Below are 112,423 nucleotides of genomic sequence, written 5' to 3'. Positions count from 1 at the left end.
TTCGGTGACCCGTACTTCGCGGCCGTCGTGCAGGGAATCACCCGCCGACTCGACCAGAGCGATTACACCCTCAACCTGCTCGTCGCCTCGAGTGATCCGAAGCACAAGACGATGCGCTATCTCCGTTCGGGCAACGTCGACGGCGCGCTCATCATCTCCCACCACACCGGGGACGACTTCGTGGCCGAGCTCGAGACGACCATGCCGGTCGTCTTCGGCGGCCGGCCGTCGAACGCCGACGACCTCGACGCCTTCTTCGTCGACGTCGACAACGCGGCAGGAGCCGAGACCGGCACCCAGCGCCTGCTCGACATCGGCCGTCGCCGCATCGGCTCGATCGCCGGGGCGGTGGACATGCCGGCCGGCATCGACCGCCTCACCGGGTTCGAGCGCACCCTCGAACGGGCCGGGCTGCCGACGGATGCCGTCGAGCTCGCCGATTTCACGGCCGCCGGCGGCGCGGCGGCCACCCGTCGGTTGCTGGAGCGGCGCCCCGACATCGACGGCATCTTCGTGGCGAGCGACCTGATGGCCACCGGGGTGGTGGACGTATTGCGTGAGTTCGGTCGCTCTGTGCCCGGGGACGTGGCCATCGTCGGGTTCGACGACAGCCCGGCCGCGACGAGCGGCCCGGTGCCGTTGACCACCGTCAGCCAGCCCTCCGAGGAAATGGGCTACGCGATGGCGGACGTGCTGCTGCGCCGGTTGGCCGGGGACGAGAGCATGCCGCACCGCACCCTCATGCCGACCCGTCTCGTGCTGCGCGACTCCGCCTGACCGGGACCTTTTCGGCCGCGGCCGTTCCCGACCGTCCCGGGCATCCGCTGCGCCCGGAACCGCAGCCCGCGCCCGCCGCCGCGCTCGCCCGGACCACCCGTGCCAGGCCGCGCCCGGAATCGCAGCCCGCGCCCGCGGGCGCCGTCGCGGCCTGCCGAAACGGGCGCGCCGATCGCGGACGCCCTGGTCGCCCCGCTCCGGGCGGGCCCGGCATCAGTCGAGCTGGGGCATGACCTCGCGGGCGATGAAGTCGAGGTGGTCGAGGTCTGACAGGTCCATGATCTGCAGGTAGGCGCACTCGACCCCGTCGGCGGCGAGCATGCCCAGCCGGTCGACGAGCTCGGACGCGGTGCCGGTCAGGCCGTGTTCGCGCAGCTCGGCCGGTTCGCGGCCGACCGCGGCGGCACGGCGGGTGAACTCGACCTCGTCGCGGCCGGCGACCGCGATCAGGGCCGTCGAATAGACGAGTTCGCGCGGGTCGCGGCCGATGGCCTCGCAGGCCGCGCGCACGCCGGCGAACTTGCCGGGGACATCCGCGAACTCCGGGAACGGCAGGTTGAACTCGGTGGCGAACCGCGCCGCCATGGCCGGGGTTCGCTTCGCTCCCCCGCCGCCGACGATCACCGGCATCCGCGCCTGGACCGGCTTCGGCAGCGCCGGGGAATCGACGAGCGTGTAGTGCTCGCCCGCGAAGCTGTAGGTCTCGCCGACCGGGGTGCCCCACAGGCCGGTCACGATTTCCAGCTGTTCCTCGAGCATGCCGAACCGTTTGGCCGGGAACGGGATGCCGTAGGCCAGGTGCTCCCGCTCGAACCAGCCGGTGCCGAGGCCGAGCTCGACCCGGCCGCCGGACATCTGGTCGACCTGGGCGACCTGGATCGCCAGGATGCCCGGCGGCCGGTAGGTCACCGAGGAGACGAGGGTGCCGAGGCGGATGCGCGAGGTCTCCCTGGCGAGGCCGGCGAGGGTGGTCCAGGCATCCGTCGGCCCGGGCAGGCCGGAGACCTGGTCTCCCATCGCGAGATAGTGGTCGGAGCGGAAGAAGGCATCGAAGCCGAGCTTCTCCGTGGCCTGGGCGACGGCGAGGATGTCATCGTAGTCGGCGCCCTGCTGCGGTTCGGTGAAGATGCGGAGTCTCATGGTTCCAGTGTTCCAGACCTGGGTGGACCGGGCGTCGATCGAGCCTGCGCCCCGGTGATCGAGCCTGTCGAGATCAGGCCGCCCTGTGATCGAGCCTGTCGAGATCAGGCGACGGCGACCGTCGGGCCGAGGAACTCCACCTCGGCCAGCGGCGCGAACCGCTCGCGCATGACGGCGATCGACTCCGGGTTCTGGTCCACCAGCAGGAACCGGCGCCCGAGGGCGGCCGCGACCGCGCCCGTCGTGCCGCTGCCGGCGAAGAAGTCGAGCACCCAGTCGCCCTCCCTGCTGGAGGCCTGGATCATCCGGCGCAGGATGCCGACCGGTTTCTGGGTCGGATACCCGGTCTTCTCCTTGCCCGTCGGCGACACGATCGTGTGCCACCAGACATCCGTCGGCAGCTTGCCTTTCGCGACCTTCTCCGGGGTGACCAGGCCGGGCGCCATGTACGGCTCCCGGTCGACCGTGGTCGAGTCGAAGTAATACGCTGCCGGGTTCTTCACGTAGACGAGGATCGTGTCGTGCTTGGTCGGCCAGCGGTTCTTCGACTTCGCGCCGTAGTCGTAGGCCCAGATCAGTTCGTTGAGGAAGCAGTCCCGGCCGAAGAGCGCGTCGAGCAGCACCTTCGCGTAGTGCGCCTCCCGGTAGTCGAGGTGCAGGTAGAGGGTGCCGTCGTCGGCCAGCAGCCGCCACGCCTCGATCAGCCGAGGTTCGAGGAAGGCCCAGTAGTCCTCGAACTGGTCGTCGTAACCGAGCAGGTCACCCTTGATCCGTTCGTAACGCTGGCCCTTGAACCCGGTGATGGTGCCGGCCGCGCGCGCGCCGAGGGCCTCGGAGTCCACCGGGGCCGTCGACCGAACGGATGTCGTCGACTGGCGGTTCTGCTTCCGGCCGGTGTTGAACGGCGGGTCGAGGTAGATCAGCGTGAACGCCGCATCCGGCAGCCCGGGAAGGATCTCGAGGTTGTCGGCATGGACGACACGGCTGGGAGACGACTGGGACCACGCGGTTGGCATTCCCTCATTGTGTCAGGCGGCCTAGCCTATGGAGATGACTACTGACTCAGCGACCACCGGGTCGGCGCCGGTGACCTTCCGCCACGAGCCCGCCCTGGCCAGGTACACGTTGTGGATCGACGGCGAGACGGTCGGCTTCGCCGACTACGAGGTGGAGGGCCAGGAGGTGCTGTTCACCCACGTCGAGGTCGACCCGGCCCGTCGCGGCCAGCGGTTGGCCAGCATCCTCGTCGAGCAGGCCCTCGACGATGTGCGCGTGCGCACGGACCTCACCGTCGTGCCGGTGTGTCCGTACGTGGTGAGCTGGATCGACTCCCACGCCGAATACCAGGACCTGCTGACCCGCGGCCGCTAGCTCCTCTTCCCGCCACGCTCCCGACCCGCCCTCGAGAGAGGACTACAGGGGCGGACGCGCGCGCTACGGGACGCGCCCGATCCAGTCCGCCGTGCCGAACTTGCTCTCCACCAGCGCCGTCGCCTTGGCGTACTCGTCGTCGGTGACGTCGCCGGAGACCGCGCCATAGAGCCCGGTGAAGGTCTGCTTCATCCGGTCGATGATCTCGGCGCGACTGAGGCCGGTCTGGCTGCGCAACGGGTCGACGCGCTTGGCCGCGCTGGTGATCCCCTTGTCGCTGAGCTTCTCCCGGCCGATCCGGAGCACCTGCACCATCTTCTCGCCGTCCATGTCGTAGCTCATGGTGACGTGGTGCAGCACGGCACCGCTGCCGAGCCGCTTCTGCGCCGCCCCGCCGATCTTGCCCTTGGGGCTGGTGATGTCGTTGAGCGGCTGGTAGTAGGCGTCGATGCCGAGTGACTTGAGCGCGGTGAGCACCCACTCGTCGAGGTAGGCGTACGAGTCGGCGAATGTCATCCCCTGCACGAGGTCGGTCGGCGCGTAGATCGAGTAGGTGATGACCGAGCCGGCCTCCATGAACATGGCGCCGCCGCCGCTGATCCGGCGCACCACGGTGAAGCCGTGCTTCTCGGCGTTGACCGGGTCGACCTCGTTCTTCAACGACTGGAAGCTGCCGATCACCACGGCCGGTTCGTTCCACTCCCAGATGCGGAGGGTGGGGCTGCGCCGACCCTCACCGACCTCGATCGCGAGCACCTCGTCGAGCGCCATCTGCATCACCGGCGGGACGGGACGCGGCGAGTGGATGAGTTGCCACTCGTAGTCGCGCCAGCTGCTGGCTCGGGCGAGCGAACGCCGGATCGCGACCGCGACCGACTCCGGAGAGAAACCGAGCAGGGTGGCCTCTGCCGGCAGGGCACCCCTCACCGCGGCCGCGATGCTCACCGCGTCACTGTCCGCGGACAGCCCGTTCACCGCGGCGTTGATGTCGCCGAGCGCGCTGTCGGGTTCGAGGAAGAAATCACCGGCCAGACGGAAGTCGACGATCGTGTTGTCGACGACCTCGAGATCGACGACGACGAGCTTGCCACCTGGAACCTTGTATTCACCGTGCATGACGCAAGCCTAATCGGCGCGCGCCGGAACCCGCTCGTCCAGCCACCCGATCAGGTCGGCGAAGACCTGTTCCCGGTTGGTCTCGTTGAAGACCTCGTGCCGCGCCCCCGGGTAGACGATGAGACGGATGTCGCGCAGCCCCGAGCGTTCCGCGTACGCCTTCGAGAGCATGCGAGCGCTCCGCTCTCCGCCGACGGTGTCATCGCTGCCGACCAGGATCAGCAGCGGCAGCCTCGCCGGCAGGCGCCGGGCCGGGCGCCCGAAGAGCCGGGCCGCGTCCCGGATGCCGAAGAGTTTCGCCAGCGGCACGGACGTCGTCAGCGGGTCGGCGACGAACGCGGCGGCGACGGCCGGGTCCCGGCTGAGCCACTCGACGCCGGTCGTGCCCAGGTTCTTGTGCCTGCGGTTCAGGTCGCCGCCGTCGAGGTAGCCCGGCATCCGGTAGGCGGTGCCGCTGAGCACCACCGCGTCGTAGTCGTCCGGGTAACGGTTGAGGATCATCTGAGCCATGAACGAGCCCCAGCTGTGGCCGAGCAGAACGAGCGGTACTCCGGGCTGTTCGGCTCGGATGATCCCGCTGAGCTGGTGCACGGCGGCGACCGCGGCGCGCAGCCCTCCCTCGCCGAGCCGGCCGAGCCGGGACAGGTCGCCGCGGTGCTGGTGCACCCCGGTCTGGCCGTGGCCGCGATGGTCGTCGGCATAGACGGTGTAGCCCGCGGCGTTGAGCCGGCCGGCGAGCTCCTCGTAACGGTGCGCGTGCTCGCCGACTCCGTGGACGAGCTGCACGACGGCACGCGGGTGAGGCGCCGCCCAGACGTAGTAGGTGATCGCGACGCCGTAGTCATCCGTGTAGGTGGGCACAGGCCCAGTCTGTCAGGTCGAACCGGAACCATACCGAAACCTGCCGGGAATCGCAGTCCGGCACCCACACAGGGGGAATACTTAGCGTTGCTAAGTGGTTATGGTTGGTATCTATGGACTCTGCAACGGCATCCGCTTCGACCGTCTCCGGCTCGACCTCCGGATCGACCTCCGGTACGACGCCTGGCACGGCGCCTGGCTCCGCTCCCGGTCGCCGCATGACCGTGGCCGAGTTGAGCCATGATTTCCGGCTGGCGAACGGGCGGCTCGCCAGGCGCCTGCGCCAGGAGAAGGCGGACAACGAGCTCAGCGGCAGCCAGTTCTCCGCCCTCGGCACCCTCTTCTTCTACGGCCCGTTCACCCTTCGCGAACTCAGCGAGCACGAGAAGGTGACGCCGCCGTCGATGAATCGCACCGTGAACGCGCTCGTCCAGGCCGGGCTGGTGAATCGCACCGCCTCGGCGGACGACGGCCGCAAGGTCGTGCTCACAGTCACCGAGATCGGGCGCACCATGATGCGCGACACGCGCAAGCGCCGGGATGCCTGGCTGGCCCAGCGCATCGTCAAGTTCACCCCCGAGCAGCGCCGGGTGCTCGCCGAGGCCATCGAGATCATGAAGGAGCTCACCGACAGTTGAGTGCCATGTTCCGCTCCCTGAGCGTCCCGAACTATCGCATCTGGTTCGCGGGCGCCCTGGTGTCGAACATCGGGACCTGGATGCAGCGCACCGCCCAGGACTGGATCGTGCTCACCGACCTGACCGACCATAACGCCACGGCGGTCGGCATCGTGATGGCCCTGCAGTTCGGTCCGCAACTGCTGTTGATGCCGTGGGCGGGCCTCATCGCCGACCGGTTCAACCGGCGTCGGCTGCTGATGGTGACCCAGGGCCTGATGGGCCTGCTCGGCCTCGGACTCGGCCTGATCACGGTCACCGGCGTCGCCCAGCTGTGGCACGTCTACCTGTTCGCGCTCGGCCTCGGGATCGTCGCCGCGATCGACGCCCCGGCGCGGCAGACCTTCGTCTCCGAGCTCGTTTCCGACGACAAGCTCTCCAACGCGGTGGCGCTCAACTCGGCGTCCTTCAACGGCGCACGTCTGATCGGCCCGGCCGCCGCGGGCCTGCTCACGGTCGCCATCGGCGCCGGCTGGGTCTTCATCATCAACGCGGTCACCTTCGGGGCGACCGTGCTCGCGATGGCGATGCTGCGCACGAAGGAACTGCGTCCGCAGCCGCGGGCGTCACGCAAGCGCGGCCAGCTGATGGCCGGCTTCCGCTACGTGTCGCATCGGCCGGACATCGTGGCCGTGCTGGTCACGGTCTTCCTGGTCGGCACCTTCGGCTTCAACTTCGCCATCTTCACCGCCACGATGGCCACGGTCGAGTTCGGGATGGGCGCGGGCGAGTTCGGTCTGCTCAGTTCGATCATGGCCATCGGGTCGGTCGCGGGCGCGCTGCTCTCGGCCAGGCGCAGCCGACCGCGCCTCCGCCTGGTGGTCGCCGGATCCGCCGTGTTCGGGCTGTCCTGCGCCCTGGCCGCGGTGATGCCGAACTACGTCACCTTCGCGGTCTCGCTCGCGCTGATCGGCTTCGCCTCTCTGACCCTGATGACCACGGCCAACGCCTACGTGCAGACCACGACCCGGCCGGCCATGCGCGGCCGGGTGATGGCGCTGTACATGGCCATCTTCGCCGGCGGGACCCCGCTCGGGGCCCCCCTGGTGGGCTGGGTGGCCGACCAGTACGGCCCGCGCTGGGCGCTCGGCGTCGCCGCGCTCTCCGGAATCCTGGCCGCCGGGGCCGTGCTCTTCTGGATGGTCAGGTACCGGAGCCTGCGCGTGCGGTACCGGCCGGGCCGCACGCCACGGCTGCTGCTGCGCCATGACGGCGACGGCCGCGACCTGGTCGCCGGCACACCGGAGACCGCCACCCGCGAGATCGCCATTGTCGAGGCCACGGCCGGCCGGTAGGCATCCGCTGGCCCGCACGAACCCGCGAGCGCTACGACGGCGTCAGCGCACGCCGTCCATCAGGCGCAGGATCGGCCGGGAGATCAGCGCGAGCAGGAGGCCGAGCGCGATGGCGACGCCGCCGATCACGCTGAAGTACAGCGTCTCCGGGACCGTCGTGTACCACTGGGCCAGCCAGCCGGAGACGGCGGTGCCGAGCGCGATCGACAGGAAGAACAGCGCCACCATCTGGGTTTTGAACGGCTCCGGGGCGAGCTTGGTCGTGATCGACAGTCCGACCGGGCCGATCAGGAGCTCGGCCACGGTGAGCACGAGCAGGATGCCGACCATCGCTGCCAGCGGCGTCGAGTTCGCGCCGCCGCCGGTGAAGGGCAGGAACATCAGGAAGGCGACGCCCATCACCGCGGTCCCGATCGCGAACTTGACCGGTGTCGACGGCTGGCGGGACCCCCAGCGGGTCCACAGTGCCGCGAACGCGCCGGACAGCAGGATGATGAAGATCGGGTTGAACGATTGCACCCAGGACACCGGGAGCTCCCAGCCGAACAGGTCGCGGTTGAGGCGCTCATCGGCGTAGATGGTGACCACGGTGAACTGCTGCTGTGACAACGACCAGAACGCGGCGCTCGCGATGAACAGCGGGATGAACGCGTAGACGCGTTTGCGTTCGACCGTGGTGATCCGGCGGTTGCGGAGGATGACGACGAAGTAACTGATCGTCGCGATCACGGTGAGGCCGATGACCATGGTCACGAGGCTCGTCGGAGTGATGACGCCGATCATTACGAGCACGACGATCGCCGCGACGGCGGCCAGGGCCGAGACGAGGTACGGCAGCGTGCGTTCGGCCGGGAGCGGGTTGGGCACGTGGTGCACGACCTCCGGCAGGCGCTTCCGCCCGAAGGAGTACTGCACCAGGCCGATCGTCATGCCCACGGCCGCCAGGCCGAAGCCGAAGTGGAAGCCGAGGGTGGACTGCAGCAGCCCGGTCAGGATGGGGCCGAAGAAGGCCCCGAGGTTGATGCCGAGGTAGAACAGGGAGAAGCCCGCGTCGAGCCGAGGATCGTCACGGCGGTACAACGCGCCGACGACGGAGGTGGCGTTGGCCTTGAGGCCACCGCTGCCGAGCGCGATCAGGATCAGCCCGACCGTGACCCCGGCGATCCCGGGGATGAGCGAGAGCGCGAGATGGCCCACCGCGATAACGATGGCGCTGAAGAAGAGCACCCGCTCCGAGCCGACCAGGCGGTCCGCGATCCAGGCGCCGAGGATGGTAGACAGGTACACCCCGCCGCCGTACGCACCGACGATGCCGGCGGCCGTCGCCTGGGGGATTCCCAGTCCGCCCCGGGTCGCCGAGTAGTACAGGTAGAGCAGCAGGATGCCCTGCATGCCGTAGAAGGAGAACCGCTCCCACATCTCCACCCCGAAGATGTTGGCCAGCGCGCGGGGCTGCCCCAGGAAGCTGCTGTCCTCATGGGTGGGGGTTCGTTCCGCGACCGTGCTCATTGCTTGACCTTACCGCGCGCCCCCCGTTTCGGGGGCATCGGCGGGGGTCCGGGCGCACACGATACGATCGAAAAAGCAGCTTTGCTTCTGCCGGAGGGGCCGGATTGGACACACACTCACTCACGTCGCTCATCAGCGAGGTGCTGTCCCTGGTCGGCCTGGCCCTCGGCGTGGCCCTCTATCTGGCGGGGGCGTTCGTGCGCGGGATCAAGGGGCGGTGGATCCCGACCGACGGGGTGATCGCCGCGTCGGGGCCGGGAACCGTCATCCGCTGGTTCGATCAGGACGGCGAAGTGCACGAGTGCCCCGCGACCACCAACGAGACCCACCAGCTTTCACCCGGGCAGGATGTCCCGCTCTGGTTCAATTCCCGGACGCCCTCGCACTGCCGCACGCATGCGCCGGAGATCGAGGGGCGGGGGCTGCGGCTGACCGGGCTCATCCTGCTCGGCACCGGCCTTGCCGCGGCCGTGCTCGGCTTCGTGCTGATGTTCGTCTGAGCCGCCGGGCGACGGCCGGCCTCATTCGATCTGCGAGGAGATCTGCCACGCCCCGCGCCGCACCGCACGCTCCAGGTCGTAGGCGCGATGCGAGAAGTCGGCCGCCGAGACCGACACGGACACCGCTCCGATCACCTTGCCTGACTTCGCCTTCACCGGGGCCGCGATGCAGGCCAGCTGCGACATGTATTCCTCGACCTCCACGGCGAGCTGCTGGGCGCGCACCTCGTCGAGCTGCTCCCGCAGGGCGGTCGCGTCGGTGACGCTGTGGCTGGTCAGGGCGAGCGGGCTGTGCCGCTCGAGGAACCGGGCCACACCGACGTCGTCCTTGGCCGCGAGCATGAGCTTGCCGAACGCGGTCGCGTGCGAGGCCTCGGCGAAGCCGACATGCAGCTGGCCGATGCGCGGATACCCCGGGGAGTCCTCGATATGGGCGACTGCGATGTCGTCCCCGCGGAAGACGGTGAGATAGGCGGGAGCGTGGGCCGCGGCGTGCACGTCCCGGAGCACGGCTCGCACCGCGGGCGTCGCCACCAGCTGGTAGCGGAGTGCCCGGCCGAGGGTGTCGACGGTGCGCCCGAGGATGTACCGGTGGTCACCGGCCTGACGCCCGATGTAGTCCTGCCGCGCCAGGGTTCCCAGCAGCCGGTAGGTCGTGGACAGGTTCAGCCCGAGGGCGGCCGCGATCTCGGCAGCGGTGGCCCCGGATGGGGACGCGCCGACCAGCTCGAGGATGCGCAGCACGCGCTCGGCGGACCGGTTCCCCGAGCCGTCACCGTTCTGCCCCTCTGCAGTCATGCGGCGAGCCTACCGCCGGGGCTCTCGCACGGACACCGCGGATTCCGTCCCGTTTCGCACCTGGTGCGAATCGCGGTTGCCGGCCTGGCCGGCCGGGGCGATGCTGGGAGCGCCGGGCCGTCCCAGCGGCATCCGGCACCGACCCACTCGACGACATACAGAGACGACATACAGAGAGGTATGACATGGCCAAGGTACTCATTCTCACCGGGGACGCCGCCGAAACGCTGGAGGTCTTCTACCCCTACCAGCGCCTGCAGGAGGCCGGCTACGAGGTGCACATCGCCGCGCCGGAGAAGAAGAAGCTGCAGTTCGTCGTGCACGATTTCGTGGACGGCTTCGACACGTACACCGAGAAGCTCGGCCACATGTGGGATGCCGACATCGCCTTCAAGGACGTCGACCCGGCCGACTACGTGGCCATCGTCGTTCCCGGCGGGCGGGCACCCGAGTACATCCGCAACGACGAGGACGCCAAGCGGATCGTGCGGTACTTCTTCGAGAAGAACGCCCCGGTCGCCGCCCTCTGCCACGGCCCGATGCTGCTCGCGGCCGCCGGCGTGCTGCACGGCCGCACCACCTCGGCCTACCCGGCGCTGCAGATCGACGTCGAATTGGGCGGCGGGATCTTCGAGGGCGGCGCCGGCGTGGTCGATGGCAACCTCGTCTCCGGGCGGGCCTGGCCGGACCACCCCACCTGGATGCGCGAGTTCATGAAGGTGCTGGAGGCATCCCAGGCGAAGGCGGCCGAGGCGACGGCCGCGGAGCCGGCGCTGCAGGCGGCCCGCTAGCTGGAGGGCGCCTTCTCCGGGGCGGCCAGGTGCTCCCCGAAGAAGGCGTCGATCCGCCGCCATGCGTCGGCCGCGGCCACCGGGTCAGGCCCGGCGCCGAGGATGCGCTTGAGCACGAATCGCAGCACCGGCGGCCCGCTCTCGGCGTCGTTGAGGAAGGCATGCCCGGCGCCAGGGTACTCCTTGACGTCGTGCGGGATCCCCCGCCGCACGAGCGCGGCCTCGAGGGTGCCGGCGGCTCCCCTCAGCGACGCGTCGGTCGCGCCGTAGCTGGCCACGATCGGGCAGGCCCCGGCGAGCGCGTCGTCGAGGGCCTTGGGCAGGCGGCCGTAATTGGCGGATGCCGCGTCGAAGCCGCGTGCGGCCGCCACCAGGGCGAAGCCGCCGCCCATGCAGAAGCCGAGCACTCCGACCTCGCCCGTGCAGTCCGGCCGATCGAGCAGGAACCGGCGCGCGGACTCGATGTCGACGAACGCGCGGCCCTCGCCGGCCTGGAGAGCACGGAATGTCGCGGTGAGGCACTTGCGCGGTCCGCCCTCGGTGAACAGGTCGGGCATCAGCGCCAGATAGCCCGCCTCGGCCATCCTGGCCACCTGGCGCCGCATCACATCGGTCAGCCCGAATGCCTCGTGCACGAGCACCACCCCGGGCCACGGGCCGCTCCCCGCCGGAATGCCGAGGAGGGCGGTGAGCCCCGCGCTGCCGCCGGACGCCCCCGGCAGGGTGAGATCGATGAGTTGTGGCGCGGTGCTCATGGTCATTGTGGCCTCCTCTGGTGGCTGAAGCGTAGCGCGGGCCGCTGAACGAATGGCCGCCCGGCGCCGCACGCCTGGCCCCGCCCGTTCACCGCGGAGACAGGAAGGCGGCCCTGCCCGGCAACCTCCGATTCCTACGGTGGCCGGGTGGGCGGCGCTTCGCCGCCCCGGCACCGGCTCCACCAGGGGGACCCCGCAATGCGCTCAATTCTTCTTTCAACTGCCGTCACGGCCGCACTCTCCGCGGCACTTGTCGCGACCACGCTGGCCACACCGGCCCTGGCCGCCGAATCCCACCCGGAAGACGACGGCCACGGCGCCGACCGACACTCCTCCTTCGACCTGCAGGCCCACCGTGGTGGCCGTGGCGAGTGGACCGAGGAGTCGACGGCCGCGTTCGCCCGTTCCCTGGAGCTGGGCGTGACGACCCTCGAGCTGGACACCCACCTGACCCGGGACGACCAGGTCGTGGTCTGGCACGACGACATCATGACGGCCGCCAAGTGCGCGGACACCGCCCCGGCCTTCGCCGGCGATCCGGCATTCCCCTATGCGGACGACCGGGTGCGTGACCTCACGCTGGCCCAGATCCGCACGATGGACTGCGGCTTCCAGCAGCTTCCCGGCTTCCCCACCCAGACCGTGATCGCGGGGAACCGCATCGCCCTGCTGCAGGACGTCTTCGCCCTGGTCGACGAGTACGACGCCCGGAAGGTCCGCCTCAACGTGGAAACCAAGGTCGAAGTGGCCGGCCCCGACGGCGCCGACGAAATGGAGGCCCTGACCCGGTCCGTCGTCGGCGAGATCGAGGGGTCGGGCCTGGCCGGGCGCACCACCCTGCAGAGCTTCGACTGGGCATCCCTGAACCTCACCCGGGAGATCGCGCCGGACCTCCCCCTGGTCGCCCTGTCCAGCGGCGACGTCTGGCTGGGCGTCGGAGCCCCCGGCATGAGCCCGAACCTCGCGGGGATCGACATCGACACGTACAACGGTTCCCTCGCACAGGCCGCCGCCGCCCAGGGCTACGACGTCATCTCGCCGAACCTCGCCTCGGCCACCCCGGCGATGATCACGGAGGCGCATTCCCTCGGCCTCCCGGTGATCCCGTGGACCGTCAACGAGCCGGCCGATGTCAGCACCCTGATGGACGAGGGCGTCGACGGCATCATCACGGACTACCCCAGCCGGGTGCGCCAGATCATGGCCGACCGCGGCCTCGCGCTCCCCCGCCCGTACACCCGGTAGACGGATGCCGGCGGGAGGGACGCTGCCGCAGGAGAGGTGGTAGACCGGGCCGGCCTCCGCGTGTACTGTGGTCAGACCACACCCGCCGCTGGATCCCCGCGCGGCTGCCGCCCCAACGCCGAGGAGGACCCTGTGCCAGGCACCGAGCGTCGTGCGTGGGAAGTCGTGCTGGAAAGCATCGAAGCCGACCTCCTCTCCGGCCGCCTCTCCCCCGGCGACCACCTCCCCGCCGAGCGTGCCCTCGCCGCCGACCTGGGTGTCGGACGCTCCAGCGTGCGCGAGGCGCTCCGGGTGCTCGAGGTGCTCGGGCTGATCCGCACGGCGGCAGGGTCCGGCCCCTCGGCTGGGGCGATCATCGTCGCCCTGCCCGGCGGCGGGATGTCGGCCCTGATGCGACTGCAGGTCGCGGCGCAGGGATTCCCGGTCGCCGACGTGGTGAAGACCCGTCTCATCCTGGAGGCCGCGGTGGTGGCCGACCTGGCCGGGGCATCCGCACGCCCTGACCTCGCCGGTTCGGCGCAGCTGCTCGACGCGATGGACTCCCCCGCCCTGACCGAGGCCGAGTTCCTCGCGCTCGACACCCAGTTCCATCTCTCCCTGGCCACCGCCTCCGGCAACCAGGTCATCACGGCCACGATGGCCGGGCTCCGGAGCGCCATCGAGGGCTACGCGCGGGCCGGGGCGCTCGGCCTGGCCTCGTGGGCGGAGACGTCCGCCCGCCTCCGGGGCGAACACCGGGCCATCCTCGCCGCCATCGCCACCGCGGAGCCCGCGCTGGCCCGCGAGCGGGTCGTCGCCCACATCGAGGGCTACTACGCCGAAACCCACGACCACCCGCTCCACGCCTGACCGCGTGGGCCGGGACCCACCGGACCCTCCACCGAACGGACACCCCATGATGGTTCAACGACGAATCCCGAAGATCGCAGACCTGGCCCCCCTGATGAAGTTCAAGGTGCCGGAGTTGAACGCGAGGAAGCGCCGGCTCGAGGCTGCGCTGACCATCCACGACCTGCGGACGATCGCGAAGCGCCGCACGCCGAAGGCCGCATTCGACTACACCGAGGGCGCGGCGGAGTCGGAGATCTCCCTCGCCCGGGCTCGCCAGGCGTTCGAGGACATCGAGTTCCACCCGGCGATCCTCCGCGACGTCTCGGCGGTCTCCACCGGCTGGGATGTGCTCGGCGCCCCCGTGGCGTTGCCGTTCGGGATCGCGCCGACCGGCTTCACCCGGATGATGCAGACCGAGGGAGAGACCGCCGGCGCCCACGCGGCCGCGAAGGCCGGCATCCCCTTCTCGCTGTCGACGATGGGAACCACGTCGATCGAAGACGTCAAGGCGGCGAACCCGGCCGGGCGCAACTGGTTCCAGCTCTACATGTGGAAGGACCGCGACCGGTCGATGGCCCTCGTCGACCGGGCCGCGAAGGCCGGCTTCGACACCCTGCTGGTGACCGTGGACGTGCCCATCGCGGGCGCCCGGCTCCGGGACAAGCGCAACGGGTTCTCCATCCCGCCCGCCCTGACGGTGGGCACGGTGCTGAACGCGCTGCCCCGGCCCGAGTGGTGGATCAACTTCCTCACCACCGAACCCCTCGCCTTCGCCTCCCTCGACCGGTGGAGCGGCACGGTCGGCGACCTCCTCGACACCATGTTCGACCCGACCGTCACATTCGAGGACCTCGCCTGGATCAAGGCGCAGTGGCCGGGCAAGGTCGTGGTCAAGGGCGTGCAGACCGTGGCGGATGCAACCCGGCTGGCCGAACTCGGCGTGGACGGCATCATCCTCTCCAACCACGGCGGCCGGCAGCTCGACCGGGCCCCGATCCCGTTCCACCTCCTGCCGCAGGTCGTCCGCGAGGTCGGAACCGACCTCGAGGTACACCTGGACACGGGCATCATGAGCGGCGCGGACATCGTCGCCGCCGTGGCCCTCGGCGCCCGCTTCACTCTCGTCGGCCGCGCCTACCTCTACGGCCTGATGGCCGGCGGCGAGGCCGGCGTCGACCGGGCCATCGAGATCCTCTCCGGCCAGATCACCCGCACCATGCGGCTGCTGGGCGTGAACTCGCTCGAGGAACTCGAACCCGGCCACGTCACCCAGCTCGCCCGGCTGACCCCGATCGGCCGGCCGGCCGGCATCCCCGCCGACCGCTGACCGCCGCCCGCCGCGCCGCCCGCTCGGGTGCCGCCCCGGCAACCGAGTGGGACCTTTCCGGTCGAGACCGACCGGCGCACCGGTCAACCTCGACCGAAACGGTCGAACTCGACGGGAGGCTACGGGCGACTCGCGGCGAACTCCTCGAGCACGGCGGCGAGCTGGGCGACGGCCCAGTCGATGTCCTCTTCCGAGACCACGATCGGCGGGGCCAGCCGCACCGTCGAACCGTGGGTGTCCTTGGCGAGCACCCCTCGCGCCAGCAGCGCCTCGCAGACGGCACGGCCCGAGGCCAGGGCCGGATCGATGTCGATCCCGGCCCAGAGTCCTGCGCCCCGCACGGCGACGACCCCGTGGCCGATCAGGCCCAGCAGTCCGGCGTGCAACCGGGCACCGAGGACGCGCGCCCGCTCCTGGTACTCGCCGGTGGCGAGCAGCTCGACCACGGCGAGCCCGACCGCGGCGGCGAGCGGGTTGCCGCCGAAGGTGGAGCCGTGCTCGCCCGGGCGGAGCACGCCGAGGACGTCTGTGTTGCCGACCACGGCGGACACCGGGACGATGCCGCCGCCGAGGGCCTTGCCGAGCAGGTAGAGGTCGGGCACGACCCCGACCAGGTCGCAGGCGAACGTGGCACCCGTGCGGCCGAGGCCGGACTGGATCTCGTCCGCGATGAAGAGCACGTTGTGCCGGGTGGTGATCTCGCGCACGGCGGGCAGGTAGTCCGCGGGCGGCACGACGATCCCGGCCTCGCCCTGGATCGGCTCGAGCAGCACGGCGACCGTGTTCTCGTCGATCGCGGCCTCGAGCGCGGCGGCGTCGCCGTAGGGAACCGTGCGGAACCCGGGCGTGAACGGGCCGAAGTCCTTGCGGGCCGACTCGTCGTCGGAGAAGCTGATGATCGTGGTGGTGCGGCCGTGGAAGTTCTCGCCGGCCACGACGATGTTGGCCAGCCCGGCCGAGACGCCCTTCACCCGGTAGCCCCAGGCCCTGGCGACCTTGATCGCCGACTCGACCGCCTCGGCGCCGGTGTTCATCGGCAGGACCATGTCCTTGCCGGCGAGTTTCGCGAGCGCGGCGACGAACGGGCCGAGCTGGTCGTTGTGGAAGGCGCGGCTGGTGAGGGTGATCCGGCCGAGCTGGGCGCGCGCGGCCTCGAGGAGCACCGGGTTGGAGTGCCCGAAGTTGACCGCGGAGTACGCCGCCAGGCAATCCAGGTAGCGCTTGCCGTCGACATCCGTCACCCAGGCGCCGTCGCCGGACGCGACGACGACGGGCAGCGGATGGTAGTTGTGCGCCGCGTGGTCGTTCTCGAGGGAGATGTAGTCGGCCGGGGCGAGGGTGCGGCCGGCCTGCACGTCGGTCATCGGCGCAGCTCCAGGGTGCAGCACTTCACGCCGCCGCCGCCGAGCAGCAGCTCGGACAGGTCGACGCCGATCGGGTTGTAGCCGCGTTCGCGCAGCTGGCGTTCGAAGTCCTTCGCCCGGGCCGCGATGACCACGTTGTAGCCGTCGGAGTAGGAGTTGAGGCCGAGGATGGCGGCGTCCTCCTCGGTGGCGATCACGGCATCCGGGTAGCGCTCGCGCAGGATGGCCAGGCTCGGCTCGTCGAACGCGCTGGGCAGGTAGGCGATGTTCGTGTCGTCGAGCACGGCGATGGCCGTGTCGAGGTGGTAGAAGTTCGGGTTGACCAGGTTGAGCGTGATCACCGGGCGGCCGTAGATCGCCGACACCTCTTCGTGGCTGTTCGAGGCGCTGCGGAAGCCGGTGCCGGCGAGGATGACGTCGCCGACCAGCAGGAAGTCGCCCTCGCCCTCGTTGATCTCCTGGGGCACGCGCACGTCGAAGCCGTTCTCGCGGAACCAGTCCATGTAGGCCGGGCCTTCGGGCTGGCGCTGCGGGTAGGTGAAGGCCGCGCCGTAGGCGATGTTGTCGATGACGAATCCGCCGTTGGCCGCGTAGACCATGTCGGGCAGGCCGTCGATCGGGTCGATCAGGTGCACGTCGAAGCCGAGACCGACGTAGGTGTCGTAGAGGGTCTGCCACTGCGCGACGGCCAGGGCCGTGTCGGTCGGCACGGCCGGGTCCATCCAGGGGTTGATCCGGTAGACCACGGTGAAATAGCTGGGCTTGCACATCAGGATCGTGCGCTTGAGCGCGGTGCGCACGGGTGCCTCCGGGGAGACGAGCGCATCGAGATTGGTCGACATTGGGGCTCCTTCGTCTGCGTTCCGCCGCACTGGGCGAAACGGAACGCGGGGGTGGATGGCGGACCAGGTCACTCACGAGAGCCCTGCCCGGCTGAAACCGAACACCATGCAGGGACGCCGGTCCCAGTCTCACACAGCATGAATCGGTATTTCCTGCGAATTCACGCTCGATTCCTGCGTGCTGCGCGATCGCCGCGCACCGAACCGAGCACATCCGGCCGCACCCGGTAGCGGCCGCTGAGAGGGCCGGCGGGGCCCGCCGACGCGGATGCCTTTGCCGGGCCGCCGCCGGGCACGGGACATCGCGCAGGTATCCAGTGATTCCCGCCATAGAGCGCAAATTTACTGCGCCGATCCCCCCGCAAGCGCAACGATTTCACCTAGACTCGCGGAATGGACAACCTCGACCGTGGCATTCTCGACCTTCTTCGCCAGAATGCCCGCGCCGGCTACGGCGATATCGGGTCGGTCGTCGGCCTGTCGGCGTCGGCCGTGAAGCGGCGGGTCGACAAGCTCGTCGCGGACGGCATCATCCGTGGTTTCACGATCCAGGTCGACCCGGCCATCGACGGCATGAGCACGGAGGCCTACGTCGAGCTGTTCTGCCGGGGCACCGTCGCGCCCGACGAGCTGCTGCGCATCCTCTCCGGCGTGCCGGAGGTGGTGGACGCCGGCACGGTGACCGGCAGCGCCGACGCCATCGTGCACATCCGGGCCCGCGACATCTCGGGGCTGGAGGCCGCCCTCGAGAAGGTGCGGCTGGCTCCGAACGTGGACCACACCCGCAGCGCGATCGTGCTCTCCCGCCTGATCCACCGCGCCGCCGAGTAGCCCCGCGCCGCCCGTGGGGCGGGCGGTCAGGAGATCGGGACCGGGCGCTGGGTGACCGGGGCCAGGAACCGGATCAGGGTCACCGCGGCGATCGAGCCGGCGCAGAGGATGCCCGCGAGCACCACGATCTGGAACCGGCCGGCCTCGAGGGGGCTCGCCCCGCCGAAGATCGCGCCGACGAACGCCCCGGGCAGCGTGACCAGCCCCGTGGTCTTCGTCTGGTCGGTCGACGGGATCATCGCGAAGTACACGGCCCGGCGGGCGAGTTCCCTCGTCGACTGGCGGGGAGTCGCCCCAAGCGCGAGCCAGCCTTCGACCTCGTCCCAGTGCTCGGTGACGGCTTCCCCGAACCGGCGGCCGGTGAGAGTGGCGATCGACATCGCATTGCCGATGATGATCCCGCCGAAGGAGAGCACATACCGCGGGGAGAATTCGATCGCGCCCACGGTGAAGACCACCCCGAGGGTGACCAGGATCCCGATTCCCATCGACACGGCAACCCAGCCGAAATGCTGCCGGGTGGCGCCGATCCGGCGGTTGACGGTGCTGACCGCCGCGACGAACATGACCATGAGCCCGACGCCGACCCAGAACGGGTCGGAGATGATCCCGCTGAGGATGAGGCTGATCGCCGCGAGCTGCAGAGCGCCGCGCAGCACCGCGAGCGCCGGGGCGAACGGATGCGGCACCCGGTAGGCCGAGAGCACCAGGGAGACGATCGCGATGAGCAACAGGATGCCCACCAGGCTCGGCAGGAGCCCCGCCAATTGGGCGGGCAGGTCGCGGGGCCAGGTCACCCTTCGAGCCTAGCGACCGCCGCCTCCCGGTTCCCGCACCACGCGCGCCCCGTGACCGCGTGCCAGGCCAGGTCGACCCGGGGCTACGGGGTGAGCTCGGCCAGCGCGGCGAGGATGCGACGCTGCCGGGTCTCGGCGGCCTTCGCACCCTCGACGGCCAGCACGTGCCGGCGCTGGTTGCTGTAGGACAGCGCCTCGAAGGCCGCGCGGGCGCCCGGCTGGGCGTCGAGCGCCGCGGCCAGGTCCGCGGGCACCGCCACCGCGCGGGGTTCGGTGTCGAGAGCCAGGTCGACCTCGATCTCGTCGCCTGCCGCCACCCCGGCGAGCGCCCGGTTCTCCGCGCTCATCGCGAACATGTACGCGCCGCGGTAGGGCGCGACCGAACTGCGATAGGTGTGCGCGCCGATGGTGACGACGACCGGATGCCGCTTGCCGGCGCCCAGGGACGCGACGACCTCGTCCGGCACGCGGATTCCGGTGGCGGTCTTGCCGCCCAGTTCGAGCACTGTCGTGAACTTCATGAGTCGAGTATGCCCCGCCGGGCCGCCCTCGGTACATTGATACATAGTCCGTACAAAGGAGCCCTCGTGCCTGTGATCCTGACGCTTGACCCGCACTCGCCGACACCGCCGTTCGAGCAACTGCGCAGCCAGGTGATCGAGGGCGTGCGCAGCGGGACCTTCGCCCCGGGCGACAAGCTGCCGACGGTGCGCCGCCTCGCCGGAGACCTCGGCCTGGCCGCGAACACGGTCGCCAGGGCCTACCGCGAACTCGAGCGCGACGAGGTGATCGAGACCCGGGGCCGGCTCGGCTCGTTCATCGCCGTGACCGGGGATGCCACGCACAAGCAGGCGCAACTGGCCGCGATCGCCTACGCCGAGCGGGTTCGGGCGCTCGGCGTGAGCGACACCGAGGCACTCGCGATCGTGACGGCGGCCCTCGGCATCCGTCCCTGACGGCGGACGCTCACGCCGGCATCCGTCCCTGACTGCGGACGCTCACGCCGGCATCCGTCCCTGACTGCGGAGCGAAACGGACCGTTACCGGTACGACGCCGCGAGCCGCCGGAAGCCCTCGTCGAGGGTCACCTCGGGCGCCCAATCGAGGTCGGCTCGGGTGCGGCGCTGGTCGAACCAGTGCGCGGTCGAGAGCTGTTCGGCCAGAAACCGGGTCATCGGCGGTTCGTCGGTTCCCGGCCGCACCCGCCAGGCCGCCTCGATCAGCGACCCGGCGCCGCGGGCGAGCGCCGCGGGCACCCGCCACTCCGGGGCGGGAACCCCCGCGGCCGCGCACATCCCGGCGAGCAGCTCGGCCACCGGCCGGGGCTCGCCGTTGGTGATCACGTAGGCGCGCCCGTGCACGGCGTCGGCGCGCTCGAGCGCGGCGACGATCGCCGAGGCGGCGTTGTCGACGTAGGTCGAGTCGATCAGGGCGGCGCCGTGGCCGAGCAGCGGCAGCCGGCCGGCGCGGGCCCGGTCGACGATGCGGGCCACGAGCTGGGTGTCACCCGGCCCCCAGACCAGGTGCGGCCGCACGGCCACCACGCGCAGCGCCGGCGAGTCGGCGGCCAGCGCGACCAGCTCGGCGCGCGCCTTCGTGCGGGCGTAGTCGCCGCGGGCCCGGGCAGGGTCGGCCGGGAGCGCGTCCTGCCCCACGATGGATGCCCCGGCGTGCGCCACGGAGGGCGACGAGACATAGACGAAACGGGAGGCTCCGGCATCCGCCGCCGCGGCCAGCAGGGCGCGGGTGCCACCCACGTTCACGGCTTCGAAGTCGGCCGGATCGCCGGCGAGGGAAACCTTGGCGGCCAGGTGCACGACCGCGTCCATGCCGGCGACGGCCCGGGCGACCGCGGCCGGGTCGCCGATCGAGCCGAGCAGGTCGGTCACCCCGGGCGACACCCCGGCGAGCCCGGAAGGCCGGCGCTGGAGGGTGCGCACCTCGTGTCCCGCGGCCGCGATCCGGGCGGCGACGGACCGGCCGAGGAACCCGCTGGCCCCGGTGACGAGCACCCTCACGGGCGGGTCATCCGCCCGCCGGACAGCACGGTCTCCGCCCAGCGGGAGAGTCGGCTGCGGTCGATCTTGGAATTGTGACGGATGTCGGTGGGCAGGCGCGGCACGACGAGCACCGCGGCGAGCGGCAGCCCTGCGGCGTCGCGAACCATGGCGGCGAGCCCCGGCGTGGCCAGCGCGACCCGGTGCGCGGGCGGCAGGGTCTCGACGACGGCGACCGGCTGCTGGGTTCCGGCCGGGCCGACGCCGACGACGGCGGCGCGGGCGATCTCGGCCACGCCCTCGATCCGCTGTTCGGGGCCGACCGGGGTGAGCACCCCGGTCGCGGTGGCGATGACGTGGGGCAGGCGCCCCTCGATCCAGAGCCGGCCGGCCGAGTCGAAGTGGCCGACGTCGCCACTGCGGTGCCAGCGTTCCCCGGCGACCGCGCCGCGCCGGGCGGCCCGGTCGGTGAGCCAGAGCCGGGAGTAGTGGTCGAGGGTGTGCGGCGCGGAGACGACGATCTCGCCGGTGACGCCCGCGGCATCCGAGAGCTCCCCGGTGGCGGCCCCGTCGGCGTCGAGTGCGCTGATCCGGATGCGGGTGGTCGCCGCCGGGCGGCCGACGCAGACCCCACCCGGGCCGGCCAGGTCGGCGAGGGAGGTCGGAGCGGCGTCGCGGATGCCCTCGAGGGTGATGTCCGTCATCAGCAGGCCCTCGGTCATCCCGTACGGCGTGTGCGCGCTCGCCTGCGGCATCAGCCGGGCGGCGCCGGCGAGTAGCGGCTCGGCGACCGGGGCGCCCGCGGACAGGAAACTGCGCACGCCTGCAAGGGCCCGGTGGTCGGCCGGGGTGAGGGCTGTTTCGGTGGCGACGACGTTGGCCAGGGCCGCCGGGGAGAGGAAAACGACGGTGGCGTCGATCGCGGCGACGGCCGCGGCGACGGCGGTGGCGGTGAGGGTCTTCGGCGAGGTCACGTCCATGTCGGGGGTGACCGAGCGGGCGCCGAGGGCCGGGCCGAGCAGGGCGAAGGGCGCGAACCCGGCCACCAGGCCGGTGCCGAGGCCCACCCCGTACTGGGCGTGCAGCGCGTGGGCGACCGCGGCCAGCTGGGCGTGGGTGTAGACGACGCCCTTGGCCGGACCGGTGGAGCCGGACGTGAACAGCACGGCCGCCGTGTCACCGGGGGCGGGCGGGGCAGGCAGTTCCTGGGCTGCGCCGAGGGAGAGGAGCTCGCCGAGGGTGAAGGACACGTCCAGGGCGCGGTGCAGCGGGCGGGGCAGCCGGGCGACGGAGATCTTCTGGCCGGGCCAGCCGAGGGCGCGGGCGGCGATGAGCCCGGGGGTGGCCCCGATCACGTGGTCGGGATGCGCGCCGCGGACGGCGCGGGTCAGGCCGCGGAGGCCGAGCCCGGCATCCGCGACGACGACGATCGCGCCGATCCGCAGGCAGGCGTAGAGCACCGCGGTGAGGTCGGCGCCCGGCGGCACGAGCAGGGAGACCCGGTCGCCCGCGCGCACGCCGATCAGATCGAGGCCGGCGGCGAGCCGGCGCACCTGGCGGGAGAGCATCCGCCAGCTGACGACGCGCGGGCCACCGCCCCCGGGCGGAGACATGTCGACGAGTGCGGTCTCGTCGCTCTCGCGCAGCTCGTCGAGGTAGTGCCAGAGCGGATGGTGCGGGTTGGCGGCCCAGGCCGGCTGCGCGGCGGTCGGGGCAGGCGGGGTCGGGGCAGGCTCGACCACCGCGGGCTCGGTCTCGACAGGCTCGACCACCGGGACAGGCTCGACCACCGGGACAGGCTCGACCACCGGGGCAGGCTCGACCACCGGGGTCTCTCCCAGCCAGGTCAGCGCGGCCAAGGCGTAGTCCACGTCTTCCGCGACCAGGTGCCCGGCGCCCTCGTACCGGTGCACGTCGGCGTGCGGGAGCCGGGCGATGAGGTCGTCGAGGTAGCGGTCACTGAAGACCGGGTCGCGGGGACCCCACAGCATCAGCGCGGGCACGCGGAGTTCGCAGACCCCGCCGGCGATCCGGTCGAGTTCGGCGGCGCTCTCGTGGGCGAAGTCGACCGGGATGTCGGCGACGAACGCGCCGATCCCGCCGCGCCGGGCGGCCCCGCGGTACGGCGCACGGTACGCGCGCTTGACGGCGGCGGGGAGCGGCGGATGCGCCAGCGCGAGCGTCGTCTCGAGGAACGCGGGCGTCGTCACGGTCGCGGCGGCCAGCACGGGCCCGGCCAGCGCGAGCCGGAGCGGCGCCGGGATCGGCGAGTCCTCCGGCTGGTGCACGGCGGTGTTGAGCAGCATGACCGCAGCGAGCAGACCGGGGTGGTCGACGGCCCAGCCGAGTGAGACGACGCCGCCCCAGTCGTGGCCGAAGGTGACCACCGGGCCGGTCAGGCCGAGGGTCTCGGTGAGGTCGCCGAGGTCGGCGACGCGGCGGGCGAGCGGGCGCACCGTGCCGGACCGTTCGGAGAAACCCATCTCGAGCTGGTCGACGGCGATGACCCGCCAGGCGGCATGGCCGGCGGCCGCGGCATCCGTCGCCTTCGCCACGAACTCGCGCCAGAGGTAGGACCAGGTCGGGTTGCCGTGCACGCAGAGCACGGTGCCGACCGGGGTGACCCCGAGCTCGGCGAGCCGCGCTGCGTTGTCGAGCAGGTGCCAGATACGGGTGGTGGGAGTCGCGGCTCCGCTCTCGGCGACCTCGACCAGGCGGGAGAACGCGGGGTCGAGCCCGGGCAGTCCGCGCGGCGGAAGGGTCGCGGGGGCGGGCACGGCTGCCGCCCGCGGGAGGCGGTGGGTCCTGCCGGGACCGGTCACCAGGCGAGTTCCATCATGGCGGTGTTCAGGCCGCTGCCGACGCCCATCAGCAGCACCCGGTTGCCCGGCTGGAGGGTCCTGGCCTCTTCCGCGAGGGTGATCGGGATCGAAGCCGGGCCGACGTTGCCGAACAGGGGGTAGGTGAGCGGCACCCGCGTGCGGTCGAGGCCGGTGGCCTTCACGATCGCGTCGGTGTGCACATCCGAGACCTGGTGCAGGATGTAGCGGTCCATGCTCGACCAGTTCCAGTCGCGCTTCGCCTCGGTCCAGGCCGAGACGACGAGTTCCATTCCGCCCTTGAGCAGCGCCTTCGCGTCGGTGAACATGCCGTCGACGCTGCCGACGCAGAGCCCGTTGAACTGGGTCGCGGCGCGGGTCACACCGCCGAGCATGCGGTGGCCCTCCGGATGCCGGTCGGCCCGCCCGAGCACGGCCGCGGCGGCGCCGGAGCCCAGGGTGAGGCTCGCGAACTCGCTCATGAAGTCCTTGCGAGAAATGGAGGGCCGGCCGAGCCGCTCGATCGTGTTGGTCTGGATCTCGTCGGCGTCCTCGCCGTCGATCACGACCGCATAGTCGACCTGGCCGGAGTCGATCAGCTGCGCGGCCAGGGTCATCCCGTTCACGAAGCCGAGGCAGGCGTTCGCGATGTCGAAGTTGGTGGCCGAGGACGGCAGGCCGAGGCCGTGGTGGATGCGCACGGCGACCGACGGCTCGAGGTGCTTGCGGGTGACCGAGGTGTTGATCAGCAGGCCGACCTGGCCCGGTTCGATCCCGGCCTCGTGCAGGGCGCGCTTGCCGGCGATGACCGCGGCGTCATCGAAGGTGGTGCCCTCATCCCAGTTGCGCCGTTCCTGCACCCCGGCGACGCGCTGGAGCAGCCCGGTCGGGAGCCTCAGCCGTTTGAGGGCGGGCTTCAGCCGGCTGTCGATCTCCGCCGACGTCGTGATGCGTGGCGCGAGCATGCTCGTGACCGACAGCAGGGCGACGTTGGTGTGCGTCGTCGTTGCGTTTCCGTCCAACTGTGGTTCCCCTGTCGAGTTTGCGGCCGCGGCGAGCCGGGGCCTCGGATATCCTCCATCAGAAACCTGATCGTTGTCCGGTGCCCGCTGTACACGCCGCCCCGGAGTGCGGCCGCCAACGCTCCATTTTACGCGCGTTGGCGGCCTCTCTCGCGCGGGACAGGGAGAGGCGCCTAGATGACGCCGTCGGAGAGGGTGCTCGGGTTGCCGAAGCGGTGGGCCGTGATCGAGATCGCCTGCTCCCGCAGGAACGGCAGCAGTTCCACCCGGCCGGCCTGGGTCACGGGGTGCGAGTAGACGGCGATGTCGGGACTGCCGTCGAGGGCGTGGGCGAGGGCGGATGCGGCATCCGTCGCCCCGGCGAGGGGGGTTCCCCCGATCAGGCGCACCCGTGAGGTCGTGATGCCGCCGGCTGCGGCGCGCTCGAGCCACTCGGCGTCGCTCTCGACGGTGACCGGGATCTCCCGGTCGGCGAGGTGTCCCCGCACGATCGGCGGCACCGGGATGGCGCTGGACACCACGAAGCGGGACTTCGAGAGGGTCGCCGCGGCGATCACCCGGAGCAGGTTCGAGAGCGTGCCGTCCTCGGCCAGGCGCACCGTGACCGGAAGCGGGAGGTAGCGGAACAGGTTGCGCTCGTAGCCGAGGTTCGACACGTCCTTCACCGCGCCGAACTCTTCGCGCCAGGCAAGGGCGTCGCTCAGGGCCGCCCGGCGCAGCACATCGAAGTCGGCGTAGTCGAGCACCGGCTGCGAGCCTTCGATCACGTCGGTGACGCGCTGTTCCAAACCGCGCAGGTGCAGGGTCGAGCTGTTCCGGCCGGGGTTGGTCACCCAGCTGCCGAGCCCGAACAGGTAGTTCGGTCCGCCCGCCTTGGTGCCGGGGCCGACGGCCGAGCGCTTCCAGCCGCCGAACGGCTGGCGCTGCACGATCGCGCCGGTGATGCCGCGGTTCACATAGAGGTTGCCGGCCTCGATCGTGTCGAGCCATTCGGCCAGTTCGGCCGGGTCGAGCGAGTGCAGGCCGGAGGTGAGACCGTAGTCGACCGCGTTCTGGAACCGGATGGCCTCGGCGAGGTTGCGGGCGTGCATGACGCCGAGCACCGGGCCGAAGAACTCGGTGAGGTGGAAGTAGGAGCCGGGGGCGACGCCGGTGCGGATGCCGGGCGACCACAGTTTGCCCTCTTCGTCCAGCCGCTCAGGCTCGACCAGCCAGCTCTCCTCGGCACCGAGCGTGGTGAGGGCGTGCAGCAGCTTTCCCTCCGCCGGTTCGATGATCGGGCCCATCTGGGTGGTCGGGTCGGCCGGCCAGCCCACCCGCAGCGAGGTCGCGGCATCCACCAGCTGGCGCAGGAAACGCTCCGACTTGGCGACGGAGCCGACGAGGATGACCAGGCTCGCGGCGGAGCACTTCTGGCCGGCGTGGCCGAAGGCGCTCTTGATCACGTCGATCGCGGCGAGGTCGAGGTCGGCGGACGGGGTGACGATGATGGCGTTCTTGCCGCTTGTCTCGGCGAGCAGCGGCAGGTCCTCCCGGAAGCTGCGGAAGAGCTGGGCGGTCTCGTAGGCGCCGGTCAGGATGACCCGGTCGACGGCCGGGTGCGAGATGAGCTGGGTGCCGAGCGCGCGGTCGGCGAGGTCGACGAGCGCGAGCAGCTCGCGGGGAACCCCGGCCTCCCAGAGCGCCTCGACCATGACGGCGCCGGTGCGCTGGGCAAGCTTGGCGGGCTTGACGATCACGCCGGAGCCGGCGGCGAGGGCGGCGAGAACGCCGCCGGCCGAGATCGCGACCGGGAAGTTCCACGGCGGGGTGACGACGGTGAGTGCGGGCGGCACGAAGATCGCGCCCTGCACGGCGTCGAGGCCCTTCGCCCGCTCCGCGTAGTAGTGCGCGAAGTCGATCGCCTCGCTGACTTCAGGATCGGCCTCGGCGATGGTCTTGCCGGTCTCGGCGGCCATCACCTCGATCAGGCGGTCGCGGTTCGCGGCGAGCGCGAGGCCGGCGCGGTGCAGCACCGCGGCCCGTTCGGCGCCGGGCAGCCGGCCCCAGGCCTCGCCGCTGGCGGCGACGGATGCGATCAACCGGTCGAGCTGGTCGGCATCGGTCACGGCGGCCTCGACGATGGCGTCCACGCCGAGCCGGGAGGATTCGACGCGGGCCAGGATGCGACGGCCCCAGGCGCGGTTCGCGGGCATCGACGGGTCGGTGTCGGGCTCGTTGTGGAAGCCGGACCGGGCCGCAGCCGGCGCAGCGGCGCCGGGCGCGGCATCCGGGTCCAGGGCGGCGGAGACCGATCCGCGGGTGAGGCCGAGCACCGCGGCGGTGAGGCCGGCATCGGCCTCACTGTCGTCGGCCGCGTCCTCGGCCCGGGCCTCGGCCTCGAGCTGGGTCACCGCGGAGCGATCCTGGCTGCGGTTGGGCTTCGGCACGACGGTGTCGAGAGCCGCGAGCGAGGCGAGGAAGCGCTGCTTCTCCCGCTCGAACAGGGCGGGCGTCGTGGTCAGTTCGAACACGGCGGACATGAAGTTGTCCTGGCTGGCGTTCTCCTCGAGGCGGCGGATCAGGTAGCTGATGGCCACGTCGAATTCGGCCGGGTTCACGACCGGCGTGTACAGCAGCAGGCGTCCGACATCCTTGCGCACGGCGTCGGCCTGGCTGGTGGCCATGCCGAGCAGCATCTCGAACTCGACCCGGTCGTCGACGCCCCGCTGCTTGGAGAGGAGGTGGGCCCAGGCCACGTCGAAGAGGTTGTGGCCGGCGACGCCGATCTTGACGGCATCCGTGTTCTGGGGGGTGAGCGCCCAGCTCAGCACGCGCTTGTAGTTCGTGTCGCTGTCCTGCTTGGTGCCGTAGGTCGCGAGCGGCCAGTCATGCACGGCCGCGTCCACGTGCTCCATGGCGAGGTTGGCGCCCTTGACGACGCGCACCTTGATCGGGGCTCCCCCGGCGGCGCGGCGGCGCTGGGACCAGTGGGTCAGGCCCTGCAGCGCGGCGAGCGCATCGGGCAGGTAGGCCTGCAGAACGATGCCGGCCTCGAGGTGAAGCAGCTGGGGCAGGTCGAGGATGCGCTCGAAGACCGCGATCGTGAGGTCGAGGTCGCGGTACTCCTCCATATCCAGGTTGATGAACTTGGGCGTGGCAGAGGCCGATGCCAGTTCGTAGAGCGGGGTGAGGCGTTCGACGACCCGGTTCACGGCTTCATCGAAGGACCACATCGAGAGCTGGCTGGCGATCGACGACACCTTGATCGAGACGTAGTCCACGTCGCCCCGCAGCAGCAGCGCCCGGGTGCCGTCCAGGCGGCGGAGGGCCTCTTTCTCACCGAGAACGGCCTCGCCGAGCAGGTTGATGTTGAGGCGGTTGCCGGACTCCCGCAGGTGGGCGATCGCCGGGCCCAGCTTGTCGGGCGTGGCGTCGACGACGAGGTGTCCGACCATCTGGCGCAGCACCTTGCGGGCGGCGGGGATGACCACCCAGGGCAGCACGGGGCCGAGCACCCCGCCGAGGCCGATCGCCCCGCGCATGTACGACGGAAGGAATCCCGGCGCCTTCTTCGCCACTGTCTGCAGGTTGTAGCCGGCGACCATCAGGTCCTCCGGCCGCATCACGCCGTCGACGAAGCCGACGGTGAAGTCGAGTCCGTTCGGGTCCTTGAGCACGCCGGCGAGGCGTTCGGCCGACACATCGGCGGGGATGGTGGCGCTGTCGGCGAGCCATTTCTTGACGAGCGCGACGACCTCGGCGCTCAGGTCCTGCTGCACGTGGGGAGAAGGGTTGGTCATGGTCACGAGGTTAGTCTTTCGTTTCGGCACGCCTCATACCAGAGGATTCTGTTTTCAGTGTGCCTCCCCCATTCGTTTAGCAAAAGCGATTCTTCTTGATCGATATTCATTAGGATTACTGATCTAACGAGATCGAGCCGGAGGAGGTGGCCATGCTGGATGTCCGCCGCCTGCGGCTGCTGCGCGAACTGAAGATCCGGGGCACCCTCGCCGGGGTGGCCGAGGCCCTGGCCTACAGCCCCTCGGCCGTCTCCCAGCAGCTCGCCCTGCTCGAGAAGGAGGCCGGGGTTCCGCTCCTGCAGAAGGTGGGCCGCCGGGTGCGGCTCACCCCGCAGGCCGAGGTGCTGGTCGAGCACACGACCCACCTCCTCGAGCGCCTGGAGCTGGCCGAGGCCGAGATGACGGCGTCCCTGACGACCGTGTCTGGCACGGTCCGGGTGGCCCTGTTCCAGTCCGCCGCGCACGCCCTGATCCCGCAGGCGCTCACCCTGCTGGCCGGCGAGTTCCCCGGCCTCCGGGTGGAGGTGACCGAACGCGAACCGGAGCGCGGTTTGTTCGAGGTCTCCGCCCGCGACTTCGACCTCGTGCTGGCCGAGCAGTACCCGGGCCACACCCGCGCGCACTGGCCCGACCTCGACCGGGTGAACCTGTCGACGGATGCGCTCCGGCTCGCCGTGCCTCCGCCGCACGCCGGCCGCAGCGCTCCCGCGTCGCTCGAGGAGGCGGCGAGCCTGCCCTGGGTGATGGAGCCGCAGGGCACGGCGTCGCGGCACTGGGCCAGGCAGCTCTGCCGGTCGGCCGGTTTCGAGCCGGACGTGCGGTTCGAGACCGCGGACCTGATCGCGCACATCCGGTTGATCGAATCCGGCAACGCCGTCGGCATCCTGCCCGACCTGATCTGGGCGGGCCAGGAGCCCACCGTGCACCTGGTCGACCTGCCCGGCCGGCCGAACCGCACGGTGTTCTCCGCGACCCGGCGCTCGAGTGCCAGCCGGCCCGGCGTGCTCGCCGTGCGCGACGCGCTGGCCAGGGCCGTCGGACTGGTGGCCGGGCCGACCCCTCGTTCCGGGCCGGCGTTGTAGGCTGCCCGCGTGCGAGTGATTGTCCTCGGGGCGACGGGAGAGATGGGCCGTCGGGTCTCCAGTGTGCTGGAGTCCCGGGACCACAGCGTGGGGCGCGTCTCCCGGTCGACGGGGGTCGACGTCGTCACCGGGGAAGGCCTCGCGGCGGCATTCGCCGGAGCGGACACCGTGCTCGATTGCCTCAACCAGCCCACGCTGTCGGCCCGGAAAGCCACCGTGTTCTTCACCACGGCCGCGCGCCAGGTCACCGACGCCGCCCTGGCCGCGAACGTCCGGCACCTGGTCTGCCTGTCGATCGTGAATGTGACCGACCCGGGGGTCGGCTCCCGGCTCGGATACTACCGGGGCAAGGCCGCGCAGGAGGCCGTCTACCGCGCCGCGGCCGTGCCCGCGACGGTGGTGTCGTCAGCGCAATGGTTCGAGCTGGCTCGCTCGCTGCTGCACCAGATCCGGCTGGGACGGGTCGCGTTCGTGCCGCGGATGCTCGCCCAGCCGGTCGCCGCCGGCTCGGTGGCCGCGTACCTGGCCGACGTCGTCGCCGAGGGACACCGGCCGGGCATCCTGAGAACGATCGCCGGGCCGGAGCGGCACGACCTGGCCGACCTGGCCCGTCGCCTGGCCGCCATCGAGGAACCGCTGGCCCGGGTGATCGGCGTCCCGGTCCTCGGCGCGGCCATCGCCCACGGCGCTCTCCTTCCCGGCGCGTTGGCCAGAGTCGACCCGGTTCGATTCGAGGACTGGCTAGTCTCGAGGCATGACTGAACCCACTCACGACGTCGTGATTGTCGGCGGCGGACACAACGGCCTCACCGCCGCCGCCTACCTTGCCCTGGCCGGGAAGAGCGTGATCCTGCTCGAGCGCGACGACCACGTCGGCGGCGCGGCCATCTCTGCCGAGGCCTTCCCCGGCGTCGACGCGCGGCTGTCCCGCTACTCCTACCTGGTCAGCCTGCTCCCCCAGCGGATCATCGACGAACTGGGCCTGTCGATCGAGCTCGCCCGGCGGCGTTATTCCTCGTACACGCCCGACCCCGCCGACACCACCGGCGGCCTGCTGGTCGACCGCGGCGACGACGCCGCCACTCGCACGAGCTTCGACCGGGTCGGCGCCGGCGATGATTTCGATGCCTGGAACGCGTTCTACCGCGACACGGAATCCCTCGCGAGGGCTCTCTTCCCCACGGTCTGCGAGCCGCTGCCGACCCGCTCGGAGGCCCGCCGGCTGGTCGGGGACGACGCCGTCTGGGACCAGTTCATCGAGCGCCCCCTCGGCGCGGCCATCACCGAACGGTTCGCAAACGACCTGGTGCGCGGCGTCGTCGCCACCGATGGCCTGATCGGCACGTTCACCTCGACGGACGACCCGTCCCTCGATGCCAACCGGTGTTTCCTCTACCACGTCATCGGGAACGAGACCGGGGACTGGGACGTGCCCATCGGCGGGATGGGAGCCGTCACTGGCGCCCTCGAGAATGCCGCCCGCCAGGCCGGCGTCCGCATCGTCACCGAGGCGCTGGTCACCTCGGTCAGCCCCGACGGCGAGGTGCGGTACCGCCGCGGTGACGTGGAACGCGTCGTCGCCGGCCGGCATGTGCTCTCCAACGTCGCCCCCTGGGTCCTGCAGGGGCTCCTCGCGGCGGCGGCCGGCAGCGAGCAGGACCAGTCACCGGCTTCGTCGCCGGCCCCGGCCGTCGACAAGCCGGAGGGTGCCCAGGTCAAGGTGAACCTGCTGCTCGCCCGGCTGCCGAAGCTTCGCGACCCGTCGGTCTCGCCCGAGGCCGCATTCGGCGGCACCTTCCACATCAACGAGACGTTCAGCCAGTTGGAGGGCGCCTGGGACCAGGCCGTCCGCGGGGTGATCCCCGAGCTGCTGCCCTGCGAGATCTACTGTCACTCGCTGACCGACCCGAGCATCCTCTCGCCGGAGCTCGTCGAGGCCGGCGCGCAGACCCTCACCGTGTTCGGGCTGCACGCGCCGAACCGCTGGTTGAGCGACGAGAACAACGACGCAACCCGGGCCAGGCTCCAGGCGGCCGTGCTGGCCTCACTCAATTCGGTGCTCGCCGAGCCGATCGAGGACCTGCTGCTGACGGATGCCGAGGGGAACCCCTGCGTGGAGACGAAGACCACGCTCGACCTCGAGCATGCCCTCAACCTGCCGGGCGGCAACATCTTCCACGGCCCGCTGGACTGGCCGTTCCTGGAAGACGACGAGCCGAGGGACACCCCGGCCCTGCGCTGGGGCGTCGCCACCGCGCACCCGCGGATCCTGATCTGCGGCGCGGGGGCGCGGCGCGGCGGCGGGGTGAGCGGGATCGGCGGGCACAACGCGGCGATGGCGGTGCTCGAAGACTCCTGACCTGCCGCCGCACGGGTGGTCTGACGGGTTGGCGATCAGTCAGCCGGTCGGCCAGGCGCGAATCAGCAGTCGTCAGCTATCGCCATTTTCGTCAGCGCCGTGGTCGTGACCGCGGCAGTCGCCTCCCTTCCGCCCGGAATCGCCGGCCGCCCGCGATACGCCCCGGATCTTCCAGACCTCACCGTTGTGGGTGACCACCAGGGCGGTGTCCCGCACGAAGTCGACGGAGGTCGGCAGATTCAGATCGGCGGTGACGACGGAGAACGTGCCGTCGTCGTTCACCCGGAGCAGTTCGCCGCTGTTCGGCAGTGCCGGGGAGCCGGCGGGGACGTTCCCCGGCGAATCGCCCTGGGAGAGGGCATAGAGCACGCCGCAGCGCCCGAATTCCACGTCGACAAGCAGGCTGAACCCCGAGGCCACGTCGGTCACGTCCTCGGTGCCCGGGTTTCTGAGCGGGAACGAGACAACCTTGCCGTCGGCGGGGTTATGTGGGACGGGCCCCGCCTCGGCCAGATACACGGTCTTGTCGGCGACGGCGAGTCCGGTCGGGACGATGTTGCCGAACGCGATGAGTTCGCTCACCTCGCCCGACCTCGACACCGACAACACCCGGTTGTGATGGCCGTCGGAGACGAGGAAACCGCCCCGAACCGGCTGCAGGGCGAACTGCACACCGCGATCAAGGAAGTACTCGGTGGCCGGCGGATGCGTGCGCGAGTATTCCCCCAGGTCGGCGATGACCGTGAAGGTGTTCGGGCCGTCGATCCGGTAGATGCCGTCGATCTGGTTCCCGCCGGCATCCGGGCCGACGACGGTGACCAGTGCATAGGCCGTCTCGCCGACGAACGCGACGTCGATGACGCCGCCGAGCCCGATCATGGCTTTCGGCAGGCCGGTTGCGAAGGTCGACGTGTCGCCGGTGCGGGGATCGATCCGGGTGATGTCGCCGGTCGTCCCCTCGGCGACGTAGAGCGCGCCATCGGGTCCGATGCCGCCGCCGCTGGCGCCTTCGAGGCCGGAGACGAGCAATTCGGCGACGCCAGGTTCCGTGTCGGTCCCGTGTCCGGTGGTGGCGCCGGCGATCGACGGGACGAGGACGGACGGCACGATCAGGGCGGCCAGGGCCGCGGCATGGAACAGAGTTCGTTTGATACCCATGGTTTTCCCTCCGATTGAGTGGGTGTGGCCCAGGGATCATGCCGATCGCGGCCATGGATGGCCGGCTTGTCACGGCGGGAGCGGTCCTCAGGTCACGGTGCGACATGAGGTGTTTCTCGCGACCATCCTCCCCCCTCGCACCGCCCACGTCAACGCGTGCCGTGGGCGGAAACCCTTCCCTCCGGGGCTGCGTCGCGTGGCCGCTGGCCCCCGGCCGGAGAAGGGCATAGTTTTGTAGTGAGGCCAGTGCCTCACTCACCGTGGAGGTTCCCATGTCAGCCAAGCCAACCGGACGCCTCGCCCAGCGCGAGGACGGGCTCTATCTCATGCTCGATCGGCTCTTCACCGCGCCGATCGATGATGTGTGGGCGAGCATGAGCCGACCCGCCGGTCTCGCCGGCTGGATCGGCACCTACACCGGCTCCCCCGAGACGGGCGCCGTGCGCTTCCGGCTCGACGAGCCGGGCGCCGAATGGGAGTACGTCAGCATCCTCAAGTGCATCCCTCCGAAGCGGTTCACCGTCAACATCGGCGAGGGGGACGCCGCCCGGCACGTGATCCTGCACCTCGTCGAGGGGGCGGGGATGACCACCCTCACGTTCGGCCAGCGGCTGCACAGCGCGGCGGACGCCGAGACCGTCGGCCCGTACTGGGACTACTACTTCGACCGCCTGGTCGCCGCCCGGCTCGGCAAGCCGCTCCCCGATCGTGCGCACTACCACCCGCACGCCGAGTACTACCGGGAGCTCGTCGTTCCGAAGCGGGCGACCGAACCGATCCACTGACCGGCGGGGCAACCGGCCGGCCCGGACGGCGGGGCTACTCCCAGATGCTGGGGGCGGCCGCGCGGGTCGCGGGCATCGCGACATCCGTGCTCCACTCCAGCAGCCAGTGCGGCACGATGACGGATGCCGGCACGGCCCCGACCGCGTCGGTGAGCTCGTCGATCGTGACGATTCCGCCGCTGCGCTTGAGGAATCGTCCGCGGATGAAGCCCTGGGCGTAGACCTCGGGCACGCCGTCGGCATCCGGTCGCACGAAACGCTGCTCCACGTAGACGGCCTTCTCGTCGAAGCCGAGGATGCGCGACTCCACGGTGAAGCGCTGGCCGAGGGTCAGGGACTTCCGGAAGCTGATCGTCTCCGAGACGACGACGGGGTACCAGCCCCGGGCGAGGAAGATCGCCCAGATCCCGGTGCGATGCAGCAGGTCGAAGCGGGCGATGTCCATGATCGACAGGTACACCCCGTTGTTCATGTGCCGGAGGATGTCCTGGTCGGTCGGCAGGGTGATGAACCGGGTGCGGGCGACGTCGTAGTGGCCGAGCCTCGCTCCGAAGCGGGACAGCAGACTGTGGAGGAGGGTTCGCCAGAGCATATGCACCCTGCGATGCTAGGGCGACGTCAGTCCGGGCCGCGCATTTGCTGCTGAGGCCCACAACCAACCGTCTCGCCGGAGCCGGAACCTGCACGATTGCCACAGCGGATGCTGCCCGGCGCGGTCTAGCATTGCCCCATGGTTCCCCTGCCCAACCTGCTGACGTTCGCGCTGGCCTCCGTCGCGCTGATCGCGCTGCCCGGCCCGACGGTGCTGTTCGTGATCGGGCGCTCGCTCGCGCTCGGCCGGATCGGCGGCTTCCTCAGCGTGCTCGGCAACGCCCTCGGCATGGTTCCCGTGATCGCGGCCGTCGCGCTCGGCCTCGGGGCCATCGTCACCCAGTCGGTAGTGGTCTTCACCGCGATCAAGTTCGTCGGCGCCGCCTACATCATCTATCTGGGCGTCCACGCGATCCGGCATCGCCGGGCGGTGGCCAGGGATATCGGGGTGAGCGTCGCCCGCAAGTCCAACTGGCGCCTGCTGGCGGAGGGCTCGGTGGTGGGCATCAGCAACCCCAAGTCAATGGTCTTCTTCGTCGCGGTGTTGCCGCAGTTCGTCGACTACCGGGCCGGCGCGGTGCCGTTGCAGCTGATGACCCTGGGCGTGCTGTTCGTGTTGCTCGCGCTGCTCGGCGACAGCGTCTGGGCCCTCGCGGCAGGGTCGGCCAGGGACTGGTTCGCGAAATCGCCCCGCCGGATGGAGAACCTCTCCGCGACGGGCGGCGTGATGATGATCGGCCTCGGCGGCGTGCTGGCCGCCACCGGCGCGCAGTCCTGACCCGTCCCGCTATTCCCGGTCAGGCTGCCGCTCCGGGTCAGGCTGCCGCTCCGGGTCAGGCTGCCGCTCCGGGTCAGGCGGGGACTGCGGCGGGCAGGGCGGCCACCCGGCGCACGAAGGCTCCGAGCCGGCGGTAGACCTCCTGGGACTCGGGGTGCCGGGCATCCTGCTGCCAGGTGTGGTGGGTGTTCGCCTGGCCGCGCTCGTAGATCAGGGTGTCGACGGCGATCGAGCGGCGACGCAGCGCCGCGATGAAATTGAGGTTGGCCCGGTAGAAGTAGTCCCGCTCCGAGGTGGTCACGAAGACGGGAGGGAAACCGCTGTCCAGCCACTCGATCGGGGACATGAAACGGGCCGCTGCGCGCAGCACGAGCCCGCGGCCGCGCTCGGGCAGCAGCATCCGCAGAAAATTGAGGCTCAGCACGAAGCCGCGCTCGAACATCACCGAGACGTCCGCGATGCTGCAGTGCTGCACGAGACCGCGCAGATTCTCCGGTTCGACCTGCGGGCGGATGCCGTAGTACGCGGCCAGCCTCGGTTCGTAGGCGGAGGCGGCGAGGAGTGCGGCGATGTGCCCGCCGGCCGAGTCGCCGCCGAGGACGATCCGGGTCGGGTCTCCGCCGAAACGGTCGATGTTGCGGGCCACCCAGTCGAGCACGCCGTTGGCGTCCTCGAGCATGTGCTTGAGCTGGAAGTGGGTGGCCATCCGGTAGTTCGCGTTGACCACGATCATGCCGTCGGCGGCCTGGCTCGCGCAGTACTTGGTCAGCGGCGCCTTGTCGCCCGAGGTCCAGCCACCACCGTGGAAGTAGATGTAGACGGGGAGAGGTTCGGGCGCGTCGTGCGGCACCATCACGTCGAGGCGGTGGTCACGGATGCCGTCGCCGGCGTAGTCCAGGTCGAAGTGGTAGTCGACGCTGTCGATCGGTTCAGCGTTGAACTTGTGCAGTTCGCCCGGGAGGATGCGGTGCATCAGTGCCCGCCAGACCCAGACCGGAACCCGGGAAAGCGCGGTTTCCTTGTGCGGCCTGGTGCGGGTGGTGCCAAGGCTGAGCGGTGCGCGGGTGCCGGTGCGTGGAGATGCTTTCGTCATGCGAGGGAGCGGTGGGTCTGGATCACCAGATGACTGTATGACGCGCGACCGTGAGCAAGCTGAGAGCACCTCACCTTCGGGATTGAGAAGCCGGAGCGCACAATTTCATCCGCGGCCCCTGTTGGACAGGTCGCTCGCCACGGTGGAGGCTGGGCAGATGGACTACACACAACTCGGCCGTTCCGGCCTCGCGGTCTCCCGACTCTGCCTCGGCACCATGAATTTCGGCCACTGGACGCCTGAGGCCGACGCTCACGCCATCATGGACTCCGCCCGCGGCTACGGCATCAACTACTTCGACACCGCCAACGTCTACGGCGACAGCACCGGCAAGGGCGTCACGGAGAAGATCATCGGCAACTGGTTCGCCCAGGGCGGTGCCCGCCGCGAAGGAACCGTGCTCGCGACCAAGCTGTACGGCGACATGAGCGGGCTCCCCAACGAAGGCAAGCTCTCCGCACTGAACATCCGCCGCGCCCTCGACGCGAGCCTCACCCGGCTGCAGACCGACTACATCGACATCTACCAGTTCCACCACGTGGACCGGAACACCCCGTGGGACGAAATCTGGCAGGCGATGGAGACGGCCGTCGCGCAGGGCAAAATCCTCTACGCCGGCAGCAGCAACTTCGCCGGCTGGCACATCGCTACCGCGCAGGCCGAGGCGAAGCGACGCAACTTCACGGGGCTGGTCAGCGAACAGTCGATCTACAACCTGCTGACCCGCGACATCGAGCTGGAGGTCATTCCCTCGGCCGTGAGCAACGGCCTGGGCATCATCCCCTGGTCGCCGCTGCAGGGCGGGCTGCTCGGCGGGGTGCTCCGCAAGGAGAACGAAGGCAGGCGCCGCCTCGAAGGCAAGGTCGCCGAACAGCTCGAGAAGCACCGCACCGCGATCGGGCATTACGAGGATTTCTGCGCCGAGGTCGGCCACGAGCCGGGCGATGTCGGCCTGGCCTGGCTGCTGCACCAGCCGGCGGTCACGGCGCCGATCGTGGGTCCGCGCACCCAGGGCCAGCTGGACGCCGCCGTGCGGGCGCTCACGGTCAGCCTCGACGCGGCGGCCCTCGCCCGGCTGGACGAGATCTTCCCGGGCCGGAAGCCGGCACCGGAGCAGTACGCATGGTGACGCCGGTCCGTCGGCCGGGGACTGAAGGACTCGTGACGACCCGGCACATCGCCCACCGTGAGGTCAGCGCGATCGGACTCGGCGGCATGCCCATGTCGATCGAGGGCCGACCGGATGCCGCACGCTCCGTCGCCACGATCCACGCGGCCCTCGAGGCCGGCGTGACCCTCTTCGACACGGCGGATGCCTACCAGCTGCACACCGACGAGGTCGGCCACAACGAAACCCTGATTGCCGGCGCGATCGCCTCCTGGGGCGGCGACACGTCGAGCGTGCTGGTGGCCACCAAGGGCGGGCACGTCCGGCCCGGCGACGGCAGTTGGACCCTGGACGGCCGGCCGGAGCACCTCAAGCTGGCCGCCGAGGCCTCGCTGAAACGCCTCGGCGGCGACGCGCTCGGGCTGTACCAGTTCCACCGTCCCGACCCGGCCGTGCCGTACGCCGACTCGATCGGCGCCCTGCGCGACCTGCTCGACGCCGGCACGATCGAACTGGCCGGCATCTCCAACGCGAACCCGGAACAGATCCTGCAGGCCAGGGAGATCCTGGGCGGTCGGCTCGCGTCGGTGCAGAACAAGTTCTCGCCGGCGTTCCGCATCAGCGAGGCCGAGCTGCGGCTCTGCGACGAGCTCGGCATCGCCTTCATCCCGTGGAGCCCCCTCGGCGGCATCCGTGCGGCCGCGACGCTCGGCGACCGTTTCGCGCCGTTCCAGGCGGTCGCCACCGCACGCGGGGTGAGCCCGCAGGTGGTCTGCCTCGCCTGGCACCTGGCGAAGTCGCCGCACGTGATCCCGATCCCGGGCGCCTCCCGCCCGGAGAGCATCCGGGATTCGGTTCAGGCGGCCGAGTTCACGCTCACCTCGGAGGAATCGGCCACGCTCGACGCCGCCTGAGCGGGCGCCCTGGTGAGCAGCTGATCGAGGAACGCCGTGGCGGCCGGGCTCGGCTCGTCCGCCACGGCCACCGCGACGTGCCACTGCGGCATCCCCGCGTGCAGTGCCACCGCGCGCAACTCGTCCGGGCGTTTCTCCGCGAAGCTCTCCGGCACGATCGCGATGCCGAGGTTGTGGCCGACCAGGTCGAGCAGCGGATGCACGTCGTTCACCTCGAGAGTGGCCCGGTAGTCGAACCCGGCCGCGGCGAACGCGCGCCGGGTCAGCACGTGCGCACCCCAGCCGGCCTGGAAACCGACGAGCGACTCGGTGCGCAGGGAGTCCATCTCGATCCCGGCGCTGGAGGCGAGCGGATGCTCCGGGTGGCAGAGCACGATCAGGTTCTGCGTGCTCAGCCGGAGCAGCCGCACCCCGGGCGGGGTGTCGCCGGTCTCGACCACGAGCGCGACATCGGTCTGCCCGCCGGCGACGCTCTCGGCGAGGTCGACGGAGCCGCCGTAGCGCAACCGGATCTCGACGCCCGGGTTCAGCCGCCGGAACTCCGCCAGCTCGGCCGGCAGGTCGACCGACCCGAGGCAGGGCTCGGCGCCGACCGTGAGGGTGCCGCGCATCAGCCCGCGCACGGCGGCCACCGCGTTGCGGGCGGCGGAGGCGCTGGCCAGGGTGCGCACGGCATCCGTCAGCAGCGCCCGGCCGGCGGTCGTCAGCTCGACCCGCCGGGTGCTGCGGATGAACAGGGACGTGCCCAATTCGATCTCGAGCGCACGGATCGACGCCGACAGGCCGGACTGCGAGATCTGCAGGAGTTCCGCGGCCCGGGTGAAGTGGCGTTCCTCGGCGACGGCGACGAAATGTTCGAGCTGGCGCAATTCCATTCAGCGATTCTAGTGCTGGATGACGCCGTTCCTAGGAGCCTTCCGTGTCGCCGGAGGCTCCCCCGAACACGCCGGTGCCCTCGAGGATGCCGCGGGCCAGGGTGTGGAAGTGCAGGTTGAATCCCAGCACGGCCGGCGTGGATGCGGGGCCGACGTCGAGGTGGGGGACGTCCACCGCGTGCACGATGAATTGGTAACGGTGCGTGCCCGTGCCGGCCGGCGGCCCGGCCCCGACGAACGCGCGCTGCCCCGCCTCGTTGGGCAGGGTCACCGCCCCGGCGGGAAGCAGGTGCCCGCCGGCCGCACCGACACCCGGCGGGAGACTGGTCACCGTCCGCGGCAGGTTGAAGACAGCCCAGTGCCAGAATCCGGAGCCGGTCGGCGCATCCGGGTCGTACGCGGTCACCGCGAAGCTGCGGGTCGCGGCCGGGAAGCCGGACCAGGACAACTGCGGCGAGACGTCAGCCCCGCCGGCACCCCTGCCGTACTGCGCAGCGGCGAGCGGCCGGCCGTCGGTCATGTCGGTGCTCGTCAGGCTGAAGAGAGGGACTTCGCCGAACCGGGCGAGGGGATCAGGTGTGCTCACGTTTCCTCCGATGTCTGCCACCAGCCTATTGAGATTCCGCCGGGACGCGAGCGGCCGAGCCGGCGGGGAGGCCGGTAAAATGGGTCGATGGCTATCCCGAAGATCCTGCTCTACTACGTCTTCACACCTCTGGCCGACCCCGATGCGGTGCGCCTCTGGCAGCGTGACCTCTGCGAGTCGCTGGGCATCCGCGGACGGATCCTGATCTCAGCCCAGGGTCTGAACGGCACGATCGGCGGCGACCTTGCCTCGCTCAAACGCTATGTGCGGAAGACGCGCGACTATCCGGCGTTCAAGCAGATCGATTTCAAGTGGAGCAACGGGACGGCCCTGGACCCGGCCGGCCTCAGCCTCGACTTCCCCCGCCTGGTCGTGAAGGTGCGCGACGAGATCGTGAGCTTCGGAGCTCCCGGCGAACTGAAGGTGGATGCGGACGGCGTCGTCGGCGGCGGCGAGAAGCTGAGCCCGGCCGAGCTGCATTCGCTGGTCGGCGAGCGCGGCGACGACGTCGTCTTCTTCGACGGCCGCAACGCATTCGAGGCGGAGATCGGCCGGTTCCGGAACGCTGTGGTGCCCGACGTCGCCAACACACGCGAATTCGTCGCCGAACTCGACAGCGGCAAGTACGACCACCTCAAAGGCAAGCCCGTCGTCACCTACTGCACCGGCGGTATCCGCTGCGAAGTGCTCAGCGGCCTGATGAAGGACCGCGGCTTCAGCGAGGTCTACCAGCTTGACGGCGGCGTCGTGCGCTACGGCGAGGCGTTCGGCGACGACGGCCTGTGGGACGGCTCGCTCTACGTCTTCGACCAGCGGATGTCCGTGGACTTCAGTGACCACACCGCCGTGCTCGGCCGCTGCCGGCTCTGCGATGAGCCGACGAAGAACATGCTCAACTGCCGGGATGCCTCCTGCCGGGAACAGCTCGTCGTCTGCGCGACCTGCGCCGGGCGCGACGCCCCGGCCTGCGCCGCGCACGCCGCGCAACCGCGCTGACCGCCCGCTGCTTCCGGCGCGCGGAGCGGTACCTCCGGTCGGTCAGTCGCTGCGGAGCGGAGTGGCACGCGCGGCACGCGCATACCCGCGGGCCGCGGTGCTCGACAGTGCGAGGAGGACCAGGATGTCCAGGGTCAGACTGAGGAGCGAGGTGCGCAATGTGATCGCGACACCGTTGAACTGGTAGTCGATGAAGCCGGCCCCGATGCTCAGCGTCGCGAACGACATCGCGAGGAGCCGCGCCCAGTTGCGGCCGAGGTAGACGAAGATGACCAGGCAGAGTTCGAGGGCGAGGACGGCCCCGTAGAGCCCGAGCAGGATGCCCAGCGCCACCCCCGCCTGCTCGGGCGTGACGCCGGCCGTCCGCGCGCCGGTGGTGACGATCGCGTGCGTGAACTCCGGCCAGTTCACGCCGACTTCGACCACGGCGAAGAGGCCGGCCAGGACCCTTGACCCCATGAGGAGAGTTCCGACCACGACGGCCTGGGGACGCTTCACGGAATACCGCCGAGCTCGACGACGGGAAGATCGCCATCGGTCTGGATCGTGTCCCCTCCACCGTTGCGGGCATGGTAGCCGCTGGAGAAGTCCCGGATGAGCCGAACGCGCGCGGCCGGGGCGGCCGAGCACAGGCCGGCCACGATGTGGTCGCGTTCCCGGTCGGTGTCCGCGTCGATCTTGTGCGTGATCTGCAGCGTGAAGAGGGAGAGCCCCACGGCCCGGTCGAAGGTGCCCGCGGCGAGCCAGTCCACACGGTAGCCGCCGGGCAGCATCCACCCGTCCGGGCAGCGCCAGAACCGCACATGGTGTCGCTTGGCCGGATTGTCCTCCACCTCTTGCTGGTAGGCGAAGTCCTGCACCCTGCCGAACAGGAACAATGGGCTCACGGGCGCCTCGTCGTAGCTCTGGCGGAAGAGAGTCGCTGCCACGATCCGCCAGGTCGACCCGAGCGTGATCTCGTCGGCCCTGGTCCAGCCGGCGGCCGCGAGCGCGGCGTGCAGCTGCCGTTCCGAGCCGTTGACGGCCAGGTTCACCGGGTCTCCCAGCAGTCCGTCGCTCGTGCGCGTTCGGCCGATGAAGTAGTCGGGCACGTAGATCCGGGTCAGGATCCGGTTCAGCCGGGGCAGGACCAGGTAGGCGACCAGCAGCCAGAACACGACGGCGAACCAGAGGAGCCCCCAGCCCAGGCCCATGCTCTCCGAGGCGAGCAGCACGGCCAGCCAGATCGAGGCGAGGCCGGCGAAGACGAAGAAGAACGAGTCCGCTGCCGCACCCGGCGACCACCGGCGCGACCGGGTCCGGGCACCCATCGGCGGGCCGCCCGCGCCGGTTTCCTGGCGCGTCTCGTCTGGCATGCCGCCATGGTAGTTCGCCCGGGGCGGCAGAGGGAGACCGGACCCGTCCGGACGTTGACCGAAGCGCTCGGCGAGCGAACCCGGCAGGGCATAGTCTGAGGTCAAATCGGAAATCGGGGTGCGCGGATGCCAGTCGGAGCGGTGATCGAGTTCAGCAACATCACCAAACGATTCGGTGATGTCACCGCGGTGGACGACCTGTCCTTCACCGTGGAGCCCGGCCGGGTCACCGGCTTCCTCGGCCCCAACGGTGCCGGCAAGACCACGACCCTGCGCATGCTGCTCGGCCTCGTCACCCCCGGTTCCGGCAGCGCCACCTTCGGCGGCCTGCGCTACCACGACCTGCCGCATCCGCTGGCGACCGTCGGCGCCGCCCTCGAAGCCGCCAGCTTCCATCCGGGCCGCACCGCCCGCAACCACCTGTCGATCTACGCAACCGCGGCCGGCCTGCCGCAGGCCCGGGTGGCGGAGGTGCTGCGCCTGGTCGGCCTGGCCGAGCACGGCGCCCAGCGCGTGGGCGGCTACTCGCTGGGCATGCGCCAGCGCCTGGGCCTGGCCTGCACGCTGCTCGGCGACCCCGGCGTGCTCGTGCTCGACGAACCGATCAACGGCCTCGACCCCGAGGGCATCAAGTGGATCCGCGGCTTCCTGCGCGACATGGCAGCCGAGGGCCGCACCGTCCTGGTCAGCTCCCACCTGCTCAGCGAGGTCCAGCAGAGCGTCGACGACGTGATCATCATCGCCAAGGGCAGACTGGTGCACCGCGGGCCGCTCTCCAGCCTGGAGACCCAGGTGGCGCCGCAGGTGGTCGTGGACTCCCCCGATCGCGCCGCCCTCGCGAGCGCCCTCACCCAGGCCGGGGTCGTCTTCTCCCAGGGCCGGACCGGATTACTGGCCACGGCCGCCGATCCGGCACGGATCGGCCACATCGCCTTCACCGCCGGCGTGGAGGTGAGCGCCCTGCACCGCCAGAAGAAGGGCCTGGAGGATGCGTTCCTCACCCTCGTGGAAGGAAGCGACTCGCTGTGACCATGCTGCTGCGCGCCATCAGGGCCGAGTTCGCCAAGCTCCTCACCACCCGCATCTGGTGGATCCTCGCCGCCGTGCTCTTCGGCTACATCGGCATGCTCTCCGGCGGCCTGGCCGCGCTGTTCGCCGGAATCCAGAGCGGGGCCATCGACCCGAGCGCGGCCGGCACCGGCTCCCAGGGCACCCCGCCCCTCGGCAGCCTCCCCCCGCTGGTCTACAGCTTCGCCTCCTCCGTCGGGTATGTCTTCCCGGTCCTGCTCGGCGCCCTCGCGACCACGGGGGAATTCCGGCACCAGACCCTCACGCCCACCTTCCTCGCCAACCCGCGGCGGGCGCAGGTGCTGGCCGCGAAGGCGATCACCCTGTTCCTCGCCGGCGGCGCGTTCGGCGCCGTCGCGCTGCTGGCATCCGTCGGTATCGGGGCTCTCGTCATCAACGGGTTCGGGGTGGACACCCTGCTCGGCGACAGCGACACCTGGGCCCTGATCGGCCGCACCCTGCTCGCCATGGCCCTCTGGGCGGCCGTGGGGGTCGGTCTCGGCGTGCTCGTCCCCAACCAGGTCGCCTCGATCGTGATCGTGCTCGCGTTCACCCAGTTCGTCGAACCGTTGCTGCGCTTCGCCTCGATGTTCACCGAGGCCACCGCCGGGATCGGCAAATTCCTGCCGGGGGCGGCATCCGACGCCCTCGTCGGTGCGAGCATCTTCACCGTGGCCAGCCCGGTCGGCGGTGCGGCGGCCGCGCTCGACTGGTGGCAGGGCGGCCTCGTGCTGCTCGCCTACGCGGCGGCGGCCACCATCGGCGGCTACTTCGTCAGCTGGCGTCGCGACGTCACCTGACCCAGACCCTTGCCGACGTCGCAGGTCGGCCGCCGCGCCGTCGCCGGGCCGGCGCGTAGGCTCGACCCATGGGCATTGAGACGCAGTTCCGCGCAATCGTCGTCGACCGCACCGAAGACACGGAGGGCAGGAAGACCCAGAGCTCGGCGCTCCGCCTGGTCGATGACGGTTTCCTGATGCCGGGCGACGTGACCGTCGCCGTCGACTACTCCGGCATCAACTACAAGGACGGCCTCGCCCTGATGGGGCGCCCCGGCGTCGTGCGGGTGTGGCCGTTGATCGCCGGGATCGACCTGGTCGGCACGGTGGAGGCGAGCACCGACCCGCGCTGGAACACCGGGGATCGCGTCATCCTGAACGGCGCCGGCCTCGGCGAAACCCACCACGGCGGACTGGCCGAGCGGGCCCGGGTGAGCGGCGCCTCCCTCGTGCGGCTCCCGGACGGCATCAGTGCGAAGCGCGCGGCCGCGATCGGCACCGCCGGGTTCACGGCCATGCTCTCGGTGCTGGCACTCGAGCGGGGTGGCATCACGCCCGACTCGGGCGACATCCTCGTCACGGGCGCTGCCGGCGGAGTCGGCTCGATCGCGATCGCCCTGCTGGCGGCGCGCGGTTACCGGGTGCACGCCTCCACCGGCCGGGCCGACGAGCTCGGCGGCTACCTGCGGGGCCTCGGCGCTGCGGACCTGGTCGACCGGCGCACCCTGGGTGACCCCGGCAAACCCCTGCAGGCCCAGCGCTGGGCCGCAGCCGTGGACTCCGTCGGAAGTTCCACCCTCGCCAACGTGCTCGCCCAGATGAACTACGGCGGAGTCGTGGCCGCCTGCGGTCTCGCCCAGGGCCCTGAACTGCCGACCACGGTCATGCCGTTCATTCTGCGCGCGGTCAGCCTGATCGGCATCAACTCGGTCGAGGCGCCGCTTGCACTGCGTGAGCAGGCGTGGGGCCGGCTCGCGGCCGACCTCGACCTCGGCCTGCTCGACGGCCTGACCGAGGAGATCGGCCTCGACGACGCGTTCGGGGCGGCCGAGCGTATCCTCGCCGGCACGATCCATGGGCGCACCGTGGTCGACGTCCGGCAATAGGCTGCACGCATGAGCATTGTCGCGTCCGCCTTCATCGCCCTCGCGGCGCTGCTGCACGTCTACATATTCCTGATGGAAAGCGTCTGGTGGACCCGTCCGGCCACCTGGAAACGGTTCGGCGTGCCCAGCCAGGCTGCTGCGGACACGACCCGGCCGATGGCCTACAACCAGGGGTTCTACAACCTGTTCCTCGCCGGCGGCGCCGTCATCGGACTCCTGCTCTTCTTCGGCGGTCAGCCGGCCGCGGGCGCCGCACTGGTGCTGTTCAGCAACGGCTCCATGGTGCTCGCGGCGACCGTGCTGACGACGACGGGACCCGGCTATCTGAGGGCTGCGCTGACCCAGGGCGCCCTCCCACTGATCGGCATCATCCTCTTCCTCCTCGCCTGACGTCGCCGCCGGGCCCTGTACACCGGCCCCATGGCATCCGCGCCCCTCTTTCGGGTCCGCCGCGCCAAGATCCCCCACAATTGGGGGGGATCGATTGGCGAAATGAGCGTAGCTTACTTACTAGTGACCCCCACCCAAGGGCCACTCGGTATCGCGGCCTCCCGCGCGCGATGCTGTCAGCACCACAGGTAGTTATGCAGGATGCACCACGTCATACCCGTGACGTCTGCCGTACTCCCCGATTAGAGTGACTACGCACGCACTCGTTACCCGAAACGAAGCGCCGTCTGATGATTGAACGACCCCTCTGTTACCCCGCACGCCCCGACTGCCCCGGCACCACCCCCCGCCGCGCCAGTGACCGGGGCCGGACGACCGCGTTCCGCCCGACCACGGACACGCACCCATGAAATCGACGGTACGGCTCGAGGAGCTCGCCCGGATTCGCCAGGTGGCCACGGCACCCCAGGAATCCGCATTGCTGATCGTCGGGGAACCGGGGGCAGGCAAGACCCGCCTCCTGACCGCGATGGAACCGGTGGATGGCATCGTCACGCACCGGCTGCGGATCAACCCGGCCGAAGCCGGGTTCCCCTTGTCCGGCCTGAGCGCCTTCGTCGCCTCCTTCCAGAATCCAGCGGCCGCTGCACTGTCCGCGCGGCTGCTGGCACCGGCGTCCGGTGACGCGCAGATCGCGGCGAATGCTGCCGAGTTGCTCGCGCTCATCCGCGACTCCACGCCCACCTCGACCCTGCTCCTCATCGATGACCTCGATCTGATGGACGTGGCCAGCCAGACCGTGTTCTCGATGGTCGCCACCAGGCTGGGCGGCACCGGACTCCGGCTGGTCGGAACGGTGTCGGCAGAGCCGACGGACGGACCGCTCGCGGCGCTGCCGATCCTCAACCTCGAACGACTCACCTTCCCGGATTCGATGGCGCTGGTGACCGGGGTGATCGGCTCACGGACCGACGACGCCGTCCGGCGCATGGTCGTGGCGACGTCGGCCGGAAAGCCCCGGGAACTGACCCGCAACGCCCGGCTCCTGAACGGAGAGCAACAGGCCCAGCTGGCACCCGTCTCCCTGCCCTTCCGGGTCTCCCGGACGTCGTCCCGGCATCCGCTCGATGTCGGCGACGCCCAGCAGACAATGCTGGCCCGGCTCTCGTGCGCGTTCTTCACCAGCCAGGATGCGATCCTGGCCGCCGATACCCGCGTGCGAGGCACCCTCGAAGATCTCCTGTCGTCGGGCGCCGTCCTCCGGGATGGGCGCTACCTGCGGATCAGCGACGCAGCCCTCCGCGCCCGGACGTACTGGAGCATGGATGCCGGCACCCGGGCCGAACTCCATTCCGCCGCGGCCCTGGCCGAACTGGGCGCCGGTGGCGATCCCGGGCTGGCGGCCTGGCACCAGAGCTGGGCGGATGCCGGACGGCTGACCTCGGACCAGTTGTTGTCGGCAGCCGCAGAATTCACCCGGCGCGGGCTCATCTGGCAGGCCGTCGAACTGGCCGAACGCGCCCTGTCGATCGCCCTCGACACGACCGGCCACGGTGCGGCACTCTACGATCTGTCCCACGCGATGTACGAGCAGGCGGAACTGTCCTTCGCCACCCGGTACGCGCGCCTGGGGCAGCGCCACCCGGACTCCGGGGGATGCGCCTCGCGCCTCGCTGTGCTCAGGACCCAGATCGAGTTCATGTCCAGCCAGCAGTTGCTCTCGACCGACCTCGACGACAGCGGAAACCTGCGCGGCATCCGGACCCCCGACTCCGACGCGGCGGCGAACGCACTCGGCGTCATGGCCCTGCACCACGCGGAACGCTGGGAGGTCGACGCCGCCAGAGAAGACCTGTCCCGGGCGCGCACCCTTCTCGACGGGTGCACCCCCGCCACCATCGAGGTCAACGACCTGTCGGCCATGCTCGTGGCCGCCACGGACGGCGACCCTGCCCCGTCCGCCAGGGCCTTCGAACGGCTGTCCCGCCAGGGTTGGACGGGAGACGTCTCCCCACTGTCGCTCCTGGTGCTCGGTCGAAGCCTGACCTATGTCGACCGCCACGGCGACGCGCGCCGAGTCCTCCGCTCACTCCTCAACCAGGAACCCCAGCCCGACCCGATCCTGCTCCAGACCGCGCGGTACTACCTCGCCGAAAACGAGATCCTCGCCGGCAACCAATTCGAGGCGATCGCCATCATCGACCAGCTCCGCGCTTCGGGGGCCGGCGCCCAACTGCACCGCAATCTCCACCGTCTGCTGTTGGCGTGGTATTTCCAGGCCACCGGCGACCGTGCCAGGGCCGACGCCGCCATCGATGAGTGCAACCGGAGCTTCGCCACCTCGGACAACCCCGCCCTCGCCGCCCGGCTAGTCGCAGACCAGGGACGCTTCGCCCTGATGGAGGGCCGGTTCGACGAGGCGATCGCCTTTCTCCGGAACGCCGCGGCCATCGGAGCCGCATTCAAGAACCCCGCCCTCCTGCGGTATCAGGCCGACCTGATCGAGGCCTACGTGCTGACCGGCCGGCTGCGGGAAGCCGTCGCCCAGTTCCGCGAGTTCCACGCGCGGTCCCGGCAGTACCGCACGAGATGGACAGCGCTGGCCTCGGCGCGGGCAGAGGCCCTGCTCACGCCGGGGGAGGCATCCGTGCTCGCGTTCGACCAGGCCCTGAAGGCGTGGCAGCCCGGTGACTCCCAATTCGAGCTCGGTCGCACGCTGTTGAGCTTCGCCGACCGCCTCGTCAGTCTCGGGCACATCCGCGAGAGCACCGAACAGTACCGGGCAGCGCGGATGATCTTCACCCAACTCGGGGCCATGCCCTGGGCCAGGAAAGCCGACTCCGTTCGCCTGGGCCACGACACCGGCAGTGACAATCCGCTCCTCGTGAAGCTGGCACCCGACGAGCGCACCGTCGCGGAACTCGTCTGCCGGGGTCTGCGCAACAAGGAGATCGCGACCGAGCTCTTCGTCTCCCTGCGAACCGTCGAGGTGCGCCTGACCCGCACCTACAACAAGCTCGGGGCCAGGTCCAGGTCCCATCTGATAGCGATGCTCTCCGTCACCGGTGTGGCGAGCGCCGGCCGCGCCGCCAGCGGCATGAACTGACCTGGCCACCCGCCAAACCACCCCGTCGGTCCCCCGCCGGATCCGCGAGAGGGGGCGGCCTCTGGGGGCGAAGCGGATGCTGCCCGGGCGGTCGACCTAACCGGTCACCGGGCGGCCGGGCGCATGATCCGGCACGGTGACGAGTGTGCTCCGGCGGGCCGGGCTCTTCCAGGTGCCGGTGGAACGCCCGAAGAAGGCCTGCGGCAGAGTCCACAGGCAGATGGCCGCGTCGACGACGCGGACGAGAGGGAACGCGAATCCGAGCACGAGGTAACGCGGCCGGCGGGTGACGATGACAACCAGGACGGTGAGGAGATAGTCGGGCAGAAGCACACCGACGAACACCGCCGTCGGGGGAATCGCCGTGGCGATCGACGCCACCACCCCGGTGTGGTCGGCTGCCACCTCCTCCCAGACCGTTGCGCCGATCGAGAGCATGAGCAGCGGGATGAAGAGCAGCATCATGATGCTGCTGGTGATCAGTTCGAATACGTACAAGGCCAGGGCACCCCAGAACCGGCCGTACCTGAAGCCGTGCCGGCGCACGGTCTGCCAGAAACCCAGGGTCCAGCGCCGGAGCTGCTTGGTGTAGTCCCTGAGCGTGTCCGGGTCCTGGGTGTACGCGATGGCGGCACGCGGGTGGAATGCGATCCGCCCGAGCTTCTTGGCGTGCACCTCGAAGGTCATGTTGAAGTCCTCGATGGCCAGGCCCGGGGCGCAGATGTCGATGTCGGCGAGAATCCGGCTGCGGTACATGCTCGCGAAACCGGGAACGATGGACACCACGTTCGCAGGCCGGGCCGCCTGGCCGAACTTGAGCAGGTACTGGACCACGACGTAGAACCGCTCCCGGTAGGCAACCAGAAACCGGCCGAGCCGGGTCGGCGACGGTGGTGAGGTGACGGTCGCCGCCCGGCCGGCCACGGCGACCACCTCGGGGTCGTCAAAGAAGGGGAGGCCGGTGGCCATGTAGTCCGGGGCCAGCTGGGTGTCCGCGTCCAGCAGCATGACGACCGCGAACCTGTCGGCGAGGTGGAAATGATCGATCGCGGCCACGAGCGCCCCGGCCTTGCCGCGGTTCGGGAGCAGCTCGACGACGTTCGCCCCGCACTCCCTGGCGATATCCGCGGTCGCGTCGCTCGAGGCGTCGGAGGAAATGAAGATGTTGCGCACTGGAACGATGCCCGCTGCCGACCTGATGGTGTTGGCGATGACCAGTTCCTCATTGTGCGCGGCGACGAGCACGGCGACGTCGTCGGGGGTGAGGCGCCGAGAGCCCGCGTGCGCCCCGGGCGCGAGCTGGGAATGGCTTCCGTGCGCCGAGAGCCGGCGCGCCCAGTGTGCGACGACACGGGCCGCTCCGACCGAGCCCCACAGGGCGGTATTGACGCCCATAACCAGGATCAGCACAACGAGGAAGCTGAGCATCCGTTCCTCCGTGACTTCCGTGATAGCGGGCGCCGTGGGTCGGCGCGGCAGCCGGATCGCGCCGTTTCGACGGCACCGGTGGTCCGACCGTACACGCCGCGTGGATCGGCTGCTACGAGCGGGTGCTGCGGTTAACCACACCCGGCTGCGGGATGCCCGCGCGAACCCGCACAGTCCGTCCGAACGGTTGCCTGCCCGCCGAGGGGATGCCGAGACTGAACTTCCGGGCATACCCAACCCGGACGCGTGTGGGCGCCTGACCTCCCGAAACCCGGCCTGGCCCCTCCTGCGTGATCCACCTCGAGCATTCTCCTTAACCCGAACAAAGGATCTGGAATGTCCATCGATTTCGTCGCCGAACGTCCCGTCTCCCTCGTGCACCGCGACCGGCAGCGCACCCTTCCCGACACGCAGTTCCTCCCGGTCATCCCCCGGACCCAATTCGATTACGACGTCGCGATCGTCGGCCTCGGCTATGTGGGATTGCCCACGGCGCTGTCGCTGCACGCCGCCGGAGCACGGGTTCTCGGCATCGATGTCAGCGAACGCCGGCTGAACATCATCCGAAACGGCGAAGCCGACCTTCTGGATTCGGACCGGGAGCGCCTGGCGACTGCCATGGCCGGAGACGATTTCGTCATCTCGGGCGACACGTTCCTGCTGGCCGATGCCGCCGCAGTCGTCATCTGCGTGCCGACCCCGGTGGACGAGCATCTGACCCCGGACCTCGCGATCCTCCGCGGCGCCTGCTCAATGGTCGTGGAGGCGGCGATTCCCGGCCAGCTGGTCATGCTCACGTCCACTACCTATGCCGGCTGCACCCGGGACCTGCTGGTGAAGCCCCTCCTCCAGCGGGGTCTCGTCGCTGGCCGTGACATCTTCGTCTCGTTCAGCCCTGAGCGGATCGACCCGGGCAATGACCGGTTCGCCCATGAGGATGTTCCGCGCGTGGTGGGCGGGGCAACCGAGGCCTGCCAGCGCGCTGGCGCCCTCCTGCTCGGCCGCTATGCCCGCAATGTGCACGATGTCAGCTCACTCGAGGTTGCGGAGATGAGCAAGCTGCTCGAGAACACCTTCCGTGCCGTGAACATCGCGCTCGCGAACGAATTCGCCGAGGCGTGCCTGACCCTGGGGCTCCCGGTGATGGAGGTGATCGAGGCCGCCAAGACGAAGCCGTACGGCTTCATGCCGTTCTACCCGGGCCCCGGCGTCGGCGGGCACTGCATCCCCTGTGACCCGCACTACCTGCTCTGGCAGCTGCGCAAGGAGCACATCGACTCGCCGGTGATCGAACACGCCATGGCCGAGATCGCCGGCCGACCGCGCCGAGTGGTTGAGCGTGTGCGCCAGACGCTCGCCGACCAGGGCAAGGCGCTCTTCGGCGCGCGAATCCTGGTCGTCGGGGTGTCCTACAAGCCCGACGTCGCGGACCTCCGGGAGTCCCCGGCGCTCGAGATCCTCAGCCTCCTGAAGAGCCTCGGCAGCCAGGTCGCGTACCACGACCCCTACTTCGAGTCGCTGACGTTGAGGGACGGCTCCGAGCTCACCGGCGTCGTGAACCCCGCCGCATTCCGGGCCGATCTCGTGCTCTTGCACACCGACCACGCCGCAGTCGAATGGTCCTGGCTCACGCCTGACCAGGTCCTCCTCGACACCACGTACCGCCGCTCCGATTTCCCCCAGCGCGTGCTGCTCTAACCCCCGCGCGCCCCGCCACACCAGGACAGTCACACCCCACGATCGGAGCACCTCTTGAAGTCAATCATCACCGGCGGCGCCGGGTTCATCGGCAGTCACCTCACGGAATACCTGCTCGGCCAGGGGGATGAGGTCGTCGTGCTCGACGACCTGTCCACCGGGTCCCTGCGCAACCTGGCCTCGGTCAGCGACAACCCCCGATTCCGGTTCGTTCAGGGATCGATCCTCGACCGTGCCCTGGTCGGCCAGGTCGTGGCCGGCAGCGATCGGGTGTTCCACCTGGCCGCGGCCGTCGGCGTCAAGCTGATCGTCGAGGAGCCGCTGACCAGCCTGCGCACGAACATCCACGGCACCGAGAACGTGCTCGACGCGGCCCTGGCCGCCGGTGCCATCCTGCTCCTCGCGTCGACCAGCGAGGTCTACGGCAAGAACACCGCCGACAGCCTGGACGAGGAGGCCGATCGCATCCTCGGCTCCGCCCTGAAGTCACGCTGGACCTATGCCGGAGCCAAGGGGATCGACGAGGCCTTCGCGCACGCGTACTGGACCGAATACGGGCTGAGGGTCGCCATCGTGCGGCTGTTCAACACCGTCGGCCCCCGCCAGACCGGGCGCTACGGGATGGTCTTCCCGAACCTCGTCGGCCAGGCCCAGCGGGGCGAGCCGCTGACCGTGTTCGGCGACGGGCGGCAGACCCGCTGCTTCTCCTACGTCGGCGACATCGTGCCGGCTCTGGTCCGACTCGCGGAGACTCCTGCCGCCTACGGTCGGGCGGTGAACATGGGCGGATCCCAGGAGATCTCCATCCTCGGCCTGGCCGAGCGGGTCATCGACGTCCTCGACAGCGAGAGCAGCATCACCCTGATCCCCTACGACGAGGCCTACGCCCCCGGTTACGAGGACATGAGGCGACGCGTGCCCAACAACGGCCTCGCCCGCGAGCTTGTGGCCTTCGAACCTTTGACCCCGCTCGACGAGGTCATCCGGAACGTGGCCGGCGCGGCGACGCCGGGAGGCGCCGGGAACGAGGCCATGACCCTCGGAGGTTCCTCCCACGATGCCTCCGGCGACGCACTGGCCTTTGCCGGTGGCGCGCCTCGGACGGATGCCCGCTGATGTGCGGCATCATCGGCTGCCGGACCACGACAGCGGCTCCCGGCTATCTGATCACGGGCCTGAAACTGCTCGAGTATCGCGGCTACGACTCCGCGGGGATCGCCGTGTCGGCCGCCGACGGCAGCACAGCCCTGTTCAGGACTACCGAGCGGGTGGATGCGCTGAATGGCCTCGTCCGGGCGTGGGACGGTCCGGCGCTCGGCGGAATCGGCATCGGCCACACTCGCTGGGCCACCCACGGCGGCGTCTGCGTCACCAACGCCCACCCGCACCAGGACTGCGACCGGCGTCTCAGCGTCGTTCACAACGGCATCCTGGACAATGCCGGACCCTTGCGCGCCGAACTCGAGGGGGCGGGGCACAGTTTCGCCTCAGAGGTGGACAGCGAAGTCATCTGCCACCTCGTCGAGGACCGGCTGAAGGTGACCCGCGACCTCCTCACCGCGGTCAGCCAGAGTGCCGAACAGCTGACCGGGTCCTGGGCGGTGGTCGTGCTCGACGGCCTGACCGGCCGAATGGTCGCCGCGGCCCACAGGTCGCCCTTGCTGGTGGCGCGCTCGGCGGAGGGAACCTTCCTCGCCAGCGACATCTCGGCCATCTCCGACTGGGTCGAGGAATACCGGATCCTCGGCGACGGCGACGTCGTCGAAGTCTCGGAGGATCTGGCCTGGACCCGGGCGGGCATCCCCTCCCTTGCGCCACCGCCGATCATGCGCCCTCCGCGGGCGAGTTTCAGCCTGCTCGACCAGGACGATCACATGAATTCGGAAATCGACGAGCAGCCTGAGGCCGCGGCCAGGGTGATCGAGGGGATCGGCCGGAGTGTCGCGGACGGCACCCTCTGGACCGGCCTGGGCCTGCCGCCGTTCCAACGCCTTCGGGTGATCGGCTGCGGGACGTCGCTGAATGCCGGGGCCATCATCGGCGCCGGCCTGAGCCGGCTGGGCGGGCAGGCGCACAGCATGGTCGTGGCCAGCGAGGCCGCGGGCACCGTGATCGAACCGGGCACCCTGACCCTGGCGATCAGCCAGTCCGGGGAGACCGCGGACGTCCTCCGGGCGATCGACGAGGGCCCGGAGGACGCTCCCGTCCTCGCCCTGGTCAACAACGTGCATTCCACCCTCGCCCGGAAGGTCGACGCGGTGCTGAGTTGCTCGGCCGGCCCGGAGATCGGGGTCGCCGCCACAAAGACGTTCGTCTGCCAGGTACTGGTCGGCACGGGCCTCGTGATCGCCTCCCTCGTGGCGTCGGGCCGGATCACCAGGCACGACGCGCGGAGCCTCGTCGACGACCTCTACGGCATCCCGGAGCGTTTTGCCGCGGCGGCCCTCGCCGCCCACCGGGAGCTTCCGGGACTTGTCGAGGAGGTCAGGCACGCCAGCGGATTCCTCTTTCTCGGCCGCGGCGCGGCCGTGCCGTACGCCGCGGAGGGGGCGCTCAAGCTGAAGGAGCTGACCTACCGGTGGGCAGAGGCCTACCCGGCCGGTGAGCTCAAGCACGGGCCGCTCGCCCTGGTCGAGACCGGCACCCCCGTGGTGATCGTCGACGACGGTGACCCCCGGCTGGCCGGGAACATCTCCGAGGTCCGTGCTCGCGGCGGGCTGATCCTGTCCGTGGGCCGGCCGGGCAGCCGGATCGAGACGCCCTTGTCCGCACTGGCACCGTGCGGTCCGCTCGAGGCCGTCGTGCCGCTCCAACTGCTCGCGCTCCGCCTCGCCGTCGATCTCGGCTTCGACGCGGACAAACCCCGGAACCTGGCCAAATCGGTCACCGTCGACTGAAACTGCCCCCGCACCTGCACCTGCACCACATGGCAACACCCGAATGCACCCGATTGCACCACCGAAGAAGGAGCGATTCCACCATGAATATCACTTCCAGAAGTCGCGGCGCACTGCTGCGGTGGACCGCCGTCCTGACCGGGGTGGGGCTCGCCGTCGCGCTGGGCAGCACGCCCGCGCAAGCGGTCGGACCCATCATCAAGGCGGCACCGGTCGGCCCCACCACGGTCGTCAGCCTCACCTTCGATGACGCAAATGCCGACCAGACCACCGCCGTCACCACGATGAACCAGCTCGGACTCAAGGGGACGTTCTATGTGCCGACCGGGTGGGTCGGCCTTCCCGGCTACCTCACACAGGCCGATTTGGCCAGCATGGTTGCGGGAGGGCACGAAATCGGAGGCCACACCGTCAACCACCCCGACCTCGCCACCCTCACGCCAACGGAGGCGATTCGACAGATCTGTCAGGGCCGGGCGACCCTGGCCGAATGGTCAATCCCGACGAGGAGCTTCGCCTACCCGTTCGCGACGGTGACCCCGGCGCTGGAGACGGCGGTGAAGGGCTGCGGTTTCAACAGCGCCCGCGGCCTCGGCGACATCGAGGGTAAGAGCCTCGGGTTGCCGAGCTGCGTGGGCTGCGGCTTCTCGGAATCGTTCACGCCGGCCGACCCGTATGCGACCCGGGCGCCCGACGAGGTGGACTCCAGCTGGAGCCTCGCCGATCTGCAAAAATCCGTCACGAATGCGGAGACGACCGGCGGATGGCTGCAGCTGACCTTCCACCACATCTGCGCCAGCGGCTGTGACCCCACCCTGACGACGACCCCGACCATCTTCTCTGATTTCGCCACCTGGCTGGCGGCGCGAAGCGCGACCAACAACACGACGGTCAAGACGGTCGGCGACGTCATCGGCGGCGTCGTACAGCCCCTCGCGGGCACCACAGTGGTGCCCGAGGCCGGTCCGGGCGTGAACGGGGTCCAGAACCCCGGGTTCGAGGACGCGGGCACGGCGGGGATGCCGAGGTGCTGGCAGAAGGGAGGCTTCGGCACCAATACCGCGACGTTCTCCACGGTGACCACCGCCCACACGGGCCTGGCAGCTGAACAACTGGTCGTCTCCGGCTTGACCAGCGGCGATGCCAAGGCCATCGTCACCCAGGACCTCGGAGACTGTGCGCCCACCGTGACACCCGGCAAGACATACTCCCTGAGGGCGTGGTACACCTCGACCGTACCCACCCAGTTCGACGTCTACCTGCGCAACGGTGTCGGTGTCTGGGCCTATTGGACCTCGAGCACGCAGTTCCTGGCCAGTGCCACGTTCGCGCAGGCGGTGGCGACCACAGCGGTCATCCCCCCGGGTACAACCGGGATCAGTTTCGGATTGAACCTGATCACGAACGGCACCCTGGTCAGCGACGACTACGCCCTCTACGACGCCGCAACCGCGCCCGGCATTCTCGTTCCGGCCACCCCGACGATCACCGGGACCGCGACGGTGGGCCAGATCCTGACGGCCGTTCCCGGAGCATGGACCCCGACCACGACGACTTTCACTTACCAGTGGCTGAGGGCCGGCACGGATATCGTCGGTGCGACGGCGGCCACCTACACGCTGGTCGCGGCAGACCTGGGCAAGGCGATTTCCGTCCGGGTGACCGGCTCGGCCACCGGCTTCACTCCATTGCCAGTCGTCTCGGCCGCGACGGCGCCGATCGCCAACGGTACGGTCACGGCGACTCAGGTGTCCGGACCTAACCGTTACTCCACTGCGGTGGCAGTCTCCGTGGCGAACTTCCTCCCTGGTGTCGCGAGGGTGTACGTGGCGAACGGGGAGAACTTCCCCGACGCCCTGAGCGCCGCACCGGCTGCCGCGCACTTCCAGTCACCCGTGCTGCTCACGCCGCAGGCCGCCGTGCCCGCGGCCGTGCTGACGGAGATCGGGCGGCTCAAGCCAGGCAAGATCGTGGTCGTCGGAAGCACGGTCGTCGTGTCGGATGCCGTGGTCGCCCAGTTGGCTGCAATCGCGCCCGTCGTGCGTGTCGCCGGGGCAAACCGGTACGCGACCTCACAGGCGATCGCCTTGGACGCATTCGGGGCGGGCGGAGCGAAATCAGCCTACCTCGCGACCGGTGAGAACTACCCTGACGCCGTGGCGGCCGGGCCGGCCGCAGCGCACTTCGGCGGGCCGATCATCCTGGTTCCGGGGGCAGCAACCACACTCGACGCGGCCACCGGCTCGCTGCTGACAACCCTGGGCGCCACGACGGTGAGAATCGCCGGCGCCCCGACGGCCGTGAGCACAGGTATCGAGACAGCGGCGAAGGCGGTTACCGGCGTGACCACGGTCAAGCGCAATGCCGGGTCCAACCGCTACGGCACGGCCGCAGCCATCAATCAGGACGCGTTCCTCACCAGCGACACGGCCTACGTGGCTACGGGGCAGAACTTCCCGGACGCCCTGGTCGGCGGAGCCGTCGCAGGCGGGAAGGACTCACCGCTCTACCTGAGCCCGACCGAGTGCTTCGACAAGACCGCACTCGCCGAGATCCAGCGGTTGGGTGCCACGAAGGTGGTGCTGTTTGGCGGGCCCCCTGCACTCGGGCCAAATGTGCTGAGCATGACGTCCTGCCCATAACGCCGTTGCTCGGAAGTCCTGCACATCACTAGTGGTCGGCGCCGTCGAGGATTCGGCGGCGCCGACCACTGCGCGGAAGGGAAGTTCCAGGCATGACCTCACCACACAGCGAGTCGCACCGGGGCCGCCGGATCATCGTCGTCGCAGCTGCCATCGTCGCTGGCCTCGGATTGCTCCTGGCCGCGCCGAACATCATCGTCCGGCTCGGCGGGACCGGCGAGCCGGGCTCGCCGAGCCCCGCCGCTTCCACGCCGAGCGGCGGAACCTACCCCTGGCACACGGGCATCGTGTCGACGACGTTCTGGGTCGGCGAGGTGTTCGACCCGAACGCCTCCGACGGCAGCCAGGTCTACTCCACCTACGACTCGGGCTGGATGGAGAGCTACGGCGGCTGCGACGGCATCCTCACCGAGAACGACTGCCAGACCGAGGCGAGGTCCGCGGCCAACGGGTTCTTCCCGACGACGATGACCCCGCTGGAGAACCCGTTCTACCTCGACCTGCCGTTCGACGATCTCAACGACCCGAAGGCCTTCGCCTCACGTGAGAAGGTCATCCCCTGGGCCGGGGATCCCGCCTATGCGGGCTCGGCGGGCAACGACAGGATGAGCCTGATGAAGAACCGCTGGGTGCGGATCCGTGCGAACGGTCACACCTGTTACGGGCAGATCCAGGATGCCGGCCCCGGCCAGTACCACGACGCCGCGTACGTCTTCGGGCACGACGACCGGCGCCCCGCCAACAAGAAGTTCAACGGCGCCGGAATGGACGTCTCCCCCGCGCTGAACGGGTGCCTGCGCTTCACCGACATCAACGGCGAGGACGACACCGTGGACTGGCAGTTCGTCGAATTCTCCGATGTGCCGCCCGGGCCGTGGACGACGATCGTCACCACCAGCGGGGTGCGCTGACGAGTCAGAGCTTGAGCGAGGCGATCAGGTCGGGTGCGTGGTTGGTGGTCAGGATGACCCGCGCGAAATCCTCTTCGACCAGGTCGATCACGACGGCCTGGCGCTTGCGCTTGATGGCGAGGAAGTCCTTGCCGCCATGGAACTTCCAGGTGCCGACCGCGAGCACCAACGGCACCTCGAGCCCGGGTGCCCGGATGCCGCGGATCCAGATCCACGGGTCGTCGGTGATGGCCACCGAACGGATGTTCTCCCGCTGCACGACGATGTCCTCTCGCCGAAGCGAGAGGGTCTTCTCTGCCTTCGTGAGGTGGATCTCAAGCCGGTCAGGGTGAACGCGCAGGGAAGCCATGCTCCTAGTCTGCCTGTTCCGGGTGGAAATCGGTTTGTCGGTTCCTCACAAAGGAATAACGTCCCCGCGGTCGGATGCTCACACCATCGCCGTGGCGGCGGCGGCCGCCTTCGCTGCGGCGGGCAGCGCGTCGACGATCCACTCGATCGCGGCCTCGTCGTGGGCGGCCGACACGAACCACGCCTCGAACACCGACGGGGGCAGGGAAACACCCTGGTCGAGCATGGAGTGGAAGAACGGCCCGTACCGGAAGGCCTCCTGGCGCTGCACCTGGGCGTAGTCGCGCGGGGCCGAGGTCGCTGCCTCCTCGCCGAACACGAAGCTGAACAGGCTGCCGGCGCGTTGCACGCTGTGCGCGACGCCTTCGGCGCTCAGCGCGGTCGACACCGCACCGGAGAGACGCAGGGCCGTGGCGTCGAGCTTGGCGTAGACGTCCGCGTCGAGCGCCTGCAGCGTGGCGATTCCCGCGGCCACAGCCACCGGGTTCCCCGACAGGGTGCCGGCCTGGTAGACCGGGCCGTTCGGGGCGAGGTGGTCCATGACCTCGGCCCGGCCGCCGAGCGCCGCCACCGGAAGTCCGCCGCCGATGACCTTGCCGAAGGTGAACAGGTCGGGGCTGTAGCGCGGCTGGTCGCCCGCGTTCTCGAGTCCCCAGAAGCCGGCCGGTCCGACTCGGAAGCCGGTCAGCACCTCGTCGATGATGAGCAGCGCGCCGTGCTCGTGGGCGAGCTCGGTGAGGGCGGCGTTGAAGCCGGGATCCGGGGCCACGACGCCCATGTTCGCGGCGGCGGCCTCCGTGATCACGGCGGCGATCCGGCCGGGGTGGGCTTCGAAGGCCAGCCGGACGGCGGCGAGGTCGTTGTAGGGCAGCACGAGGGTCTGCGCGGCCGTCGCCGCCGTCACGCCGGCCGAGCCGGGCAGGGCCAGGGTGGCCAGGCCGGAGCCCGCCTGGGCGAGCAGCCCGTCGGAGTGGCCGTGGTAGTGCCCGGCGAACTTGATCAGGAGGTCACGTCCGGTGAAGCCGCGGGCCAGGCGGATGGCCGTCATGGTGGCCTCCGTGCCGGTCGAGACCAGGCGGAGCTTCTCGACCGCGCCGACCCGGGCCTCGATCAGTTCGGCCAGCACCGTCTCGCCGGGGGTCGAGGCGCCGAAGGACAGCCCGAGGGCGGCGGCATCCTGCACCGCCTGCACGACGCCGGGGTGGGCGTGGCCGAGGATGGCCGGACCCCAGGAGCTGACCAGGTCGACGTAGTCGCGCCCGTCGGAGTCGGTGACGTAGGCGCCCTTGGCCTTGACCAGGAACAGGGGGGTGCCGCCGACCGAGCGGAAGGCGCGCACCGGAGAGTTGACCCCGCCGGGGATGGCGCGCTGGGCGCGCGCGAACAGATCGTCGTTGTGGGTCATCAGCGGGCGGGCCTCTCGTTGAGCCAGTCGGCCAGTTCGACGGCCCAGTAGGTGAGCACGGCATCCGCCCCGGCACGACGGATGCTGAGGACGGACTCTTCGATCGCGCGGCGCCGGTCGATCCAGCCGTGGGCGGCGGCGGCCTCGATCATCGCGTATTCGCCGGAGACCTGATATGCCCAGACGGGAATGTCACTGACGGCGGAGACGTCGGCCAGTACGTCGAGGTAGCTGCCGGCCGGCTTGACCATGACGATGTCGGCACCCTCGCTGATGTCGAGGAGGGCCTCGCGCACGCCCTCCCGGCGGTTGGCCGGGTCAAGCTGGTAGCTGCGGCGGTCACCGACCAGGGTGGACTCCACCGCGTCGCGGAAAGGCCCGTAAAAGGCCGACGCGTACTTGGCCGAGTAGGCGAGCACGGCGGTGTCCACGTAACCGGACTGGTCGAGCGCCTCGCGCACGGCGGCCACCTGGCCGTCCATCATGCCGCTGAGGCCCAGCAGCTGCGAGCCGGAGGCAGCCTGCACCAGCGCCATCTCGCGGTAGCGCTCGAGAGTGGTGTCATTGTCGACGGTGCCGTCGACGGAGAGCACCCCGCAGTGCCCGTGGTCGGTGAACTCGTCCAGGCAGAGGTCGGTCTGAACGACGAGGGCGTCGCCGACCTCGGCGACGAGCGCCCGGGTGGCCGCGTTGAGGATGCCGTCAGGGTCGGTCGCACCCGTGCCGATGGCATCGCGCACATCAGGCACACCGAAGAGCATGATCCCGCCGATGCCGGCCTCCGCCGCCTCGGCGACGGCACGCCGGGCACTGTCGACGGTGTGCTGCACGACCCCCGGCATCGACTGGATCGGCACGGCTGCGCCGGTGCCTTCCCGCACGAACATCGGCAGGACGAGCTCGGAGGGGTTCAGGCGGGTTTCGCTGGCCAGGCGACGGAGCGCGGGTGTGGTGCGCAACCGTCGCGGGCGGATGACGGGGTTTATCACTCGTCAACCCTACGTCGCCCGGCCGAGCCTCGGCGAACTGTGACCTGTGCACCCTTGCGGGGCCCGGAACCGAGCCCAAGTCTCAGTTCGGCGAGGGAGGTGACCGGCTCAGCGGGAGAGCGCGACCTGAACCAGGGCCTCGATCAAGGATTCGGCGCTCGGCGCGTCGGCGACGACGTCGACCCGCAGCCCGATCGCCGCGGCATCCTTCGCCGTGCGCGGTCCGATGCAGGCGACGATGGTGGTCTCAGGGACCGGTCCGAGCTGGTCCTGCACCTGCTGGGCGACGCTCCCCGAGGTAACGAGCAGCGCCTGCACCCGGCCGGCCGCGACGTCGGCCACGACCCGCTCGTCGACCGGCACGCCGATGGTGCGGTAGGCGACGACCGATTCCACCTCGTGGCCGATCCGGCGCAGCCCCTCGGTGAGGAGCGGCTTGGCGATCTCCGACCGGAGGGTGAGGATGCGCAGCGGCACGACTCCCTGGGTCGCCGCCTCCCACTCGGACAGGAGGCCGCGGGCCGAATTGTCCTCCGAGGGCACGATGTCGACGCGATACCCGGCCGCGATCAGGGCAGCGGCGGTGGTCTCGCCGACGGCCGCGATCCGGGTTCCGGGGGCGACGACAGCCCGGTGCGAGGACAGCACGTCGACGGTGGTGGCGCTGGTGACGGTCATCCAGTCGAAGTCGCCGTCGGCGAGCCTGGCCAGCGCCTCTTCGAGTGCGGGTGCGTCATCGGTCGCCGCGAAGTTGATCATCGGCGCGACGATCGGCTGCGCCCCCTTGGCGCGCAGGTCGGCCGCGACGTGGTCGCCCCACGGCCCGCCGCGGGGCACCAGGACGCGCCAGCCGGTCAACGGCTTGGTCAGGTTCGGTTTGGTCTTGTAACGCCAGGTCATTACGAAGTCACCTTCATCGGGGCGAAGTCGGCAGCACCGCCGGACAGCAGGTCTCGGGCCACACGTTCTGAGACGTCCTGGGCGGCGTCGACCAGGTGTGCAATGGAAAAGGATTCAGGCGTCGCGGCATGCGAGCTCACGACGCTTTTGGCACCATCTGGACTGTACACCGTCGCGGTGAGGAAGAGGAGACCGTCGTCGATGGCGGCCATCGCGCCGATCGGCGCGGCGCACCCTGCCTCGAGGTGCGCGAGCACAAGCCGTTCGGCCGTCGTCGTGGCCTGGGTCGTGGCGTGGTTGATCGCGTCCAGCGCCCGGACCAGCGTGCGGTCCAGCCGGCCGGAGCGCACCTCGATCGCCAGGGCACCCTGGCCCGGCGCGGTCGGCCAGGCGGACAGCTCGAGGAACTCCGGCTCGAAGGTGGTCAGCAGTCCGAGCCGGCCGAGACCGGCGGCCGCGAGCACGACGGCGTCGAGGTCGCCCTCCACCACGCGACCCAGCCTGGTGTCGACGTTCCCGCGGAGGTCGACGACCTCGAGGTCGGGGCGCACCGAGCGCAGCTGCGCCACCCGTCGCGGCGACCCGGTGCCGACCCGCGCGCCCTGGGGCAGGGTGGAGAGGGTGAAGCCGTCACGGGCGCAGAGCACGTCGCGGGCATCCGCTCGCTTAGGGGTGGCCCCGATGGCCAGGCCCTCGTAGGCGGCGGTGGGCAGGTCCTTGAAGGAGTGCACGACGAGATCGCACTCCCCGGCGAGGAGGGACTCGCGGAGGGCGCTGGCGAACACGCCGGTTCCGCCGAGGCTCGACAACGGTTCGGTGGACGTGTCCCCGTGGGTGGTGACCTGGACGATCTCGACCTCGGCGCCCGCCGCCGCGGCGATCCGGTTGGCGATCTGCGTCGTCTGCGCGAGGGCGAGGGCGCTCCCGCGGGTGCCGACGCGAATGGCAGCACTCACGGTGCCATCCCCGCGACGGCAGGCTTGAATCCGAGGCGCACGTTCTCGCAGCAGCCGGGGCGGCACACGTCATACCAGGGGCCGAGGTCCGTCATCGCGGGGCGCTCGTCGACGGGCACGTCGGTCAGGCGCTCGAGGACAAGGTCGACGAGTCCGCTGACGTAGGCCGGGTCGACGCCGGGGGTGGGCACACGCACCGAGAACAGGCCGTGTTCCCTGGCGGTTTCCGTTGCCTCGTTGTCGAGGTCCCACATGACCTCCATGTGGTCGCTCACGAAGCCGAGCGGCACGATCACGACGGCACGGATGCCCCGGGCCGGCAGCAGCGCGATGGCGTCGTTGATGTCGGGCTCGAGCCACGGCATGCTCGGCGGCCCGCTGCGGGACTGGAAGACCAACTGCCACGGGCTCTGGATCGGCTCCGCGACGGAGTCGCCGTCGATGACGACCTGCGCGACGGCCAGGTGCTGGGCCTTGTAGGCGCCGCCTTCACCGAAGCCGAGGGCGGTCGGCCCGCTCTTGGCGGCATCCGTCATGGGGATGGAGTGGGTGGAGAACAGGATCTCCACCTCGGTGGCCAGGTCGATGCCGGGGATATGGGCGGCGACCTCCGCCAGGCCCTTTCGGACGCCGGTGATGAACGGCATCACGAAGCCGGGGTGGTCGAAGAACTGGCGCACCTTGTCGATCTGCACGATGCCCTCGAGGCCGTTCACGGACAGCGCCTCGGCGAAGTCCTCGCGGTACTGGCGGCAGCCGGAGTAGGAGCTGTACGCGCTGGTGGCGATGGCGAGCAGCCGGTCCTGGCCGTTGGAGTGCGCCTCGGCGACGACATCGCGCAGGTACGGGCCCCAGTTGCGGTTGCCCCAGAGCACGGGCAGGTCGATTCCACGGCCGGCCAGCTCGACCTCGAGGGCCGCCTTGAGTACGCGATTCTGGTTGTTGATCGGGCTGATCCCGCCGAAGTGGCGGTAGTGGTGGGCCACCTCTTCGAGGCGCTCTTCCGGGATGCCGCGGCCGCGCGTGACGTTGCGCAGGAACGGGATCACGTCGTCCTGGCCCTCCGGCCCGCCGAATCCGGCGAGCAGGACGGCGTCGTAGCGCGCCACTACTGCAGCACCTCGACGAGTTCGGCCGTGCCGATGCGGCGTCCGGTGTAGAACGGGATCTCCTCGCGGACGTGCCGGCGGGCTTCGGTCTCGCGCAGGCCCCGCATGAGGTCGACGAGTTCGGTGAGTTCGTCGCTTTCGATCGGCAGGAGCCATTCGTAGTCGCCGAGGGCGAACGCGGAGACCGTGTTGGCGATCGCGCCGCGGTAGGCGGCGCCCTTGCGGCCGTGGTCGGCGAGCATGGCGCTCCGCTCGGCCTCGGGGAGCAGGTACCACTCGTAGCTGCGCACGAACGGGTAGACCGTCAGCCAGCCCTTCGGTTCCACCCCGCGGAGGAAGCCGGGCACATGGCTCTTGTTGAACTCGGCGTCCCGGTGCACGCCCATCGCGTTCCAGGTGGGGAGCAGGCTCTTGAGCAGGCGGCTGCGGCGCAGCTCCCGGTTGGCCCACTGCAGGGTCTCGGCCTCGGGCGCGTGGGTCCAGATCATCACGTCGGCGTCCGCGCGCAGCCCGGAGACATCATAGAAGCCACGCACGGTGACGCCCTCCGCCTCGACGAGCGCAACCACGTCATCGAGCTCGAGAACGGCGTGCGGCACGTCCCGGCCGTCGAGGTCATCCGGGTTGCTCGGGTCCTTGCGCAGGACCGTGAACAGCGTGAACCCCTGGGGGGATCCCGCAGAGGCGTCGGCCGCTGACGGGGTCTCGGCGGGACTGGTCGGGTGGAGTGGGTTTACTGCCTCTCCGGCAGCCGGGTGAGTCATGAGTACTAGTCTCTACTTCTTTGCGACCAGAGCCAAAAGACGCGCCCCGAACCCGCCGGCGCGCCGGTGTTCCCGGCGGTGGTTCAGCGGTCCTGCGCGGCCTTCACGCCGAGCCAGACCGCCGCGCCGGCGACGAGGGCGGCGGCGACCGCGATCCCGACCAGAGCGGCCGGGTTGTCCTCGCCGAGGCGGTACAGCCGGAGCTTGAGCAACCGCGCCCGGTAGCGGAGCTGCTTGGGCAGGTTGAGCTTGTACTCGATCGCATCGAGCGTGCGCGCGAGTTCCGCCCTGGCCGTCATCGCGTCGGCGCGCAGTTCTGCCTTCGAGCGATGAACGGTGGCTTCACCCGTGACGGCGACCGTCTTCGCCTGGCTCCCGGTCGTGGTCTTGTCTTCAGTGCTCATACTCGCCAACTCCCTTGAACGCGTCAACGTCGTGCCGGATGCTTGCCGCGATTCCCTCTGGATCGGGGGCCGTGCCGGCCTTCACCCGGTTCACCCCGACGAGGACGAGGAGCGCCGCGATCAGCAGCAGCGCCACCGCCACGATCAGCGTGGCGAGCCAGAGCGGCAGCACGAGCGCGAGGGCGATCACGGCGAGCGCAATCAGCACGATCACGGCGAGGAAGGCGAAGACGCCGGCCACGGCGAACAGGCCGATGCCGAGTCCGATGTTCTTCGCCTTGCCGGCCACCTCGGCCTTGAAGGCATCGAGTTCCGCCTTGACGAGGGCGATGATCTGGCCGGGCAGCTCACCGAGCAGCACGACGAGCGATCGCTTCGTCCTGGGGTTGAAACCATTCGGGTTGAATCCGCTGTTGCTCACAGCTGCCCTTCCTTCGTTCCCTTGGAGTGCGCGACTGTTACCTGGTGGCGTCGTCGGACGCGGGCGTCCCGGCGGCCTTCGCCGGGGACGTGGTCGCGGGCGTCGCCGCGGCGGGTTTGGTTGCCGCGGGGGTGGCAGGGCTGTACGCGGTGCCGCCGGCATCCCTGGGCCCGGTGGTCCTGGCCTGCACGGCCGTGACGATCTTCTTGCCGGCATCGAACAAAGCGGATGGCACGTCGCCGACCCGTTCGAGGGCGAAGTCGCGCACCTCGGTCACACGGCGTTGCACGGGCGGGGCACTCCACAGGTTCTCAGCGGCAGCCACGATCTGGTCGTAGCGCTTGCGTCCGGCGCGGGCGCCCAGGACATAGCCCACGAGCCCACCTGTGATGAAGAGAAGCTTTCCCCGCATTGTCACTCCATTCCTCGAGGTTCATGTATCTCACCAGCGTATCCCTCCACGGGTTCACGCGCAGGGTGAAGCCGGAGCGGCCCTGGTTGTCCGGGCGATTCCCAGACTCCGGGCCGGCCGCTCAGATGCCGAGCGCCGCGTGCCTGACCCGGCCGGCGGCCGCGAGGGCATCGGGGATCACCGATGCGAGCCCGGTGCCGGCCAGCCAGGCGCCGCTCAGCTCCAGCCCGGGCGTCGCCTCGACTGCCGCGCGCACCTGACGCACCCGGCCGGGCGCCCCGATGGTCGCCGGCGACAGGGCGTCGCCCCACACCGTGCGGGCGAAACCGCGCACCAAGCCGGCGTCGAGGTCGACTCCGAAGATGGCCGACGCATCCCGCAGGGCGAGGGCGAGCAGCTCAGGGTCGGACAGGTCGACCGTCGGGCCGGCCGCACCGGCCCGGCCATAGGAGAGACGGATGACGTGGCGCCCCGGTCCGGCCGCCTCGGCGAGCCAGTCCCACTTCGCGGTCGCGTGGGTGAGCGCCTTGGCGGTCACGCCGGGGGTGCCGGCCGCGACGAGGGCTCCCGTTCCCCGGGGGTGCGCGTCCAGCTGGGGCGCGTCGAGGACGATGGTGGCCAGTTCGACCGCGGTGGTCTGCGGCCAGTCGAGCCCGGCGAGTGCTGCCAGTTCGGGGCTGAGGCCGGAGACCAGGCGAAGCGCCGGGGCGCCCGGGGTCGCGAGGATCACGAAGCGGGCCTCCCGGTCGCGGGTCGCGGGCGGTGCGGCGGGTTCGGCGGGTTCGGCAGCGGAACCGTCCGGCTGATCCGCGGCCGGGACCTCGGCCGGCACCCCCTGCCGCACGACCCAGGTCTGCGCTCCGTCGTCGGTCACACCGGCGCCATCGGGCACACCGGCTTCATCGGGCACACCGGCGCGCTGCAGGGTCGTGACCGGGGCATCCGTCACGATCTCGACCCCGAAATGGTCGAGGTCGGCCACGAGCGCGGCCACCAGCCGGGACATGCCGCCGCGCAGGCCCGCCACGGCGGAGCCGGCCGGGGCCGCGGAGCGCAGGGACAGCACCGCGCCCGACAACGAGCCGGCCGTGGTCAGGGCGGCGTTCAGTCCAGGGGCGACGACGTCGATCTCGAGGTCATCCGCCGCGGAGGAATAGACCCCCGCGGTGACGGGCTCGACGAGCCGTTCGAGCACGCGGCGGCCCATCCGTTTGCGCACGAGGTCGCCCAGGCTGTGCTCGCGGCCGATCGTGAGCACCGGCATCAGCCGGTCGAGGTACGCGCGCCAGGCGCCGCTCCAGCCGATCACACGGCGCACGTCGTCGGCCAGCGGGGAACCCGGTATCCCGAGCACCCCGGCCTGGGGCAGGGGGACGCTGATCGACCCGCCGCCCGGGCCCTCGTCAGGCAGGTGCAGCCAGGCGCCCGCGGGGTTCGGCGCGACGACGTCGCCGGTCAGGCCGAGCGAGTCGACGAACTCCGCGACCGCGTTGCGGCGCACCGCGAAGCTCTCGGCCCCGCTGTCCAGGGTCAGCCCGGCGACCTCGTGGCGTGCGACCGCCCCGCCCACCGCGGGCGTGGCCTCGAGCACGGTCACCGTGAGGCCGACCCGGGCGCACGCCCTGGCCGCTACGAGGCCGGCCACACCCCCGCCGATGACGATGACGTCCTGCATGTGCTTCTCAGCTCCCGGGTCGGCGAACGGTCAGGACGCGACCGGGGCGGAGGCACCGAGCTCGTGCACGAACGAGACCAGCCGGGTGAGCACGTTCGGGTCGGTCAGCGGCGGGACGCCGTGGCCGAGGTTGAGCACATGGGCCGGCGCGGTGCGGCCGCGCTCGAGCACGTCGAGCACGTGCGCCTCGAGCACGGGCCACGGCGCGGCGAGCAGGGCCGGGTCGATGTTGCCCTGAACGGGAACCACTCCGCCGAGGCGGCGATTGGCCTCATCCAGCGGCACCCGGTAGTCGACTCCGACGACGTCGGCGCCCACCCCGTGCATCTCCTTGAGGAGCTCCCCCGTGCCGACCCCGAAGTGCACCACCGGCACGTTGCGGCGCGTGGCCGTCTCCTCGCCGGTCTGGTCGGCATCCGTGGGGACGCCGTTCTCGGTGTAGGTGAGGTCGCGCACGTGCGCGATAGCCGCAGCGGATGCCGGCGCGACGTACCGGGTGTAGTCGTCCAGCGACAGGGCGCCGGCCCAGGAGTCGAAGAGCTGGGCGGCGCTGGCCCCGGCCAGCACCTGCGCGCGCAGGAACCGGCCGGTCACCTCGGCGGTCCAGGCCATCAGGGCGGCCCAGGCGTCGGGGTCGGCGTGCATCAGGGTGCGGGCGTTGATGTGGTCCTTCGACGGTCCGCCCTCGACCAGGTAGGCGGCCAGGGTGAACGGGGCTCCCGCGAAGCCGATCAGCGGGGTCTCGCCGAGCTCGGCGACCGTGCGCGCGACCGCCTGGCGGATCGGGGCGAGGCTCGTGTCGAGCACGGCCGGGTCGAGGGCGGTCAGCTCGGCGACGTCCTTGGCCGTGCGCACGGCCTTGCCGAGCACCGGGCCCATCCCGGCGACGATCTCGACGTCGACGCCGACCAGCTTGAGCGGGATCACGATGTCGCTGAACAGGATGCCCGCGTCGACGTTGTGCCGGCGCACCGGCTGCAGGGTGATCTCGCTGGCCATCTCGGGGTCGAGGCAGGCGTCGAGCATCCGGGTGCCCACCCGGAGGGAACGGTATTCGGGCAGGGAGCGGCCGGCCTGGCGCATGAACCAGACGGGGGTCACCTCCGGGCGGGTGCCCTGGTAGGCCCGGATGAGACGGGCGTCGGCGGTGAGTCCGGATGCGAGGGGGTGTTGCGCGTCAAGGTTCATTTGTCTCAATTCTGTCAAACTTCACACACCCGGGCGATTCGACCCCCAGAATCGCAAAGTAGACTCCAACGGTGTTGATCTGCCTGTCCGCCAGCCACAAGAACTCCAGCTTCGACGTGCTGGAGCGGTTGTCTGTCGGTGCGGACGACGCGGCGACCGGCATCCTGGAGCGCCACCCGGCCCTGGTCGGGGCCGTCGTCGTGGCCACCTGCAACCGCTTCGAGGCCTACCTCGACCTGGACGAACCCACCGGAACCTCTCCCCTCTCGGCGGTGCGTGCCGCGATCGACGGCGTCAGCGCGAGCACCGGCGTGGCCGCCGAGGTGCTGCGGGACACCCTCGAACTCGTGCACGGCAACACCGTGGCCGAACATCTCTTCGCCGTCACCAGCGGCCTCGAATCCGTCGTCGTCGGCGAGGGCGAGATCGCCGGCCAGGTGCGGCGCTCACTCGAACAGGCCCGGCAGGTGGGCACCACGAGCCCCGAACTGGAGCGCCTCTTCCAGCGCGCGTCGCAGACCTCGCGCGGGATCAAGAACCGCACCGGCATCGGAGCCGCCGGCCGCTCGCTCGTGCGGCTCGCCCTCGAACTGGCCGAAAGCCGCATCCCCGACTGGACCGAGACCCAGGTGCTGCTGGTCGGAACCGGTCGTTACGCCGGGGCCTCCCTGGCGGCGCTGCGCGACCTCGGCGCCGAGAACGTGCGGGTTTACTCCCCCTCGGGCCGCGCCCGCAAGTTCGCATCCTCGCACCAGATCACCGCGGTCGCCGAGTCGGACTTCGCCGTGGCGGCCGCGAGCGCCGACCTCATCCTCACCTGCACGACCGTCGAGCACCACGTGATCACTGCCGCACTGCTCCGGGCCGGGCGCGCCCAGGGTGGGGCCCAGGCGGATGCCGCACCGCCGGCGACCCCCTGCCCCGTCGGCGAGGCGCCCGGGTCTTCGCTCGCTCCAGAGGCCCCCGTGTCACCGGAGGCTCCGCAGCGGCTGATCATCGACCTCGGCCTGCCGCGCAACGTCGACCCCGATGTGACCGAGCTGGCCGGGGTGGAGCTGCTCGACCTCGAGACCATCCGCATCCACGCCCCGCTCGAAGAGCTCAATGCCACCAGCGACGCGCGCCTCCTCGTCGGACGGGCCGCCCGCAAGTTCTCCGCCGTCGCCGAGGAGCAGAGCCTCGCCCCGGCCGTCGTCGCCCTCCGCAGCCACATCTTCGGCATCCTGGACGCGGAGATCGAGCGGGCCCGCCGCCGCAGCGACTCCAGCGAGCAGACCGAGGCGGCGCTGCGGCACCTGGCCAGCGTGCTCCTGCACACTCCGATGGTGCGCTCCAGGGAACTCGCGCGAGCCGGCGAGCAAGCCGCGTTCCTGACGGGCCTCGACGCGATGTTCGGCATCCAGGTCGACCTGCCCGCCGTCTCCGCCACCCCGGACGACGTCGGGATCGCCCCCACCGCCTCATGACAGGCCGTCCTCGTGACGCGGCGGCCGCCCTCGTGCGCCGGCCGTCATGAGTGAACCGGGGCTGCTCGGCGCGTTCCCGTTCGACGCCCACCCGGTCCGAACCCGGCGCCTGCTGCTCCGCCCGCTGACCGCGTCCGACGCCGAGGACGTCGCCGCCTACCAGGGCCTGCCCGACGTGGTGCGGTACCTGCCGTGGCCGGTCCGGAGCCCCGAGGAGTCGCGGGAGCACACCATCACACGGGCCGGGTTCACCCGGCTGGCCGAGGACGGCGACGCTCTCATCCTCGCCGCGGAACTCCTCGGCGCGGACGGAGCGCCCGGGCCCGTGATCGGCGACCTCAGCGTGTTCCTCACGAGCCGGGAGCACGCCCAGGTCGCGGTCGGCTGGGTCTTCCACCCCGACTGGCACGGCCAGGGCCTCGCCACCGAAGCCGCCGGCGCCCTGCTCGACCTCGCGTTCGGGGAGTTGGGCGCGCACCGGGTGTTCGCCGAACTCGATCCACGGAACGAGGCATCCGCCGCCCTGTGCCTGCGGCTGGGGATGCGCCTCGAGGCGCACTTCGTTGAGAACGAGTTCTTCACGGGCGAGTGGTCCGACCTGCAGGTGTTCGCGATCCTTGCCCGCGACCGGCCGGCATCGCGATGAAGGCGGTCTGGTTCGGCCGCTTCGGCGAGTTGCCCGAACTGCGGGAAGTGCCCGACCCGGTCGCCTCCTCGACGGGCGTCGTCGTGCGGGTGGAGGCGACCGGCCTCTGCCGCAGCGACTGGCACGGCTGGCTGGGGCACGACCCCGGAATCGCGCTGCCCCACGTTCCGGGCCACGAACTCGTCGGGGTGATCGACTCGGTCGGACCCCTGGTGCGCCGGTTCCGGGTCGGCCAGCGCGTCACGGTTCCGTTCGTCTGCGCCTGTGGGGACTGCCCGGATTGCGCGGCGGGAAACGCCCAGGTCTGCCGCAACCAGACCCAGCCGGGCTTCACCCACTGGGGTTCCTACGCCGAACTGGTCGCGCTGCACCACGCCGACGTCAATCTCATCGCCGTGCCGGACGGTCTCGACGCGGGCGCGGCCGCCCTGCTCGGCTGCCGGTTCGCCACCGCCTATCGCGGTCTGGCTCATCAGGCCCGCCTGGCTGCCGGTGAGACGCTCGTCGTCATCGGCTGCGGCGGCGTGGGGCTCTCCGCGGTGATGATCGGCGCCGCCCTGGGCGCGACGGTGATCGCGGTGGACGTCAGCGAGGTGGCCCTCGGCGCGGCCGTCCGGTGCGGAGCCGCGCACACGGTCGACTCCTCCGGCCTGGACGACGAGGTGGTTCTCGCCCGTATCCGCGCCGCCGCCGGGAGCGCGGGCGTGCAGGTCAGCGTCGAGGCGCTCGGCCGGGAGAACACGGTCTCCATCGCCATCCGCTCTCTGGCCGCCCGCGGTCGCCACGTGCAGATCGGCCTGCTGGCGGAGGACCCGCGGATGCCCCTCGGCGACGTCATCGCCCGGGAGCTGACGGTGCTCGGCAGCCACGGGATGCCCGCCGCCGACTACCCGGCGCTGCTCGCCCTGGTCGAATCGGGCCGGTTGCGCCCCGAGACCCTGATCAGCCGGAGGATCACCCTCGCCGAGGCGCCGGCCGCCGTCGCGGCGATGTCGGACCCGGTGCCCACGGCCGGCGTCACCCTGATCGAGGTCGCCCCGCGCCCCGCCCCGCCCCGCACCGTGCCCCGCGCGTTCGCTTCAGGCCGTGTCCCCAATTCAGGAAAACCGGCCGGGCCGGCCCGATCTGCCCCGTAGTTCCGGGGGCGCCGGGTGCCCTGAGGCCGGATTCTCCTGAATTCGACACCTGGCGAAGGTGCTTTCTCCGCGGACGGTGCTTTCTCCGCGACTGAGCCCGCGGCTGAGCCCGCGGCTGAGCCCGCGGCTGAGCCGCGGGCCCCGGCCCGGGCTACGCGCCGCGGAGGCGCTCGGCGAGGTAGGCGTCGAGCTTGTCCAGCGGCACGCGCTCCTGCGCCATGGTGTCGCGGTCGCGCACGGTGACGGCCTGGTCCTCGAGCGAGTCGAAGTCGACCGTGACGCAGTACGGCGTGCCGATCTCATCCTGGCGACGGTAGCGGCGGCCGATCGCGCCGGCGTCGTCGAAGTCCACGTTCCACGACTCGCGGAGGCGCGCGGCGAGCGCCTTGGCCATCGGCGAGAGCGCCTCGTTGCGGGACAACGGCAGCACGGCGACCTTGATCGGCGCCAGGCGCCGGTCGAGCTTCAGCACGGTGCGCTTGTCGACCCCGCCCTTCGCGTTCGGCACCTCTTCCTCGTGGTACGCGTCGACCAGGAACGCCATCAGCGAACGGGTCAGGCCGGCGGCCGGCTCGATCACGTAGGGAACCCAGCGTTCGTTCTTGGTCTGGTCGAAGTAGGACAGGTCCTTGCCGGATGCCGCGGCGTGCGTCTTCAGGTCGAAGTCGGTGCGGTTGGCCACGCCTTCGAGCTCGCCGAATTCACTGCCGCTGAAACCGAAGCGGTACTCGATGTCCACGGTGCGCTTGGAGTAGTGGGAGAGCTTCTCGGCGGGGTGCTCGAACAAACGCAGGTTGTCGGCGTCGATGCCGAGGCCGGTGTACCACGCCATCCGCTGGTCGATCCAGTACTGATGCCATTCCTCGTCCATGCCGGGCTCGACGAAGAACTCCATCTCCATCTGCTCGAACTCGCGGGTGCGGAAGATGAAATTGCCCGGGGTGATCTCGTTGCGGAAGCTCTTGCCGATCTGGCCGATGCCGAACGGCGGCTTCATCCTGGCGGCCTGCAGCACGTTGGCGAAGTTCACGAAGATGCCCTGCGCGGTCTCCGGCCGCAGGTAGTTCATGCCGGCCTCGTCGTCGACCGGGCCGAGGTAGGTCTTGAGCAGGCCGGAGAAGGCCCGCGGTTCGGTCCAGATGTGCCGGTTGCCGCAGTTCGGGCACGGGATGCCGTCGATGCCGCCCTCGGGCGGGCGGCCCTTCTTCTCTTCGAATTCCTCCTCGAGGTGGTCGGCCCGGAAGCGCTTGTGGCAGCTCGTGCACTCGACCAGCGGGTCGCTGAAGACCTCGACGTGGCCGGATGCCTCCCAGACCTTGCGGGGCAGGATCACCGAGGAGTCCAGGCCCACCACATCCTCGCGGCTGTTGACCATGAACCGCCACCACTGCTTCTTGATGTTCTCCTTGAGCTCCACCCCGAGCGGCCCGTAGTCCCACGCGGAGCGGGATCCGCCGTAGATTTCACCGGCCTGAAAGACGAACCCGCGGTGGCGGGCGAGGGCGATGACGGAATCGAGGCGGGTGGGGGCGGCCACGGTGGCTCCAATGGTCGAGGGTGGGAAAGTGTGTCGCGAGCGGGCGGGAACCCAACGGGCGCTGAGCCTATTTTAGGCGTTTGCCTCCGTTCCGCCGCCACGCTGTTAGCCTTGCTAAGGAATCCCGCATTCTTTGCGGTACCTCAAAGGAGAGATCATGGGCACCAGGCCCCGCACGCCACACGAGTCGACAGAGGGGGCGGGGACGCTGGATCGGGATCCGGCCCTGCTGGCCGTAGCCCTCGACCAGAGCACGCACGACGCGGAGGAGGCCCACTGGACCCCCGCGAAGATCGCCCTCTGGGGCGGCATCTCGCTGCTCGGTGGCCTCAGCTGGGTGATGCTGGCCGTGGTTCGCGGGGAGACGGTCAATGCCATCTGGTTCGTTTTCGCCGCCGTCTGCACGTACCTCATCGGTTATCGCTTCTACTCGAACTACATCCAGAAGCACCTGCTCAAGCCCGATGACCGGCGGGCAACCCCGGCCGAGTACAAGGCCGACGGCAAGGACTACGCCGCAACCGACCGGCGCGTGCTCTTCGGCCACCACTTCGCCGCGATCGCGGGCGCCGGACCGCTCGTCGGTCCCGTGCTGGCCGCCCAGATGGGCTACCTGCCCGGCACGATCTGGATCATCGTCGGCGTGGTCCTCGCCGGCGCCGTGCAGGACTACCTCGTGCTGTTCTTCTCGATGCGCCGCGGCGGACGTTCCCTCGGCCAGATGGCCAGGGACGAACTCGGCAAGGTCGGCGGCACGGCCGCCCTCATCGCCACCCTGGCCATCATGGTCATCATCGTGGCCATCCTCGCCCTCGTCGTCGTCAACGCCCTGGCGGCCAGCCCCTGGGGCGTCTTCTCGGTCTCGATGACCATCCCGATCGCCCTGCTCATGGGCTGCTACCTGCGCTTCTTCCGCCCCGGTAAGGTCACCGAGGTATCGATCATCGGCTTCATCCTGCTCCTGGCCGCCATCATCGGCGGTGGGATGATCTCAAGCACCGAGTGGGGCGCGGCGTTCTTCCACGTCGACCCCCTTCCGCTCGCGATCGGCATCATCATCTACGGCTTCGTGGCTGCCATCCTGCCGGTCTGGCTGCTGCTGGCCCCGCGGGACTACCTCTCCACCTTCATGAAGATCGGCACGATCGGGATGCTCGCGATCGCGATCGTCATCGTGCGCCCGGAGATCTCGGTGCCGGCCTTCAGCGAGTTCACCGCCAACGGCGGCCCCGTCGTGAGCGGTTCACTCTTCCCGTTCCTCTTCGTCACGATCGCCTGCGGCGCCCTCTCCGGCTTCCACGCCCTGATCGCCTCCGGCACAACGCCGAAACTGATCGAGAAGGAACGCCAGACCCGGTTCATCGGCTACGGCGGGATGCTGATGGAATCCTTCGTCGCGATCATGGCCCTGGTGGCCGCCGTGTCGATCGACCGCGGGATCTACTTCGCGATGAACTCCTCCGCGGCCCTCACCGGCGGCACCGTCCAGGGAGCGGTCACCTTCGTGAACAGCCTCGGCCTGACCGGCGTCAACCTGACCCCTGACATGCTCACCCAGACGGCGAAGGATGTCGGCGAAGCCACCATCGTCTCCCGTTCCGGTGGCGCCCCGACCCTCTCGGTGGGCCTGGCCCACATCATGCAGCAGGTTGCAGGGGGCAAGGGCATGATGGCGTTCTGGTACCACTTCGCGATCATGTTCGAGGCGCTCTTCATCCTGACCGCCGTCGACGCCGGCACCCGGGTGGCGCGGTTCATGCTCCAGGACAGCCTCGGCAACTTCTTCCCGAAGTTCAAGAACACCTCCTGGCGCACGGGCGCGTGGCTCACGACCGGGATCATGGTCCTGGCCTGGGGCGCGGTGCTCATCATGGGAGTCACCGACCCGCTCGGCGGCATCAACACCCTGTTCCCGCTCTTCGGAATCGCCAACCAGCTCCTCGCGGCCATCGCCCTGGCCGTCTGTATGGCCATCGTCGCCAAGCGCGGCATGTTCAAGTACCTCTGGATCGTGGCCATGCCGCTGGCGTTCGCCGCCGTCGTGACCATCTCGGCGTCGTTCCTGAAGATCTTCTCCACGATCCCTGCGGTGGGCTACTTCGCCCAGAACCGGGCCTTCTCCGGGGCGCTGGCGGCCGGCGAGACGAGCTTCGGCACGGCGAAGACCGTCGCGGCGATGGAGGCCGTCGTGCGCAACACGATGGTGCAGGGCATCCTGTCGGTGCTCTTCGTCGTGCTGGCGATCATCGTCATGGTGACCGCGATCCAGGCCACCTGGCGCTCGTGGAAGGGCCGCGACTTCGGCACCAATGAAGACCCGGCCGTCCCGTCGCAGATGTTCGCCCCGTCGGGCTTCCTGCCGACACCGGCCGAGAAGGAGCTCGGCGCCAGCTGGGACGCCCAGGCCAGGCTGGAGAAATCAGCGAAGTCGAACCGCTGATGAACACCGTCGAGCTCCTGAAGAAGGGTGCGCGGGACCTGGCCTGGTTCGTCAAGGGTGTCATGGGGGAAGACGCCTACGACAAGTACAAGGCCCACCACGAGTCCCGGCACCGGTCCGGCGAGGGCGAGGCTCCCCCGGTGATGACCGAGCGCGAGTTCTGGCGCGACCAGACCGACCGCCAGGACACCAACCCGCAGGGACGGTGCTGCTGAACCGGCACGCCTGACCCCTGGCCCGGAAACGGGCCTCGAACGGATGCCTCCCCGCCGGCCGGGGAGGCATCCGTGCGCCCGGCCCCGGCTCAGCTCAGCTCAGCTCAGCTCAGCTCAGCTCAGCTCAGCCGATGGTGGCGCGTTCGGCGAGGATCTCGTCGACGGAAGTGATGCTGATCAGCGGGGCGTAGAGGGCCATCACGTCGAGCGCGCGCTGGTGGTCGACGTCGCTGAGGCCGGCACAGGCATCCGCCACCACCCGCACCCGCACGCCGTCGTCGGCCGCGGCCAACGCCGTGGAGATCACGCAGCAATCGGTGGAGACGCCCGCGAGCACGATCTCGCGGGGGTCGTCGAGGGCCGCACGGGTCTCGGCGCTCCACTTGCCGAAGGTGGGCCGGTCGATGAGCCGGGCGTCCAGCGGCGGGATATCGGGCACGAGGTCGTAGAGCGCACGGTTCGCGGGGTCGAGCGCGAACGGCCAGTCCTGGTAGTAGGGGATCCAGGCTCCCGCGGGCTTCTCGGGCGCGAGGAACCTGGTCAGGGCGACCCGCTGGCCGAACGCGGGCCGGAGCCGGGCGGCGCCCGCCACGGCCTCGGCGAAGCGTGGCGTGAACCAGTCGCTGCCCGGTTCGCCGAAGATGCGCTGCAGGTCGACCAGGACGAGCCACGAACCGCCGTCCACTCCGGCGGCGGGTCTGCCCGGGGAACCCTCCGGTGCGGAGCTCATGCCGGCAGGAGCTCCTCGGCCGCCTGGTCCTCGCCGGGGACCGGCAGGGCTTCCTGCGCCCTGACGGTTCCGCGCCCGAGGAGCAGGGTGCCGCCGAAGCCGATCACCAGCGCGGCCAGCACGCCGAGGTTGGCATAGGCCCACTCCCCGGCACGGCCGCCGAGCCCGAACGGGTCGAGCAGGTAGCCCTGCCAGGCGAGCCAGTCGGCGGAGCCGTTGGTGACCATGCCCCAGCCGACGATGGACCCGACCGCGATCAGCACGATCGAGAGCACCCGCACGCTGCCGTAGCGCCCGGCCGGGTCGAACAGTTCCTTCACCGCGTAGCTCTTCTTGCGAAGGAGGATGTCGGCCATGAAGATGCCGCACCACGCCGCGACGGGCACGCCGAGGGTGATCAGGAAGCCCTGGAACGGGCCGAGGAAGCTGCCCGCGAAAAAGACCACGTAGACCGCACCGAGCACCATCAGCACGCCGTCGATGCCCGCGGCCACGAACCGGGGCACCCTGACGCCGGCGGTGAGCAGGGCCAGGCCGGAGGAGTAGATGTCGAGCACGGCGCCGCCGACCAGGCCGAGCACAGCCACCAGGGCGAAGGGGATGAGGAACCAGATCGGGAGGATCGTGGTGAGGGCGCCGATCGGGTCGACCGCGATCGCGCTGCTGAGCTCGGCGGAGGAACCGGCCAGGAGCAGCCCGAACAGCAGCAGGATGATCGGCGCCAGCGACGCGCCGAAAGTGGTCCAGGCGACGACCCCGGTGCTCGAAGCCGACCGGGGCAGGTAGCGGGAGTAGTCGGCCGCCGCGTTGACCCAGCCGAGTCCGAAGCCCGTCATCATGAACACGAGGGCGCCGATCACCTGCGGGGTGCCGCCACCGGGGATCGCTGCGAGCGTGTCGAAGTTGATCTGGTCGGCGACGAGGATGACGTACACCACCGTGAGGATTCCGGTGATGATCGTGATCCACTTCTGCAGCTTCATGATGAAGTCGAAGCCGAGCACCCCGCCGACGACGATCAGCGCCGCCACGACCACGAGCGCGACGACCTTGGTCAGGCTGCCGCCCTCCCAACCGAGCTCGGTGAACACGGTCGCCGTGGCGAGCACGGCGAGGGAGGCGAGCACGGTCTCCCAGCCCACGGTGAGCAGCCAGGACAGCGCCGACGGCACCCGGTTGCCGTTGATGCCGAAGGCGGCCCGGCTGAGCGTCATCGTCGGGGCGTGGCCACGCTTGCCGGAGAGTGCGATGAAACCGCAGAACAGGAACGAGACGATGATGCCGACGAGCCCCACGATGCTCGCCTGCCACAGGGAGATGCCGAAGCCCAGCAGGAACGAGCCGTAGCTGATGCCGAGCACCGAGACGTTGGCGGCGAACCACGGCCAGAAGAGGTCCCGGGGGTGCCCCTTGTGCTCGCTCGAATGGATCGCGTTGATGCCGTTCAGCTCGATCTCCAGGGCCGAGCCCGCGGCCCGGCCTTCCGCGTCGATCAGGGGTGGGATGGACATGCGAAGGTCCTCTCGTCGAACCTGCCAAAGCCTGTACTGCGGAGACTAGGGCGGGGCGCGGATGCCTGTCAAGGCCGGGCGGGACGCGCCGCGACCGGGCAGGGGCGCCCGTGGACTTCAGCCGGTCAGTGCACGTATTCGAGCAGGTCCATGCCGACCGCGCGCATCCCGTCGAGCACGGCGAGCCTGGCCGAGAGTGCCGTGTCGGCGAACGACATCGACACCGCGTAGGTGACGCCGGCCCGCGGACCCCGGAGGATGCCGACCTCGCTGCGCACGCCGGCACTCGCGCCCGTCTTGTTGACCAGCAGCATGCCGTGGTCGCCCTGGCGGTGGGCGAGCGGGTCGAAGCCGAAGGCGCTGGCCACCATGGACAGGTCGCTGCCCAGGGAGAGCCAGCCGATCACCCGTTCGCTGGCAGCGGCGTCGACGATCTCGCCGCGGGCGAGCGCCGTGAACAGCCAGGTGAGGTCCTTGGCGCTGCCGACCGAGAGCTGCGGCGCGTGGTCGGGCCCGCGTTCGTCGCGCACGAGGTCGAGCAGGGCCGTGCGGGAGAGGCCGAGCTGTTCGGTGCGGGCGCGCACGGCATCCAGGCCGACCGCCCGGATGAGCACGTTGGCGGCCAGGTTGTCGCCGGTGGCACCGATCAGGGCGGCGAGGTCGGCCACCGGCAGCGACGGAGCCTGCAGGTGCTGCCAGATGCCCGAGCCGCCGACCGAGTCGAGCGGAGTGCGGTCGAGGATCGTGTAGGCGCCGAAGTCAGCCTCGCGCAGCCGGGCCGCGACCTCGATCAGGAGGAGCACGGTGCCGATCCCGGCGGTGGGCATCACGACATGGTCGTCGACGGAGAACAGCACCCGGCCGGTGGTCAGGTCGGTGGCGCGCGCCGACACCTGCACCCCGTGCGCGGCGAGGTCACCCAGGGCCTGGAAGCCGCGGCCGAAGTTGGCGTTCGCCCCCGCCCCGCCGTGCTTCCCCTGTGGCGCAGAGGCGTGGCGGGACCGTCGCTCTGAGTCCTGGGATGGCTTGACCACCGGATGCGGGTCCTTCCGTGCGCCGGGCCTGCTGGCCCGGCACCACAATAACCCAACGAGGTTGGAGGATTCTTGCGAAGAAGACCCCTACCAGATGGTGACGCGCTTGTCCGGGGCGAGCCAGAGGGCGTCGCCCTCGGCCACGCCGAAGGCGTCGTAGAAATCGTCGATGTTGCTGACGATCTGGTTGCAGCGGAACTCGTTGGGCGAGTGCGGGTCGATCGCGAGCAGCCGGATGGCCTCCTCGTCGCGCATCTTGAGCTGCCAGGCCTGCGCCCAGGAGAGGAAGAAGCGCTGCGCGCCGGTGAGAGCGTCGATGACGGGCGGCTCGGCGCCGGCCAGGGAGATCAGGTAGGCCTTCCACGCGATCGAGAGGCCACCGAGGTCGCCGATGTTCTCGCCGATGGTCAGGGCGCCGTTGACGAAGTGGCCCGGAACCTGCCGGGGGGCCAGGGCGTTGAATTGTTCGATCAGGGAGCTGGTGCGTTCCTCGAACGCGGCGCGGTCCTCCTCGGTCCACCAGTCGGTGAGCAGCCCGTCGCCGTCGTACTTGGAGCCCTGGTCGTCGAAGCCGTGCCCGATCTCGTGGCCGATCACCGCGCCGATCGCGCCGTAGTTGGCTGCCGCATCCCGATCGGCGTCGAAGAACGGCACCTGCAGGATGGCCGCGGGGAAGACGATCTCGTTGAAGCCCGGGTTGTAGTAGGCATTGATGGTCTGCGGGGTCATGAACCACTCGTCGCGGTCGAGCGGGTTGCCGATCTTGCCGAGCTCCCGCTGGAACTCGAACTCGTTGGTTGCCCGCACGTTGGCGATGAGGTCGCCCGCGTCGATGGCCAGCGTCGAGTAGTCCCGCCACTTCACCGGGTAGCCGATCTTCGGGGTGAACTTCTCGAGCTTCTCGAGCGCCCGGGCGCGGGTCTCCTCGGTCATCCAGTCGAGGTCGGCGATGCTCCGGCGGTAGGCCTCGACGAGGTTGGCGACGAGCACGTCCATGCTGGCCTTGGCGCTCGGCTTGAAATGGCGCTCCACATAGATGCGGCCGACGGCCTCGCCCAGGGCGCCCTCGACCAGCGACACCCCGCGCTTCCAGCGGTCGCGCAGCTGGGGGGTGCCGGTGAGGGTGCGGCCGTAGAAGTCGAAGCTGGCATCGACGAAGTCGGCCGAGAGGTAGGCGGCGCTCGAACGGATGATCTGCCAGCGCAGCCAGTCCTGCCAGGCGGCGAGCCGGTCCTCGGTGAGCATCTCGGCCAGGCCGGTGACGAAGCTGGGCTGGCGCACGACGACCTCGTCGAACGCCGCGGCCGGGGCGTCGAGCCCCTCGAGCCAGAGCTGCAGGTCGGCGCCGGCGGCGAGCGCGGTCACCTGGCCCCAGGTCTTGAGGTTGTAGGTCTTCTCGCTGTCGCGGGAGCGCACCTTGTCCCAGTGGTGGGTGGCGAGTTCGGTCTCGAGTTCGAAGACCCGGCCGGCCCGGGCGGCGGCGTCCGTGAGGCCGGCGAGGCCGAACATCCGCTCGACGAAGGCCTGGTAGGCCTGCCGGATCGCACCGGAGGTCTCGTCCCGGTAGTAGGACTCGTCGGGAAGGCCGAGTCCGGCCTGCTCGACGAAGACGAGGTAACGTTCGGGGTTTCCCGGGTCGTTGTCCACGTAGAGCTGGAATGCGCCGGCCACTCCGGCGCGTTCCAGGCGGCCGAGGGTGCCGAGCAGCACGGGGATGGAGGAGATGCCGTCGACGGTGGCGAGATCGTCGGCGAGCGGGGTGGCGCCGAGCGCCTCGACCTTCTGCTCGTCGAGGAAGCTGGCGTAGAGGTCGCCGAACTTGCGCTCCTCTGTGCCGGGCTCGGCCGTCTGGGCCTCGAGGATGATCTCGCGCACCGCCTTCTCGGACTCCTCGGCCAGGAGGTAGAACGACCCCCAGCGGGCCTTGTCGGAGGGGATTTCGGTGCGATCGATCCACTTGCCGTTCACGTGGCGGAACAGGTCATCCTGTGGACGCACGCCCGGGTCGAGTTCGTCGCGGTCGATTCCGGATGCGGTCCCCTGATCAGTCATGCTCCCAGCCTATTCGCTGCGTCGGCACGATCCACCTCGCCGAACTGAGAGTTGGGCACCCTCCCAGCCGCCGAAAACGTGCTGAACTCTCAGTTCGGCGAGGGGACGGCGAGGGGGACCGCGCCGCGGCCCGGCGGCTACTCTGGAGCATCGCCATCCTCCGCCCGCAGCCCATCGACCGCGAGATCCTGCGCCTCGCCATTCCCGCCGTCGGCGCTCTCATCGCCGAACCCCTGTTCCTGCTCGCCGATTCGGCCATGGTCGGGCACCTCGGCGCGGTGCCCCTGGCCGGGCTCGGACTGGCCGGCGCGGTGTTGCAGACGATCATCGGCCTGATGGTCTTCCTCGCCTACAGCACGACTCCCGCGGTGGCCCGCTGGCTCGGAGCGGGCGACCGCGGGCGGGCGGTCTCGGTCGGCATCGACGGCCTCTGGCTCGCCCTCGGCCTGGGCGTGCTGCTGGCGACGGCCGGCGCCTTCGCCGCCCCCGCGCTGGTCGGCGCCTTCGGGGCCGAGCCGGCCGTGACGGAGGCCGCCGCCGGCTACCTGGGTCTCTCGATGCTCGGACTCCCGGCCATGCTGCTCGTCTTCGCGGCCACAGGTCTGCTCCGCGGGCTGCAGGACACCCGCACCCCGCTCCTGGTGGCCGGGCTCGGCTTCTCCGCCAACATCCTGCTCAACCTGTGGTTCATCTACGGGCTCGGTCTCGGCATCGTCGGCTCGGCGCTCGGCACCGTCGTCGCCCAGTGGGCAATGGTCGCCGTCTACCTCATCGTCGTGGGGCGCCACGCCCGCCGCGAGGGGGCGCGGCTGCGGCCGCACCGCGCGGGCGTGCTACGCGGGGCGTCGAGCGGCGGCTGGCTCTTCCTGCGCACGGTCAGCCTGCGCGCGGCCATGCTGCTCGCCGTGTTCGTGGCGACCAGCCTCGGCTCGCCCGAACTGGCCGCCTTCCAGATCGCGATGACGTTGTTCGCCACCCTCGCTTTCGCGCTGGACGCCCTGGCCATCGCCGCCCAGGCACTCGTCGGCCGCGGACTCGGCGCCGGCGACCTGGCCGGCGTGCGGGCCGTGCTGCGACGCTGCCTGGAGTGGGGCGTGCTGAGCGGCGCGGTGCTCGGGCTGCTCGTGATCGCCGGCAGCGGCGTGCTCGGCAGCCTCTTCACGAACGCAGCGGAGGTGAACACCTTGTTGCCGGCCACGCTGGTCGTGCTCGGGCTGTCCGTTCCGCTGGGCGGCGTGGTCTTCGTGCTCGACGGGGTGCTGATCGGGGCGGGCGACGCGCGCTACCTGGCCGTCACGGGCGTCGTGAATCTGGCCGCGTTCGTTCCGCTGGCCGTCGGCGTGCTGGTCTGGGCGCCATCCGGGGCTGCCGGGTTGGCGTGGCTGATGGCCGCCTTCGCCCTCGGTTACCTCGGCGCCCGCGCGGTCACCCTGGGCCTGCGCGCCCGCACCGGGGCCTGGATGGTGGTCGGGGCGCGCTGAACCGGCCCGGCGATGATCGGTCTCAGACGACCCAGTCGAACGATTCCTCGAACGTCTCGCTGCCGTCGTCGTCGTCGAACACGTTCGCGACGATATGGGTGAGGAAGACCGCGAACCCGATCGCGATCTCGGAGAACCGGGCGTTGTCGAAGGGGCCGTACCAGGACACCCGGCACTCCCCCTCCGGATCGAGGTCGAGGCGCGTGGTCGCGGCGCCGTCCTCGTCGGCGAGCACGAGGATGCGCACGGACCGCCAGGGCGGGTTGGCCCCCATGATGCGGGCGAGGTTGAGCCCGTCGGCGGCATGCGCGGAGAGGGCCTGCGACAGCTGCACCGCGACATCCGCCGCGCGCTCGTCGGCCGCCGGAAATCTCAGGTAGGCCGCCCGGTCGCTCGACACGAGCTGGATCGCATCGGGCTCCCAGGCGAGCCGACGGTATTCGAGCAGTTCGAGGGCGGAGCGCACGAGGTCGGTGAGCAGCCTGCCCGCGTTCTCGGCGTCGACGACGGTGCCGTAGTCCGGGGTGTCACCCTCCCAGACGCCGCGAACGGCGACCCGGGTGGTGGGGATGCCTGGCATGGATTCACTTTCCGGCGGCGAGCGCGGGCGGATGCTCGGCTCGGGACCTCTCCTCCCGGTGGGCCGGCTGCCCAGGGGGTACACGTCGATTATGGTCGTGTCCGGGGGCTCGGCGAGCGCGCCCCGGCGACGTTTGCTGATCACCGCGCCGCGAATGGCCACGAAACGGCGCGAACGGGTCGACAATGGTGATCTGCCAACGTGGTTCCACCGGGCCCGACGCAGGCCGAAATGCCACCGGGAGAGAAACCATGACACCACCTGCCGGACCGCTGATTCCCGCGAGCGTGCCACGGCCGCCGCGCGCCACGGCCCCGACCAGCGCTTTCACGCGCTGGCTGCTGCAGAACCGGGTTCAGCCGGTGGGACCGGAGAGCAGCGAGGAGACCACGGCCACCCACTCCTGGTGGAAGGTGATGTGTCTGACCGGCGTCGACTATTTCTCGACCCTGTCCTACCTTCCCGGCATCGCGGCCCTGGCGGCCGGCGCCCTCTCGCCGCTGGCGACGCTGCTGATCGTGGCGCTGACCCTGCTCGGCATGCTGCCCATGTACCGGCGGGTGGCCAAGGAGAGCCCGCGCGGCCAGGGCTCGGTGGCGATGCTGGAGCGACTCCTGCCGTTCTGGCGCGGCAAGGTCTTCGTGCTCGTGCTGCTCGGCTTCGTCGCCACAAGCTGGATCATCACGATCACGCTCTCGTCGGCGGATGCCACGGTGCACCTTCTCGAGAACCCGTTCGCGCCGGCTTTCCTGCAGGGGCATGCCGTGACCATCACGGTCGTGCTGCTGCTCATCCTCGGCGGGGTCTTCCTGCTCGGCTTCAGCGAGGCGGTCTCGGTCGCGATCCCCCTGGTCGCCCTGTTCCTGCTTCTCAACGGGATCGTGATCGGCGTCGGCCTCTACGACGTCTTCACCGAACCCCGCGTCCTGTCCGACTGGATCGGCGCCCTGTCCGCCCGCGGCACGGGTTTCGGCGACATCCTCGGCCCGGCGATCATCGCGTTCCCCCTGCTCGTGCTCGGCCTGTCCGGCTTCGAGACCGGGGTCAGCATGATGCCGCTCGTCGCGGCCGCGGGAAGCACGCCCGAGGAACGGCTGGCGTCCCGCATCCGCAACACCCGCAAGCTGCTCACCGCCGCGGCCGTCATCATGAGCGTCTACCTGCTGGCCAGCAGCCTGGTCACCACCGTGCTGATCCCGGCCGCGGCGTTCCAGGACGGCGGGGCGGCCAGCGGGCGTGCCCTCGCCTATCTCGCGCACGAGCGGGTCGGCAACGTGTTCGGCACGGTCTACGACGTGAGCAGCATCCTGATCCTGTGGTTCGCCGGGGCGTCGGCGATGGCGGGATTGATCAACATCGTCCCGCGCTACCTGCCCTCCTACGGCATGGCCCCCGAATGGAGCCGCGCGGTGCGGCCGGTCGTTCTCGTCTACACCGGCGTCAGCATCCTGATCACGATCGGTTTCAAGGCGGACGTCAACGCGCAGGCCGGGGCGTACGCCACCGGGATCCTGGTGATGATGGTGTCCGGCGCGGTCGCGGTGACCATCTCCGCTGTGCGGCGGCGGCAACGGGGCGCGAGCGTCGCGTTCGGCGTGCTCACCTTCGTGCTGCTCTACGCGCTCGGCGCGAACATCATCGAGAAGCCGGACGGCATCACCATCTCCGCCTTCTTCATCCTCGGGATCGTCACCGTGTCCCTGATCTCGCGGGTGTCCCGCACGACCGAACTCCGGGTGGAGCAGGTCGAGTTCGACGAGACGGCCCGGCGGTACATCCGGGACTCGCTCGACCACGACGGCGCCCTCAACCTGATCGCGCACAAGCGGGCGCCCGGCACCCGCGGCGACTATGCAGAAAAGGAGCGCGAGCAGCGCGGGATGAACCCGGTGCCGGGTGCGGCCGACCTCCTGTTCCTGGAGATCGAGGTCGTCGACCCGTCCGGCTTCAGCGAGCGGCTGCAGGTGCGCGGGGTCGAGGCCGACGGCTACCGGGTGCTCCGGGCGAAGAGCCCCGCAGCCCCGAACGCCATCGCTGCCATCCTGCTGGCGCTCCGCGACGCCGCCGGCGTGCGGCCGCACGCCTACTTCGAGTGGTCGGAGGGCAACCCGGTCACCCACCTCGTCCGCTACCTCCTGCTCGGGCAGGGCGACACGGCGCCCGTGGTGCGCGAGATCCTGCGCACGAGCGAGTCAGACCCGGCCCGCCGGCCCGGCATCCACGTCGGCGGTGGCTGAGCCGGAAGGGCCGGGGCTGCACGTGCCTGCGCCGGCTACGAACGGATGCGGCGGTGCACCGACTGCGGCTTGAGGTAGACGTGCAGTCCCTCCAACCCGAACTCGACGCCGAGGCCGGAGTCGTGGCGGCCCGCGAACGGCGCGGCATGGTTCGACGCGAAGAAGTTGAGCCCGATCGAGCCGGTGTCCACGCGCGCGGCCACCGCGAACGCCGCGTCGACATCCGCCCCGAACACGGTGCCGCCGAGGCCGAAGCCGGTGTTGTTGGCGATCCCCACCGCCTCGTCGAGGGTGTCGTAGCGCAGGATCGACAGCACGGGCCCGAAGATCTCCTCCCTGGCGATCCGCATCCCGGGGGTGACGTCGGCGAAGACCGTCGGCTTCACGTAGAAGCCCCGGTCGAACCCGGAGGCAACGTCACCGCCGGTCGTGGCCCGGGCGCCCTCGGCGATCCCCGATCTGATGTAGCCGCGCACGGTGTCGCGCTGCGCGGCGGTGGCGCTGGGCCCGAACACGGTCGCCGGGTCCATCGGGTCGCCCTGCTGCGCCGCACTGATCGTGGCGGTGACCATGTCGACGAGTTCGTCATAGCGCTCCCGCGGGGCGAGCACGCGGGTGGAGATGTAGCAGGTCTGCCCGGTGTTGCGCATGCAGCTGCGGATGAGCACCTTCTGCATCTCGGCCAGGTCGACGTCGGGCAGCACGAGGGCGGAGGACTTGCCGCCGAGCTCCAGGGTCACCGGCCGCAGCAGTTCGCCGCAGGCCGCGCCGATCGAGCGCCCCACCGGGGTGGAGCCGGTGAACGCCACCTTGTCGATGCCGGGGTGCCGTACGAGGGCGTCGCCCACGGAACTGTTGCCGGTGACCACGTTGATCACGCCGGCCGGGATCCCGGCGGCCGTGGCGGCATCCGCGATCTGGCGGATGGAGAGCGGCGTCGGTGAGGCCGGCTTGATCACGACGGTGCAGCCGGCCATCAGGGCCGGCGCCAGCTTGGCCACGACGAGGTTGATCGGGAAGTTCCACGGGGCGATCAGCGCGCAGACGCCCACCGGGTCCTGCCGCACGACGGTCTCGGCGGAGCCGTCGGGGAAGGGGCGGATGTCGGTGGCCTCCAGGTGCGACGCGAGCGACGCGAAGTAGCGGAAGATGGCGGCCGCGTTCGACGCTGCCCTGGCGGTCTCGGCGACCGGGGATCCGTTCTCCCAGGTGTTGGTGTGCGAGATCGCCTCGGCCCGCTTCTCGACCTCGTCAGCCAGTCGCAGCAGGTGGCCGGCCCGCTCGGTGGGTGCCAGGTCGCGCCAGCCGTGGCCGGTGAACGCGCGCCGGGCTGCGCCGACCGCCCGGTCCAGGTCGCCGGCGGATGCGATGGGCACGCTCCCCCAGACCTCCTCGGTGGCCGGGTTGGTCACCGGGGTGCTCCCCGTGCCCTCGGCCGGCGTCCAGGCGCCGTCGATGAACAGGTCGGCGGTGTGGGTGTACGGCACGGTCACCACTGCCGTCTCCATCAGAGCACCGCCACCTTGAGCAGCGCCTCGGCCCGGTCCAGTTCGACCGTGGCCATCTCGAGCCCGGCGGCCGTGATCAGCTCGGGCAGGATCTCGGTGCGGAGGCGCCGGCAGTAGAAGGACGGGGTCTGGCCGAACCAGCTGGAGGCGAGGGCGATGCCGGCCGGGTTGAAGCGCCACAGCCGGTCGGCGTCCCGCACGAGGGAATCCTCGATCGAGTGCGACTCCGCGCGGGTGTCGTGGCCGTCGATGATGTCCGTCACCCGGGTGATGAACGCGTCGTCGTAGCCGAGGCCCGGCAGCACCTCCCTGGCGATCTCACAGCCCTTGATCTCGTGTTCGAACCGGATCTGCGCCTGACGCCAGTTCGCGCCGAACCCTTCGGAAATGATCTTGGTCTCGTCGACGCGGGCCCAGCCGGTGTCGTGCAGCAGGATGGCCACCCGCACGACGAGGGAGTCCGCCTCCGGGTAGGCCTCGCAGAGCCGCTCCGCGAAGGCGAACGAGATCGGGATGTGGATGTCGTTGCCGCGCGTGCGCATCTCCGGTTCGACGGCCCGCCAGAGCGGGTCGAGGTCGGTCGGGGCGTCGCCGGCGACGTCGATGGGTGAGGTGTCGACGGGGTGTTCGGTCTGCAGGGTCATGGCGATCTCGCTTTCTGGGGTGGCCGGCGCCGGGGCGCACACGGGAAGGGGCCTACGCGGCCGGGGAAGGAACGGGAAGGAGAACGTCGGTGACGGACTTCTTGAGCGGCACCGCGGTGTCGGTCGCCAGCGCGGCGGGGATCGACTGGCCCTTGTGCAGGGCGTTGCGCACAGCCATGAAGTCGAGCGGGCTGTTGACGCAGTCGGCGGCGATCAAGATGCCGTCCCGATAGTAGAGAAGGGAGAACTTCTCCGAGTCCGGGTCACCGCGGAGCACGACCTGGTCGTGCCCGCCGGAGAGGCCGGCGATCTGCAGTTTCAGGTCGGCCTGGTCCGACCAGAACCAGGGCACCGTCTTGTGCTCGGCAACCTGGCCGAGCAGGGTGGCCGCGGCCACCTTGGCCTGCTCGACGGCGTTCTGCACGCTCTCCAGCCGCAGCCGGCCCTGGCCGAAGTCCGCGATCGACGGGTTCGGCATGTTCGCACAGTCGCCGGCCGCCACGGTGAGCCCGTCGGAGGCGAGCGCGTGGGTGTCGACGACGATGCCGTTGTCGACCTCGAGGCCGAGCTGCCCGGCGAGTTCGGTGCGCGGGATCACGCCGACGCCGATCAGCACGACCTCGGCCGGCACGACGGTTCCGTCGCCGAGTTCGACCCCGGTGACCCGGTCGTGCTCCCCGGTGAAGCGCACGACCTTCGCGTTCAGCACCACCCGGGTGCCGCGCCGCCGGTGCGCCTGGAGGTAGAACTCGCTGGTCTGCTCGCAGACGGCCCGGCCGATCAGCCGTGGGGCGGCCTCGAGCACGGTCACGTTCTTGCCTGCCGCGCGGGCGCCGGCGGCGACCTCCAGCCCGATGAACCCGCCACCGACCACGACGACGTTCGTCGCCTGGTGCAGCTGCTGCTCGAGCACCGTCGCCTCGGTGGCGGTGCGGAGGTAGGTGACGCCCTCCAGCTCTGAACCCTCGAAGGGGATCGTGCGCGGCACGGCGCCCGTGGCCAGGGCGAGTCGGGCGAACGGGAAGATGCGCCCTGACTCGGCCACAGCCACGCCGCCCCTCTCGTCCCGGGTGATCGTGACGATCCGCTCCCGGGTGACGAGCTCGATGTCGTGCTCCCGGTAGAAGTCGTGCGTGCGGAAGGCCAGGGAGTCGGCGGTGGCCTCGCCCTTGAGGAAGGCCTTCGACAGCGGGGGCCGCTGGTAGGGAGCGTGCGGTTCCTCGCCGACCAGCGTGATGGGTCCGGTGTCGCCGAGCTCACGCAGGGTGGAGGCGATCTGCACGCCCGCCTGGCAGTTGCCGACGATGAGGGTGCCCGTGCGGGGCTGCGCTGGAGTGGACATGTCGCTCAGACCTGGGTCTCGGGGGTCTGCACGTGCACGGCCACGTCATCCGTCAGTTTCAGCTGGCAGGACAGCCGGGAGTTCTCTTCCCGGTCGACGGCCGTGCCGTCGAGCATGTCGTCCTCGAGGTCGGCCCGCGGCGGGAACACTCCCGCACTGTCGGAGCAGACGAAGACGTGGCAGGTGGCGCAGGACAGGCTGCCGCCGCACTCGGCGACGATGCCGGGGACGCCGTTGCGCACCGCGGTCTCCATGACGGAGTCGCCCGCGAATCCGTTGACGATGGTCTCGCTGCCGTCGTAGGCGACGTAGGTTACGGTTGGCATTGCTCGGGTCTCCTTGTTCGTTCTCGTTAGATGAACTGCCGGCCGCCGTCGACCACGAGGGTCTGGCCGGTGATGTAGTTACTGCCGGGGCCGGCCAGGAAGAGCGCCGCTCCGACGATGTCTTCGGGCTCGCTGGCTCGTTTGAGGGCGCCGCGGTCCACTCCGTACTGCTCGGCCCCGTCGATCAGCCCATAGCTGGCCTCGGTGAGGGTGAAGCCCGGTGCGATCGCGTTGACCGTGATGTTCCGGTCGCCGAGCTCTTTGGCGAGCACCCGGGTGAGTGCGATCACCCCGCCCTTCGACGCCACGTAGTGCGCCCACTGGGCCGAGCCGCTCATCACGGTGGCCGAGGAGAGGTTGATCACCTTGCCGCCGTCGGGCAGGTAGGGCGAGCAGGCGCGGGTGACCAGCCACGGACCCTTCAGGTTGACGGCCATCACCCGGTCCCATTCGTCGGGGTCGAGCTCGGTGAACGGGGCCCGCGTGACGGTGGCGTAGATCGCGGCGTTGTTGATGACCACGTCGATCTTCCCGTCGCCGCAGTGTTCGCCGCCGGGTTTCGACAGGCTCGACCACCGTGCGGCTTCCTCGGCCATCGCGGTTGCCGAGTCGAGGGCGGTGACGTCGACGCCGACGGCCAGGGCCGTGCCGCCGACGGCCTCGATCAGCGACACCGTCTCCCGGCAGCCGTCGAGGTTGACGTCAGCGACGACCACCCGGTCGCCCTGGGCCGCGAAGCCCAGGGCGAAGGCACGGCCCAGACCGCCGGCGGCGCCGGTGATCAGCACCGTTCTGGGGGAGGTCGGGGCCGTGCGCGGCTCAGGCATGGCTGCTTTCCAGTGCGGTGTCGAGCTGGATGGCGGCGGCCGGCGCCAGGCTGAGGTCGTGATCGTGGTCTTCCACGATCGTGACCGTGCCGTTGTTGCCGTCGACCCGCAGCCACTGCCCGGTCGTGATCTGGGAGGAGGCGGTGCCGGTACCGGTGACGGCGGGCATCCCGTATTCCCGGCAGACGATGGCCGCGTGGCTCATCATGCCGCCGATGTCCGTGACGGTGGCACGGATCTTGCCGAAGATCGGCCCCCAGGACGGCGCGGTGACCGGTGCGACGAGGATGTCGCCGTCCTGCACCTCGGAGAGCTGGTCGGAGCTGCTGATCACCCGGGCGGGTCCCTCGGCGACGCCGCTGGAGGCGGCCATTCCGCGGAATTCGCCTTCCGGAGCATCCGAGTCGCCCAGCCAGTTCCGGATCTGGTCGCTCGTGATGCCCCAGAGCATGAGGGTGAAGGGCTCGGTGATCACGGCGGGCGGCGTGTTGAGGGCCGGCTGCGGGCGCTCCTTCGACAGCGCGTCGACGATGACCGTGCGGCGGGCGACCTCGGCCGGCCAGTAGTCGGGGCCGATGGCGGGGGCGCCGACGCCCCAGCCGGTGACGTAGTCGAACAGCGCCTCGCGCACCTCGTCACGGCGCAGGTAGAACATGCCGTTCTCCTCCGGCCAGAAGCCCTGGCCCTGCAGCATCTTCGAGAGCTGCCTGGCCTTGCGCCAGAACACGCCCATGGTCCAGTGCTCGATGTAGAAGTTGTGGTTCTCGACGTAAGGGTAGACCTGGCGGGCCAGTCCGAGCTTGCCCTGGAAGGCGGCAAGCTGCTCGGGGCTGAGCAGCTCCGAGTACTCTTCGGTGATCCGGTCGCGCTCGGCGACGAGCTCCTCGACCGGGCGGTCGATGTTGTGGCCGGTCCGCACCCGCACGATGTAGTCCTTGATGTACCCGAGCGGCAGCTCGAGGTGGTCCATCCAGTACTTGTCGTGCGCGTAGAAGCCGTTGCCGACCGTGAAGTTGAACCACGGGTCCTTGGCTTCGTCCCAGGCTGCCAGCCAGGTGTCGCCGCCGGTCGCAGCCGCGATACCGGCGAGCGTCGCGTCGGGGTTCTCGGTGTCGCCGAAGTGGTCGGCGAGGCCGAGTTCGACGGCGAGCTTGGCGAGCTTCTTGAGCTCGTCGTCCGGACGGAAGAGTTCCATGTCCACGCCCTGCACCATCTTCGCGACAGCCTGGTCGGGGATGCCGGGGAAGACCTCCTTGCAGAAGGTGAAGAAGTCGAGGTAGGCGACATAGCCGAGGTTGAGGAACTCGAAGTGGTACTGCCACGCCCGGTAGGTGAGCGCGATCAGCTTGTCGAAGTTGCCGAGCAGCTCGTTGTTGGGGCCGGTGCCCTTGCCGCTGAGCACGTCCTCGACCGGGACCGCGTCGGGCAACGCCTCGAAGGAGAGCTCGCCCAGTTCGTCGATGGTGCCGCGGATCTTGCCCTGCCACTGTTCGAGCAGGGTGTCCCAGTTCTGGAAGTAGTGGCCGGCCCGTTCCATGAACTGCGGGACGCGGGCGGCGATCTCCGCCTCCGGCACGCCGACCGGGGACATGAACACGTAGCCGTTGTGGATGCGGAACTCGATGCCGTTGGCCGGCGGGATCAGCAGGTGGCGGGAGTTGTACTGGCCGAGGCAGGAGACCGCGAATTCGAAGCCGATGGTCTCGAACGGCTTCGTCACCGTGGGCCAGTGCTGGCTGTCGCAGAACCAGAACTTGGCTTCCTCGACCTCACGCCGGTTGTCCTGGAAGACCAGGTTGTAGGCGTAGAGATCCTTCCACCCCTCGGCGGCGGCGGAGGGCGTCTGGTCGTAGGGGCTGGGAAATGACTTCTCTGTCATGGGTCAACCGTTCTGTGGTGGGGGAAGGTGCGGGTGAAGTGAAGTGAAGTGAAGTGAAGTGAAGTGGATGCCGGCCGGTTCCGAACGGGCCGGCTGCCCGCCGGGTCAGGCCTTGCCGGCCTGGCTCATCAGGGACTTGGTGATGCTCTCGATGCCGAACCCGGCAGAGGTGACCGGGATGGAGCCCGTTGCCGTCGACGAGAACACGGTCTCGGGGCGGGACTGCAGCAGCAGCAGGTTCTCCCCGTCCGGCAGGTCGCGGTCCAGCGCCCACTCGATGTCCTGCGGGCACTTGAAGTGCTTCTCGGCCTTCTTGGCGATCGTGGCGATGGCGGTGATCTCGGTGTCACTGATGCAGAGCCGGCTGCGCCGCTCCTCGGAGACCTCGAGTTCGACGAGCGACTTGCTCTCGAGGTCGGGCACCAGCTCGGCGTGCTTGTCGCCGATCGTGTGCTTGACGACCATCAGCATGACCTTGTCGACCGTGATGTTGTCGGGGGTGACCTGGCCGGAGACCACGAGTTCGCCGAGGCCGTACGCCGCCTCCATCACGATCTTCGACCGGTCGCCGTTGTGGGGGTCCATCGTGATCGCGACCCCGGCGACCCGGGCGTTCACCATCTTCTGCACCGCGACAGCCATCGAGAGTCCCTCATTGGGGATGTTGTTCTTCAGCCGGTAGATGATGGCGCGGGAGGTGTAGAGCGACGCCCAGCAGGCCCGGATGTGCTCGGTGACGTCCTTGACGCCGGTCAGCCACAGGTAGGTGTCCTGCTGGCCGGCGAAGCTGGCATCCGGCAGGTCCTCGGCCGTGGCGGAGGAGCGCACTGCCACCGGGACCGGGGAGGCGAACCTGGCCTGGAGCGCGTTGTAGGCGTCGATCGTGATGGCGTGCAGTTCGGCGGGCACCGGGCGGGAGGTGATCTCCGACCGGAGCTGGGCCGAGACGCGGTCGACCTCGGCGATGTCGTTCGGGTCGAGGCCGGCCAGCAGCGCGTGGATGTCGGCCTCGATGCCGGCCTCGCGGATGAAGGCGTCGTAGGCGGCGGTGGTGATGGCGAACCCGGGAGGCACCGGCATTCCCGCGGCCGTCAGGGCGACGAGGGACGCGCACTTGCCGCCGAGGAGCTCGTGCCGGGGGGCGGCGTCGTCGTCGAAGAATTGGATGAAGGGTGCGTGGGTCATGACGGGACCTCCCAGGTGACGGGCACCGACGTCGGCGCCCTGAACGACAGGTTTTCGCCGAAGGTGATTGCCTCCGGGTTGACGATGCGCAGGTTCGGGACCGCCTTGAGGGTTTCCTCGAGCACGATCTTGTCCTGCATCTTGGCGAGCATGTTGCCGAGGCAGTAGTGGATGCCGAAGCCGAATGACAGGTGGGTGCGGGCGTTCTCCCGGCTCAGGTCGAACACCTCCGGCTCCTCGAAGACACCGGGGTCGCGGTTGGCCGCGCCCATCAAGAGCAGGATGTCCGCGCCCTTCGGAATCGGTGTGCCGGCGATCTCGGTGTCCTTCAGCGCCTTGCGGCGCCAGCCGACGATCGACGGGCTGTACCGCAGGGTCTCGTCGATCGCGGCCGGGATGCGGCTGGGGTCGGCGACGAGCGCCTGCCACTGGTCGGGGTGGCTGAGCAGCACCCGGATGGTGTTGGAGATCAGCGTGGTGGTGGTCTCGTGGCCGGCGAAGAGCAAGCTGTAGCAGACCGACGCGATCTCATGGTCGGAGATCTCGGCGCCGGCATCCTGCGCCTTGACCAGGTCGGCGACGAGGTTGTCGCCGCCGTTGGCGTGGGCTTCGGAGACCAGGCGCAGGCATTCGTTCCAGTAATCGACCAGGTTGTGCGCGTGCGGGATCTGCTCCTCGTCGCTGAGGTCGCCCCAGGTCATCGCGGCACGGGAGTCCGACCACTTCTTGTAGGTGGGCACCATCTCCGGGCCGACGCCGAGCAGGCCGAGGATGGTGATGGTGGGGATGTCGACCGCGACGTCGGTGAGGAAGTCGCCGGTCGCATCCGGGTGGGCCAGCATCTGCCGCAGCAGCCGGGTGGTGTTCTCGCGGATCGTCGGCTCCAGCGCCTTGTACCGACGCGGGGTGAACTCCTTCTGCACGATCGTGCGCATGCGGGTGTGCTCCGGCGGGATGCGCGCGGACAGCCCGGAGTAGGCGGTGAAACCGCCGTCGTTCATGATCGTGACGGCCGCGGCGCTCCTCTTCCGCACCGGGGCCTGCGCGTTCTCACTGCTGAAGGTCTGCCAGTCGTCGAAGACGGCCTTGACGTCGTCGTAACGGCTGACGACGTAGTAGCCGATCCGCTCGTCGAACATAACCGGCTGGTCGGCACGGAGTTCGGCGTAGGCCGGGAACGGGTCGTTCATGTTGAACGGTTCGTAGCCGTGGTGGTCGGCCGGGGCCACGCTGGACATCGAGCGGTGGTCGACCGGGCACTGGCCTGCCGATGCAGCCGGCACGACCGTGGCGGATGCCGCTTCGGCGGGGGCCGTTGACGAATCTGTCTGAGCGTTCACGTGATGCTCCTTGGTCTGGTCCACAACATCGTGGAACTGCGTCCATCTAATGCCGCCGATCCTGAGAAGCCCTCGGACCGTCCCACTGGATGGAATTGAATCAGGGTTGCGGTTGCGTGCGCGCCCGCGCGGCCGGTCGGAGCGCCGACGGAGGGAGGTGGGCGATCCCGTCCTGGATCCGCTGCGCGGTGCCGAGCAGTATCGGCAGGTTGCGCTCGAGCTGGTGAGCCCGGGTGATCGGCAGCACGATCCCCAGGCCGCCGAAGATGTGGCCGTCGGCCTGGAACACGGGGACCGCCAGGGAGCACGAGCCCAGCCGCACCTCCTCGGAGGCCAGCGCGAACCCCTGGCCGCGGATCTTCTCGAGTTCGCGGCGGAGCTGGTCGGGGTCGGTCTTGGTGAAGGCCGTGCGCTTGACCAGCGTGCCGGCGAGAACGGCGTCGCGCACCCAGCCGTCCTCGAAGGCGAGGATGGCCCGACCGACGGCGGTGGCGTGCATGGGGAGCCGCCCGCCCACCCTGGACGCCTGCGGCACCCTCCGGGTGCCGTAGACCCGGTCGATGTAGAGCACGTCGGCGCCGTCCCGGATGGCGAAGTGGGCGGTCTCCTGGGTGAGGCCGAAGAGGTCCTGCAGGAACGGCCGCACCACGTCGCGCAGCTGCCTCCCGGCGTGCTGGCCCAGCTCCCAGAGCCGGAGGCCGATCTGGTAGCGGCCCCGGGCATCCCGCTGCACCGCACCCCACGCCTCGAGCTCGCCGAGCAGCCGGTGAGCCGTGCTCTGCGGCAGCCCGCTCTCGGCTGCGATCTCCGAGAGCGACCTTGCCGAGGGGCTGAGCTCGAAGACGGCGAGGATGCTCAGCACGCGCCCGGTGACCGACTGCCCCGGAGCCGATGTCCGACCTGCCACGATGCCCCTTTGACTGCCCTCGGTGGTTCCCCACACATCGGAGCGTCGATGGAACCACGCGGGTTCACATCGGCGCTGATCAGGACAATTCTATCTCGTCAACCGAGGCGACCGCCTGTTCCAGGGCGGCGAGGGAGAGAGCGACGTCGCCGGCATCCGTTGACCAGTTGCTCACCGAGATGCGCAGCACGACCCGGCCGTGCCAGCGCGACCCGGACATCCAGGCGACCCCGCCGGCGAGCAGCGCCGCGGTGACCCGGCGGGTGCGTTCGTCGTCGCCGAAGCTGACGCTGACCTGCGTGAACACCACGTCGTTCAGCACCTCGGCGCCCGGGATGCGGGCGATCCCCGTGGCGAGCTCGGCCGCCCGGTCGACCAGCCGCTCCACGAGGGCGACGGTGCCGGCCCGGCCGAGCGACCGGAGCGCGGCCCACACGGTGACGCCGCGGGCGCGACGCGAGAGTTCGGGCACCTTGTCGAACGGGTCGCCCGGGCCGGAGCTGTCGGTGATGAGATAGCTGGTGTGCACGCCGAAGGCCGCCCGCACGACGTCGGGCCTGGCCACGATCGCCATCCCGCAGTCATAGGGCACGTTCAGCGTCTTGTGCCCATCGGTCGCCCAGGAGTCGGCCAGGTCGAGGCCGGCCAGGGCCTCCCGGTAGCGCGGGCTGGCCGCCGCCCAGAGGCCGAAGGCGCCGTCGACGTGCACCCAGGCCCCGCGCTCGTGTGCCACGGCGATCGCCTCCTGCATCGGGTCGAAGGCGCCGGAGTGCAGGTTGCCGGCCTGCAGGCAGACGATGGCCGGGCCGGCCGGGTCTGCGCCGGCGTCCATGGCGGCGGCCAGGGCGTCCGGCCGGATGCGGCCCTGGCCGTCGGCGTCGACGAGGATGGGCGCGCCGAGGCCGAGGTAGCGCAGCACCAGGTCGATGACGTCGTGCCGCTCCGCGCCAGCGAACACCCGGATGCGCGGCGCCCCGAAGAGACCGAGCCCGGCGAGGTCCCAGCCGGCCCGGTCGAGCACGGCCTGCCGGCCCGCGGCGACGCCGACGAAGTTGGCGGTGGTCCCGCCCGTGGTGAAGCCCACGTCGGCACCCGGCGGCAGGTGCAGCAGGTCGAGCAGCCACCCGGCGGCGGCCTCCTCCGCCGCGGCGACGGCGGGGCTGGCGAACCGCATGCCCGCGTTCTGGTCCCAGGCGCTGACCAGCCAGTCGGCCGCGAGGGCCGCCGGGAGCGTTCCCCCGATCACCCAACCGAAGAAGCGGCCGGAGGGCATCGCCATCAGGCCGGGTTCGGCCAGGCGCGCGAGTTCATCGATCACCTCGGCCGGATCGGTGGGCTGCTCCGGCAGCGGCGCGGCGAATCCGGCACGCAAGTCGTCGGCATTCATGGACGGGCCCACCGGGCGGGACGGAACGGACGCGAGCCACTCCATGGTGTGCGCTCGCGCCCGTTGCAGTGCCTCATCGAAGGCGTCCGGCTGGGCCGACATGGCGCCAGTGTAGCCCGCCTCGGATCGACCGGGTCGGGTAGTTTTGACAGGACGGCCTCGACGGGCCGACGACCCCGACCGAGGATTCCCCCGTGACCCAGCCCGCCCAGCCGACCGGAACGAACACCCCCAGCACGGCCAGGCGCGGCCTTCTCGCCTGGCGCAACGCCGTGTTCGTCATCTTCTTCACCAGCGGGCTCACCCTGGCCACCTGGATGTCGCGGATCCCGGCCGTGCGCGACGGACTGCGGCTGAGCACGGCCGAGGTCGGCATCCTCATCTTCGGCCTCTCCGCCGGATCGGTGCTCGGCCTGGTCGCCGCCGTCTGGCTTTTCGGCCGGTTCGGCGCGCGACGGGCCATGCTGCTCAGCGTCTCGCTCTCCGTCGTCGGGCTGATCCTCGTCGGTGGCGGCGCCAGCCTGCTCACATCGGCCCCCTTCGTGTTCTTCGGCCTGGCCCTCGTCGGGTTCGGGATCGGTTCGCTCGACGTCATGATGAACGTCGAGGGTGCCGCGGCGGAGCGTGAAATCGGCAAGACCCTGATGCCGCTGATGCACGCCTGCTTCAGCCTCGGCACCGTGGTGGGCGCCCTCATCGGCGCCGGCGCCTCCCTGATCGCACTGCCCGTGCACTGGCACCTCCTCGGGATGGCGATCCTGGTGCTGGCCACGATGCTCATCGCCGTGCGCTACATCCCCCTGGTCGACCTGCCCGTCGCGTCTGCCGCCGGCACGGCCGACGGGCCGACGAGCCGTCGAGAGCGGCTGCGGGCAAGCCTCACCGTCTGGGCAGACCCGAAGATCCTGCTGATCGGCACGATCGTGCTCGGGATGACCTTCGCCGAGGGTTCGGCGAACGACTGGCTGGCCCTGGCCTCCGTCGACGGCCACGGTCTCACCAACACCGAGGGCGCGATCGTCTTCGGGGTGTTCGTCGCCGCGATGACCGTGGGCCGCGTGATCGGCGGACCCGTGATCGACCGTTTCGGGCGCGTGCCGGTGCTCCGCGCCTGCGCGGTGCTCGGTGTGCTCGGCCTGCTGCTGTTCATCCTGGCGCCGATCCACATTCTGCTCTACTGCGGCACCGTGCTCTGGGGCCTGGGTGCCTCGCTGGGCTTCCCGGTGGGCATGTCGGCGGCCGCCGACGACACCAGGAACGCCGCCGCGCGGGTCAGCGCGGTCGCCATGATCGGCTACTTCGCGTTCCTGGTCGGCCCCCCGGTACTCGGCCTGCTCGGCCAGGCCTGGGGCATCCTCAACGCCCTCTTCCTGATCCTCGCGCTCATGGTGCTCGCCGGCCTTGCGGCGCCGGCCGCGCGCGAAACCCGCCACGTCTCCGGTTAAGCTCGAACGGTGCGCCTCGTAATAGCCCAATGCTCCGTCGACTACGCCGGAAGGCTCAACGCGCACCTGCCGCTGGCCACCCGGCTCCTGATGATCAAGTCCGACGGAAGCGTGCTCGTGCACTCCGACGGCGGCTCCTACAAGCCGTTGAACTGGATGAGCCCGCCGTGCAGCCTGGCCGAATCCGAGCCCGACGCCGATCAGGCGGATGCCGGCGTCACCGCACTCTGGACGGTCACCCACGCCAAGACCGCCGACCAGCTCATCGTCAGCATCTACGAGGTGCTGCACGACTCCGCCCACGAGCTGGGAATCGACCCCGGTCTGATCAAGGACGGCGTCGAGGCTCACCTGCAGAAGCTGCTGGCCGAGCACATCCACCTGCTCGGCGACGGGCACACGCTCGTGCGCCGCGAATACATGACGGCCATCGGCCCGGTCGACATCCTGGCCAGGGATGCCGCGGGCGGCTCGGTCGCGGTCGAGCTCAAGCGCCGCGGGGACATCGACGGGGTCGAGCAGCTCACCCGGTACCTCGAACTGATGAACCGGGATCCGCACCTGGCGCCCGTGGTCGGGGTGTTCGCGGCTCAGATCATCAAGCCGCAGGCGCGCATGCTCGCCGAGGACCGCGGCATCCGCTGCCTGGTGCTCGACTATGACGCCATGCGCGGCCTCGACGACACCCAGTCCAAGCTTTTCTAGGCCGCGGCGAGGCGCCGACCGTCGCGTCCGACACACTGCGCAAGAGGCTGGCGGCAACGGCGAAACAGGAATAAACTCTCGTTTTCGTTTTCCCGTGCAGGATTTCGCGGCCATGCCGCCTAGGATGGGCGAGTGAATCCGACACTGACGCGCACCTGGAGCGCCATCCTCTTTGACCTCGACGGAACGATCACCGACTCCGCCCCGGCCATCACCAACTCCCTCGCCCGCACTTTCGCCCTCCTCGGCCGCCCGGTTCCGCCGGCCTCCGAACTCCTCGCCTACGTCGGTCCGCCCCTGCTCGCGGCCTTCCGCGAATACGCCGGGATGACGCCGGATGAGGCCGTCGAGGCCCTCGCTGTCTACCGGGCCGACTACCAGGGCGAGCACATGCTCGACACCGCCGTGTACCCTGGCGTCGGCGGCCTTCTCGAGCGCATCCACGAGGCCAGGATCCCGATGGCCCTGGCCACGAGCAAGCCGGAGCACAGCGCCATCACGATCCTCGAGCACTTCGACCTGGCCAAGTACTTCACGGTCATGGTCGGCGCGTCCGACACGGAGACCCGGAGCTCCAAGGCCGACATCGTCGAAGAGGCGCTGACCCGCCTCGGCGCCGCCGGTGCAAACCTCGCGGCGCCGGTCATGGTCGGCGACCGCAGCTACGACGCCGAGGGTGCCGCCGCCCACGGCGTTCCCACCATCCTCGTCGAGTGGGGCTACGGCTCCCCGGCCGAGGCCGCGGCCGCGACCGCGACGGTCTACTCGGTCGACCAGCTCGCCAAGCTCCTGCTCGGCTGACCCACCCCGCATCCACCACGCACGAGGCGCCTTCCCACCCGGAGGCGCCTCGCGCTTTTTCGTGATCCGCCACACCCTCTCCGGATGGAGCGTGAGGCGGTGGGCCGCGCCTCCAGCCCCTTTCGGGGGGTGTCGCCCTGCCCGTCTGCGCCGATAGGCTCGGTCCAGTCCTCCAAAAGGGGGACCTTCTCCCGTCGGCCCCTGCGTCATGGGTCTCACCTGATCGACAGCGCGCCCCTCGACGGAAACTCCCGCACCCGCACCGCGCCCCACAGGAATGGAACCACAAGTGAGCAATACCCACCTGCCTCCAAAGTTGAGCAATACCCACCGCGCTCGGGTCGTTGCCGCCGGCCTCGGCGTGAGCGCCCTGACCCTGGTGAGCCTCGGCCTCGGGGCCGGCCCGGCGTCCGCGGACAGCACGGACATCCCGACCTCTTCGGTCACCTGGACTGGCGTCGATGACACGACAGGCAGCATCCGTGATGCCTACCAGCACGACTTCGCGAGCAATGTCGACGGCTGGACCGATGATGCCTTCGACGGCTACGGCAACTTCACGCTGAGCGACCCCGTGAACGAGGAGTCCTGGAACTTCGTGGCCAACCCGGGCGAGAGCACCAGTGACATCGTCGCCGGTGGCACGTCCACCCTCACCATGCACGGCACCACCGACTGGGCCGTCGACAACTACGACGTCGTGCTGACGCTCACCCTTGAAGGCAACTACGCCCGCTGGTCTTATGCGATCTCCGGCCCCCAAGTGGCGACGCTGGTGTCGGAATTCGACGGCAATCTCGGCTCAGACGATGCCTCGACCTTCCTGACGAGCGACACGACCGTCGTGTCGGACGACACCGGCTCCGGCGACCCGGTCCTCGGCTACAGCGTGGCCACGGACGGCACGTTCGACGGCTGGACGACCGTCGAGGGAGACGACCAGCCGAGCGCGCAGGCGACCGGCGCAAGCGTGTTCGCCGTGACCCTGGTCGCCACGGACTGGAACGCCTGCGGCTTCGACGAGGCGAAGGCCTTCGTCGAGTCGATCGTGGCCGACCTGCCCGGCAACTTCGGGGAGTCGTACCAGACCAGCGGCTCGTGCATCGTCTTCGCCCCCGTCTCCCTCCAGCAGGGGGTCCCCGTCAACCAGGTGCTCTCCTACACCGTCGACCAGCTCCTCACCGACGACCTCTACTTCAGTGACAACGTGGTGACCGCAGAGTTAACGGACCTGCCGACGGGCCTCAGCTACACCTCGGTGCGACAGGATGACGGTTCCATCGTGATCACCCTGACGGGCACGCCGACCGCGAGCGGCACCTTCACGCCGACGGCCGTCTTCTTCATTCCGACGCCGGCGGGCAACCCCACAGACCGTCTGGCGCCGACATCACAGCCCGGCTCGCGCCCGGTCTATTCCACCGTCTCGCTGTCGATCGCGGCCATTCCGGTTCCGGCCGTCATCACCCCCGCGGCCGCCACGGCCACGCCACTGCTCGCAGCGACCGGCTTCGACGGCGGCCTCCTGGGCGGCCTCGCCGCCCTGGCCAGTGTCGTCGGCGCCGCCGTGGTCATGATCCAGGCCCGCCGCAGGCGCGTCTAGGAGCCCCGGAGCAACCATAGGTGCTGATGGGCCCCGACCAAGGTCGGGGCCCATCAGCACATTTCGCTTCGGCGGCTTCAGACCACCGATCCGCTCCCCCCGGGCTTAGATGATCGCCGCGCGCAGCGCCTGGGCAGCGGCCGCCGGGTCCTCAGCCCCGTAGATCGCACCGCCGGCGACGACGACGGATGCGCCGGCCCGCTGCACGGAGGCGATCGTGGCGACGCTCACTCCGCCGGCCAGCGAGAACGGCACTCGGGCCGTCTCCCCCTGGTTGAGCAGGGTCGCCAGGGAGAACCCGGGCTCGGCCTGCTCATCGAGGCCGGCGTGCATCTCGACGAACGCGGCGCCGAGCTCCGTGACCTCACGGGCTCGGGTCACCTTGTCGGCCACCCCGATCAGGTCGACGACCACTCCCTTGCCGTGCTTGCGCGCCGCGGCAACGGCCCCGGCGATGGTGCTGTCGCCGGCTGCGCCGAGCACGGTCACGAGGTCGGCGCCGGCCGTGAACGCCAGGCCTGCTTCGAGGTCTCCGGCGTCCATGGTCTTGAGGTCGGCGAAGACCGTCTTGTCCGGGTGGGCCGCCTTGATGGCGGTCACTGCGTGCAGGCCTTCAGCCTTGATCAGCGGGGTGCCGAGTTCGATGATGTCCACATGGGGCGCGACCTGCGCGGCCAGCGCGAGGGCGGCATCCGTGGTGAGTACGTCCATGGCTACTTGAAGCTTCATGTTGTTCTTCTTTCTGGTTCGAATGGATAACTGGATTCGTCGGGTAGTCGGGAAGTCGCGGTGGTCTCGGTTGTCGCGACAGGGCAGGGCTATTCGAGGTTGGCGTGGCGCGGCCACAATTCCTCGGCCGTGGCGCCGGATGCCTTCCACAGGCTGTGGAAGATGGCGTCGCCGATGACCACGACGCTCTGCTCGAACAGCCCGCCGGAGTACTGGGCCGAGAAACGCCCGTCGTGGTCCTGCTTACGGGCGGCAGGCACCACGACCGTCACCTCGGCCAGGCCGGCGAGCGCCGAGCCGGGATCGGTGGTGATCGCCACGATCCCGGCTCCGGCTGCGACGGCGGTCTCCGCCGCACGCACGATCGCGCCCGTGCTGCCCGAGCCGCTCGCCGCCAGCAGAACATCGCCGGGACCGATCGCCGGCGACGTCGTCTCCCCCACCACGTGCACCCGGAGTCCCAGGTGCATGAGGCGCATCCCGGTCATCTTCAGGGCGAGGCCCGACCGGCCGACCCCGAAGACGAAGACGCTGCGGGCGGCCAGCAGCCGCGCGCCGGCCGAGTCGAGGGATGTCGCGGCGTCCTCCTGCAGCCGCCGACTGACGGCGGCGTTCTCGGCGGCGATGAGTTCGAGGGCCGGCAGGACCGAGACGGCGGGTTTGAGAGGCGGGGCTGTGCTGCGGGAAGGCATACTTCATCGTGCGCCGTCCCGGTCGGGCGCGCGGCCCACCGAACGGACGGCAGCCCTACCCGTTCGGATAGGTTTGCCGTGGATCCGGCGGCTCGAACGCGGGAATGGATAGGCTGGTTTCGTGAATCCACTTCTGCAACCCCATTCGATCGAGTTGCTCAGGCGCATCGACCTGGTGCTCTCGAGCCCACTGCTCGGCGTGGCGGCGAGCCTCTCCGAACTCGTGCGCCCGCTCCTCGCCCACAGCGCACTGGTGATCTTCACCGAAGACTGCACCGGGCGGCCGCAGAAGAAGGCCGGAGACCACGACATCACCGACCGGGTCTCGATCGCGGAGCTGGACGCGCTCCGCGCTTCGATGCCGGAGGCCTCCACTCCTCTGTGGCTGGTCGATGCGACGATCGGTTCCGGGACCCGCCCGGTGGCGGCCTGGCTAGCCGCGACCGGCGCGTTGCTCGTGCTCACCGACCCCGAGCCGGGGCCGGAGTCCGAGTCGACCAAGGCATCCGGCCGACCTGGCCCCGCCGCTGACAGCGGGCCCGGAAACGGGCCGGCCCGGACCATCGCCGTAATCGGGCAGTTGTGGGAGCTCGTGGCCGCCGGCATCCGTCGCCAGGTGACCGCGGCGCCGCCCGCCTACCTCTTCGACTCGCGGGCCGCATCCGCCGAACGGGCCAGGGTGATCGCCGATCTCACCGATGCGCACGCGACCACCCTGGAGTCGCTCCTCGCGGTCCTTCGAGCCCGCGATGCCAACGCGGAAGCGGCGCGCCAGAATGCGATCGATGTGACCGCGAAGGCCATGGTGCGGCTGCGGGCGGTCTCGGACCGAGACCGGTCCCTGTCGGAGGAACCGGTCGCGCAGGCCTTCGAACGGCTGCGTGACGACCTGCGGCCGCTCGTGCGCTTCGGCGACCTGGACGTGCAGTTCATCGAGCCTCCGCTCAACGGCCGGGCGCTCCCCGGCGAGGTCGCCCACGCCGGGCGGGCCATCGTGCGCGGCGCCGTGCTCGCCCTGATCGACCAGGAGGGGGTCGGCCGGGTGCGGGTGCAGTGGGACTGCGACGGCAGCAACCTGCTCATCCGGGTGCGCGACGACGGGCCAGGCGACCTCACCACCGACGTTCCGAGCGTGAGCCGGCTGGCCGGCCGGGTCGCCGCGCTCAGCGGCAGCCTCGAGGTGGAGGCCACCGCCGGGTGGGGTTCCGAGATGGTGGTGACCCTGCCGCTGGACGCACCGGTCGCTGCGCTGGCGCCGGCAGCCGAATGGGGCCTCAGCCCCCGCGAGCAGGGCGTCTTGGAATTGGTCGCCTCCGGGGCGCGCAACCGTGCGATCGCCGAGGCGCTGCAGATCAGTGAGAACACCGTCAAGTTCCACGTGGCCAACCTGTTGCGCAAGGTCGGCGCGTCCACGCGGGCGGAGCTCGCCTCGCTCGCCCGCTGACCGCATCCGCTCTGCCCTCGTCGGCACCGAACCGTGCGAAAATTGCCACGCCGGAAGCCGGATCGATCGAAGGGACCTCGCAATGGACGCGAACGAGTGGGACGACCGCTACCGGCAGGCACGCGAGGGCCAGGATGCGAGGCTCTGGTCGGCCCTGCCGGCGCAGCTCGTGCAGGACACCGTGACGCCCTGGCGACCGGGGCGCGCGCTCGACCTCGCCACCGGCGACGGCCGCAACGCGATCTGGCTGGCCGGCCGGGGCTGGAACGTCACCGCGCTCGACTTCTCCGCCGAGGCAATCGCGCAGGCCGGGGAACACGCGGGGGCCGCCGGCGTCGACGTGAAGTGGCTGGTGGCGGATGCCACGACCTGGCAACCCGAGGAACGCTTCGACCTGGTCACGGTGATGTACCTGCACCTGCCGGAGGCGCTGTTCCGCACCCTGCTGGCCAGGGCGCTCGGCTGGCTCTCGCCCGGTGGGCACCTGCTTGTGCTCGGCCATGACCGGGCCAACATCGGCGCCGGCGGTCCGGGCCCTGGCAACCCCGACATTCTCTACACGCCCGAGCTGTTGTCCTCGATCGTGGGGCCAGAGCGGGTCCTGCGGTGCGAGACCGTCAGCCGCGACCTCGCCACCGACCCTGAGTCACCGGCGGACACGGGCGGAGTCGCCCTCGACACCATCCTCGTCGCCACGGCCTGAGGCCTCGCAATAATTACCCCATGGGGTATATTGAGAAGCACAGAACAAGGGAGCACATGATGTCCATTCTTCAGTTCCTCGGGTCGACTGCGGGCCGTTGGACGCGGATCATCGCAGGCCTCATCCTCGTGGTCGTAGCCGTCGTGCTCGGCGGCTGGGCGTGGATTCTGGCCGTGCTCGGTGCCGTCTTCATCGCCGCCGGCGGATTCGATTTCTGCCTGCTCGCGCCGGTCTTTGGCAAGCCGCTGCAGGGACCCGCCTTCCGGAAGACCTTCACATCCTGATCCCGGACCAGTCCGCGACCGCATCGACGCCCGGTGAGCTGTCGACCACGCCGCCGGACCACAGCCCGCTGCAGCGCTCGGTGGTGCGGGTGCTCGTAGTCGGCCAGGTCCTCGGCGGCATCGGCATGGGTGCCACGCTCTCGCTGGGCGCTCTGCTGGCCGCCCAGCTTTCCGGCTCCAGCGCCTGGTCCGGCATGGCGGCCACCATGAGCACGCTCGGCGCGGCCCTGGTCGCCGTGCCGCTGTCCCGGCTCGCGCAGGCCCGCGGGCGTCGCCGCTCCCTGGCGGCCGGGTCGCTCATCGCCGGGTCGGGGGCGGTTCTGGCCATCACCTCGGTCGCCGTCGGCGCATTCCCACTGCTGCTCCTGGCCCTCATGCTCCTCGGGGCGGGATCGGCCACCAACCTCCAGGCCCGGTTCGCCGCCACCGACCTGGCCAGCGTGCGGTTCCGCGCCCGCGACCTCTCCCTCGTCGTGTGGTCCACGACCGTCGGGGCGGTCCTCGGCCCGAACCTCTTCGGCCCCGGCGAGACGGTCGGCGCGACTCTGGGCCTGCCTCCGTTGACCGGGGCCTTCGCCTTCTCCTTGCTGGCCACGATCGGCGCCGCAGTCGTCTACTCAGTGGGCCTCCGGCCAGACCCGCTGCTCACGGCCCTGGCCGCACGCCCGAGCAACCCCGCCGGCGAGCGCCGGATCGGCGGGCTGGCCATCATCCGGTCGAACCCGCCGGCTCGTTTCGCCGTGGGAGTGATCGCCCTCAGCCATGCCACCATGGTCGCCCTCATGTCGATGGCTCCCCTGCACCTGCGGGACCACGGCGCCACGCTCACCCTGGTCGGACTCACGATCAGCCTGCACGTGGCGGGAATGTACGCCCTCTCCCCCGTTTTCGGCGCCCTCGCCGACCGGCTCGGACGGATGCCGGTGATCCTCACCGGCCAGGCGCTGCTGCTTGCCGCGCTGACCCTGTTCTGGCTGAACGGCGACTCCCCCGTTGCGATGACTGCGGGGCTCATCCTGCTCGGGCTCGGCTGGTCGGCATCCGTCGTCGCCGGCTCTGCGCTGATCGCCGAGGCCGTCGGAGTGCACGATCGCGCCCCCCTGCAGGGCTTCTCCGACCTCTCGATGAACGCGGCCGGAGCGCTTGGCGGCGCCGTGGCCGGCCCGATCCTCTCGGCAGCCGGCTACTCGGGGCTGGGCCTGGTGACCATGCTCCTTGTCGCCGTCATCGTCGCCTGGTCCTCACTGCGGCTCGCGGCGGCGAAACGCGCCGGATAGCCGCACACCTTGGTGCAGTTGGCGCACCTGAACGCGAATCCTCGACGGGCGGGGTATTCGCGACACGCAGTGCAGTGAAGTCGCCACTGACCTGTCGCGGCGCGGATGTGTGCGTTCAGGGTCCCGCTTACGGACGGCCTACGGGAGAGGGGTGCACAAGTCGACCTTGATCCCGTCACGCTCCACGCTCGTCGGTGATCAGAGGATGACGCGGAGGGCCGTGCAGCGAATGCGTCAGCTACAAGCCGACGCGGTCACATTCGCCAGCGGTCGGGCGTTGACGGGTAGTTCTCGGGACGGTATTGCCAGCGGCCGTTTTCCACGTACCAATAGCCGATTTCAACGGCGAGTATCCAGCCTTCGATCGACTCGGTGAGGGTGAACTTTGGGAAGGCGTCCAATGGCGATGTCGGATCTTGGATGAGCACCGGGCAGTCCCCGAGTCCCGGGTCTGTGACATCGATTTCCGTCGACGTTTGCCCGCCTTTCAAGGTCACCCATCTAGTGGCTGCGGTCGGTTCCCGATCCGCGCCCCAAATGTCAGCAGCATCTCCGTCCCGGCGGATCCGAAGAGTAGTGGCTGCCCGATCGATCGCTGCTGTCAGTTGCGGAAACAGATCCCCGAAGCCGGAGTTGGCTATTCTGTCTGTGCCGTCATGCCAGCCCCACAGCGCGCGGACATCGGCTGGTAGTGGGAGCTGGTACTTGCGTTCGATCTCGTCGAGCCCAGCCTGGTTCAACCCGGGGCGGAATCCCTGAATGCTTCCAGCGCCGAGTGACAGTGCCAGCGCTGACCATCGGTCCAACGCATCGACGACAGATTCAGCCGACAAGGGCTGCCATTTGTCCGTAGCTGAACCCCAGTGTGGGGAGCAACGGCGATGTTGATGGAATCAGAACCGACGGGAGGGCGGACATGGGCTCATGCTGTCACACGTCGGCAGGGTCGCACTGTCGATGAGGCTGCGAGCGTCGCGTATTTGGCTGTCCGTGGGCGAGCCAGCAGCCGAGGTTGCACGGAATCTCGGAATGTCCGGAGCGACCTTCTATCGCCGGGCGCGCGCCCTGGGCCTCCTGCCGGAATTAGGAAGCCTCTGACGCTCGATAGCGCCAAATAGCGGTCACAGAACGCCGCCACGAAGCGCTATCAGTCACACCCGAAAAACCCATGAATTTTAGTTTCGTGATGGAAGCCCCGGACGCAGCTCACCGGGATCCACACCTGCGGAACACAGATCCGGAGCTCAACATGTAGGCGCCCGGCTCAGTGCTCGCTTTCCAACGCCGCGAGAAGGTCAGTGCACCGGGGAAAAAGGTTTGCGAACAGGGTGCCGCTGGTGAGGAAGAACTGCGCGACGCCGATGCGGGCGCGACGCGTCTCGGCGTACAGCGGGGTGCGGGGTGCGGGGAAGGGAAGTCGTTGCCATAGCGTCACGAGTGTACCCACAAATATGTACATACGTACATAGCGGGTAGTAAACTGGATGGCATGGATTACTTCGCTGGCGACGACCGCACCAACAGGGAGCGAATGCTCGCCGGAGATCTCTACATCGCCGATGATCCGGAGAGCGGGCGCATCGCGCAGCGTGCCGTGCAGCTGGCCGATGCTTACCACCGTGCCGCGGTCGAGGATGAGGGCGCGGCACGCCCGCTGCTGAAGGAGCTGATCGGATACCTCGGCGATGGCGCGTTCGTTAAACCGCCGTTGTTCGTCGACTACGGCGAGAACATCCGTATCGGTGCGCGCACGTTCGTCAATTACAACCTCACCGCGCTGGATGTCGCGGCGATCACCATCGGTGAGGACTGCCAGATCGGCCCCAACGTGCAGCTGCTGACGCCGACGCATCCGGTCGCCGCACAGCCGCGCCTGGATCGTCTGGAGGCGGCGAAGCCGATCACGATCGGCGACAATGTGTGGCTGGGCGGCGGGGTGATCGTCTGCCCGGGCGTGAGCATCGGCGACAACAGCGTCATCGGCGCCGGCGCCGTCGTCACCCGCGACATCCCCGCAGGCATGGTCGCGGTGGGCAATCCCGCCCGCGTCATCCGGTCGATCGACGAATGAGCCTCCTTTCGGAGGGGGCTGCCCCTCGGGCACCGCGACGGCTCGACCCCCAGCGACGCGACCGGATCATCGACGCCTGTTTACAGGTGATCGGCGAGGTCGGCGTGGCCGGCACCTCGCACCGCCGGATCGCCACTGTCGCGGACGTTTCACTCGGGTCGATGACCTACCACTTCGAGGGGATGGACGATCTTCTCCGCCTCTCGTTCGCCCGCTTCGCTGACACTGTCGCCGACACTTTCTATACGCGTCTCAGCGCCGCTGCCGACGTCGCGGCCGCACGGCAGGTGGTCGTCGACTTGATCATGCACGATGTGCTCGGCACCGACCGAGAACTCGTCCTCACCCACGAGCTCTACACCCTCGCGGCACGCCGTCCGGAGTACCGCAGCATCACCGAGAGCTGGATGTCCCGCAGCCGGGCAGCACTGGAGCAGCATTTCGACCCGGACACCGCCCGCATCCTTGACGCACTAGTCGAAGGCCTCAGCATCCACCGTGCACTCGACGACAAGCCAATGAGCGAAGAACTCGCCGCCGACGCCGTCCAACGGGTCGCTCCCCTCTAGCCAAACGGACCAATCGCCGGCACCTCCACCCACAACTTCCCGTATCCCACCCGCCCCCTTCGAAAGGCAACCATGACCCGCTCCATTCCCTGGACCCGAGGAACGTGGACGAACGAACCCGCCAACGTCACCACCGACGACGCCGGCCTCCATGTCACCGCCCGCGAAGGAAGCGACGCCTGGCGGACCACGTCCTACGGCTTCGTCCACGCCTCAGAACACGCGCTGCTGGCCACCCTGGAGCCCGAGTCCGCCGTCGAGGTGCAGTTCCGTCTCGACTTCACCGACCAGTTCGACCAGGCGGGAATCTTCGTCAAGGTCAACGACGAACTGTGGATCAAAGCCGGCGTCGAGCTCAGCGACGGCGAAGAAAGCCTCGGAGCTGTCGTGACGCAGGGAACCTCGGACTGGTCCCTCTCTCCCGTACCCGGTTGGGCCGGACGACTGGTCACTATCCGTGCCAGCCGGTCGGGCAATGCGCTCACTGTGCGGGCACGCGTCGCCGACGAACCATGGCGGCTCGTCCGCGTCGCGCCGCTCGATGCGGACGCCGCGGTCAGCGCGGGACCGTTCTGCTGTGCGCCGTCCCGCGCCGGGCTCACCGTCAACTTCACATTCTGGCGCATCACCCCGGCCGACGCCGGCCTCCATCCGGACGCCTGAGCGTGCAGATCACAAGGGAGGGCGCAGTATGAACAACCACGAACGGATGCTCGCCGGGCGGGTCTACGACCCCAACGAGGCCGAGATCAGGCACCCGAAAATGTCGACCATCTGAAGAAGGGCCAGATCTCTTCGCGCCGTCGATGAGACGGTCTGGGCAGAATCTGTCAGGTTGGAATGTAAGATTTCGCGCATTGACCGGTCACACCGCATGCACAGCTCATTCACGCCACCACGGACCGTGGCCCTGTGCCCATGAGGGTTCCTATTCGGCTCCGATTCGCTGGCGCTGGAACCAGCCGAGGAACGCCCCCTATGGGTGCCACGTGATGTGGGATGCTGGGCAAAATGGATGTCATTACTGAACGTTTAGTTCTTCACGCGCTTTCTTCCAGTGAGGCTGAGCGAATTATTAGCCGGGCGCCCAACGAGGATGACCTGTGGCACGAGGATTATCCGCTCGAAGACGAGCTTGATCCGTTGCGGAGTCTCGCGGATTCACTCGACGCCCACCCTGTCTTCACCCTCTACATGATTCAAATGGCCGAGGACCGGCGCGCAATCGGCGGGATCGGCTTCTTCGGTGCGCCGGGTGCAGACGGAGTGGTCAAACTGGGCTACGGACTCGTCGAACCCATGCGAGGACTAGGCCTGGCGACGGAAGCATTACTGGCCGCGATCACAATTGCCGCGACGCACGGCGCGCTGCGAGTCAAAGCAGACACCGCGGTCGACAACATCGCCTCCCAGCGCGTACTCGCCAAAGCAGGGTTCCTCGAAACTTCCCGGTCAAGTCAGGACATCTACTACGCGCTCGAGCTCTACCTAGCCACTCTTTTGAATTGAGGAACAGCGCGATGACATTGCGTATCCGCGACGCTGCCACTGAGGACATCGACTTTCTCGCGGCGATGCTGCTCGAAGCGTTCAACTGGCGCGAAGACCGGCAACCTGCGACTCTGCAAGCGATCATGAATAGCCCCGACATCTGGCACTACGTCTCCGATTGGAAACGAAGCTCAGATTTCGGTTTCGTTGCCTACGAGGCAGAGGACAAGCCGGTCGGTGCGGCTTGGGCGAGGTTCATGACCGCCGAGGATCCCGGATATGGATTCGTTGATGAGGGCATCCCCGAACTAGGCATGGGCGTCGTGAGCACTCATCGAGGCCAGGGCATAGGCCGCGTCCTACTGAAGCGGACCATACGGGCCTCAGTCGATCGTGGCCTCCAGGGGTTGAGCTTGAGCGTTGAAGACGACAATGAACGAGCCCGTGCTCTTTACGTGAGCAACGGCTTCGTTGTCGCGGGACGGGTCGGCAATTCGGACACGATGCTTCTAAGGTTTTGACCCGCTGAAGGTTCCCCAACAGGGACCAGACGAGAGCGCCAAGGCACTCCCCCGATTCACGCAAACCGGGTTCCAGGAGACGTCCCCTTTTGCGGGCATGGCCGATAATGGCGAAGTGGACCTCACTCTTCGTGAACTGACGCAGGCAGACGCCGAGGCGCTTGCCGGATGGCAAACCGACGCGCTCTTCTGTGCACACGCGGGCTGGCAAGCGAGGGGATCCCAACAGCAGGCGGTGGGATGGTGGCGTGATCAGATTTCTCATCCTGACCCGCACCTCATCCGATTGCTCGCCCTCGATGCCCAGTACCCGGTTGGCTACGTAGACCTGCATGGGAGTGGTCAAGTGGAACGTGAGCTTGGCTATGTGGTTGGCCCGTCCACATCGTGGGGTCGTGGTCTGGGGACAGCTGCTGCGCGTGCCGGAGTTTCATTCGGTTTCGATGGCCTTGGGCTCAGCCGAATTTGGGCCGAGGCGGTCGAAGCAAACACCGCTTCAGTCAAAGTGCTTCGCCGTCTCGGCATGCGAGAGATTGGACTTGGGAGCAAAGAAGACTTCTTGGGGCACACCTCGCACTACGTTCAGTTCGAAATATTGGCCACGGAGTGGCGGCAGTCCGTCAGCCTCGCCGCCCGCTGAGGGTTCCGCTTACGGCGGCCTTTTCCGCCAGCGAAGTAGCTGATCGGGACTGTCAATCTACATTTGGGGACTCCGAACGTAGCGCTACGCTTGACCTAATTCCCTGCGCCGCAGGCTGGAATCAACACAATCTACTGGGGGGAAACCTCATCGACATCGCAATCGTCATTGGCGTCGCCATCGCTATAGGCGCTGGAGTCTTTTTCGGTCCGCTCGCTGCTGTTGTACGTCTCCCGGGGTGACGACGTGGGCGTCTTCCTCAGTGACGATGGGTTTTAGCGCGCCTGGATTTGGCGCCTGGTGGTCGGCGGCGTC

105 protein-coding genes (1 of these 105 cut by a window edge) are annotated in these 112,423 nt (G+C 69.9%); 50 read left to right on the top strand and 55 right to left on the bottom strand.

Features of this window, described 5'->3' with window-relative positions; translation table 11 throughout:
- Positions 1 to 777 carry the 3' portion of a LacI family DNA-binding transcriptional regulator gene (locus IWX89_RS13425; RefSeq protein WP_196904048.1) on the top strand. 252 nt of this gene lie to the left of the window's left edge, so the window shows 777 of its 1,029 coding nt (coding positions 253-1,029); its start codon lies off the left edge, out of view; it ends in the stop codon at positions 775 to 777.
- 213 nt (positions 778 to 990) lie between these two features.
- Here IWX89_RS13425 and IWX89_RS13420 read toward each other — a convergent pair whose 3' ends face one another.
- Positions 991 to 1,917, bottom strand: a complete 927-nt coding sequence (locus tag IWX89_RS13420) for an LLM class F420-dependent oxidoreductase (protein WP_196904047.1) — start codon at positions 1,915 to 1,917, stop codon at positions 991 to 993.
- 104 nt (positions 1,918 to 2,021) lie between these two features.
- On the bottom strand, positions 2,022 to 2,933 hold the full coding sequence (locus IWX89_RS13415) for a site-specific DNA-methyltransferase (protein WP_196904046.1): 912 nt from the start codon (positions 2,931 to 2,933) through the stop codon (positions 2,022 to 2,024).
- Positions 2,934 to 2,967: 34 nt separating this feature from the next.
- On the opposite strand from IWX89_RS13415, the gene IWX89_RS13410 reads away from it, so the two are divergent.
- Positions 2,968 to 3,288: a GNAT family N-acetyltransferase gene (locus IWX89_RS13410; protein ID WP_196904045.1), complete on the top strand. Its 321-nt coding sequence runs from the start codon at positions 2,968 to 2,970 to the stop codon at positions 3,286 to 3,288.
- Between the two features lie 63 nt (positions 3,289 to 3,351).
- Here the strand turns inward: IWX89_RS13410 and IWX89_RS13405 are convergent, their stop codons facing one another.
- Positions 3,352 to 4,404 (bottom strand): biotin/lipoate A/B protein ligase family protein, encoded by a 1,053-nt coding sequence (locus IWX89_RS13405; RefSeq protein WP_196904044.1) that lies wholly within the window; start codon positions 4,402 to 4,404, stop codon positions 3,352 to 3,354.
- A 9-nt stretch (positions 4,405 to 4,413) separates the two neighbouring features.
- Positions 4,414 to 5,265 carry an alpha/beta fold hydrolase gene (locus IWX89_RS13400; protein ID WP_196904043.1) on the bottom strand — a complete coding sequence of 284 codons (852 nt, stop codon included), beginning with the start codon at positions 5,263 to 5,265 and terminating at the stop codon, positions 4,414 to 4,416.
- 113 nt (positions 5,266 to 5,378) lie between these two features.
- Here IWX89_RS13400 and IWX89_RS13395 point away from each other — a divergent pair, with 113 nt between their 5' ends.
- Both IWX89_RS13395 and IWX89_RS13390 read left to right on the top strand, forming a co-directional pair.
- Entirely contained in the window at positions 5,379 to 5,903 is a 525-nt protein-coding gene (locus tag IWX89_RS13395) for a MarR family winged helix-turn-helix transcriptional regulator (protein ID WP_231383274.1), read from the top strand.
- A 5-nt stretch (positions 5,904 to 5,908) separates the two neighbouring features.
- The gene (locus IWX89_RS13390; protein ID WP_196904042.1) at positions 5,909 to 7,237 is read left to right on the top strand and encodes an MFS transporter; all 1,329 of its coding nucleotides are present in this window, start codon (positions 5,909 to 5,911) and stop codon (positions 7,235 to 7,237) included.
- A gap of 42 nt (positions 7,238 to 7,279) precedes the next feature.
- Here IWX89_RS13390 and IWX89_RS13385 read toward each other — a convergent pair whose 3' ends face one another.
- Positions 7,280 to 8,746, bottom strand: coding sequence for a peptide MFS transporter (locus tag IWX89_RS13385; protein WP_196904041.1), 1,467 nt, complete (start codon positions 8,744 to 8,746; stop codon positions 7,280 to 7,282).
- 104 nt (positions 8,747 to 8,850) lie between these two features.
- Between IWX89_RS13385 and IWX89_RS13380 the strand changes: the two genes are divergently transcribed.
- On the top strand, positions 8,851 to 9,246 hold the full coding sequence (locus tag IWX89_RS13380) for a DUF3592 domain-containing protein (protein WP_196904040.1): 396 nt from the start codon (positions 8,851 to 8,853) through the stop codon (positions 9,244 to 9,246).
- 21 nt (positions 9,247 to 9,267) lie between these two features.
- Here the strand turns inward: IWX89_RS13380 and IWX89_RS13375 are convergent, their stop codons facing one another.
- Positions 9,268 to 10,044 (bottom strand): IclR family transcriptional regulator, encoded by a 777-nt coding sequence (locus tag IWX89_RS13375; protein WP_196904039.1) that lies wholly within the window; start codon positions 10,042 to 10,044, stop codon positions 9,268 to 9,270.
- Between the two features lie 185 nt (positions 10,045 to 10,229).
- On the opposite strand from IWX89_RS13375, the gene IWX89_RS13370 reads away from it, so the two are divergent.
- A complete protein-coding gene (locus IWX89_RS13370; RefSeq protein WP_196904038.1) occupies positions 10,230 to 10,835 on the top strand; it encodes a DJ-1/PfpI family protein in 606 nt (201 codons plus the stop codon).
- Here IWX89_RS13370 and IWX89_RS13365 read toward each other — a convergent pair.
- Entirely contained in the window at positions 10,832 to 11,596 is a 765-nt protein-coding gene (locus IWX89_RS13365; protein WP_231383273.1) for a dienelactone hydrolase family protein, read from the bottom strand. The genes IWX89_RS13370 and IWX89_RS13365 overlap by 4 nt on opposite strands.
- A gap of 192 nt (positions 11,597 to 11,788) precedes the next feature.
- Here IWX89_RS13365 and IWX89_RS13360 point away from each other — a divergent pair, with 192 nt between their 5' ends.
- From IWX89_RS13360 to IWX89_RS13350, 3 genes are all read left to right on the top strand, one after another.
- The gene (locus IWX89_RS13360) at positions 11,789 to 12,835 is read left to right on the top strand and encodes a glycerophosphodiester phosphodiesterase family protein (RefSeq protein ID WP_196904037.1); all 1,047 of its coding nucleotides are present in this window, start codon (positions 11,789 to 11,791) and stop codon (positions 12,833 to 12,835) included.
- A 132-nt stretch (positions 12,836 to 12,967) separates the two neighbouring features.
- Positions 12,968 to 13,684, top strand: coding sequence for a FadR/GntR family transcriptional regulator (locus IWX89_RS13355; RefSeq protein ID WP_196904036.1), 717 nt, complete (start codon positions 12,968 to 12,970; stop codon positions 13,682 to 13,684).
- Positions 13,685 to 13,733: 49 nt separating this feature from the next.
- Positions 13,734 to 14,993: an alpha-hydroxy acid oxidase gene (locus IWX89_RS13350; RefSeq protein WP_304505290.1), complete on the top strand. Its 1,260-nt coding sequence runs from the start codon at positions 13,734 to 13,736 to the stop codon at positions 14,991 to 14,993.
- Between the two features lie 119 nt (positions 14,994 to 15,112).
- Here the strand turns inward: IWX89_RS13350 and rocD are convergent, their stop codons facing one another.
- Together rocD and ddaH are read right to left on the bottom strand one after the other, a co-directional pair.
- Positions 15,113 to 16,357, bottom strand: a complete 1,245-nt coding sequence (gene rocD, locus IWX89_RS13345) for an ornithine--oxo-acid transaminase (protein ID WP_196904034.1) — start codon at positions 16,355 to 16,357, stop codon at positions 15,113 to 15,115.
- Positions 16,354 to 17,199: a dimethylargininase gene (gene ddaH, locus IWX89_RS13340; RefSeq protein WP_134536833.1), complete on the bottom strand. Its 846-nt coding sequence runs from the start codon at positions 17,197 to 17,199 to the stop codon at positions 16,354 to 16,356. The genes rocD and ddaH overlap by 4 nt, the downstream gene beginning before the upstream one ends.
- A 393-nt stretch (positions 17,200 to 17,592) precedes the next feature.
- Here ddaH and IWX89_RS13335 point away from each other — a divergent pair, with 393 nt between their 5' ends.
- On the top strand, positions 17,593 to 18,030 hold the full coding sequence (locus IWX89_RS13335) for an Lrp/AsnC family transcriptional regulator (RefSeq protein WP_134507851.1): 438 nt from the start codon (positions 17,593 to 17,595) through the stop codon (positions 18,028 to 18,030).
- Between the two features lie 26 nt (positions 18,031 to 18,056).
- Here IWX89_RS13335 and IWX89_RS13330 read toward each other — a convergent pair whose 3' ends face one another.
- Both IWX89_RS13330 and IWX89_RS13325 read right to left on the bottom strand, forming a co-directional pair.
- On the bottom strand, positions 18,057 to 18,827 hold the full coding sequence (locus IWX89_RS13330; protein WP_307836561.1) for an ABC transporter permease: 771 nt from the start codon (positions 18,825 to 18,827) through the stop codon (positions 18,057 to 18,059).
- A gap of 83 nt (positions 18,828 to 18,910) precedes the next feature.
- The gene (locus IWX89_RS13325; protein ID WP_196904033.1) at positions 18,911 to 19,348 is read right to left on the bottom strand and encodes a YdeI/OmpD-associated family protein; all 438 of its coding nucleotides are present in this window, start codon (positions 19,346 to 19,348) and stop codon (positions 18,911 to 18,913) included.
- A gap of 66 nt (positions 19,349 to 19,414) precedes the next feature.
- On the opposite strand from IWX89_RS13325, the gene IWX89_RS13320 reads away from it, so the two are divergent.
- Entirely contained in the window at positions 19,415 to 19,783 is a 369-nt protein-coding gene (locus tag IWX89_RS13320; RefSeq protein ID WP_307836560.1) for a GntR family transcriptional regulator, read from the top strand.
- Between the two features lie 84 nt (positions 19,784 to 19,867).
- Here IWX89_RS13320 and IWX89_RS13315 read toward each other — a convergent pair whose 3' ends face one another.
- From IWX89_RS13315 to IWX89_RS13300, 4 genes are all read right to left on the bottom strand, one after another.
- On the bottom strand, positions 19,868 to 20,845 hold the full coding sequence (locus tag IWX89_RS13315) for an NAD(P)-dependent oxidoreductase (RefSeq protein ID WP_196904031.1): 978 nt from the start codon (positions 20,843 to 20,845) through the stop codon (positions 19,868 to 19,870).
- Positions 20,842 to 23,646 carry an alpha/beta fold hydrolase gene (locus IWX89_RS13310; RefSeq protein WP_307836559.1) on the bottom strand — a complete coding sequence of 935 codons (2,805 nt, stop codon included), beginning with the start codon at positions 23,644 to 23,646 and terminating at the stop codon, positions 20,842 to 20,844. Before IWX89_RS13310 ends, IWX89_RS13315 begins: the two co-directional genes overlap by 4 nt.
- On the bottom strand, positions 23,643 to 24,665 hold the full coding sequence (locus tag IWX89_RS13305; protein ID WP_196904030.1) for a 3-oxoacyl-ACP synthase III: 1,023 nt from the start codon (positions 24,663 to 24,665) through the stop codon (positions 23,643 to 23,645). Before IWX89_RS13305 ends, IWX89_RS13310 begins: the two co-directional genes overlap by 4 nt.
- Before the next feature lie 173 nt (positions 24,666 to 24,838).
- The gene (locus IWX89_RS13300) at positions 24,839 to 28,447 is read right to left on the bottom strand and encodes a bifunctional proline dehydrogenase/L-glutamate gamma-semialdehyde dehydrogenase (RefSeq protein WP_196904029.1); all 3,609 of its coding nucleotides are present in this window, start codon (positions 28,445 to 28,447) and stop codon (positions 24,839 to 24,841) included.
- 152 nt (positions 28,448 to 28,599) lie between these two features.
- Here IWX89_RS13300 and IWX89_RS13295 point away from each other — a divergent pair, with 152 nt between their 5' ends.
- The 3 genes from IWX89_RS13295 to IWX89_RS13285 are packed head-to-tail and all read left to right on the top strand — an operon-like array spanning position 28,600 to position 31,888.
- Positions 28,600 to 29,529 (top strand): LysR family transcriptional regulator, encoded by a 930-nt coding sequence (locus IWX89_RS13295; RefSeq protein ID WP_196904028.1) that lies wholly within the window; start codon positions 28,600 to 28,602, stop codon positions 29,527 to 29,529.
- A gap of 9 nt (positions 29,530 to 29,538) precedes the next feature.
- A complete protein-coding gene (locus tag IWX89_RS13290) occupies positions 29,539 to 30,291 on the top strand; it encodes an SDR family oxidoreductase (protein WP_196904027.1) in 753 nt (250 codons plus the stop codon).
- On the top strand, positions 30,284 to 31,888 hold the full coding sequence (locus IWX89_RS13285) for an NAD(P)/FAD-dependent oxidoreductase (RefSeq protein WP_196904026.1): 1,605 nt from the start codon (positions 30,284 to 30,286) through the stop codon (positions 31,886 to 31,888). The genes IWX89_RS13290 and IWX89_RS13285 overlap by 8 nt, the downstream gene beginning before the upstream one ends.
- Positions 31,889 to 31,960: 72 nt before the next feature.
- On the opposite strand, the gene IWX89_RS13280 is transcribed toward IWX89_RS13285, so the two are convergent.
- Entirely contained in the window at positions 31,961 to 33,046 is a 1,086-nt protein-coding gene (locus IWX89_RS13280; protein WP_196904025.1) for a ScyD/ScyE family protein, read from the bottom strand.
- Positions 33,047 to 33,318: 272 nt separating this feature from the next.
- Here IWX89_RS13280 and IWX89_RS13275 point away from each other — a divergent pair, with 272 nt between their 5' ends.
- Positions 33,319 to 33,831: an SRPBCC domain-containing protein gene (locus tag IWX89_RS13275; RefSeq protein WP_196904024.1), complete on the top strand. Its 513-nt coding sequence runs from the start codon at positions 33,319 to 33,321 to the stop codon at positions 33,829 to 33,831.
- 34 nt (positions 33,832 to 33,865) lie between these two features.
- On the opposite strand, the gene IWX89_RS13270 is transcribed toward IWX89_RS13275, so the two are convergent.
- A complete protein-coding gene (locus IWX89_RS13270) occupies positions 33,866 to 34,429 on the bottom strand; it encodes an acyl-CoA thioesterase (RefSeq protein WP_374220518.1) in 564 nt (187 codons plus the stop codon).
- 132 nt (positions 34,430 to 34,561) lie between these two features.
- On the opposite strand from IWX89_RS13270, the gene IWX89_RS13265 reads away from it, so the two are divergent.
- Positions 34,562 to 35,200, top strand: a complete 639-nt coding sequence (locus IWX89_RS13265; protein WP_196904023.1) for a LysE family translocator — start codon at positions 34,562 to 34,564, stop codon at positions 35,198 to 35,200.
- 73 nt (positions 35,201 to 35,273) lie between these two features.
- Here the strand turns inward: IWX89_RS13265 and IWX89_RS13260 are convergent, their stop codons facing one another.
- Complete coding sequence (locus IWX89_RS13260; protein ID WP_231383272.1) at positions 35,274 to 36,293, bottom strand: alpha/beta hydrolase; 1,020 nt, start codon at positions 36,291 to 36,293, stop codon at positions 35,274 to 35,276.
- Between the two features lie 157 nt (positions 36,294 to 36,450).
- Here IWX89_RS13260 and IWX89_RS13255 point away from each other — a divergent pair, with 157 nt between their 5' ends.
- Positions 36,451 to 37,422, top strand: coding sequence for an aldo/keto reductase (locus IWX89_RS13255; RefSeq protein ID WP_196904022.1), 972 nt, complete (start codon positions 36,451 to 36,453; stop codon positions 37,420 to 37,422).
- 86 nt (positions 37,423 to 37,508) lie between these two features.
- Entirely contained in the window at positions 37,509 to 38,315 is an 807-nt protein-coding gene (locus IWX89_RS13250) for an aldo/keto reductase (protein ID WP_231383288.1), read from the top strand.
- On the opposite strand, the gene IWX89_RS13245 is transcribed toward IWX89_RS13250, so the two are convergent.
- Positions 38,258 to 39,190 (bottom strand): LysR family transcriptional regulator, encoded by a 933-nt coding sequence (locus tag IWX89_RS13245; RefSeq protein ID WP_196904020.1) that lies wholly within the window; start codon positions 39,188 to 39,190, stop codon positions 38,258 to 38,260. The genes IWX89_RS13250 and IWX89_RS13245 overlap by 58 nt on opposite strands.
- Positions 39,191 to 39,221: 31 nt before the next feature.
- Positions 39,222 to 39,710 (bottom strand): YbhB/YbcL family Raf kinase inhibitor-like protein, encoded by a 489-nt coding sequence (locus IWX89_RS13240; protein WP_196904070.1) that lies wholly within the window; start codon positions 39,708 to 39,710, stop codon positions 39,222 to 39,224.
- A gap of 153 nt (positions 39,711 to 39,863) precedes the next feature.
- On the opposite strand from IWX89_RS13240, the gene IWX89_RS13235 reads away from it, so the two are divergent.
- On the top strand, positions 39,864 to 40,772 hold the full coding sequence (locus IWX89_RS13235) for a rhodanese-related sulfurtransferase (protein ID WP_196904019.1): 909 nt from the start codon (positions 39,864 to 39,866) through the stop codon (positions 40,770 to 40,772).
- Positions 40,773 to 40,814: 42 nt separating this feature from the next.
- Here IWX89_RS13235 and IWX89_RS13230 read toward each other — a convergent pair whose 3' ends face one another.
- On the bottom strand, positions 40,815 to 41,270 hold the full coding sequence (locus tag IWX89_RS13230; protein ID WP_196904018.1) for a hypothetical protein: 456 nt from the start codon (positions 41,268 to 41,270) through the stop codon (positions 40,815 to 40,817).
- Entirely contained in the window at positions 41,267 to 42,127 is an 861-nt protein-coding gene (locus tag IWX89_RS13225; RefSeq protein WP_231383271.1) for an LssY C-terminal domain-containing protein, read from the bottom strand. The genes IWX89_RS13230 and IWX89_RS13225 overlap by 4 nt, the downstream gene beginning before the upstream one ends.
- Positions 42,128 to 42,253: 126 nt before the next feature.
- Here IWX89_RS13225 and IWX89_RS13220 point away from each other — a divergent pair, with 126 nt between their 5' ends.
- From IWX89_RS13220 to IWX89_RS13200, 5 genes are all read left to right on the top strand, one after another.
- Positions 42,254 to 43,156: an ABC transporter ATP-binding protein gene (locus IWX89_RS13220; RefSeq protein ID WP_196904017.1), complete on the top strand. Its 903-nt coding sequence runs from the start codon at positions 42,254 to 42,256 to the stop codon at positions 43,154 to 43,156.
- Between the two features lie 2 nt (positions 43,157 to 43,158).
- Complete coding sequence (locus tag IWX89_RS13215) at positions 43,159 to 43,995, top strand: ABC transporter permease (RefSeq protein ID WP_196904068.1); 837 nt, start codon at positions 43,159 to 43,161, stop codon at positions 43,993 to 43,995.
- A 68-nt stretch (positions 43,996 to 44,063) separates the two neighbouring features.
- Positions 44,064 to 45,080 (top strand): MDR family oxidoreductase, encoded by a 1,017-nt coding sequence (locus IWX89_RS13210; RefSeq protein ID WP_196904016.1) that lies wholly within the window; start codon positions 44,064 to 44,066, stop codon positions 45,078 to 45,080.
- 9 nt (positions 45,081 to 45,089) lie between these two features.
- Positions 45,090 to 45,470 (top strand): DUF1304 domain-containing protein, encoded by a 381-nt coding sequence (locus tag IWX89_RS13205; protein WP_196904015.1) that lies wholly within the window; start codon positions 45,090 to 45,092, stop codon positions 45,468 to 45,470.
- Positions 45,471 to 45,876: 406 nt separating this feature from the next.
- Positions 45,877 to 48,576 (top strand): LuxR family transcriptional regulator, encoded by a 2,700-nt coding sequence (locus IWX89_RS13200; RefSeq protein WP_196904014.1) that lies wholly within the window; start codon positions 45,877 to 45,879, stop codon positions 48,574 to 48,576.
- Positions 48,577 to 48,672: 96 nt separating this feature from the next.
- Here IWX89_RS13200 and IWX89_RS13195 read toward each other — a convergent pair whose 3' ends face one another.
- Entirely contained in the window at positions 48,673 to 50,004 is a 1,332-nt protein-coding gene (locus IWX89_RS13195) for a glycosyltransferase (protein ID WP_196904013.1), read from the bottom strand.
- Positions 50,005 to 50,340: 336 nt separating this feature from the next.
- Between IWX89_RS13195 and IWX89_RS13190 the strand changes: the two genes are divergently transcribed.
- The 5 genes from IWX89_RS13190 (at position 50,341) to IWX89_RS13170 (ending at position 58,152) form a co-directional block, all read left to right on the top strand.
- On the top strand, positions 50,341 to 51,702 hold the full coding sequence (locus tag IWX89_RS13190; protein WP_196904012.1) for a nucleotide sugar dehydrogenase: 1,362 nt from the start codon (positions 50,341 to 50,343) through the stop codon (positions 51,700 to 51,702).
- A 54-nt stretch (positions 51,703 to 51,756) separates the two neighbouring features.
- Positions 51,757 to 52,818, top strand: coding sequence for an NAD-dependent epimerase/dehydratase family protein (locus tag IWX89_RS13185; protein WP_196904011.1), 1,062 nt, complete (start codon positions 51,757 to 51,759; stop codon positions 52,816 to 52,818).
- On the top strand, positions 52,818 to 54,599 hold the full coding sequence (glmS, locus tag IWX89_RS13180) for a glutamine--fructose-6-phosphate transaminase (isomerizing) (protein ID WP_196904010.1): 1,782 nt from the start codon (positions 52,818 to 52,820) through the stop codon (positions 54,597 to 54,599). Before IWX89_RS13185 ends, glmS begins: the two co-directional genes overlap by 1 nt.
- A gap of 83 nt (positions 54,600 to 54,682) precedes the next feature.
- On the top strand, positions 54,683 to 57,241 hold the full coding sequence (locus tag IWX89_RS13175) for a cell wall-binding repeat-containing protein (RefSeq protein WP_196904009.1): 2,559 nt from the start codon (positions 54,683 to 54,685) through the stop codon (positions 57,239 to 57,241).
- A gap of 92 nt (positions 57,242 to 57,333) precedes the next feature.
- Entirely contained in the window at positions 57,334 to 58,152 is an 819-nt protein-coding gene (locus IWX89_RS13170) for a hypothetical protein (RefSeq protein ID WP_196904008.1), read from the top strand.
- 4 nt (positions 58,153 to 58,156) lie between these two features.
- Here the strand turns inward: IWX89_RS13170 and IWX89_RS13165 are convergent, their stop codons facing one another.
- The 12 genes from IWX89_RS13165 to hemE form a co-directional block, all read right to left on the bottom strand.
- Positions 58,157 to 58,501, bottom strand: coding sequence for a hypothetical protein (locus IWX89_RS13165; RefSeq protein WP_196904007.1), 345 nt, complete (start codon positions 58,499 to 58,501; stop codon positions 58,157 to 58,159).
- Positions 58,502 to 58,579: 78 nt separating this feature from the next.
- On the bottom strand, positions 58,580 to 59,905 hold the full coding sequence (hemL, locus tag IWX89_RS13160) for a glutamate-1-semialdehyde 2,1-aminomutase (protein WP_196904006.1): 1,326 nt from the start codon (positions 59,903 to 59,905) through the stop codon (positions 58,580 to 58,582).
- Positions 59,905 to 60,891 (bottom strand): porphobilinogen synthase, encoded by a 987-nt coding sequence (gene hemB / locus IWX89_RS13155; protein WP_374220520.1) that lies wholly within the window; start codon positions 60,889 to 60,891, stop codon positions 59,905 to 59,907. The genes hemL and hemB overlap by 1 nt, the downstream gene beginning before the upstream one ends.
- A gap of 111 nt (positions 60,892 to 61,002) precedes the next feature.
- Positions 61,003 to 61,794 (bottom strand): uroporphyrinogen-III synthase, encoded by a 792-nt coding sequence (locus tag IWX89_RS13150; RefSeq protein ID WP_196904004.1) that lies wholly within the window; start codon positions 61,792 to 61,794, stop codon positions 61,003 to 61,005.
- Entirely contained in the window at positions 61,794 to 62,750 is a 957-nt protein-coding gene (hemC, locus tag IWX89_RS13145; protein ID WP_307836558.1) for a hydroxymethylbilane synthase, read from the bottom strand. Before hemC ends, IWX89_RS13150 begins: the two co-directional genes overlap by 1 nt.
- Positions 62,747 to 63,859: a ferrochelatase gene (locus tag IWX89_RS13140; protein ID WP_196904003.1), complete on the bottom strand. Its 1,113-nt coding sequence runs from the start codon at positions 63,857 to 63,859 to the stop codon at positions 62,747 to 62,749. The genes hemC and IWX89_RS13140 overlap by 4 nt, the downstream gene beginning before the upstream one ends.
- Positions 63,859 to 64,623 carry a hydrogen peroxide-dependent heme synthase gene (hemQ, locus tag IWX89_RS13135; protein WP_196904002.1) on the bottom strand — a complete coding sequence of 255 codons (765 nt, stop codon included), beginning with the start codon at positions 64,621 to 64,623 and terminating at the stop codon, positions 63,859 to 63,861. Before hemQ ends, IWX89_RS13140 begins: the two co-directional genes overlap by 1 nt.
- Positions 64,624 to 64,706: 83 nt before the next feature.
- Positions 64,707 to 65,027, bottom strand: a complete 321-nt coding sequence (locus tag IWX89_RS13130) for a DUF3618 domain-containing protein (RefSeq protein WP_196904001.1) — start codon at positions 65,025 to 65,027, stop codon at positions 64,707 to 64,709.
- Positions 65,017 to 65,448 (bottom strand): phage holin family protein, encoded by a 432-nt coding sequence (locus IWX89_RS13125; RefSeq protein ID WP_196904000.1) that lies wholly within the window; start codon positions 65,446 to 65,448, stop codon positions 65,017 to 65,019. The genes IWX89_RS13130 and IWX89_RS13125 overlap by 11 nt, the downstream gene beginning before the upstream one ends.
- Positions 65,449 to 65,485: 37 nt before the next feature.
- Positions 65,486 to 65,860: a hypothetical protein gene (locus tag IWX89_RS13120; protein WP_196903999.1), complete on the bottom strand. Its 375-nt coding sequence runs from the start codon at positions 65,858 to 65,860 to the stop codon at positions 65,486 to 65,488.
- A gap of 121 nt (positions 65,861 to 65,981) precedes the next feature.
- Positions 65,982 to 67,535, bottom strand: a complete 1,554-nt coding sequence (locus tag IWX89_RS13115; RefSeq protein WP_196903998.1) for an NAD(P)/FAD-dependent oxidoreductase — start codon at positions 67,533 to 67,535, stop codon at positions 65,982 to 65,984.
- A gap of 30 nt (positions 67,536 to 67,565) precedes the next feature.
- Positions 67,566 to 68,723, bottom strand: a complete 1,158-nt coding sequence (gene hemE, locus IWX89_RS13110; RefSeq protein ID WP_196903997.1) for a uroporphyrinogen decarboxylase — start codon at positions 68,721 to 68,723, stop codon at positions 67,566 to 67,568.
- 71 nt (positions 68,724 to 68,794) lie between these two features.
- On the opposite strand from hemE, the gene IWX89_RS13105 reads away from it, so the two are divergent.
- Genes IWX89_RS13105 through IWX89_RS13095 form a run of 3 tightly spaced genes read left to right on the top strand, consistent with a single transcriptional unit; the run spans position 68,795 to position 71,971 of the window.
- The gene (locus IWX89_RS13105) at positions 68,795 to 70,189 is read left to right on the top strand and encodes a glutamyl-tRNA reductase (RefSeq protein ID WP_196903996.1); all 1,395 of its coding nucleotides are present in this window, start codon (positions 68,795 to 68,797) and stop codon (positions 70,187 to 70,189) included.
- A 46-nt stretch (positions 70,190 to 70,235) separates the two neighbouring features.
- A complete protein-coding gene (locus IWX89_RS13100) occupies positions 70,236 to 70,835 on the top strand; it encodes a GNAT family N-acetyltransferase (protein WP_196903995.1) in 600 nt (199 codons plus the stop codon).
- Complete coding sequence (locus IWX89_RS13095) at positions 70,832 to 71,971, top strand: alcohol dehydrogenase catalytic domain-containing protein (protein WP_196903994.1); 1,140 nt, start codon at positions 70,832 to 70,834, stop codon at positions 71,969 to 71,971. The genes IWX89_RS13100 and IWX89_RS13095 overlap by 4 nt, the downstream gene beginning before the upstream one ends.
- 151 nt (positions 71,972 to 72,122) lie before the next feature.
- On the opposite strand, the gene IWX89_RS13090 is transcribed toward IWX89_RS13095, so the two are convergent.
- Entirely contained in the window at positions 72,123 to 73,508 is a 1,386-nt protein-coding gene (locus tag IWX89_RS13090; RefSeq protein ID WP_196903993.1) for a glycine--tRNA ligase, read from the bottom strand.
- A 157-nt stretch (positions 73,509 to 73,665) separates the two neighbouring features.
- Between IWX89_RS13090 and IWX89_RS13085 the strand changes: the two genes are divergently transcribed.
- Both IWX89_RS13085 and IWX89_RS13080 read left to right on the top strand, forming a co-directional pair.
- Positions 73,666 to 75,948 (top strand): carbon starvation CstA family protein, encoded by a 2,283-nt coding sequence (locus IWX89_RS13085; RefSeq protein ID WP_196903992.1) that lies wholly within the window; start codon positions 73,666 to 73,668, stop codon positions 75,946 to 75,948.
- Entirely contained in the window at positions 75,948 to 76,163 is a 216-nt protein-coding gene (locus IWX89_RS13080) for a YbdD/YjiX family protein (RefSeq protein ID WP_196903991.1), read from the top strand. Before IWX89_RS13085 ends, IWX89_RS13080 begins: the two co-directional genes overlap by 1 nt.
- A gap of 124 nt (positions 76,164 to 76,287) precedes the next feature.
- On the opposite strand, the gene IWX89_RS13075 is transcribed toward IWX89_RS13080, so the two are convergent.
- From IWX89_RS13075 to IWX89_RS13060, 4 genes are all read right to left on the bottom strand, one after another.
- On the bottom strand, positions 76,288 to 76,893 hold the full coding sequence (locus IWX89_RS13075; protein ID WP_196903990.1) for a cysteine hydrolase family protein: 606 nt from the start codon (positions 76,891 to 76,893) through the stop codon (positions 76,288 to 76,290).
- A complete protein-coding gene (locus IWX89_RS13070; RefSeq protein WP_196903989.1) occupies positions 76,890 to 78,404 on the bottom strand; it encodes a cytosine permease in 1,515 nt (504 codons plus the stop codon). The genes IWX89_RS13075 and IWX89_RS13070 overlap by 4 nt, the downstream gene beginning before the upstream one ends.
- A gap of 125 nt (positions 78,405 to 78,529) precedes the next feature.
- Positions 78,530 to 79,438 carry a serine hydrolase gene (locus tag IWX89_RS13065; RefSeq protein ID WP_196903988.1) on the bottom strand — a complete coding sequence of 303 codons (909 nt, stop codon included), beginning with the start codon at positions 79,436 to 79,438 and terminating at the stop codon, positions 78,530 to 78,532.
- 87 nt (positions 79,439 to 79,525) lie between these two features.
- A complete protein-coding gene (locus tag IWX89_RS13060; protein ID WP_196903987.1) occupies positions 79,526 to 81,490 on the bottom strand; it encodes a M13 family metallopeptidase in 1,965 nt (654 codons plus the stop codon).
- On the opposite strand from IWX89_RS13060, the gene IWX89_RS13055 reads away from it, so the two are divergent.
- On the top strand, positions 81,469 to 82,971 hold the full coding sequence (locus IWX89_RS13055) for an MATE family efflux transporter (protein WP_196903986.1): 1,503 nt from the start codon (positions 81,469 to 81,471) through the stop codon (positions 82,969 to 82,971). The two genes, IWX89_RS13060 and IWX89_RS13055, sit on opposite strands and share 22 nt — an antisense overlap.
- 22 nt (positions 82,972 to 82,993) lie before the next feature.
- On the opposite strand, the gene IWX89_RS13050 is transcribed toward IWX89_RS13055, so the two are convergent.
- Entirely contained in the window at positions 82,994 to 83,551 is a 558-nt protein-coding gene (locus tag IWX89_RS13050; protein ID WP_196903985.1) for a hypothetical protein, read from the bottom strand.
- 251 nt (positions 83,552 to 83,802) lie between these two features.
- On the opposite strand from IWX89_RS13050, the gene IWX89_RS13045 reads away from it, so the two are divergent.
- Entirely contained in the window at positions 83,803 to 85,788 is a 1,986-nt protein-coding gene (locus tag IWX89_RS13045) for an APC family permease (protein ID WP_196903984.1), read from the top strand.
- Between the two features lie 35 nt (positions 85,789 to 85,823).
- Here the strand turns inward: IWX89_RS13045 and IWX89_RS13040 are convergent, their stop codons facing one another.
- The 10 genes from IWX89_RS13040 to IWX89_RS12995 all read right to left on the bottom strand — a co-directional run bounded on the left by IWX89_RS13040 (position 85,824) and on the right by IWX89_RS12995 (position 97,235).
- On the bottom strand, positions 85,824 to 87,296 hold the full coding sequence (locus IWX89_RS13040) for an aldehyde dehydrogenase family protein (RefSeq protein WP_196903983.1): 1,473 nt from the start codon (positions 87,294 to 87,296) through the stop codon (positions 85,824 to 85,826).
- A complete protein-coding gene (locus IWX89_RS13035) occupies positions 87,296 to 87,940 on the bottom strand; it encodes an HD domain-containing protein (RefSeq protein WP_134507762.1) in 645 nt (214 codons plus the stop codon). Before IWX89_RS13035 ends, IWX89_RS13040 begins: the two co-directional genes overlap by 1 nt.
- Positions 87,941 to 87,992: 52 nt before the next feature.
- Positions 87,993 to 89,282, bottom strand: a complete 1,290-nt coding sequence (locus IWX89_RS13030; RefSeq protein ID WP_196903982.1) for an NAD(P)/FAD-dependent oxidoreductase — start codon at positions 89,280 to 89,282, stop codon at positions 87,993 to 87,995.
- Between the two features lie 5 nt (positions 89,283 to 89,287).
- Positions 89,288 to 89,608, bottom strand: coding sequence for a 2Fe-2S iron-sulfur cluster-binding protein (locus IWX89_RS13025; RefSeq protein WP_196903981.1), 321 nt, complete (start codon positions 89,606 to 89,608; stop codon positions 89,288 to 89,290).
- A gap of 26 nt (positions 89,609 to 89,634) precedes the next feature.
- Positions 89,635 to 90,435 (bottom strand): SDR family NAD(P)-dependent oxidoreductase, encoded by an 801-nt coding sequence (locus tag IWX89_RS13020; RefSeq protein ID WP_196903980.1) that lies wholly within the window; start codon positions 90,433 to 90,435, stop codon positions 89,635 to 89,637.
- Complete coding sequence (locus IWX89_RS13015; RefSeq protein ID WP_196903979.1) at positions 90,428 to 92,314, bottom strand: PEP-utilizing enzyme; 1,887 nt, start codon at positions 92,312 to 92,314, stop codon at positions 90,428 to 90,430. The genes IWX89_RS13020 and IWX89_RS13015 overlap by 8 nt, the downstream gene beginning before the upstream one ends.
- Before the next feature lie 105 nt (positions 92,315 to 92,419).
- Entirely contained in the window at positions 92,420 to 93,499 is a 1,080-nt protein-coding gene (locus IWX89_RS13010; protein ID WP_196903978.1) for a PEP/pyruvate-binding domain-containing protein, read from the bottom strand.
- Positions 93,496 to 94,839: a cytochrome P450 gene (locus IWX89_RS13005; protein WP_307836557.1), complete on the bottom strand. Its 1,344-nt coding sequence runs from the start codon at positions 94,837 to 94,839 to the stop codon at positions 93,496 to 93,498. Before IWX89_RS13005 ends, IWX89_RS13010 begins: the two co-directional genes overlap by 4 nt.
- Before the next feature lie 100 nt (positions 94,840 to 94,939).
- Positions 94,940 to 95,746 (bottom strand): IclR family transcriptional regulator, encoded by an 807-nt coding sequence (locus IWX89_RS13000; protein ID WP_196903977.1) that lies wholly within the window; start codon positions 95,744 to 95,746, stop codon positions 94,940 to 94,942.
- A 79-nt stretch (positions 95,747 to 95,825) separates the two neighbouring features.
- On the bottom strand, positions 95,826 to 97,235 hold the full coding sequence (locus tag IWX89_RS12995) for a pyridoxal-dependent decarboxylase (RefSeq protein ID WP_196903976.1): 1,410 nt from the start codon (positions 97,233 to 97,235) through the stop codon (positions 95,826 to 95,828).
- A gap of 92 nt (positions 97,236 to 97,327) precedes the next feature.
- Between IWX89_RS12995 and IWX89_RS12990 the strand changes: the two genes are divergently transcribed.
- The 4 genes from IWX89_RS12990 (at position 97,328) to IWX89_RS12975 (ending at position 101,687) form a co-directional block, all read left to right on the top strand.
- Positions 97,328 to 98,578, top strand: a complete 1,251-nt coding sequence (locus IWX89_RS12990; RefSeq protein ID WP_196903975.1) for an MFS transporter — start codon at positions 97,328 to 97,330, stop codon at positions 98,576 to 98,578.
- Between the two features lie 9 nt (positions 98,579 to 98,587).
- The gene (gene nucS, locus IWX89_RS12985; RefSeq protein ID WP_196903974.1) at positions 98,588 to 99,283 is read left to right on the top strand and encodes an endonuclease NucS; all 696 of its coding nucleotides are present in this window, start codon (positions 98,588 to 98,590) and stop codon (positions 99,281 to 99,283) included.
- Positions 99,284 to 99,415: 132 nt separating this feature from the next.
- Positions 99,416 to 100,084 carry an HAD hydrolase-like protein gene (locus tag IWX89_RS12980; protein WP_307836556.1) on the top strand — a complete coding sequence of 223 codons (669 nt, stop codon included), beginning with the start codon at positions 99,416 to 99,418 and terminating at the stop codon, positions 100,082 to 100,084.
- A 289-nt stretch (positions 100,085 to 100,373) separates the two neighbouring features.
- Positions 100,374 to 101,687: a hypothetical protein gene (locus IWX89_RS12975; protein ID WP_196903973.1), complete on the top strand. Its 1,314-nt coding sequence runs from the start codon at positions 100,374 to 100,376 to the stop codon at positions 101,685 to 101,687.
- Between the two features lie 105 nt (positions 101,688 to 101,792).
- On the opposite strand, the gene hxlA is transcribed toward IWX89_RS12975, so the two are convergent.
- On the bottom strand, positions 101,793 to 102,416 hold the full coding sequence (gene hxlA / locus IWX89_RS12970) for a 3-hexulose-6-phosphate synthase (protein ID WP_196903972.1): 624 nt from the start codon (positions 102,414 to 102,416) through the stop codon (positions 101,793 to 101,795).
- 89 nt (positions 102,417 to 102,505) lie between these two features.
- Positions 102,506 to 103,108, bottom strand: a complete 603-nt coding sequence (gene hxlB, locus IWX89_RS12965) for a 6-phospho-3-hexuloisomerase (RefSeq protein ID WP_196903971.1) — start codon at positions 103,106 to 103,108, stop codon at positions 102,506 to 102,508.
- A 121-nt stretch (positions 103,109 to 103,229) separates the two neighbouring features.
- Between hxlB and IWX89_RS12960 the strand changes: the two genes are divergently transcribed.
- The 4 genes from IWX89_RS12960 to IWX89_RS12945 all read left to right on the top strand — a co-directional run bounded on the left by IWX89_RS12960 (position 103,230) and on the right by IWX89_RS12945 (position 106,816).
- Positions 103,230 to 104,552: a LuxR C-terminal-related transcriptional regulator gene (locus tag IWX89_RS12960; RefSeq protein WP_307836555.1), complete on the top strand. Its 1,323-nt coding sequence runs from the start codon at positions 103,230 to 103,232 to the stop codon at positions 104,550 to 104,552.
- Positions 104,553 to 104,634: 82 nt separating this feature from the next.
- A complete protein-coding gene (locus IWX89_RS12955) occupies positions 104,635 to 105,255 on the top strand; it encodes a bifunctional 2-polyprenyl-6-hydroxyphenol methylase/3-demethylubiquinol 3-O-methyltransferase UbiG (RefSeq protein ID WP_196903970.1) in 621 nt (206 codons plus the stop codon).
- Between the two features lie 59 nt (positions 105,256 to 105,314).
- Positions 105,315 to 105,539 (top strand): YgaP-like transmembrane domain, encoded by a 225-nt coding sequence (locus IWX89_RS12950; protein ID WP_196903969.1) that lies wholly within the window; start codon positions 105,315 to 105,317, stop codon positions 105,537 to 105,539.
- A gap of 83 nt (positions 105,540 to 105,622) precedes the next feature.
- On the top strand, positions 105,623 to 106,816 hold the full coding sequence (locus IWX89_RS12945; protein ID WP_374220516.1) for an MFS transporter: 1,194 nt from the start codon (positions 105,623 to 105,625) through the stop codon (positions 106,814 to 106,816).
- Positions 106,817 to 107,070: 254 nt separating this feature from the next.
- Here the strand turns inward: IWX89_RS12945 and IWX89_RS12940 are convergent, their stop codons facing one another.
- A complete protein-coding gene (locus tag IWX89_RS12940) occupies positions 107,071 to 107,649 on the bottom strand; it encodes a hypothetical protein (RefSeq protein ID WP_196903968.1) in 579 nt (192 codons plus the stop codon).
- Positions 107,650 to 108,080: 431 nt separating this feature from the next.
- Complete coding sequence (locus IWX89_RS12935; RefSeq protein WP_196903967.1) at positions 108,081 to 108,263, bottom strand: hypothetical protein; 183 nt, start codon at positions 108,261 to 108,263, stop codon at positions 108,081 to 108,083.
- 84 nt (positions 108,264 to 108,347) lie between these two features.
- Here IWX89_RS12935 and IWX89_RS12930 point away from each other — a divergent pair, with 84 nt between their 5' ends.
- The 6 genes from IWX89_RS12930 to IWX89_RS12905 all read left to right on the top strand — a co-directional run bounded on the left by IWX89_RS12930 (position 108,348) and on the right by IWX89_RS12905 (position 112,108).
- Complete coding sequence (locus tag IWX89_RS12930; RefSeq protein ID WP_304505289.1) at positions 108,348 to 108,887, top strand: sugar O-acetyltransferase; 540 nt, start codon at positions 108,348 to 108,350, stop codon at positions 108,885 to 108,887.
- Positions 108,884 to 109,456: a TetR/AcrR family transcriptional regulator gene (locus tag IWX89_RS12925; RefSeq protein WP_196903965.1), complete on the top strand. Its 573-nt coding sequence runs from the start codon at positions 108,884 to 108,886 to the stop codon at positions 109,454 to 109,456. The genes IWX89_RS12930 and IWX89_RS12925 overlap by 4 nt, the downstream gene beginning before the upstream one ends.
- 72 nt (positions 109,457 to 109,528) lie before the next feature.
- Positions 109,529 to 110,119 carry a DUF1349 domain-containing protein gene (locus tag IWX89_RS12920; protein ID WP_196903964.1) on the top strand — a complete coding sequence of 197 codons (591 nt, stop codon included), beginning with the start codon at positions 109,529 to 109,531 and terminating at the stop codon, positions 110,117 to 110,119.
- 348 nt (positions 110,120 to 110,467) lie between these two features.
- Positions 110,468 to 110,965 carry a GNAT family N-acetyltransferase gene (locus IWX89_RS12915; RefSeq protein ID WP_196903963.1) on the top strand — a complete coding sequence of 166 codons (498 nt, stop codon included), beginning with the start codon at positions 110,468 to 110,470 and terminating at the stop codon, positions 110,963 to 110,965.
- A gap of 11 nt (positions 110,966 to 110,976) precedes the next feature.
- Complete coding sequence (locus IWX89_RS12910) at positions 110,977 to 111,468, top strand: GNAT family N-acetyltransferase (RefSeq protein ID WP_196903962.1); 492 nt, start codon at positions 110,977 to 110,979, stop codon at positions 111,466 to 111,468.
- 115 nt (positions 111,469 to 111,583) lie between these two features.
- Positions 111,584 to 112,108: a GNAT family N-acetyltransferase gene (locus IWX89_RS12905; RefSeq protein ID WP_196903961.1), complete on the top strand. Its 525-nt coding sequence runs from the start codon at positions 111,584 to 111,586 to the stop codon at positions 112,106 to 112,108.
- Positions 112,109 to 112,423 lie beyond the last annotated feature (315 nt).

The organism is Cryobacterium sp. MP_M3, assembly GCF_015752155.1.
In the GTDB taxonomy this organism is placed as follows: Bacteria; Actinomycetota; Actinomycetes; order Actinomycetales; family Microbacteriaceae; genus Cryobacterium.
Note: the sequence above shows the minus strand (reverse complement) of the source record. Positions and strands in the feature narration are given on the sequence as shown.

What these genes read in the sequence shown, in the direction of transcription:
- IWX89_RS13325 (WP_196904033.1), bottom strand. Translation starts at nt 19,348, where the DNA reads ATGAAGTTCACGACAGTGCTCGAACTGGGCGGCAAGACCGCCACCGGA.
- IWX89_RS13415 (WP_196904046.1), bottom strand. Translation starts at nt 2,933, where the DNA reads ATGCCAACCGCGTGGTCCCAGTCGTCTCCCAGCCGTGTCGTCCATGCC.
- IWX89_RS13055 (WP_196903986.1), top strand. Translation starts at nt 81,469, where the DNA reads ATGCGGTCCCCTGATCAGTCATGCTCCCAGCCTATTCGCTGCGTCGGC.
- IWX89_RS13100 (WP_196903995.1), top strand. Translation starts at nt 70,236, where the DNA reads ATGAGTGAACCGGGGCTGCTCGGCGCGTTCCCGTTCGACGCCCACCCG.
- IWX89_RS13300 (WP_196904029.1), bottom strand. Translation starts at nt 28,447, where the DNA reads ATGACCAACCCTTCTCCCCACGTGCAGCAGGACCTGAGCGCCGAGGTC.
- IWX89_RS13115 (WP_196903998.1), bottom strand. Translation starts at nt 67,535, where the DNA reads ATGCAGGACGTCATCGTCATCGGCGGGGGTGTGGCCGGCCTCGTAGCG.
- hemL (WP_196904006.1), bottom strand. Translation starts at nt 59,905, where the DNA reads ATGACCCACAACGACGATCTGTTCGCGCGCGCCCAGCGCGCCATCCCC.
- IWX89_RS13190 (WP_196904012.1), top strand. Translation starts at nt 50,341, where the DNA reads ATGTCCATCGATTTCGTCGCCGAACGTCCCGTCTCCCTCGTGCACCGC.
- IWX89_RS13030 (WP_196903982.1), bottom strand. Translation starts at nt 89,282, where the DNA reads ATGTCCACTCCAGCGCAGCCCCGCACGGGCACCCTCATCGTCGGCAAC.
- IWX89_RS13095 (WP_196903994.1), top strand. Translation starts at nt 70,832, where the DNA reads ATGAAGGCGGTCTGGTTCGGCCGCTTCGGCGAGTTGCCCGAACTGCGG.
- hemQ (WP_196904002.1), bottom strand. Translation starts at nt 64,623, where the DNA reads ATGACTCACCCGGCTGCCGGAGAGGCAGTAAACCCACTCCACCCGACC.
- IWX89_RS13240 (WP_196904070.1), bottom strand. Translation starts at nt 39,710, where the DNA reads ATGACCGACGGCCGGCCGCTCGCCGCTGCGCAGTACGGCAGGGGTGCC.
- IWX89_RS13215 (WP_196904068.1), top strand. Translation starts at nt 43,159, where the DNA reads ATGCTGCTGCGCGCCATCAGGGCCGAGTTCGCCAAGCTCCTCACCACC.
- IWX89_RS13170 (WP_196904008.1), top strand. Translation starts at nt 57,334, where the DNA reads ATGACCTCACCACACAGCGAGTCGCACCGGGGCCGCCGGATCATCGTC.
- hxlB (WP_196903971.1), bottom strand. Translation starts at nt 103,108, where the DNA reads ATGCCTTCCCGCAGCACAGCCCCGCCTCTCAAACCCGCCGTCTCGGTC.
- IWX89_RS13015 (WP_196903979.1), bottom strand. Translation starts at nt 92,314, where the DNA reads ATGACAGAGAAGTCATTTCCCAGCCCCTACGACCAGACGCCCTCCGCC.
- IWX89_RS13040 (WP_196903983.1), bottom strand. Translation starts at nt 87,296, where the DNA reads ATGGAGACGGCAGTGGTGACCGTGCCGTACACCCACACCGCCGACCTG.
- IWX89_RS13010 (WP_196903978.1), bottom strand. Translation starts at nt 93,499, where the DNA reads ATGACCCACGCACCCTTCATCCAATTCTTCGACGACGACGCCGCCCCC.
- IWX89_RS13150 (WP_196904004.1), bottom strand. Translation starts at nt 61,794, where the DNA reads ATGACCTGGCGTTACAAGACCAAACCGAACCTGACCAAGCCGTTGACC.
- IWX89_RS13060 (WP_196903987.1), bottom strand. Translation starts at nt 81,490, where the DNA reads ATGACTGATCAGGGGACCGCATCCGGAATCGACCGCGACGAACTCGAC.
- IWX89_RS13245 (WP_196904020.1), bottom strand. Translation starts at nt 39,190, where the DNA reads ATGGAATTGCGCCAGCTCGAACATTTCGTCGCCGTCGCCGAGGAACGC.
- IWX89_RS13175 (WP_196904009.1), top strand. Translation starts at nt 54,683, where the DNA reads ATGAATATCACTTCCAGAAGTCGCGGCGCACTGCTGCGGTGGACCGCC.
- glmS (WP_196904010.1), top strand. Translation starts at nt 52,818, where the DNA reads ATGTGCGGCATCATCGGCTGCCGGACCACGACAGCGGCTCCCGGCTAT.
- IWX89_RS13225 (WP_231383271.1), bottom strand. Translation starts at nt 42,127, where the DNA reads ATGCCAGACGAGACGCGCCAGGAAACCGGCGCGGGCGGCCCGCCGATG.
- IWX89_RS13370 (WP_196904038.1), top strand. Translation starts at nt 10,230, where the DNA reads ATGGCCAAGGTACTCATTCTCACCGGGGACGCCGCCGAAACGCTGGAG.
- ddaH (WP_134536833.1), bottom strand. Translation starts at nt 17,199, where the DNA reads ATGTCGACCAATCTCGATGCGCTCGTCTCCCCGGAGGCACCCGTGCGC.
- rocD (WP_196904034.1), bottom strand. Translation starts at nt 16,357, where the DNA reads ATGACCGACGTGCAGGCCGGCCGCACCCTCGCCCCGGCCGACTACATC.
- IWX89_RS13085 (WP_196903992.1), top strand. Translation starts at nt 73,666, where the DNA reads ATGGGCACCAGGCCCCGCACGCCACACGAGTCGACAGAGGGGGCGGGG.
- IWX89_RS13200 (WP_196904014.1), top strand. Translation starts at nt 45,877, where the DNA reads ATGAAATCGACGGTACGGCTCGAGGAGCTCGCCCGGATTCGCCAGGTG.
- IWX89_RS13080 (WP_196903991.1), top strand. Translation starts at nt 75,948, where the DNA reads ATGAACACCGTCGAGCTCCTGAAGAAGGGTGCGCGGGACCTGGCCTGG.
- IWX89_RS13385 (WP_196904041.1), bottom strand. Translation starts at nt 8,746, where the DNA reads ATGAGCACGGTCGCGGAACGAACCCCCACCCATGAGGACAGCAGCTTC.
- IWX89_RS13350 (WP_304505290.1), top strand. Translation starts at nt 13,734, where the DNA reads ATGGTTCAACGACGAATCCCGAAGATCGCAGACCTGGCCCCCCTGATG.
- IWX89_RS13275 (WP_196904024.1), top strand. Translation starts at nt 33,319, where the DNA reads ATGTCAGCCAAGCCAACCGGACGCCTCGCCCAGCGCGAGGACGGGCTC.
- IWX89_RS12915 (WP_196903963.1), top strand. Translation starts at nt 110,468, where the DNA reads ATGGATGTCATTACTGAACGTTTAGTTCTTCACGCGCTTTCTTCCAGT.
- IWX89_RS13395 (WP_231383274.1), top strand. Translation starts at nt 5,379, where the DNA reads ATGGACTCTGCAACGGCATCCGCTTCGACCGTCTCCGGCTCGACCTCC.
- IWX89_RS13020 (WP_196903980.1), bottom strand. Translation starts at nt 90,435, where the DNA reads ATGCCTGAGCCGCGCACGGCCCCGACCTCCCCCAGAACGGTGCTGATC.
- hemE (WP_196903997.1), bottom strand. Translation starts at nt 68,723, where the DNA reads ATGAACCTTGACGCGCAACACCCCCTCGCATCCGGACTCACCGCCGAC.
- IWX89_RS13070 (WP_196903989.1), bottom strand. Translation starts at nt 78,404, where the DNA reads ATGTCCATCCCACCCCTGATCGACGCGGAAGGCCGGGCCGCGGGCTCG.
- IWX89_RS13250 (WP_231383288.1), top strand. Translation starts at nt 37,509, where the DNA reads ATGCCCATGTCGATCGAGGGCCGACCGGATGCCGCACGCTCCGTCGCC.
- IWX89_RS12910 (WP_196903962.1), top strand. Translation starts at nt 110,977, where the DNA reads ATGACATTGCGTATCCGCGACGCTGCCACTGAGGACATCGACTTTCTC.
- IWX89_RS13295 (WP_196904028.1), top strand. Translation starts at nt 28,600, where the DNA reads ATGCTGGATGTCCGCCGCCTGCGGCTGCTGCGCGAACTGAAGATCCGG.
- IWX89_RS12955 (WP_196903970.1), top strand. Translation starts at nt 104,635, where the DNA reads ATGGACGCGAACGAGTGGGACGACCGCTACCGGCAGGCACGCGAGGGC.
- IWX89_RS13280 (WP_196904025.1), bottom strand. Translation starts at nt 33,046, where the DNA reads ATGGGTATCAAACGAACTCTGTTCCATGCCGCGGCCCTGGCCGCCCTG.
- IWX89_RS13205 (WP_196904015.1), top strand. Translation starts at nt 45,090, where the DNA reads ATGAGCATTGTCGCGTCCGCCTTCATCGCCCTCGCGGCGCTGCTGCAC.
- IWX89_RS13260 (WP_231383272.1), bottom strand. Translation starts at nt 36,293, where the DNA reads ATGACGAAAGCATCTCCACGCACCGGCACCCGCGCACCGCTCAGCCTT.
- IWX89_RS13375 (WP_196904039.1), bottom strand. Translation starts at nt 10,044, where the DNA reads ATGACTGCAGAGGGGCAGAACGGTGACGGCTCGGGGAACCGGTCCGCC.
- IWX89_RS13195 (WP_196904013.1), bottom strand. Translation starts at nt 50,004, where the DNA reads ATGCTCAGCTTCCTCGTTGTGCTGATCCTGGTTATGGGCGTCAATACC.
- IWX89_RS13050 (WP_196903985.1), bottom strand. Translation starts at nt 83,551, where the DNA reads ATGCCAGGCATCCCCACCACCCGGGTCGCCGTTCGCGGCGTCTGGGAG.
- hxlA (WP_196903972.1), bottom strand. Translation starts at nt 102,416, where the DNA reads ATGAAGCTTCAAGTAGCCATGGACGTACTCACCACGGATGCCGCCCTC.
- IWX89_RS12920 (WP_196903964.1), top strand. Translation starts at nt 109,529, where the DNA reads ATGACCCGCTCCATTCCCTGGACCCGAGGAACGTGGACGAACGAACCC.
- IWX89_RS13210 (WP_196904016.1), top strand. Translation starts at nt 44,064, where the DNA reads ATGGGCATTGAGACGCAGTTCCGCGCAATCGTCGTCGACCGCACCGAA.
- IWX89_RS12950 (WP_196903969.1), top strand. Translation starts at nt 105,315, where the DNA reads ATGTCCATTCTTCAGTTCCTCGGGTCGACTGCGGGCCGTTGGACGCGG.
- IWX89_RS13285 (WP_196904026.1), top strand. Translation starts at nt 30,284, where the DNA reads ATGACTGAACCCACTCACGACGTCGTGATTGTCGGCGGCGGACACAAC.
- IWX89_RS12995 (WP_196903976.1), bottom strand. Translation starts at nt 97,235, where the DNA reads ATGTCGGCCCAGCCGGACGCCTTCGATGAGGCACTGCAACGGGCGCGA.
- IWX89_RS13410 (WP_196904045.1), top strand. Translation starts at nt 2,968, where the DNA reads ATGACTACTGACTCAGCGACCACCGGGTCGGCGCCGGTGACCTTCCGC.
- IWX89_RS12930 (WP_304505289.1), top strand. Translation starts at nt 108,348, where the DNA reads ATGCTCGCCGGAGATCTCTACATCGCCGATGATCCGGAGAGCGGGCGC.
- IWX89_RS13405 (WP_196904044.1), bottom strand. Translation starts at nt 4,404, where the DNA reads ATGCACGGTGAATACAAGGTTCCAGGTGGCAAGCTCGTCGTCGTCGAT.
- IWX89_RS13335 (WP_134507851.1), top strand. Translation starts at nt 17,593, where the DNA reads ATGGACAACCTCGACCGTGGCATTCTCGACCTTCTTCGCCAGAATGCC.
- IWX89_RS13120 (WP_196903999.1), bottom strand. Translation starts at nt 65,860, where the DNA reads ATGCGGGGAAAGCTTCTCTTCATCACAGGTGGGCTCGTGGGCTATGTC.
- IWX89_RS13220 (WP_196904017.1), top strand. Translation starts at nt 42,254, where the DNA reads ATGCCAGTCGGAGCGGTGATCGAGTTCAGCAACATCACCAAACGATTC.
- IWX89_RS13420 (WP_196904047.1), bottom strand. Translation starts at nt 1,917, where the DNA reads ATGAGACTCCGCATCTTCACCGAACCGCAGCAGGGCGCCGACTACGAT.
- IWX89_RS12925 (WP_196903965.1), top strand. Translation starts at nt 108,884, where the DNA reads ATGAGCCTCCTTTCGGAGGGGGCTGCCCCTCGGGCACCGCGACGGCTC.
- IWX89_RS13365 (WP_231383273.1), bottom strand. Translation starts at nt 11,596, where the DNA reads ATGACCATGAGCACCGCGCCACAACTCATCGATCTCACCCTGCCGGGG.
- IWX89_RS13035 (WP_134507762.1), bottom strand. Translation starts at nt 87,940, where the DNA reads ATGACCCTGCAGACCGAACACCCCGTCGACACCTCACCCATCGACGTC.
- IWX89_RS13025 (WP_196903981.1), bottom strand. Translation starts at nt 89,608, where the DNA reads ATGCCAACCGTAACCTACGTCGCCTACGACGGCAGCGAGACCATCGTC.
- IWX89_RS13235 (WP_196904019.1), top strand. Translation starts at nt 39,864, where the DNA reads ATGGCTATCCCGAAGATCCTGCTCTACTACGTCTTCACACCTCTGGCC.
- IWX89_RS13360 (WP_196904037.1), top strand. Translation starts at nt 11,789, where the DNA reads ATGCGCTCAATTCTTCTTTCAACTGCCGTCACGGCCGCACTCTCCGCG.
- IWX89_RS13265 (WP_196904023.1), top strand. Translation starts at nt 34,562, where the DNA reads ATGGTTCCCCTGCCCAACCTGCTGACGTTCGCGCTGGCCTCCGTCGCG.
- IWX89_RS13390 (WP_196904042.1), top strand. Translation starts at nt 5,909, where the DNA reads ATGTTCCGCTCCCTGAGCGTCCCGAACTATCGCATCTGGTTCGCGGGC.
- IWX89_RS13075 (WP_196903990.1), bottom strand. Translation starts at nt 76,893, where the DNA reads ATGAGCTCCGCACCGGAGGGTTCCCCGGGCAGACCCGCCGCCGGAGTG.
- IWX89_RS13045 (WP_196903984.1), top strand. Translation starts at nt 83,803, where the DNA reads ATGACACCACCTGCCGGACCGCTGATTCCCGCGAGCGTGCCACGGCCG.
- IWX89_RS13165 (WP_196904007.1), bottom strand. Translation starts at nt 58,501, where the DNA reads ATGGCTTCCCTGCGCGTTCACCCTGACCGGCTTGAGATCCACCTCACG.
- IWX89_RS13130 (WP_196904001.1), bottom strand. Translation starts at nt 65,027, where the DNA reads ATGAGCACTGAAGACAAGACCACGACCGGGAGCCAGGCGAAGACGGTC.
- IWX89_RS13255 (WP_196904022.1), top strand. Translation starts at nt 36,451, where the DNA reads ATGGACTACACACAACTCGGCCGTTCCGGCCTCGCGGTCTCCCGACTC.